Below are 115,343 nucleotides of genomic sequence, written 5' to 3' on the forward strand. Positions count from 1 at the left end.
CGGTTGTGAATCACAGCGCCGTGTCGATGGAGGCGCATTATAGGCAGCCGATTCAGAAGCGCAAGCAAATCTAGTAAACTTTTTTCTGTTTGCGCATCTTTCATTCGTTCCGCTGATTAAGTGCGCGTTTTTATCCATTTTGGCAGGTCTGCGAGGCTTTCCAACACGCTATCAGCCAGCGTTTCGCCTTGTTCGGTAACAGGTTTGCCCGTGCGAACCAATAGTTTGGTTCCTACTCCTGCGCCAATTGCAGCCTGCATATCCTCTAATTTGTCACCCACCATATAAGACGCAGCCATATCAATGTGCAGATCGCGCTGTGCAGAAAGCAACATGCCTGGCTCAGGCTTTCGGCAATCACAAGTCTGGCGGTATTCATCTTCCCCTGCTTCAGGGTGATGCGGACAAAAATAGATGCCATCCAGATCAACACCACGATCTGCCAGCGACCAGTCCATCCACTCTGTCAGTTGCATAAACTGATCTTCTGTAAACTTTCCGCGGGCGATGCCGGACTGATTAGTTACCACAACCAGCGCAAACCCCATATTTTTCAACTCACGCATGGCATCGATGACGCCATCAATAAATTGAAAATGGTCAATGTCATGAACATAACCGTGATCGACATTGATCGTGCCGTCACGATCAAGAAAAATTGCTGGAACGCTTTGTGCCACTGACTTTGCTCCTGAATGGCCTAAATTACGCAGTAGTATCGCATGTTTTCGCCTATAGGGAGAATGTAGAGCCATGACAATCCCGATTGACTTAGACGTCTAGACGCCCTAACATCCATTTCATATTCTGTTAATGCAGAAACTGATTTATCCAGCCATAGGCACTCACGATAAAAAACATATGATTGAACTTTCTAATATTACTAAGGTTTTTCAGCAAAACGGGCGGACCATTACCGCGCTTGCTGATGTCAGCCTTCATGTTCCTACCGGGCAAATCTATGGTGTTATCGGCGCATCAGGTGCAGGTAAAAGTACACTCATCCGCTGCGTCAATTTATTGGAGCGCCCGACAGAAGGGAAAGTGCTGGTAGATGGACAAGAGCTGACCCAGCTGTCAGATAGCCAGTTAACGCGCGCACGCCGCCAAATCGGCATGATTTTCCAACATTTCAACCTGCTCGCCTCACGTACCGTTTTTGGCAATATTGCGCTACCGCTGGAATTAGATAACACGCCAAAAGCTGACATTACCCGGCGGGTCAATGAATTGTTGGATTTGGTTGGGCTTGCAGATAAGCACGACGTGTATCCCGCCAATTTGTCCGGCGGACAAAAACAGCGTGTCGCCATTGCCCGTGCGTTGGCTAGCAATCCCAAAGTTCTGCTGTGTGACGAAGCAACCAGCGCGTTGGATCCAGCAACGACCCGGTCGATTCTTGAGTTACTGAAAGATATCAATCGCCGCCTCGGCCTAACCATTCTTCTTATTACACATGAAATGGATGTGGTGAAGCGTATTTGCGATCAGGTTGCGGTAATCAGCGATGGACGACTCATCGAGCAGGACACGGTCAGCGAAGTCTTTTCACACCCGAAAACACCGCTGGCGCAGAAATTCATTCAGTCCACGCTACACCTGGACATCCCTGACGATTACCTCATCCGCCTGTCCCCCGACTATCGTCCGGATACCACGCCGTTATTACGGATGGAATTTACCGGCAAATCGGTGGATGCCCCGCTGCTCTCCGAGGTTGCTCGACGCTTTAACGTCAACAACAACATTATTAGTGCCCAGATGGATTATGCCGGTGGCGTCAAGTTCGGCATCATGCTGGCAGAAATGCACGGCAACGATGCGGATATAAAAGCCGCAATCCAATTCCTGCAGGAAAGTCACGTTACAATTGAGGTTCTGGGTTATGTCTGAAGCAATGATGTGGTTAATGGCTAAGGGAATATGGGAAACCGTCGCAATGACGTTCGTTTCTGGTTTCTTTGGCTTTGTGCTTGGCTTACCCGTGGGAGTCTTATTGTATACCACGCGTCCGGGGCAAATTATCGCCAATCCAAAGCTCTACCGGACCGTTTCAGCACTGGTAAACATTTTCCGCTCGATTCCATTCATTATTTTGCTGGTATGGATGATTCCTTTTACTCGGATGATTGTTGGAACCTCTATTGGCCTGCAAGCGGCGATCGTTCCTCTCACCGTCGGTGCTGCACCGTTTATTGCCCGCATGGTGGAAAACGCGCTGCTTGAAATTCCGACTGGCCTGATTGAAGCAGCCCGTGCGATGGGGGCAACACCAATGCAAATCGTCAGAAAGATACTCCTGCCAGAAGCATTACCGGGCCTTATTAATGCCGCAACTATCACGCTAATCACGCTCGTAGGCTATTCTGCTATGGGTGGAGCCGTGGGCGCAGGCGGCTTAGGTCAAATTGGTTATCAGTATGGTTATATTGGTTATAACGCGACGGTCATGAATACGGTATTAATATTACTGGTTGTTTTGGTTTACCTGATTCAATTCTGCGGCGACAGGGCAGTAAAAGCTGTCACACACAAGTAATCACCACAATACGCATTTGCCTGAAGGCATCTGCCAAGAAAATAGTTAATTAGGGGTAAGGATATGGCGATTAAACTGAAATCTATTGCGACCATTGGCGCACTTATTGGTGCTTTGGCGCTAGCGGGATGTGGTCAGGAAGAAAAGAATCCTAATCACATTAAAGTCGGCGTTATTGTTGGCGCAGAACAGCAGGTTGCCGAAGTCGCGCAGAAAGTGGCAAAAGACAAATACGGCCTGGACGTTGAATTGGTCACATTCAACGACTACGTGTTGCCAAATGAAGCGCTGAGCAAAGGCGACATCGATCTGAATGCCTTCCAGCACAAGCCTTATCTGGATCAGCAGATCAAAGATCGTGGTTATAAACTGGTTTCTGTCGGCAACAGCTTTGTTTACCCAATCGCGGGTTACTCCAAAAAAATCAAATCGCTGAATGAACTGCAAGACGGTGCTCAAGTTGCGCTGCCAAACGACCCGACCAACCTGGGCCGTTCCCTGTTGCTGCTGCAAAAAGTCGGCTTGATTAAACTGAAAGACAACGTTGGTCTGCTGCCAACCGTACTGGATGTCACTGAAAACCCGAAAAACATCAAATTGGTTGAACTGGAAGCACCACAGCTGCCACGTTCTTTAGATGACGCGCAAATCGCACTGGCTGTAATCAACACCACTTACGCTAGCCAGATTAACCTGACACCAACTAAAGATGGCCTGTTTGTTGAAGAGAAAGACTCTCCGTATGTAAACCTGCTGGTTTCACGCGAAGACAACAAAGACGCTGAAAACGTGAAGAAATTCGTTCAGGCCTACCAGTCTGATGAAGTAAACGACGCAGCAAATAAAATCTTTAATGGCGGCGCGGTAAAAGGCTGGTAATCCTGCAATTATACCCTAAATAATTCGAGTTGCGTGAAGGCGGCAACTGCGCGAATCCCCAGGAGCTTACACCAGTAAGTGACTGGGGTGAGTAAGGGCAGCCAACGCACAAGCAGCTTGAAGTATGACGGGTATACACGTTTAATTAAAAGATATCTGCGAGACGGGCTACGGCCCGTCTTGTTATTTGTGCAATTGCTTGCTTCAATACCCGCTCTTTGAGAAAAAGCAGAGGAATCCTTAATGCGTGCTGTTCCCTTTATATTGTTGGCAATGTCGCTGACAGGCTGTTCTTTATTTCAGAAGCCACCGGCACCGGCTCCTCAACCTGTTATTGAAACCAAAACCGCAGAACCCGCGCCTAAACCGAAGCCAGTCGCTCGCCCGACTCCAGCAGTGTTATATAAAAGTGCAGAAGAATTAGTGGGTAAACCTTTCCGCGACATGGGCGAAGTGTCAGGCTCTTCCTGTCAGGTCAGTGCTCAGGATTCCCCCCCTAACGCAGCAAATGCGCGTAAAAGAATGCAAAATCGCGCCACGGCCATGAAAGCCAATGCGGTTTTGCTGCATGAATGCCAAACCGTCAGTGGTGTAGCGGGTTGCTACAGTCAGGTCGTTTGCCAGGGCACCGCGCTGAAAGTCTCTGCACAATGAGTCAATTTGTTTTCAATCAGATCGGGATTATCCGCTCTCCGTATAAAGAAAAATTTGCCATTCCGCGGCAGCCGGGTCTGATTGAAGATGGAGGCGGAGAACTTCAGCTATTGCCGCCGTACAATCAGGCGGAATGTGTACGAGGGCTGGAGGCGTTCAGCCATATTTGGGTATTGTTCATCTTTCATCAAACGATGGAAGGCGGCTGGCGTCCGACAGTTCGGCCACCGCGTCTGGGGGGAAACACACGGACGGGCGTTTTCGCTACGCGTTCTACTTTCCGCCCCAACCCTGTTGGCATGTCGCTGGTTGAATTAAAAGGGATTCGAGTAAAAGGCGATGCCATTACGCTCGAATTAGGCAGCCTCGATCTGGTCGATGGCACGCCAGTCATCGATATCAAACCTTACCTGCCTTTTGCAGAGAGCCACCCTCAGGCGCGAGCGGGTTTTGCTCAAATGGCACCTGATGCGGCAATGCTGGTGCTTTTTTCGCCCCTTGCGGAAAACCAGATAGCCCAGCATCAAAAGAAATATCCCCAGTTAAAGCGCTTCATCTCACAGGTATTAGCGCAAGATCCACGACCGGCCTACCGCAAAGGTGAAAGCACCACGCGGGAATACGCCGTTTTACTGCTGGAATTCAATGTGCGCTGGCGTGTCTGCGGAGAACAAACCGAAGTGCTAAGCCTCGACCCGTCAAACGCGTATTAACACATTAACCACAGCAATATATTCTAAAATTGTTCCTGCTCTCTTTTGACGCGCCGCCCGCGCTGGTAAACTAAACCACTTTTTATGTGCCTTCGGCTGCGCGGCAGCCCTATGCTATTTGTCGTTCTAACGGAACTAACACCCCATGCGTACTAGCCAATACATGCTCTCCACTCTCAAGGAGACGCCAGCCGATGCGGAAGTCATCAGCCATCAGTTGATGCTCCGGGCAGGAATGATTCGTAAACTGGCCTCTGGCCTTTACACCTGGTTGCCGACCGGTTTACGTGTTTTGAGAAAAGTTGAAAACATCGTGCGCGAAGAGATGAACAACGCTGGCGCGATTGAAGTGTCCATGCCCGTTGTTCAGCCTGCCGATTTATGGGTAGAAAGTGGACGTTGGGATCAATATGGCCCAGAGCTGTTGCGCTTTGTCGATCGTGGCGAACGCCCCTTCGTACTTGGCCCAACACATGAAGAAGTCATTACTGACCTGATTCGTAATGAAATCAGCTCCTACAAGCAGCTGCCGCTGAATTTCTTTCAGATCCAAACCAAATTCCGCGATGAAGTTCGTCCGCGTTTTGGCGTGATGCGCTCACGTGAATTCCTGATGAAAGACGCCTACTCTTTCCATACCTCTCAGGAATCATTGCAGGTTACCTACGATGCGATGTACGCCGCTTATAGCCAGATTTTCGGCCGTATGGATCTGGATTTCAGAGCTGTTCAGGCGGATACCGGTTCTATCGGCGGTAACGCATCCCATGAGTTTCAGGTACTGGCCGCCAGCGGTGAAGACGATATCGTTTTCTCAACGGAATCCGACTACGCAGCAAACATTGAATTGGCAGAGGCGGTTGCGCCGAAGCTAGGCCGAGCAGAAGCGACGGAAGCGCTGCGTCTGGTTGACACACCGAATGCCAAGACCATCGCCGAGCTGGTTGAGCAGTTTAAGCTGCCGGTAGAAAAAACCGTGAAAACGCTGCTGGTTAAAGCGACGGAAGAAAGTGGCCATAAACTGGTTGCGCTGCTGGTTCGTGGCGATCACGAACTGAACGAAATCAAAGCAGAGAAAATTGCTCAGGTAGCCAGCCCGCTGACATTCGCAACAGAAGAAGAAATTCGAGCCACCATCGGCGCAGGCCCAGGTTCACTGGGTCCAGTCAAGCTGTCGATTCCCGTCGTTGTCGATCGCACCGTTGCAGCCATGAGCGATTTCAGCGCTGGCGCGAACATTGATGGCAAACACTATTTTGGCATCAACTGGGAGCGTGATGTTGCGCTGCCACAGGTTGCGGATATCCGTAACGTGGTTGAAGGCGATATCAGTCCAGACGGTAAAGGCACACTGCAAATTAAACGCGGTATCGAAGTGGGCCATATTTTCCAACTGGGCAGCAAGTATTCTGAAGCGCTGAAAGCGACGGTTCAAGGTGAAGACGGCCGTAACCAGACGCTGACGATGGGTTGCTACGGCATTGGTGTAACGCGCGTTGTCGCGGCGGCGATTGAGCAGAATCATGACGAACGCGGCATCATCTGGCCAGACGCCATTGCGCCTTTCCACGTTGCTATTCTGCCGATGAACATGCACAAGTCTTTCCGTGTGAAGGAAGTCGCTGAGGATATCTATCAGCAGCTGCGCGCTAAAGGCATTGAAGTGCTACTTGATGACCGTAAAGAGCGTCCGGGCGTGATGTTCGCCGATATGGAACTGATTGGTGTACCGCACACCATCGTCATTGGCGATCGCAATCTGGATAGCGAAGAGATTGAATATAAGCATCGCCGGGTTGGTGAAAAGCAGATGATTAAAACCAGCGAAATCGTCGATTTCCTGCTGGCAAATATCGTCCGCTAATCGCTGCCGGACCGCCCTTTCGCAGGAAAGGGCAAATGCAGAAATAAAAAATGGTGGGTTTCCCCACCATTTTTTATTTCAAGACTTCAGTAACTTATCGCGAATTATTCACGAAACAGTTCTTCAATGCTCAACCCCTGAACCTGCAAAATTTCCCGCAGGCGGCGTAAGCCTTCAACCTGAATCTGACGAACACGTTCGCGTGTTAAGCCAATTTCACGACCGACATCTTCCAGCGTAGCCGCTTCATACCCTAACAGGCCGAAACGACGCGCCAGCACCTCACGCTGCTTGGCATTAAGCTCAAACAGCCATTTAACGATATTCTGTTTCATATCGTTATCCTGAGTGGTGTCTTCAGGTCCGTTGTCTTTTTCGTCTGCCAGAATATCCAGCAGCGCTTTTTCCGAATCACCGCCCAGCGGGGTATCGACGGAAGTAATACGTTCATTCAGGCGCAGCATGCGGTTGACGTCATCAACGGGTTTATCAAGCTGTTCGGCAATTTCTTCCGCACTCGGCTCGTGATCCAGTTTGTGAGACAGTTCGCGCGCGGTGCGCAAATAAACGTTGAGCTCCTTGACGATGTGAATCGGCAAACGGATGGTACGGGTTTGATTCATGATCGCCCGTTCTATCGTCTGTCGAATCCACCAGGTCGCGTAGGTTGAAAAACGGAACCCTCTTTCTGGATCGAATTTTTCAACCGCACGGATCAGGCCGAGGTTCCCCTCTTCAATCAAATCCAGCAGTGCCAGACCACGATTGTTGTAACGGCGGGCAATTTTCACCACCAAGCGCAGATTACTCTCAATCATCCGGCGGCGCGATGGGACATCGCCACGCAACGCGCGCCGGGCAAAATAAACTTCTTCTTCTGCGGTTAAAAGCGGCGAATAGCCGATTTCTCCTAAATAGAGCTGTGTTGCGTCCAGGACACGCTGTGGGACCCCTTGCGATAACAGCTCGTCTTCCGCCGAGTCATTATCATTGGTATCTTCCTCTGCCAGCGCTTTATCGTCAAAAACGTCAAGTCCATTTTCGTCGAAATCGGTATCTTCATGTAACTCGTTAACTTTCAGCGTACTTTGGCTCATAAGTGGCTCCTACCCGTGATCCCTTGGCAGAATACCGAAATACTCTGCCCGATTTATCGCTGCGGCAGAAAACGCAGCGGGTTTACGGATTTCCCCTTGTAACGAATTTCAAAGTGCAAGCGAACTGAGCTGGTGCCCGTACTGCCCATCGTAGCGATTTTTTGTCCTGCCGTGACATCTTGTTGTTCACGGACTAGCATCGTATCGTTATGGGCATAGGCACTGAGGTAGTCATCATTATGTTTGATGATTATCAGATTTCCGTAACCACGTAGCGCATTACCCGCATACACCACTCGCCCACTGGCGGTTGCGATGATCGGTTGCCCACGTGAGCCGGCGATATCAATCCCTTTATTTCCCCCCTCGGAAGCGGAGAAACTATCTATGACTTTCCCATCGGTAGGCCAACGCCAACTGCCAACAGCAGCCGTATTGCTGCTGGCAACAGCCGCTGGTGCGGAAACAGGAGCGCTTGTTGTTGCCCCTGCCGTAGGTAGCATCTTACCTACATTCTGTTTACCCTGATTCCCAGAATACGCATTAGTTGACTGAGAATCAACCGATGTAGTTTGTATTTGAGCGCTTGATGGCGGCGTTGGTACACCACCTCGAGTGGCATCGGTTGTTGCCAGCATGCCACCACCGCTCGTCAGGCCACCGCCCGAAGCGTTATTGCCGGATCCGTTGCCTAAATTCAGTGATTGCCCCACATTCAGGCTGTATGGTTCAGGAATATTGTTGCGCTGTGCCAGATCCCGGTAATCATTGCCGGTAATCCAGGCGATATAAAACAGGGTATCGCCACGTTTAACGGTGTAGGAATTACCGCCGCTGTAGCTGCCTTTCGGAATATTACCGTAGCTGCGGTTATAAACGATCCGGCCATCGGACGTCGTTGCCACACTTTCACTCGTCGTTGAAATACGTGATGGTGGCGCAGATAACATTCCCCCTCGGCTGCCCGTATTTCCGTCAACGCTGCTGATCGGTGCGGATTTGGAATTATTGTTGGTACATCCCGCCAATCCTAAGACAATCACCGTACAAGCAGCAATGTGACGCAAATTCATGATTCGGCTTCCCATGCGCCTTACTCCCCTCTAACTATAGCGTTCAAAAAAGTAACTATATCCGTCATATTTCAAGCTGCGTGTACGTTAGCTTCTCTTACTCACCCCAGTCACTTACTGATGCAAGCTCTTGGGGATTCGTGCGATTACCGCCTGCCTGCAACTCGAACTATTTAGGCTATATAACATTCAAAAAACAGTAGTACTCAGAACTCAATTCGGACATGTTTGCCTCACATCTGCTGCCTTTTTACTGGCTATAGCCCAACGGCCCGTAGCGTAAGTGGTTGTAGCGTAACCGATATCCGGTAATATATTCGTTAATTGGAACGAGAAAGATCGCTACTTCACCATCGCTGGCGCATAAGCAAAACGGGAAAGGCACCACGATGATTAGAGGCTAACAATATCAACAAGTTCGCACTATAAAACAGTTGTGTTGAAATTTTAAAGACTTAACAACAAATGCACATCAACGCCACGGTATCAGGCTAGTTCCCCTTTGACCAGCGGAACAAACCGAACAGCTTCAACCGTTTGAATAATAAATTCACCAGCATGGCGCTGTACAACTTGCAGTATTTGCGACTGCTCCCCGACGGGCAGCACCATCACACCGCCTTCATCAAGCTGTTCCAGCAGCGCACGGGGAATTTCCGGCGGCGCAGCGGTAACGATAATAGCGTCAAACGGCCCGCGCGACGCCCAGCCTTGCCATCCATCGCCATGGCGGGTAGAAACATTGTGCAGATCCAGTTGCTTTAAGCGGCGCTTAGCCTGCCACTGCAGCCCTTTGATGCGCTCCACCGAGCAAACATGCCGCACCAGATGCGCTAAAATCGCCGTTTGATAACCCGAACCCGTACCAATTTCCAGCACGCGAGATACCGGCGTCAGACTGAGCAGTTCCGTCATTTTCGCGACCATATAGGGCTGCGAGATAGTCTGACCGGAACCAATAGGCAGAGCGGTGTTTTCATACGCTTTATGTTCAAAAGCTTCATCAACAAAACGTTCTCTGGGTACGGCTTCTATCGCCTTCAGCAGACGTTCGTCCTGAATGCCCTGTTGGCGCAGTTGCGCCAACAACGTTTCTATACGCTTGTTTACCATTCCCCGCCGACCTCAGCTCTGGTTAACCTCGTCACCAATACAGCAATGTTCCCGCACAAGGGCCAGCCAGCCGCCGCGACCGCACCGTTGCTGGCATGTATTCTCTTAACTATTTTCTGCAAAAAACCGCAACACATCAGACACCGATATCGGCATCCTGATATGAATGCAGTAATTCACGTACCACACTGGTCGCAAAACTGCCCGCAGGTAGCCAGAATTTCACTTCCACGGTCGCATCATCCTGCCATTCCCAGTGCATCTGTTGCGGATACAGCAGTATCGCGCGCCGGGACGATTCAACCCGTTCACGCTTGACCAGCGACCACAGTGTTTCTTGTCCCGCCAAAGCCTGCTCTTCAAATTCGCGCGCATCATCTTGCGTACCCAGCTCACTATCACCAGGCAGCGGCGCGGTAATCTGGAGTTCACCAGCATCAAGGCGCGCCTGTGAGGCTTCCAGTTCGTCAGGCTTAGCAACAAACCAGCTGCCGCGACCTGTCAACTGCAATGCGTCACCAGACAAAACGGTTTTCGCCTGCTCTCCCGCCAGTCTTGCGCTGGCAACCTGATTAAACATCGCACTGCGGCTGGCGGAAAGATAAAAACTACGTTTATTACGTTCTTTTACCCGAATGTCGTTATTCGCCCAAAGACGAGCCTGCTCAAGATTATTTCCGTTGCGTCCGAAACGCTGGCTGCCGAAATAATTAGGAACGCCGTTCGCGGCAATCAGCGTCAAACGAGCATCAACCTCGCGTCGATCGCTGACCTGACGCAGTACCAGAGTAAAATAGTTACCCCGCAGCGTACCGATGCGCAGTTTGCGACGGTGGCGAGCAGATTCCAGCACGTCACAGCCTTCAAGCGCCAGAGAGGAGAAATCCGGCGTGTCCTTGCCCGGCATATGCAGACAGAACCACTGTTCGGTGACAGCATGACGATCTTTCAGGCCCGCATAGCTCACGGCACGTAGCGGCAAGCGAGCGAATTTCGCCAGCATTTCGGCCACAAATTGCGTATTGCAGCCGCGCTTGCGCACGCGCAACAGAACATGCTCACCGTCACCGTCCGGCTGGAATCCCAGATCTTCAACGACGACAAAATCTTCCGCAGCGGACTTCAATGAGCCGGTAGCCTGTGGTTTGCCGTGCAACCAAACGAGTTGTTCGCTATTTTCCATCGTTATCCTACAAAATCATGACCGGACGACTCGCAGCCATGACATTGTTTTTTATACTGTTAATTTTCTATGATTGATAAAATCTTGCTGATAAGACATTGATTACAAAAAAACGGCTTACCACGCGACGATTTCGCCCGTTCCTTTTTTCACCAGCAAGGCAACGGCTTCGCAGGCAATACCTTCACCACGACCAGTAAACCCAAGCTGCTCTGTCGTGGTGGCTTTCACATTGACGTCATCCATATGACACAGCAAATCTTCTGCCAGATTCACGCGCATTTGCGGAATATGCGGTGCCATTTTAGGTGCCTGCGCAATAATCGTAACGTCCAGATTTCCTAACTGATAGCCTTTTTCGTTGATACGACGCCAGGCTTCACGCAGCAAACCACGGCTGTCCGCACCTTTAAACGCCGGATCGGTATCAGGAAACAGCTTGCCAATGTCGCCCAGCGCAGCGGCGCCCAACAGGGCATCCGTCACCGCGTGCAGAACCACATCCCCATCGGAATGCGCCAGCAGGCCCTGAGTATAAGGAATTCGCACGCCACCGATCACCAGCGGACCTTCTCCACCGAACTTATGGACATCAAAACCGTGACCGATACGCATCGCGCGTTCTCCTTATATGTATTTAACGAATAAATTTAGCGAATAAAATGAGGTTACTGCAAACTGGTTAAATAGAATTCGGCTAATGCCAAATCCTCTGGACGAGTGACTTTGATATTATCCGAACGTCCGCTGATAATTTGCGGGCGATAGCCACAATATTCCAACGCGGAGGCTTCATCTGTGACGGCAACGCCATCCTGAAGCGCACGTTGCAGGCACTGTTTCAACAGCGCGGCGGGAAAGAGCTGCGGCGTCAGCGCATGCCACAAATCGTTCCGTTCTACCGTGCGATCGATAAACCCATCCGTACTGCGCTTCATGGTATCACGAACCGGGGCGGCTAAAATTCCACCAACGTCACTCTGCTCGACAATCGCCAGCAGGCGCGTCAGATCGTCCTGATGCAGACACGGACGCGCCGCGTCATGCACCAGCGCCCATGCGCTATCGGCAACGGCGGACAGCCCAGCCAGCACGGAATCGGCACGCTGCCGCCCGCCCGTTACGGTACAAATACGGGGGTCGTTAGCAATCATCAGGGTATGAAAAAATGCGTCATCGGGACTGATGACGACAACGACACGCTGCACGCGTGGATGGCGTAAAAGCGCGCCGATGGTGTGTTCAAGAATGGTTTTATGGCCGGTTGCGTCATTGCCAATCGTCAGATACTGCTTAGGACGATCGTTTTGCATTCTGCTGCCGTTACCCGCGGCGGGCAGAACGGCAACAATATCAGGCGGGGAAAGGCTCGGTGTCTGCATGCGTCAACGTTGTGTATTGTTGGATGGCGAAGGATTAGATGAAGTCGTATTCACGTTACGGTGGTTCGATTCCGGTACCAGACGATAGAAGCTTTCACCGGGTTTGATCATTCCCAGTTCATTGCGTGCGCGCTCTTCAATCGCTTCCTGTCCGCCATTGAGATCGTCAATTTCGGCAAACAGTTGTTCGTTACGGTCTTTTAATTTGGCGTTGTTCCCCTGCTGGACAACAACATCATCCTTCACCCGAACATAATCATGAATGCCATTCTTGCCCAGCCACAGTGAGTACTGAAGCCAGCCAAGCAATATCAATAATAACAGCGTAAGCTTTCCCATCCCGCCCCCTGAAAAACCGCCTAATCATCCCATAACTTTTGTTTCGACTCCACTGTGTCCGGCAGTGGAAGGCAAGATTCACCTTGCCACCTCCCTAAATGGGGATATTTCGGGCAGGAATTCGCACCAAGCCAGCCGCCAAGTCACCTTCTCGCCATCTATGCATTATCTTCGCGCTTTCTGCCGCCTCCCCGTAACGAGAAGGCACAACCCCATAGGAAATACCGGGATAAAACCGGCTACAGGAAAACGTCAGTTGAACCATTAATGCTATCTGTGTATTTTTATGCATACAAAGTGCATAAAAAAAGAAAATTTTACGTTTAAACCAGGAGAAAACCATGTTCAAAAAACTGTTATTCGTTGGCGCGCTCTGCGCCACCGCATTATCCACAACCGTACTCCCAACCAGCGCCTTCGCTGCAGAGCCCACTTACGTAGTCGGCTCTGGCGGAACCTATCGTCCTTTTGAGTTTGAAAACGCGCAGAAAGAGCTGGAAGGCTTTGATATTGATATTATTAAAGCGATCGCCAAGGCGGAGAATTTCAATATCAAGCTGGTCAATACACCGTGGGAAGGTATCTTCGCAACCCTTAACTCCGGCGATCGCGACATTATCATCTCCGGCATCACGATTACCGACAAGCGTAAGCAAATGGTCGATTTCTCCGCGCCTTATTTCCCCGCCGAGCAGTCTATTGTGGTGCCTAAAGGTTCTACGATCGACTCGATTGCCGCATTGAAAGATCACAAAGTCGGTGTCGTGAACTCCAGTACCGCCGATGTCGTGGTCTCTGACGTATTAGGGAAAAACAGTACATCGATTAAGCGCTTCGATAACACCCCATTAATGTTACAAGAGCTGTATGAAGATGGCGTGGGTGCCGCGGTTGGCGATGTGGGTGTGGTGAAGTTTTACATTAAGACTCACCCTGAAAAACAGTTCAATCTGGTTTCCGATGCCAAATTCGAACGCCAGTATTTTGGGATCGCTGTAGCGAAAGGCAACGATCAACTGCGTGAGAAGATTAACGCCGGGTTGAAAAAAATCGTTGCCGATGGCACCTACGCCAAAATCTATCAGACCTGGTTTGATAACAACGTTCCGACCTTACCCGCAGAATAACGCCTGCAATACACTGCGAACCTCTCCTGGTCTCCATCGCCTCACGCGAGACGTCGCACTAACCGGACAGCCTGCCTGTCCGGTTTAATTTAAAAGAATCATTACGTTAGCCTATTCAAAAAAGGAAACGATCTTGACGGGATTTCGTTGGGAGATCATTCAGGAGTATGCCCCGCTATTCATGGAAGGCACCTGGATGACCATCAAATGCACCATTATCTGTGTCATTCTTGGCACCTGCTGGGGATTAACGCTCGGATTAGGCCGCGTAGCGCAAGCGCCGCACGGGCCGTGGAAATATATCCTGCACTACGGCGTTCAATGGCCGGTACGCATCTACATTAGCGCCTTTCGCGGTACGCCGCTGTTTGTACAAATCATGGTGGTGCACTTTGCTCTGGTACCGCTATTCATCAACCCGCGCGACGGATTGCTGGTGACCAGCAATATCATGTCAGTCGATTTTGCCCGCACGTTACGCGCAGATTACGGCGCATTCCTCTCCTGCATTGTGGCCATTACGCTGAATGCGGGTGCCTATGTCTCTGAGATATTCCGCGCGGGTATTCAGTCAATCGATCGCGGCCAAATGGAAGCATCCCGCTCGCTCGGCATGAGCTATGGCCGCACCATGCGGAAAGTCATCCTGCCACAGGCTTTTCGCCGCATGCTGCCGCCACTGGGTAACAACGCTATCGCGATTGTGAAAGATTCATCGCTGGCTTCGGCGATCGGATTGGCGGATCTCGCCTATGCCGCTCGCACGGTGTCAGGCGCTTACGCCACGTATTGGGAACCCTACCTGACGATTTCCATTGTCTATTGGGTTATTACTTTCCTGCTCTCTCTACTGATGCGGCACATGGAAACGAGGTTTGGCAAAAGTGATTCACGTTAACAATCTGCAAAAACAGTTTGGCGATACCCATGTCCTGCGCGGTATTTCCTGCGACATCGCGCCTCAGGAAGTGCTCTGCCTGATTGGTCCATCCGGATCAGGAAAAAGTACCTTTTTGCGCTGTATCAATGCGCTGGAGACCCTGTCAGCAGGCGAGATTACGGTCAACGGTTTTGCCATTCACGATAAGAAAACCGATATCAATCGCATGCGCGAAAGCGTGGGTATGGTATTTCAGCGCTTTAATCTGTTTCCACACATGACGGTGTTAGAAAATGTGATTATGGCACCGATGGATGTGAAAAAATTGCCCCGTGCTCAGGCCGTTGAACGCGCTAAAGTGTTGCTCAGTAAAGTCGGTTTGCTGGATAAAATTGATGCCTGGCCAAACAGCCTGTCCGGAGGTCAACAGCAGCGTGTTGCAATTGCCCGCGCGTTAGCGATGGAACCGACAATCATGCTGTTTGATGAACCAACCTCGGCGCTGGACCCAGAACTGGTTGGCGAAGTGCTGGCGGTCATGAAAACACTGGCGAATGAAGGCATGACTATGGTCATCGTGACCCATGAAATGGCCTTTGCCAGAGAAGTGGCTGATAGAGTGATCTTTATCGATCAGGGGATTATTCAGGAACAGGGGACGCCAGAGGAAATATTTACTCATCCGAGTAACCCGCGTACGCAGGCTTTCCTAAGCAAGATACTGTAAATACGCTATAAATTGTAAAACCAAGGCTGTCAGCCTCTTCTACACTGACAGCCTTTTTCACCACCCCGTAAGAAAAGAAAATACCAGCCAGAACAGGCAGATCACCGTCAGTCCCGTCGCAAAAAGCGTATAAAAAATATAGCCTCTCAGCAGAAAGCTAAACCCGACGCCCACCAGCACCGAAAACGGCATCAGCGCCAGAAAGAACGGCCAGGTGTAGAGCATGAAGAAAAACGTGGTATTGGAGCCGTATACCAGAAAGGGAATGCTAAAGGCCAACCAATAGAAGGAGAACCCCGTCACCGCCCCCATAAACAGGTAGGAAACGCCGTCATCCTCTTCTTGCGCTGGCCGAGTCTTGCTAATCGTTAACTGCGTGGCATTTTGCATAATCTTTCCCATTCTTCCCCTGCATCACCCAACAGCGCGGTGAAAAAAAGCGGGGGTGTCAGAGCTTGATAATAGCTCTCTTGCCAAGCAGATCTAACAATTGGTCTGTCAAATTTGTTACTAATTGTTCGCCATCCAGGTGACTATCCGGCGCTTCCGGGGCTTCATACGCCGAGTCGATCCCGGTGAAATTACGCAACTCTCCCGCACGGGCTTTTTTATACAACCCCTTAGGATCGCGCGCTTCACAGGTCGCTAACGGCGTATCGACGAAGACTTCAATGAACTGCCCTTCGCCCAGTAAATCTTGCACCATTTTGCGCTCGGCGCGGTGCGGCGAGATAAACGCGGTCAGCACCACCAGACCGGCATCCACCATCAGTTTGGCGACTTCACCCACGCGGCGAATGTTCTCGCGCCGATCGTCGTCGGTGAAGCCCAAATCCCGGCACAAACCGTGCCGGACGTTGTCGCCATCCAGCAGGTAAGTGCTGACGCCGCGAGCGTGTAGCGCCTGCTCCAGCTCCCCTGCCAGCGTGGATTTACCGGAACCTGACAGCCCGGTAAACCAGATAACCACGCCTTGATGACCATGCAACTTCTCGCGCGACTCACGGGTGACATCGTGCGCATGCCAAACGACGTTCTCGTCAGTCGGTTCATCGCGTAAAGACACGTTATTTGCCTCCCAGCAGGTCGCGCGCACCCCAATGCGGGAAGTGGCGACGAACCAGCGCATTCAGTTCCAGCTCAAACGCGCTGTACGCGCCCGGCTCCTGATACACCTGCTCGATAGGTTCCCTTACCAGACCTGCCCCCACCGTGACGTTACTCAGACGATCGATAAAGATCATGCCACCGGTTACCGCGTTGTGCTGATAGTTGTCCAACACCAGCGGCTCATCAAAAATCAGCTCAACCGAACCGATACCATTCAGCGGCAGATTCTCCGCGACGCGCTGCGTCAACGTATTAATCTCAACCTGATACTGAATATTCTCGACCCGAGCGCGCGTTTTCTTGCCGCCAATCTTGATGTCATAACTCTGTCCCGGCACCAGCGGCTGTTCCGCCATCCAGACCACATCCACCAGCGCATGCTGCACCGCCTTCAGCGATTCACCGCTATCGACCAGCAGGTCGCCGCGGCTGATATCAATCTCATCCGCCAGCACCAGCGTAATGGCTTCGCCTGCCTGCGCCTGCGGTAAATCACCATCGAAGGTCACAATACGGCTGACGGTAGATTCCACGCCGGACGGCAGCACTTTAACCCGCTGCCCGACGCGGATAATGCCGGAGGCCAGCGTGCCCGCGTAGCCGCGAAAATCCAGATTCGGACGGTTGACGTATTGCACCGGGAAGCGCATCGGCTGTTCCAGCGTGCGCTGCGCCACATTGACCGTTTCCAGCACGTCCAGCAGCGTTGGCCCGGTATACCAGCTCATCGTCGTGCCTGGCGTTGCGACATTATCGCCATCCAATGCGGAAATTGGCACAAAAGTGATATTCAGGTCGGTAGGCAGTTGCTGAGCAAAATCCAGATAATCCTGCTTAAACTGCTCAAATACCGTTTGCTGATAATCCACTAAGTCCATTTTGTTCACCGCCACCACCAGATCGCGGATCCCCAGCAGGGTCGCAATAAAGCTGTGGCGACGAGTTTGATCCAAGACGCCTTTACGAGCATCAATCAGCAGAATCGCCAGCTCACAGGTTGACGCGCCCGTCGCCATATTGCGCGTGTACTGCTCGTGCCCCGGCGTATCAGCGATGATAAATTTGCGCTTTTCCGTCGAAAAATAGCGGTAGGCCACGTCAATCGTGATGCCCTGTTCGCGCTCGGCCTGAAGCCCATCGACCAGCAGTGCCAGATCCAGTTTTTCGCCCTGCGTCCCAAGACGCTTGCTGTCATTGTGTAGCGTGCTGAGCTGATCTTCATAAATCTGGCGCGTATCGTGCAGCAAACGGCCAATCAGCGTACTTTTTCCATCATCGACGCTACCGCAGGTCAGGAAACGCAGCAGCGTTTTATCCTGCTGCGCATGCAAATAGGCTTCCACGCCGCCCTGCTCGGCAATCTGCTGTGCAATCGCATTATTGATGACGACGGCATCTTTCTCAGCCGCGTTTTCCGCAACTGTATCTTTTAACGAAGTTTGGCTCATTCGACGATTCCTCAGAAATACCCTTGACGCTTTTTCAGCTCCATTGAACCGGCCTGATCGCGGTCAATCACCCTTCCCTGACGCTCACTGGTGGTAGAAACCAGCATCTCTTCGATGATTTCCGGCAGCGTCTGCGCCTCCGATGCCACCGCGCCCGTCAGCGGCCAACAGCCCAGCGTGCGGAAGCGCACCATGCGTTGTTCAATCACTTCACCCGGTTGCAGATCGATGCGATCGTCATCCACCATCAGCAGCATGCCATCGCGTTCCAGCACCGGACGCGGGGCGGCCAGATAGAGCGGAACAATATCGATATTTTCCAGATAGATATATTGCCAGATATCCAGTTCAGTCCAGTTAGAAAGCGGGAAAACACGAATACTCTCGCCTTTGTTAATCTGGCCATTGTAGTTGTGCCACAGTTCCGGGCGCTGGTTCTTCGGATCCCAACGGTGGAAACGGTCGCGGAAGGAGTAAATACGCTCTTTAGCACGCGATTTCTCTTCATCGCGACGCGCCCCGCCAAATGCGGCATCAAAACCGTATTTATCCAGCGCCTGCTTCAGTCCTTCGGTTTTCATGATATCAGTGTGCTTGGCGCTGCCGTGTACAAAGGGATTAATTCCCAATGCTTCGCCCTGTGGATTGCGGTGCACCAGCAGTTCACAGCCGTAAGCTTTCGCCGTACGGTCGCGGAATTCGTACATTTCACGAAATTTCCAGCCGGTATCGACGTGCAACAGCGGGAAAGGCAGTGACCCCGGGTAGAACGCCTTGCGCGCCAAATGCAGCATCACCGAAGAGTCTTTGCCGATGGAATACATCATCACCGGATTACTGAACTCGGCCGCCACTTCGCGGATGATGTGAATGCTTTCGGCTTCAAGCTGCCGTAAATGCGTGAGTCGTTTCTCGTCCATACCCTTTCCTTAAGCCAAGTTTACTACCGCTGGGCGGCTGTCTTGCGGCACCGTCGGCGTTGTCTGACCAAACCAGGCAATCTGGTGATGCAAATCCACCACCTCGCCAATCACCAGCAGCGCCGGTGTCGGCGCTTGCCGTGCCAAATGTTCTAACTCTTGCAGCGTGCCGATTTGCACCAGCTGATCGTGTCGGGTGCCGCGGCTGATTACCGCGACAGGGGTCTGCGCTGAGCGGCCATGCGCGATAAGCTGCTGCGAAATTTCAGCGGCCTTCATCGTTCCCATATAAATCGCCAATGTCTGACGCCCGCGCGCCAGCGTTGACCAGTCCAGTTCGTCGCCATCCGGACGACAGTGACCGGTAATAAAAAGCACGCTTTGTGCGTAGTCACGATGCGTTAACGGGATCCCCGCATACGCCGTGACGCCCGCCGCAGCCGTCACACCGGGCACCACCTGAAACGTGATGCCAGCCTGCGCCACCGCCTGCAACTCTTCGCCACCGCGGCCAAAAATAAAGGGATCGCCGCCTTTCAGGCGGACTACCCGTTTGCCTTCCTGCGCCAACGTCACCAGTAGCTGATTAATCTCATCCTGTGGCAGCGAATGCGCACTGGCACGCTTTCCAACGCAGATGCGTTCAGCATCGCGGCGCACCAGATCCAACACGTCGGGGCTGACCAGATGGTCATACAGCACCACGTCCGCCTGCTGCATCACCTGCAGCCCGCGCAACGTAAGCAATCCAGCATCGCCGGGGCCTGCGCCAACCAGCGCCACTTCACCGCGTGCTGCCGCGGGCAGTTGCTGCTCGTCTTGCTGATTAACCAGTTGCTGTTGCAATTCGTCTTCGGCCTGCGCGAGCTGTCCGGCGGACACCAGCACCGCAAAGCGTCCGACAAACAGCCGTTCCCAAAAGCGACGGCGTGCCGACATCGAATGCAGTCGGGTTTTAATCCTGTCGCGCCAGCTTCCGGCGATGTCCGCCATCGTGCCCAAACTGGCGGGCAGTAATGATTCCAGCTTTTCACGCAGCAAGCGTGCCAGCACTGGCGCTTGCCCACCGGAGGAAATCGCCACCACCAGCGGAGAGCGATCGACAATCGAGGGGAAAATAAACGAGCACTTCGGCTGATCGTCCACCACGTTCACCAGCAAATGACGCTGATTGGCCGCCTCAAACACGGCCGCGTTCAACTCAGCGTCATCCGTGGCGGCAATCACTAAAAACACGTCAGATAGCAAGTCAGGCGTAAAAACCTGCGCCAGCCATTCAATCTTCCCGGTCTGATGCTGCACAGCCAACGGTTCGGCCAGTGCCTGCGCGACGATTTTTACCTCCGCACCCGCGCGTTGCAGTAGATCGATTTTGCGCGTCGCAACCTCGCCGCCGCCGACAACCAGTACCGGGCGCTGACGAAGATCGGCAAATATAGGGAGATAGTTCACAATCGCCTTAACTAAGCAAAAAAGTAGATAATGCGACTATACGGTGAGGACAGAACACTTATGAAATGCCGAATTGGAATGACAAGTTCCGTAATGGAATAACACCACGTTTACAACTGAGATTGGGTGGGCTCTTCCCCTAACAAAGGCTGTTTCTTATACACAAATCCACAGGCTTTGCAGATTTTGTCATTCTCCGGCGTAAAAAATTATGCTGAGGAGATAGCAGGCTTAGGATGAGCCGCATGGACGCGGCGAAAGCTTGCGCCACGCAGGGAGCGTGTCGCAAGCGGTCCGTGAAGCCTGATATCGACGAAGGCACCGCGTCAGCGGCATAATTTACGCTGAAAGCCTCGGGGTCACGGGGCGAGCGGCGATTGAGCCGCCCCGTGTCGGGCGAGTGCTGCGAATTAGCATGGAATGACAATACTGTAGCGCACGAAACCGTCTCCTCATCTGCATAAAAATATGGCTAAGAGACAAACGACAATGTGTCAGGTTCCTTTACCCTTCGTGCAGCCCGCACTCGCGCTTTAAGCCGAAGAAGCGGGTTTCCTCTTCACTCATGCCCGGTTCCCATTTGCGGGTGGTGTGCGTATCGCCAACAGACAGATAGCCCTGATCCCACAGCGGGTGATAGCTCAGACCATTTTCTTTCAGATATTGATACACCGTCCGGTTATCCCAATCGATAATCGGTAGGAATTTGAAGACGCCACGCTGAATCGCCAGCACCGGCAAGTCTCCCCGGCTGCCGGACTGCTCACGGCGCAGGCCAGCAAACCACGTTTTTGCCTTTAACTCGCTCAGCGCCCGATTCATCGGCTCAACTTTATTCAGCAGGTTGTAGCGCTCAATGCCTTCCACGCCCTGTTCCCACAGCTTGCCGTAGCGCGCTTCTTGCCAGGCCGCGGATTCAGCGGCGCGATACACTTGCAGATTCAGTTTCAACTGATCCGTCAGCGCATCAATAAACTGATAGGTTTCAGGGAACAGATAGCCCGTATCCGTGAGGATGACCGGGATATCCGGTCGCTGTTGTGTCACCAGATGCAGCGATACCGCAGCCTGAATACCGAAGCTGGACGACAACACATAATCGCCCGGCAAATTCTCCAGCGCCCAGCTTACTCTTTCCTGTGCAGACAGCTGTTCAAGCTGACCATTCACGACAGCCAGCGCTGCCGCCTGCTCCGCTTTCGGTAACGCGTTGAGCGCCTCAAGGTTAAATTCGGCCATCAGGCTCTCCTGTCAGTCATAAAAATCGCGCGCGGGATCCAGCACCGGTCTAATGATGTTGGTGCGAATGGTGAAATCACCGAAGCCTTCGTTCGGCTGGCGATCCTGTGCCCACAGTCCAATAAGCCGATCGATTTCCGCCAGGATCTCGGTTTCATTAATGTTCTCGCGATACATACGAGGAATACGTGTCCCTTCGCGATTCCCACCGAGGTGCAGGTTGTAACGCCCTACCGCTTTACCCACCAGACCGATTTCCGCCAGCATCGCGCGGCCGCAGCCGTTCGGGCAGCCCGTGACGCGCAGAACAATGTGTTCATCACCCACACCGTGCTGCTGCATGATATCTTCCACTTTCGTGACAAACTCCGGCAGGAAACGCTCGGCTTCCGCCATCGCCAGCGGACAGGTGGGGAACGACACGCAGGCCATTGAATTCTTGCGCTGCTCGCTCACGCTGTCATCAATCAAACCGTGTTCACGCGCCAGCGCATCAATCTTCGCTTTGCTCCGTGCAGGCACGCCAGCGATGATCAAATTCTGGTTCGCCGTTAAGCGGAAATCTCCTTTATGGATTTTAGCGATTTCCGCCAGACCGGTTTTCAGCGGACGGCCCGGATAATCCAGAATACGACCGTTTTCGATAAACAGCGTCAGATGCCATTTATTGTCGATGCCTTTTACCCAGCCAATACGATCGCCACGCCCGGTGAATTCATACGGACGCACCGCTTCAAATTTCACACCGGCACGCGCTTCCACTTCCTGCTTGAAGTTGTCTACACCTACGCGCTCCAGCGTGTATTTGGTTTTCGCATTTTTACGGTTAGTACGGTTGCCCCAATCACGCTGCGTGGTCACCACCGCTTCCGCGATGGTCAGCGTATGTTCGATGGAAATGTAGCCCAGCTCGCTGGCGGTACGCGGGTAAGTTTCTTTATCACCGTGCGCGATAGACAGCCCACCGCCCACCAGCACGTTGAAGCCCACCAGACGGCCATTATCGGCAATCGCGACAAAATTGAGATCGTTCGCATGCAGATCCACATCGTTCTGCGGCGGAACCACGACCGTGGTTTTGAACTTACGCGGCAGATACGTCGAACCCAGAATCGGTTCTTCATCCGTCGTTGCTACCTTTTCCTGATCCATCCAGATCTCGGCATAGGCACGCGTGCGCGGCAGCAGATGTTCAGAGATCTTTTTCGCCCACTCATATGCCTGTTGATGCAGTTCGGATTCGATCGGGTTAGACGTACACAGCACGTTACGGTTCATGTCGTTCGCCGTCGCCAGCGCATCCAGACCAATGCTATTCAGCATCTGGTGTACCGGCTTCACGTTCGATTTGAGAATACCGTGATACTGGAACGTCTGGCGGTTCGTAATACGAATGCTGCCATATATCGTGCTTTCGCCAGCAAATTTATCGATCCGCAGCCACTGCTCCGGCGTCATCACGCCACCGGGCAAACGGCAGCGCAGCAGCATCGCATGGCGCGGTTCCAGTTTCTGCTCGGCACGCTCGGCGCGAATATCACGGTCATCCTGCTGATACATACCGTGGAAACGGATCAGCAGAAAATTGTCGCCTTTGAAGCCGCCAGTCAGACCATCGTTCAGGTCTTCAGCAATTGTGCCGCGCAGGAAGTTACTTTCTGTCTTCATGCGCTCAGCATCAGTGAGCTTCCCTTCAACCACCAGGGGACCAGGGTGTTTTTCACTGAAAACGTATTTTTCGCTCATTAGTACACATCTCGCTGATAACGGCGCTCAAGGCGCAGATCGCTTAAAAACTCATCGGCCTGTTCACTGTCCATGCCGCCATGCTCAACTATCACGTCCAGCAGCGCCCGCTCGACGTCTTTCGCCATACGGTTGGCATCACCACACACGTACAGGTGCGCACCGTCCTGAATCCAGCGCCAGACTTCCGCGCCCTTTTCCCGCAGCTTGTCCTGTACATAGATTTTGTGTGCCTGATCGCGCGACCACGCCAGATCGATGTTGGTCAGCAGGCCATCTTTAACGTAGCGCTGCCATTCAACCTGATACAGGAAATCTTCCGTGAAGTGAGGGTTACCAAAGAACAGCCAGTTTTTCCCCTCGGCCCCTTCGGCATCGCGCTGCTGCATAAACGCGCGGAACGGCGCAATCCCGGTGCCCGGCCCGATCATGATGACCGGCGCATCGGAATTGGCAGGCAGACGGAAGTTATCGTTGTGTTCGATGAAGACGCGGATTTCATCGTCTTCACTCAGTCGGTCAGCCAGATAGCTGGAGGCGCCACCGGCACGCTCGCGGCCTTCGTATTCGTAGCGCACCACGCCAACGGTGATATGCACTTCGCTTTCGACTTCCGCCTGCGAGGAGGCAATAGAGTAAAGACGCGGCGTCAGCGGACGCAGCAGACCCAGCAGTTGCTCCGCCGTCAGTTCCGTCGGCGCTTGTCGCACCATATCCACCAGCGGTGTGCGCTGCGCGAACTGCTGAAGCGCAGGTTTATCGGCCAGCAGCGACAGCAGTGTTTCATTACGCGACAGTGCCGCATATTTCTCGACGATCGGCGCGGTGTTTTGCGTCAGCTCAAAGTGGCTTTTCAGCGCCTGCGATAGTGGCAGCGTCTTGCCGTCAACGCTGACGGGCTCATCCCCCTTCAGCCACAGCAGTTCCAGCAATTCCTGCACCAGTGCGGGATCGTTATCAAACCACACGCCCAGCGCATCTCCCGGCTGGTAGCGCAAACCGGAATCGCCCAGATCGATCTCGATATGGCGCACATCCTTTTCGGAATTACGCCCGGTTACTTTCTGATTCACCGCAAACGTGGCATGCAGCGGCGAGGATTTGCTGTACGGGCTACTGGTAATTTCATCCAGTGCGCCCTGAGCGGCAATCTGCGCGACGGCTTCGCCCTGAACCGGCACCCGCGCCTGCAAAATATCAACCAGCTGGCGACGCCACTGTTCGGCCAGCGCTTGATAATCCACATCGGCATCCACACGATCCAGCAGACGCTCCGCGCCCAGCTCAGCCAGACGGTTATCGAAATCCTTACCCGCCTTGCTGAAGAATTCGTAAGAAGTATCACCCAGACCAAACACGGCAAACGCGGTGTCTTTCAGCGCCGGGGCTTTCTTGGACAGCAGGAACTTATGCAGCGCGACCGCTTCTTCCGGCGGCTCGCCTTCCCCCTGCGTCGAGGTCACGATCAGCAGCAGTTTTTCCTGCCCGATTTGCTTGAACTTGTAATCACCCGCATTGACCAGATTAACGGATAGCTTGGCTGCCAGCAGGTCGTCACGCAGCTGTTCCGCGACGCGACGTGCGTTACCGGTCTGTGAGGCAGAAATCAGCGTGATGGTTTGTACCGGCACCGTTACTGCGGAAGCGGTAGCCGCCGCGGCGATCGTGGTACCAGACTGCACGTTCCCAGGCTGTTGTACCAGCCCCCAGAAATAGCCGGATAGCCAGGCCAGCTGCGTCGATGAGAAATCACCGGTTGCCGCCTGTAAACGCGTTAATTGCTCCGCACTCAGCGGAAGCAATGAAGTGGGGGAAACCGGAGTAGTCATTGTGATTTCTGTTTCCTTGTGCCTGTGCAGTTAGCCAACAACGCTAATACAAAAACATGCAATAAAAAGATGGATGGAGGATAAGGGTAACGATCTGCATCTTAACAATTAAAGAAATGATGGAAATATTAAATAACCAAAATGACTAAATGGTTTTTCTGATAGTCCTTATTGCTTAAAGTGTTATAGCCGATGGCATGCGCCTTTCATGGCGAAATCGGTAAGATATACATTAGGAAAGCGGGGCTGCGACGCAACCCCATACAGACAGGGTGTGAGTTAAATTTTCAGGACTTTCATGCCGAAATCGTCTGGACTCACGATGTTTTCGAGCTGGCCGACCTGCAACAAGTCGCCTTTAGAGACGACGCTGCTGATATTGGTGTCAGGAAAGCGGAGGTTTTTGACGAGGTGCACCGCAATAGGTCGCCCCTTTTTATCAATATCCATCACCCATCCAAGGAAGCCTCCCGAATATTTCGCCAGGCTGCCTATTGGGTAGAGACCATAAATCTGGACGTATTTAACCAGCACCGCCTTGTCATAGGCGGCGTTCGCCTCATAGATTTTGCGGTAGGCAGCCAACGGCGTGCGGGGCGAAACACCATTACGCGCATGCCTGAGCTTATTAATCGCCTTAATCACAGAGACCAAGCGGACTAACGGCGACAATGGTTCAGCGCGTTTGCCGTGCGGATAGCCGCTGCCGTCCAAACGCTCGTTAGCATTCTCGATGACATCGCGGCAAGTTGGGCTGATTGCCCAGCCCAGTTCACGTAACTTCTCGCACAGCACCGCCACGTGACCGCTCAGGATCGCTTTCTGTGTCGGATTCATGTTGACCTTTAGCGACGGCAGGCGGGCGTTGACCAACAGCGGCTTCCCCATGGTGTGGAGTAACGCACCTAACACCGCCTCGCGCGCATAGGGATCGTGCGGATCGGCAAGGAGCAGCATGTCGGCCAGCTTTCCCGCAACCTGCACGGCATGCCTGACCCAATCCGCCTCATCACGCAGAAACGACAGCGCATACAGAAAAGCCTTTCTCTCTTTTTTGACCATATAAAGCAGGGTATCGACACAGTCATAAAAGATCTCAACAGGCAGTTGATTGCGCGTTTTGATGTACATCAACCCAATCTGAAGCCGGTGGGCAACCTCCATGACGCCCCGTTCCATAGGCGTCTGGCGGGTGCGTTTCTCGCGTTCCTGACTTTCTCGCAGCAAGATATTTTTCTCCTTAGTGCCAGGAATGAACAGCGGAGATGAATACACCATGCTGCCAGTGACGCCGGTTCGGTATGCCGCCTCTCTTTCCGACTCATGCGTATAATGAAGCAGGGCTTCAGACTGGGATGAAGACAAATTGATAAACTGGATGCCGACGGCTGCATAGCCATTATTCCCAAAGGGGCGTATATGACGAATTCTTCCCTCAGCATAAAAGCTTTCCCCGTTAGGAAATTCCAGCGTAATGCCGGGGATATTCTGCCCCACATCAATCGCAATGCTTTCAACCAGATCGATTTCGACCATACACCCACCGGTCGATAAATTACGCAGCGTTCCAGGCACGTTAAGCGTATGCATATATACGTCGATGCGAACACGAGCCTGCATGCCAAGAATAAAAGGAATACGAATCGCACCTCTGTTTTCAGTGACGAAAACCGAGTCTGGCAGGCGACACTCCAGACGATAAAACATACTGTCTGTCTTGAATAATTGAGTAGAAATATTACACAGACTGTAAGTTTCTCGTTCGATGTTCTCCGTACCTTTGAGCGCTTCCAGATCAAAGTTCAAACCACCATCGGCAAGATATCTGTCGATATCTGAACCAGAATATTCTACTGCCAACACAATACGGTTTTTATCCAGATTCAATTCCGCAACGTCAGCCTTTAATGCATATAGCATATCCTTGGCATAGATAGACATCACATATGGATGTTGCAGCAATGCGCTAATCACTTTAGCGGGAGGAGGAGAAAAATGTTCCACTATAATATCTACCTATTAACGCGATGGTGATATACCCCAAAATCCAAAAAGGACTTCTCTTTTTAATAAAATGAATGCTCACACGGAATTAAATGCTGATTCTTACTGAGCAGAACATCACCCAGATTCAATTCTGAGTTTTTCTCCCTCTTGATAGGATTACGAAACGGCAATCTTAACGTCGCTTATCATCCTAACAAGGATACTATGAAGTCACAACGGTCACACACCACTGCCAGATCGATTTAAATTCAAACAAAAACAACTTAAGAACCAATAAAACAAAACAAACCAAATTAAAACACCAATTAAATTAATTAAATCAGGATAAAACACCAAACATAACATAGATTTAAACGATCATTATTTTTCATTCAATAGCTATTAGCTATCAAATGAGAATTATTGATCATTTTAAACAATTTCCAACTATTCCAAATTGCTGTGTAGAATCCAGACGAGCAAGGCTGTGGAATTCCTATTTCTATGGAGAGGGTGAGTAATCAGTAAAATGAATACAACAACATTGAATATTGATGGAAAAATTCTTAGGCTGACAGCAGAGTTCCAGCCTATCATCCATCTCCCTCACAATAAAATATTCCGCTATGAAGCCCTCGCCAGGTTTTATAATTCGGAAGGCGCACTGATATCAACGCAACAAACCATAGATAAAATAGAGAAATCTAAGGCAATCGATAAAGTAACAGACTTTATGTTTGATGTTGTCTGTCAGGTAATAAAAAACAAAAGCAGCATGACAATATCTTTCAATCTTTCACATTTACTTTTTAATAACTCCGCCTATCTGGAAAAGTTATACCAAAAATGTATTACGCATGAGGTTAACCCGCAGAATATAGAAATAGAGATCAGTGAAAAAACGACGCGGCAGCAGTTAATAGATGGGATACCTTTTTTAAATCAGGCAAAAAAATATGGCTTTATGCTTTCGTTAGATGACTTCGGCGCAGGAAACCTACAAATAGACAGCCTGAGCTTGTTTGACTTCGATACCATAAAGATCGATCGTTCTATTATTGATGGCATCGGTAAAGAAGAGACAAAATCACAAAAACTAAAGGTCTTATTGAACAAACTTATCCCTCTTGGGGTAAATATTATCTGTGAAGGCGTTGAGAAAGCGACGGATTTGAACCGGTTAAATAAATACCACCCCATTGGGATTCAAGGATATATCTTCTATCGGCCACTCACATTCAGCCAATTAAGGCTGCTGGAGGGCTTTTAGCCGATATCTTCAGCCTCTCTGCCCCGCCAACAACCTCTTAGACGATCGACATTAGCGAACAGGCTCACATTTCTGGCGTTCGCCACAGGAATTTATCCTTTTACAATGGCGTATCAATGCGATACTCACGCCAGTGGCAACGGGAGAAAAATGATGTGGCAACGGCGCGCGCTGGAACTCAATACGCAGGATATTTGGCACTGGCAACAGGTCCTCTCAGTCACCGATTACGCTCGAGAACAGGGTTTCAATACGCTGGTGCTGGGTGCTGCGGATTTGCTGGATAAACTGGTGACGCCAGAAGCCTACAATAACGCGCGTTTTGACGATCGCATCAGCAGCCAGCAGCGTTCTCGCTGTGTTTACCTGAATCAGGTCGCGGCGCATTGCCGTGAACAGGGGCTGGCGCTGTATCTGCAATGCAAAGAGCTGTCGTTCCCCACAGATTTACTGCTCCATCACCCGGAATTGCTGGACGACAAACATAGCCTCCGCATGGATACCGATTTTTGGTGCGACTACCTTGCCGCCAAAGTCGAACTGCTGATGCAGCAGATCCCACGCCTGAGCGGCCTGCTGCTGGCGATATCCAACAGCGACAGCCTGCTGCGCTTTTCCGCCCCTTCCGGCGATGAGATCAACGGCGTCGTTCCCGTTACGACACACTGGCCGACCAACGCCGACAGCGAGCAGATCTACCACCGCCTCTTCTCCGCTGTCGCACGCGTGATGCACTACCACCAGCGTCATCTGGTATTGCGCGCCTTTCCCGCCAGCCATCAGGACATCGGTAATGTCCTGAACGCCATTCGCACATTGCCGGAATCCGTCTCTGTCGCCATCAAAGTCACACCGGAACGCTTCTGGCCTGAGTTTCCCAATAACCCCGCGCTGCTGGACATCAGCGGGCGTGAGGTCTGGGTTGAACTGGATTTGGCTGGGGAAGAAGTGGGCTGGGGAAATCTCCCCTTCCTGCGCTACACCGAAGTTCAGGGGCGGCTGCTGTGGTGTCGGGAGAAAAACCCGGCGATTATCAGCGCACTGTGCCGTATCAGTTGGGAAGGCGTGGACAACCACAGCGTGATCGGCACGCTCAGCGAATTTACGCTATTCGCCTGTTCTCGCTTACTCACTCACCAAACCGCATCGACAAACGAAAGTGCGCTGTTTGCACAATGGCTGATGGCGCGTTATCAATGGCAGCCGGATGAGACGGTGCGGCATACGATGCAGGCTCTGCTGGATCAGGCACATCAAGCTATCTCCCTGTCGCTGTACGCCCGCCACCACGTTTTTCATCGCCACAGTCTGCTGCCGACCAGCTTTGGTCAGGCGATCTGGAGCCTGTACGGTCAGCTCAACCGCAACCACTGGCTGCCGGGCTCCGGTCAGGATATTACCTTCGATCCGCAGCACGCCGAGCTGGCGTCGCAGAATCTCTACCACATCGCGAAAGAGAAAGATGCCGCGTGGCAGTTGGCGGAACAGTGCCAACAGGCCGCCCTGCAATTCTCCCGTGAACACACGATGCCGGAAGCGCTCAGACACCGCTGGCAGCAGGAATGGCGCGGTTTGACGCTGTACTGCCGCGCCTTTGTTCACGCGCAGAAAGCCTTCTTCACGCTGCACTACTGCAAACAGGTGGAGAACAACTGGACGCTGCGGGAAATCGCCAAAACCAATATTCAGGCGCTGTACGGTATCGGGCATGAGATGGAGGATTTCTGCCTGCAACACCGGGCGTACCCGGTGAGCATGCATGTGATGTTTGATGCCGGGCGTCCACGCGCGTTAGCCGATAGCCTGCAACAGCAGTTGACTGAACTCACGTAACGCACCGGCCAAGAAAATACCGTAGTCAGTAACGGACTTAGTTATTCGCTTAGCGAATCACCCGCTTCAGGATGCGCTCGCCTGAATTGCTGAAGTTTTTCGCCGATTCTTCCACGCTCTTTTTGCCGTAGTCGAGCTGTTCGATAGTTTGCAGGATCAGGCTGGCAAGCTGCGGATCTTCAAGATACGAGGACACAGGCGTTTGCATCGGTTTTTCCAGCGCCATCGAGAGTCCGACAACCGATAGATCGTTCGTATCCAGCTTCTGCTTTTCTTCCAGCGCTTGTCTGGCAATACGGCTGAGCGGAATACCGCGCTCGGTGCCCATCAGCAGCGCACCTTCAGGATCGTTCATCAGATAATTCAGCAACAGCGCCGCTTCTTTCGGATGTTTGGTATTTTTACTGATGGCAAACAACATGGATGGTTTGAAAAACTGCCCGGAATTATCCGATCCCGGCGTCATGATGTACGGCCCTAATTCGAGCTTGCCGGGTGCCGCCAGCGGATCGGCGTATTTCTTCACAACCGAAATCCACAGATGGGCGCCGCCATATTCCCCATTAATCCAGGGGCGTGTTTCATACATGCCAACTTTGCCAAACGCGTTGTAATACTTCGAGGACGGCATCACATGTTCGTCGATCAAACGCTTATAGAAGCGAAACGCCTCGATCCATTGCGCCTCACTGTAGTTAAAGCGTTTGTTCTTTTCGTCGATCATGCCGATCTGGTATTTCTGCGTCATGTAATAGTTGAGCAGTTCCAGCAATCCTTCGCCGCTGTCCTGCGCAGGCGATGCGATGGGGAAATAATTATCACCCAGTTTCTCTTTAAATACCTTGCCCGCATGGAACAACTCATCCCAGGTGGTGGGATACGGCAACCCGGCTTTCTTCCAGGTTTCCGTGTTGTAGTACATCACCAGCGCATTTAACGAGGTAGAAATCGCGTTCACCTTGCCGTCAATCGTCGCGGGCTTCAGCGCATCTTCGGGGAAATCCTGCAATTTCAGCGTATCAGTCAGCTTATTCAGGTCATAAAAGCCGGTGCCGGTTTTGGAAAAAATCGGCAGCCAGTTCCAGTTGACCTGAAGCACATCCGGTTCTTCGCCGCTGGCAATCTGCGTGGTCAAACGGGATAAGTGCCCGTCCCAGCCGGTATATTCCGGCCTCACGCTGATGTGCGGATATTTTTTCTGAAATGCCTCCAGCGCAGTTAAGGTCGCCTGATGACGGCTGTTTCCTCCCCACCAGGAGAGGCGTAATTCCACGGGTTCAGCAGCCTGCGCGAACGAACAGAGCGCAGAGAAGGCGATGACAATCAGTCCAGGTAATCTCATTTTTCCCCCAACGACATTATTATTGTGTTTGTGCGTGTGTCTGGCGTACTGGTGTGACGATATAGATGAGAAAGCAGGTCAGGTACATAGCCGTGAATCAAACCATTTCTCGACCCTGACAAGATAGGCAGAACCCTTTTTGTCGCGCCAGTCGCTACGGCGGGAAAACGCGTGATTTGCGGGACTGGCGGAAGAAATGTTGATGACCGCATCGCGTTAGCGGGCGTTTCAACCACGCGACGCGAGCGCTATCTGGCGCAGCAGGGAGGTGCCTCACATCATTAACCGGCACACCACACCAAAAAGAGATTTATTTCACAAATAAGAAACACAAAAACAACAAAACCGCACCGCGCAGGCGGTAAAAGAGAAAAAGCAGCGTAAAAACGTGATGAAACACACACTGCATAAAACGCCACATCACCTTCTTCGTTATGCCTTTCACATTCTCTTACGCCACAGATCGGGCGCTGTGAAGCCCGCTCCAACCTCCGCAGATTTCATCACAACAGGCGCAGCCAAAGACCAGCAAACGTGCTGCAATTCGTTCATTAATGGTAAACCGTGGTGACACGATGAAACACTCTATTCAGTCATATTCCCCCGCCGCCGACGGCATCACGCTGGATACCGCCGTCTTTCAACAGGCTATCGATCGGATTGCGGCACAGGGAGGAGGCACCCTGACGGTAGAACCGGGGCGCTATCTGTTAGGAGGATTGCTGCTGCCTTCCAATTTTTGCCTGCTGTTGGAGGCAGGGGCAGAGTTAATCGTCAGCGGTGACTATGAGCAATTTGCGCAGGCCACCACCATCAGCATGGCTGAGCTGTCACACCGGGCGTTTCTTTATGCTTACCAGCAGCGCAATATCACGATCTGCGGTCAGGGTAAGATCATGGGAAATGCCGATGCCTATTTCTCGGCGGAGCCCGACGATCAGGGTTATCGCCTGCCTGCGCAACATCGCCCACGCATTGTGGTCTTTGAGGATTGCGAACACGTCCGCCTGTGTGATTTTACGATTGAGCACGCCCCAATGTGGACCGTGCATCTGGTCAGCTGTCGCCAGATCGTCGTCGAACGTCTGACGATTGATAACGATCTGAGCATGGCGAATACCGATGCGCTGGATCTCGACAGTTGTCAGCAGGTACAAATCAGCAACTGCTCGCTGAGCGCGGCCGATGATGCACTGTGTATCAAAACCACCCATAAGCCGCCGCATCTACAACGTAAGGTGCAACAGGTCGTTATCAGCAATTGCCTGTTGCGATCCAAGAGCTGCGCGCTGAAGGTCGGCACCGAAACCTTTGCCGATATTGAAGATATTTCCGTCAGTAACTGTGCCATTTACGATACCAACCGCGCGATCGGCCTGATCTCCCGCGATGGTGGCACGTTCCGACGCCTACAGTTCAGCAACATCACGTTCCAATGCGTCGCCGCGCATCCGTGCCACTGGGGCAAGGCCGACCCGATCTTTATCTCCGTACGCTATCGCGATCCCGCCATCGAACCGGGCCGAATCGAAGCCGTACAGTTTTCTCAGATCGCGGGGATCAGCGAGGGGGCGATTAACCTGCACAGCACGCCCGCAGGCTACATTCGTGATGTCCATTTTCATGCCGTACACCTCGAACAGCGGCAGAGCGACTCGCCGGAACAGGGCATGTACGATGTGCGCCCGCCCTGCAACCCGGAACGCCCTACGGGTATGGGGCTGGATAATGCCTATCGGGTCGATCCCACAACGGGACGTGCATTCGGCGTTGAGCACTATCCTGGCGGCATGCCCGCGTTATTTGCCCGTGGTGTCCTGAACCTGACCACCAGCCACATGACGATCCACCGTCCCGATCCGCTGCCATTCGGCTGGCATCACGCCACGATCGTGCAGTTGGAAGAATAAGTACTTTCGGGTAGTATGCGACGGTTTTTTGCATACTATGTTCTGAAAGACCCCTTTTCAGAACGAAACCGGGAACATCGCTATGGTCACTACACTCTTTAAAGATTTTCAGTTTGAAGCCGCACATCATTTGCCTCACGTGCCGGAAGGCCACAAATGCGGGCGGCTGCATGGGCACTCTTTCATGGTGAGACTGGAAATTACCGGTGAAGTGGATCCGCATACCGGCTGGGTAATGGATTTCTCTGAGCTAAAAGCCGCGTTCAAACCGACGTGGGAACGGTTGGATCACCACTATCTGAATGAGATCCCCGGGCTGGAAAACCCGACGAGTGAAGTGCTGGCGCACTGGATCTGGCATCAGTTGAAGCCGACATTACCGTTGCTCAGCGCCGTGATGGTGAAAGAAACCTGCACCGCTGGCTGCGTCTATAAAGGCGAGTAACGAAGAAGTGGTGTGTAGTCTGGCGTGAAAATCCCGCTCTCACGCCGCGACTATCCATCGATAAATATCAGGCAATATTCAGGTATTTATGTGTCTGCATAGAAAGCCGCCAGTTACGGGCGATGCAGGTTGCAATACACAGTTTGGTCGCATCGTCTTTCTGGCTAATCGGCTGTAACGCTACGATACGCGGCTTATCATCATCAAGCCGCGCCAGTAGCGCATCCAACGCTTCAATATCACGTTCACGCGCCACCGGGTGTTTGATCTCATCCGCCCGTTGCAGTGCCTGATCGAGCACCTTCATGCCGCCACGCATATTCACCTTCGGCGATACCGTTACCCAGGTTTTGGGCGAACAGCGCACGTCGTGGGTGCCGCTGGTTTCAATCTGGCAACTAAAGCCCTGCTTTTCCAGCTGTAGCGTCAGCGGTGCCAAATCGTGGATGCACGGTTCACCGCCGGTGATCACGATGTGGCGTGCCGTGTAACCCTGCTGCGCCATCAGCGTCAGAATGTCGTCCGCACTCGCCGCGCCCCAGGCATCGCTTTCTTCCGTTTTTACCAGCACCTGATCCAATGAGGTTTCCCGCTCAGCCAGTTTGTCCCAGGTATGTTTGGTATCACACCAGCTACAGCCTACCGGGCACCCTTGCAGGCGTACAAACACCGCCGGCACACCGGTAAAATAGCCTTCGCCCTGTAACGTCTGGAATATTTCATTAATCGGGTACTGCATGTTTTTTCACTGTCTCGTTCACTTAAAAAGGCATTATACCCTAAATCTTCCGCATTGCAGGGCGGCGGCGATGTGCCGGCAACCCCGGCGGGAACGCGTCAACTCGGGGACAGTTGAGTAATTCGGCGTGTGCGTCAATAATCAATCTGTTGTTACGATTTCGCCTGCTTTCATTACGTTTCATTACTAACAAGGACAAGAATCAATGAAGTTATTGAAACCGTTAGCCCTCTTACTCGTCTCGTGTGCCTTTGTACCTGCATTTGCTCAGGCGCAGGATATCGCACAGATTAAAACTCAACCGGGCTATTACCGCATGATGCTCGGCCAGTTCGAAATTACCGCGCTGGCTGATGGCACCAATACCATGCCGATGGACAAGCTGTTACAGCGCACCCCACCGGAAAAAATTACCGAACTGCTGGCAGAAAAAGCGCTGACGCCGCAGGTGGAAACCTCCATCAACGCCTATTTGGTCAATACCGGCAAACACCTGATTCTGATAGACACGGGTAACGGTAAACAAAGCAATCCTACGGTAGGAAAAGTGCTGCCGAATCTGATTGCGGCGGGTTATAAACCCGAGCAGGTCGACACCATATTGATGACCCATCTGCACGGCGACCATTTTGGCGGTTTAGTGCAGGGCAATAAGCTGAACTACCCGAATGCCACCGTGTATGTCAGCCAGCCAGAAACCGACTTCTGGCTCAGCCCGGATAACCTGAAAAGCGCACCAGAGAACAGAAAGGCAGCGTTTCAACGTGTGCAAACACTCTTTGATACCATTAAGAAAGAGAACAAGCTGAAAACGTTCCCGGCTCAGCAGACAACGTTGTTACCCGGAATCACCGCGATTCCGAGTCCGGGACATACACCGGGGCATACGTCGTTTCTGATTGAGAGCGAAGGAAAAAAACTGCTGGCATGGGGAGACATCATTCATGCGGAAGCGGTACAGATGAGCTTACCGGCCACTACCATCAGCTTTGATTCAAATATGGATCAGGCGACAGAATCCCGTAATAAAGCGCTGGCCGACGCCGCCAGTCAGGGTTACTGGGTTGCAGGCGCTCATCTGCCTTTCCCCGGCATCGGCCACGTGGGTACACGTCTGGAACGCAACGGCACCACCAACGGCTACCGCTGGCTGCCAGCGAATTACAGCGTATTGGGATTGTCACAGTAATCTCTTCATCGTCACTCAAGCAGGGGGCGGATCCGCCTCCTGCTCAACAATCGCCCCCGCTATTTGCTCATACAGCCACGCGATCGCCGGATTACTGTCCTGCCTTGCATGCCAAAGCGCCGAGAGCGTATATGTCGGTAAATCAAGCGGGACCGGGCTATCGTTCAGGCCATAATGCTGGCACCACAGCGTCGCGACTTTCTCCGGTACGGTGGCGACTGACGGCGTGTGCTGCAATATGCCCGGCAGAGCGGAGAAATGCGGCGTGGTGTAATAAATCGTCCGCGTCATTCCCTGTTTTTCCAGCATGTCGTCAACGATGCCATGCGCACGTTCACGGTAGGTCACCAGTAAATGGCGCTGCTGGCTGTATACCTCCAAAGGAACGGGAGACGGCAGCGCGAGCTGTTGTGGGTGCCACAACGCCCTGAATCCTGACGATAACAGCGCACGCTGTTTCAACCAGCCGGTCTGTGGGCTGGCGACGGAAATGACCAGATCGACGCTGTCATTTTCCAACCGCTCCACATCCAAAAACGGATCGGTGGCAACAAGATTGATGCGCAAATGAGGGGCATTCGCTTTGAGCCGTTTCAGCAATAGCGGCATCAGCCATATTTCCACCCAGTCGGTCATGCCCAACGTGATCGCACGTGAATCGGTCAGCGGATCAAAGCTCTCGGGCTCACCCAGAACCGACTGCAACTGTTCAAACGCAGGTGACAATTGAGTCGCCAGATAATCCGCACGCGCCGTTGGGCGCATCACCTGCCCCGTGCGGATAAACAGCGGGTCGTCAAACAGCGTACGCAAACGCGCCAGTGCACCACTCACGGCGGGTTGCCCCAAATGCAGCTTATCCGCCGCCACAGAGACACTTCTTTCACGATACAGCACCAGAAATGTCACCAGCAGGTTTAAATCCACACCCCGAAAATCATTTTCCATGATAGTTGTTATCAAGTTAATCAATTTGAACAATAGTAGCGTCAGCAGAATAATCGTTCCAGTCCCTGATGAGCAGGGTCACTTTCCAAGAGCGCACAATGAAAATGAATCTTCTGAAACAGACGTTGCTACCCGTGGTTTTGCTGATGGGTTCGCCCCTTATCGCCGAGGCAGAATCGGTGCCTCAACTGAGAACGCAGGCGCCGGGTTATTACCGCATGATGCTAGGTCAGTTTGAAATTACCGCCCTTTCTGACGGTACAGTCACCATCCCACTGGATAAGTTGCTTACCCATATTTCCCACGAGGAAATGCTGCGCCTGCTGGCGCAAAAGAATCTCCAGCCACAGGTTGAAACCTCGATTAATGCGTACCTCATTAATACGGGTAAACAGCTGATACTGGTCGATACAGGGGCCGGGCCGCTATTCGGCAAACAAGGAGGGAAATTACCCGATAATCTGCGCGCTGCGGGCTACCCACCCGAGAAGATCGATACCGTTTTGCTGACCCATATTCATGCCGACCATTCCGGCGGCGTCTCGCGTGACAGCAAGCTGGTTTTCCCAAATGCCACCGTTTACGTTAATCAGAAAGATGTGGATTTCTGGCTCAATCCGACTAATAGCAATCAGGTACGGGATAGCGAGAAGCACACGTTCGGGCAGTCTGAAGATGCATTACAACCCGTGCTTGCCGCTAAGCGACTAAAAACCTTCACGGGTAAACAGCAACTTTTTCCGGGCATTACCGCCGTACCAGCACCGGGACATACGCCGGGGCACAGCCTTTATCAGATCGAAAGTGACGGTCAAAAACTGACGCTATGGGGCGATACGATCCATGCAGAAGCCGTACAATTTCCTCGCCCCATGACCACGATCGATTTCGATCGCAATATGGATGAAGCTGCGGAGGCTCGCTTACAGATTCTGGCCGAAGCGGCACAGAATAATGAATGGATTGGTGCGGCGCACATTTCCTTTCCCGGTTTAGGCCAGGTTAAAGCCGTGTATGATGCTAACGGTAAACCAAACGGCTATCGCTGGCTCCCTGCGAATTACAGTATGGCGGGGCTCAAAAACTAAGGGGCAGAATGGAATTCATTACGTTGATCACTGGCGGTTCGCGCGGCATTGGCCGCGCAACGGCGTGCTATCTGGCCGGAAAAGGCCACAAGATTTGTATCAGCTACCGCACCCAGCAGGACAGTGCGTATAGCGTTCTCGACGAGATTCGCGCTAACGGTGGGACGGCCATCGCTGTTCAAGTCGATATCGCCGATGAAGAGCAGGTCATTGAGCTTTTCAAGCGAACAGATAAAGAACTTGGATGCCTCACGGGTCTGGTGAATAACGCTGCGATACTTAAACCCCAAGCCACCATTGAGCAGCTTGATGCCGTGCGGCTTAACGCTATTTTTGCCACGAATACCGTGGGCAGTTTCCTCTGTGCCCGGGAAGCGGTCAAGCGTATGGCATTCCGCCATGGCGGAAAAGGTGGAGCTATCGTCAACGTGTCATCCGCAGCCGCCCGGCTGGGTTCGCCACACGAATATATCGACTATGCGGCATCAAAAGGCGCACTCGATACGCTGACTATTGGCTTATCGCTGGAGGTCGCCGACCAAGGTATCCGAGTGAACGCCGTGCGTCCCGGTTTTATCTATACCGATATGCACGCTGACGGCGGCGAACCGGCAAGAGTGGATCGCATCAAGCATTCACTGCCGATGAAACGGGGTGGTCACCCGATGGAGGTCGCGCAAGCAATAGGCTGGCTGTTATCGGACGAGGCGTCCTATGTGACAGGGAATTTTATCGACCTGGCAGGCGGGAAATAAAGCATTCCTTCTACCTTCACAAGGTTCTTATACACAAATGCTGCGAGTTATTATGGGTTTTGCCGTTATCTGGCGTAAAAATTATGCAGCGGTGGGACTGGCCGCCGAGTGAGCGACAGGACGTCGCGAAAGCCAGTGCCGCGTCGGGAACGCGTCACTGGCGGCTCGACTAGCGGTCAGGAACACCGATGGAACCGCGCAGCGGCATAATTTAGCCGGAAGCCTGGGTTCGCAGGGCGGCGGCGACTGAGCGCCCTGCGTCGGGCGCGTATACGGTATCGCATATGAATAGCGACGGTGTGGCGCACGAAACTGCCTCTTAGCCAGCATAGCCAATATGACTGAGAGGCAACTCTCACATGAACCTGTTACAGATACACTCGCAGGTATTCCGCCAGACACAGGATCGCCATGGCCTGGCCGTACGGCATGGAGGTCAGGGCAATGTTGCGGTAGAAATCCAGATCGTTGCCCATCGCAGTACCGAATGATACCTGTGTCAGTTCGCCGTCCTCATTAACGTGATTAATCACGCCGCGAATCGCTTTCTCCGCCACTTCAGCGTAGCTCGGGTCGACGTAGCGCTTGCGCACCGCTTTCAAAATGCCGTAGGCAAAACCAGCGGTTGCCGAGCTTTCGAGGTACGAGTTCGGATCGTCAATCAGCGTGTGCCACAGGCCACTGTCATCCTGATATTTCGCCAATGCTGCAATCTGGCTTTCCAACACCTGCAACAGGAAGCGACGCGTCGCGTTGTTTTCCTGCAGATCCAGCAGTTCGATAAACTCAGGAATCACGATCGTCAACCAGCTGTTACCACGCGCCCAGCGCGCTTTCGCGTAGTTGTGCTGCCCCTCGAACGTCCAGCCGTGGAACCACAGACCGCTTTCGCGATCCATCAAATATTGCACATGCAGCAGGAACTGATATGTGGCTTCTTCCACAAACTCCGGCCGGTTTAACAGCTTGCCGATTTTCGCCAGCGGCAGCACGCTCATCATCAGCGTGTCATCCCATAGCTGCTGGTGGTTTTCATTGTTATAAACAATGTGCTGCAAACCCTGCTTGTCCGTGCGCGGCATTTCATACATCACCCACTCCGCCCAGCGCTCCAGATACGGCAACCAGCGCGCATCGCCCGTTTCTTCATAGCGATAAGCCAGCGTCAGGAACGGGCATACGGTGTTTACGTTCTTCGTCGGCGTACCTTCAGCCAAACGCGCAGTAAACCAGTCGTCGATAATGGCGCGCATCTGCTCGTCGCCCGTTTGCTGGTAATACTGGTAAATCCCATACAGCCCGATGCCGTGCGTCCATTCCCAGCCCGCCCAACCTTTGGTATCAATCACCCGACCATCGTCCAGCCGTAACAAGAACTCACCGGTTTTATCCTCAATATTCACCAGATTGTCGGTGATACGGCAAATCAGCGCCTTCAGACCTTCACGGGAGATGAAGCGCTCCGGCTGACGTAAAAGCGGGCTATGTTTTACACTGAATACGGTCATAGTCATTCATCCAATTGAGTTATCAGTTAACAGTTCAATACAGTTACGACTGCGTGGCGTGCGTGACCGGCTTGTCGCCTTTATGGCGGTTCAGGTAGCCGATGTTGTTGTTGCCCCACAGCGATTCATACGGCATACCAGCCAGCATTTCGACCGTTGCCCGCGCCTGCGGCGTAATCTTTTCCGGTACAGGGCGTCCGGCTTCGCGCATTTTCAGCGTTTCTTCCCGCAGCACGCTGTGCGTTTGCAGATTGAGTTTAAAGCGCAGAGAAACCAGGAAACCCAGTGCCAGCACGCCCACGGTGCCAACGCTCAAAATCATCAGAATCGTGTGGCTGACGCCCGGTGCCTGTACGCTCTGCCCGGACACAAAGCCGGATAGCTGCAATACCACGCCCACCAGCATCACCGCCCCCGCCTGAGAGGCTTTACGAGTCAGCGTCATAATCCCGGCGAAGATCCCTTCGCGACGCTGTGCGGTGATCACTTCATCCACGTCGGCGATGTAAGTGTAGGTATTCCACGGCACGTAGTTGATCCCGCCGCGCCCGATGCCCGCCAGCGCAGAAATCAACAACAGCAGAGAGAAGGTATCATGCAGGCCGCTGTACCACAGAACCGCGTAGGAGAAGGCGCTCAGACCGAACAGGCACACGACTAAACGGTAAGACGGCGCGGGCCCAAAGCGGATACATAGCGGAATCATGCCAATCACCGCGATGAATTGCAGAATCGCCATCGTTCCCATCAGGTTAGACGCCATCGTTGGGCTCTGCATCAGCACAAAGACCACGTAGTACGTGAACACGGCGTTAAACACGTCCTGAGCGATATACCCACCCAGATACATACCCAGATGCTGGCGGAAAATACGAATGCGCAGCGTTGAGAGCAGTTCGATGTTCAGCCGTTTCAGGCTTTGGCCTAACGTCAGAGACTGACGTTCTTTCTCCGCCCGTAGCGATGCTTCCGACATCTGATCCCGCGGGCGTTCCCAGGTAAAGAAATAGACCAACGTCAGCACCAGCGCACAGATAACGGAGAACACCAGACTCGAGTAGAAGAAAGAAACAGCGTTATCTTTGCCAAAGTAGCCCAGCAGGATACCCGGCAGAAACGCGGCTAAAATGGCAGACAGCTGCGCCAGAGCGATACGTGCGCCGGAGAACTTGGTTTTCTGTTTGAAATCGTCGGTCATTTCCGGCACCAGCGTTTCATACGGCACCAGCACCATCGTGTAGACGATATCGAACAGCAGGTACGTCAGCAGATAGTACCAATAGCCCATGTCCCCGACCCACATGAAGCTGTAGCTGAACACACAGGGAATACCGAGCAGAATAAAGAACTTACGGCGTCCAAAGCGTTTGCCCAGCCAGGTGGAACCGAAGTTATCGGTCAGGAAGCCCATCAGCGGACTGACGACGGCATCGAGCACGCGTGCCATCGCAAAAATAAAAGTGGCCTCAATCGGCGTCAGGCCACAGAACGTGGTGTAAAAATAGAGTAACCAGGCGGCCGTCAGCGCCGTTGTACCAGCACCAAGAAAGTCTCCTGAACCGTAGGCTAAATAGTTAGCCAAACCGATCTTACGCGTTTTCATCGCCATCCTTCCCCGAACATTTTTAATTATGAAGGTGTCACGCTGATACGGTAGCGCCCGGCGATCGTGAAAACCTTTGCGCTTTTGCCACCACGCGCCCCGCGCTGGCAGCACAGGGAAGATCGGTGCGATCCGCGTCAAAGATTTTATAAAAAGCCATTTTAACTGAACGAAACCCGCAGTTCGTTTATGGCGATCACAGGATGAAAGAAGGGAAGTCAGGGGGAAGGCAGGCCGTATCGTCAATGGACGCTGCCTCGTGACACCTTGAAAAATAGTGCTTTCTGTAGCAGAGAATGGCGTTATTCCGCGTGCTGTAATCGCCACAGGAAAGTCTGCCGCGCATGGGCTAAACGCGGCTGGCGCAGCGCGCCTGGCACCCAGGCCAGATAGTAATCCAGCTGTGTAGTACCGACGGGGGGCGGGATAATCGCAAGTTTCCCGGCATCCAGCAGATCCTGACATAAATACACCGGCATGACCGTCCAGCCAAATCCGCTGGTCAGCACGCGACGCAGCGCACGCAGATCCTGGCTCACCACGGCAGGCACCAACCCCTTATCCTCCATACGGTTCTTCTTCAGCCAGTGATCAATCAGGGGAAGCTCAAGGTCATACGCCAGCATCGCTTCCTGCGCCAGCGCCTGTGGCAAGTCACCGGCCTGCAATAGCCGTTCGACAATCGCAGGTGCCGCCACCGCCTGTAGCGTCGCACTCTTCAACAGATCGCTTTTCAGCCGCTTATCCGTCACCGGGTGCGCCGTTATGCCCAAATCACAGTGTCCTTCCAGCAGCATCTGTTTAATCAAATCACCGTCGCCGGTATGCATATGCACCCGCACGCCCGCCTCAAGCAGCGGCAATAGCTGCTCAGACACCACTTCCGCCATGAAATCCGCATGGCCAATGATATGCAGCGTCCCCGCGACGTCCATTGATCTCGCACGGGCAGAGGCCAGTGCCGCCTCGGCTTCATCGAGCTTGTCCCCCAGATCCGCCGCTAAGTCGTCTGCCGCCGACGTTGGCGTCACGCCGTTCGCCTGACGTTCAAAGAGACGCCGCCCCACCGCCACCTCCAGCCCGGCAATGTGCTGCGACACTGCTGGCTGTGTGAGATTCAGCGCACGCGACGCGCCGCTAATCGAGCGCTGCCGATAGACTTCCACAAATGTGCGTAGACGGATGAGTGACATACGAGACCTATAGAGACTGAGATATAAAATTATTTATACCCCCCGAATAATAATCTTGTTGGCGGACGGATCAACCCCTGCCGTATCCTTTATCCCATCCTAAGTGACCCGGAAATCCCGGCTAACTTTCTGTTTTCTCTGGTACTCGACGAATAAAAGAGGACACAACATGTCGACACAACAATCCAAAAAGGATTTACAAGCCATCCTGAATACGATGAAGCGTGCTCACATTGCATCTGGCCCCGCCGATGCCGCACGGCGTAAAGATCGCTTACAGCGCAGCATCAATTTGATTCGTGAAAACCACATCGCGCTTGCACAGGCCATGAGTGAAGATTTCGGCCATCGTAGCCTATATCACTCCTTCGCCGCTGATGTCGGCACTACGTTGAAGATGCTACAGAACGCCATCGACAACGTTGATCGTTGGATGCAGCCAGAACCGGTTGATGAACCCGCTCCCGGCATGCAGGCGTGGATTCAGCATCAGCCTCTGGGCGTAATTGGCGTCATCAGCCCGTGGAACTTCCCAGTGAACCTGTCATTTGGTCCGCTGGCTGACATTTTTGCTGCCGGTAATACCGCGATTCTGAAACCGTCAGAACTCACACCGCGTACGTCTGAACTGCTGGCGGAACTGATTGCCCACTATTTCGACCCGCTGGAATTGGCTGTGGTACTGGGTGATGCGGAAATCGGTCAGGCATTCAGCGAGCTGCCGTTCGATCATCTGGTCTTCACCGGCAGCACTGCCGTGGGGAAACACGTGATGCGCGCGGCGGCAGAGAATCTGGTGCCGGTCACGCTAGAATTGGGTGGAAAATCACCAGTCGTGATCGATAGCAGCGCAGATATCACCGAAGCGGCTGCGCGTACGTTGACGGTGAAAACCTTCAACGCCGGACAAATCTGCCTGTCACCGGACTACGTTCTGCTGCCCGAAGGTCAGGAGCAGGCATTCCGCGATGCCGCGAAAGCCTTTATGCAGAAAAGTTTCCCGACGTTACAGGCGAACCCGGATTACACGTCTATCATTGCTGACAGACATTACGAGCGCCTGATTCGTATTCTGAAAGAGGCTGAACAGCAAGGCGCAACCGTCGTCAGTCTGGCACCGGAAGGCGAAGCCCCCTACGATGCTAAAAGCCGCAAAATTGCGCCACATCTGGTGTTCGGCGTCCATGACGATATGACGATCATGCAGGAAGAAATTTTTGGCCCGCTGCTGCCGGTTAAAACCTATCAGACAGCAGAAGAACCGATTCACTACATCAATGCGCATCCACGCCCGCTGGCAGCGTATCTGTTCAGCAACGATGACGCTATGCAGCAGCACTTCGCTGCCAGAACGACATCAGGCGCGCTGGTCATCAACGATGTGATGACACACGTGTCTATCGACACGCTCCCGTTCGGCGGTGTTGGCGCATCCGGCATCGGTGCCTACCACGGCATCCACGGATTCCGCCGCTTCAGCCATGCCAAACCGATTGTCATACAGAGTGAAGATGGCGCGTCTAACCTGACGTTGCGTGCGCCTTACCATGAGAAACAAGACGCGATTGTCGCCGCCCTCAAAGGGTAATCGGCAGCGATTCACCGGCTCATCCTGCAACCATAGAGAGAAAAATGATGAAAATTTTAATGGTACTGACTTCTCACGACAAACTGGGCAACACCGGCAATAAAACCGGCTTTTGGCTGGAAGAGTTTGCTGCCCCTTATTACACCTTTAAAGATGCAGGCGCAGAGTTGGTACTCGCCTCCCCTGCTGGCGGCCAGCCGCCTCTCGACCCGAAAAGCGATCTGGCCGATTTTCAAACCGAGCTGACGCATCGTTTTAAAGCAGACTCTGCCGCACAGCAGGAACTGGCCAATACGGTAAAACTCGATACCATCAGCGAACAGGATTTCGATGCAGTCTTCTATCCCGGCGGCCACGGCCCGCTCTGGGATTTGGCGGAATCACCCGTCTCTATCGCGCTCATCGAAGCCTTTGTACGCGCCAACAAGCCGACTGGTTTTGTCTGCCACGCACCGGGCGTCCTGATTCATGTGAAAGCAGAAAATGGCGACGCCTTGATTAAAGGCCGCAAAGTAACAGGCTTCACCAACGGTGAAGAAGAAGCGGTTCAGTTGACGGACGTAGTGCCTTTCCTGATTGAAGATGAATTCAAGAAACTGGGTGGACTATACGAAAAAGGCCCCGACTGGGCACCGTACCTCGTTGAAGACGGCAAGTTGATCACCGGTCAGAACCCGGCAAGCTCGGAAGTCGTTGCTAAAGCGATTCTTAAGCAACTGGCTTAACCCGCGCTATACCCTCATTTGTCTGTGTCTAAAAAAACAGGGCCGCATCATAACGCTGATGCGGCCCTGTCATTAAATAATCCACCTCGGTTAAGGTGGGGACAAAATTGAATCCACCTGCTGTGCGGTTAAATCGATACCGTAAAAACGCTGATAAAAATCATGCGTCTCTTTTGCCATATCAATGTGCTGCATCTGCTGTGGGTACAGCGTTTTTGCCAACCAAAGAAATTGCAGTGCCTGTTCCGACGTTTCCCGACACCACCAGAACATGCCCAGCGGGTTCGCATAAACACGCCCCTGTTTTACCGCCCGTAGCTGCTGCCACTGCGCATCCTGACGGATCGCCTTCGCATCCTCAGCCCGCATCGTAATAATCACATCAGGATCGGCCTGAAAAACCTGTTCGAGCGATACGGGTGCGGTTGTCACTCCAGCACCGCTAAACCACGGTTCCGCCACGTTGATCGCGCCGCCCAGATCCATCCAGTCCTGATTCAACGAGGGGAGTCCCGATGTCGTTAACGGATCGCCAACCGCATGGTAGACCTTTACACGCTGCCGCGGCGGAATGCGCTGGACAACCTCCGTCACGCGCCTGACGTTGTCCTGATAGTAGGCGGCGAAATCCTGTGCCCGACGCGATGCTTCCGGCCCCAGAATCTCACCGGTAATCAGCGTGCGTTCGACCATCGCTGCCAGCGAGTTGTAGCGAAGCGGTACGATGGCAATACCGGCTTTATTCAGCGCTTCGGCTTCCGCAACTGGCACGCTGTCCGACACGAAAAAAACCTGAGCACGGCGTGCGATCAGCGCCTCGGTATTAATTCCCATGCTTCCGCTCTGGGAAACCAGCGAAGCCTGCGTAATAGACGGCACAAACTGGCGGAATAACGGCATATCGCGCACCAGCTTCGTCGTACCGACAATACGATCGCCATAGCCGAGCATCGCCAGTATCGAGTTTTGCGCATTCCATGAGGTGGCAACTCGCTCAACCGTCGCGGGCACCGTCACCGTGCGATCGCCGTAATAGTGAATCGTCCGCTGCGCGGGTTCAGGCATTTCCGCCTGAACCTGATGCACGCCGGAAAAACTCACCGCCAGCAGCACTAACGCATTGAGTAAATACTCGCGATAGCGCGTGGTAAGGTTACGTTTCTGCATCACACTCACCAGTCAACGGTCAAAGAAGCGCGGATTTCACGCGGATCGCCAACGAACGCACTGGAGCCTCGATTTTCCCCGTTCTGACGATAAGGGAAGAGCGAGCTCCAATAATGTTCATTGGTGACGTTATTGAGCGAAACGCGAAACGCTGCCGGCTTGTCGTACAGTTTGAAGCCGTAGCGTGTACCCAGATCCAGCGTCATATAGCTATCTACCCACGCTGTATTGGTGTTATTAGCCACGCGTTTACCGGTGTAGTGGAGGTTCGCGATATAAACCATATTGGGGTAAGACGGATGACTATATTCCGTCAGCAGATTAGCCTGAAACTTCGGTACCCCAACCACCCGTTTATTCGTCGTCGCCTCAATCCCTGTATCCGTCAACTTAGGATCCAATAACGTCATGCCGCCATAGACATGTAAACCGGAAAATACTTCACCATCCGCCATCAGCTCTAACCCAGTATTAACCTGCTTGCCTTGCTCTTTGAAAACGTTATCAGCGGGATCAACATAAGCGAAAGGTCGCTCCAGACGGAATACTGCCGCATGCAGATTCACCCCATCCCACTGTGATTTCACGCCCGCTTCATATTGGGTGCTGCGGTAAGGCTTCAGCGCCTGCGCTTTGTTCACCGCGCTATTAGGAGCAGTATCCCCCTGCTCCAGAGAATCAGCATAAGCGACATACGTCATTACGTTAGACAAGGGCTTGTACATCAGCGACACCGTCGGGCTGGTGCCCGTCGCGCGTTGCACACTACCTTTAGTGAAGTTGCGTGAGGTCAACCAGCTTTGGCTCAGCACACCCATCGCCGACCAGCGATCGTTGAAGGTGATGGTATCGCCTGCGGTGATAGCCTGTTGACTATCGCGGCTATCTTTATTATGACCGGAACCCGCATAAAAACGTCCATCGCTGGGGTCGTTATAGCGCTGCGGCGCATTGATGGGGGTGGTCCCTAGCGTATAATTATTAGGGCCGCCGGGAGAAGAAAACATCGTCCATTGGTATCCGGTGGTACTGAATACCACATCGTGGGAAGGCCCGTCCGTATCAATATGGCCGTTCAACTGCAACGTATTGCTCAGAACCCGGAAGCGCCCGGATGAGTATTGCCGCTCCAAAGTGGTTTCCACATCCCCTGATGGCAAAATATTATGCGACAGCGAACGCATGCCGCGATCGGCGACTTGATAACCCACCCCACCCGAAGCGTACCAGTTATTATTAAAGTAGTGTTTCAGACGGGTACTGGCCGTTTTCGTTATCAGATCGAGGCCAGCAAAGCTTTGTCCGTATCCCTGTTTCGTAATATCCGGCGCTTTGGGTAGCTGCATCGTCGGCCCATAGGCAAAATCACCGGCATAGCCCATTTTCCTGAAGCGATATTCGCTAGCGTTAACTTCCAACACCGTATCGGGCGAGAGATTCCAGTCAAACGCCACGCTGGCTAATTGCCGCCGCAACGTGCTGTTGCTGATACTCCCTTCGCCTTCATCGTGTAGGAGGTTGATACGATAGCCGAACTGGTTTTCATCCCCCACATGTCCGCCCAAATCAGCATGCCCCATCGCGGCACCTTTACCGGAATAGCCTACGGTAAAGCGGTTTAACGTCTGCGCCGTTGGCCTTTTCTGCGTGAAGTTAAACTGTCCGGCTGGGCTGGCAGGTCCATACAATGCGCCAGTCAGGCTGTTAATCACATCCAATCGCTCCAGCATCTCAACCGGAAAGGCGGTAGTGGAAATAATGTTTAATCCATCCAACCGGCTGTTTGCCAATACATTCCCCTGCATACCGCGACTCTGTGGACGGCCTACGTCAATACCACCCCGCGCCTGCATCTGGCTGGACGAGTTGTATTTCAGGAGATCGTTAACGTTCTTCGCCTGCTGGTTGGCAATCATGGCTTCCGTCACGGTCGTGGTCGAGTACGGCGTATCCAGCCGTGAACGTTTACCCAGCGGTCCGAGCTCCACATCATCGGTCGTCATCCCTGCACCAGCCAGATTCGCATTCGCCTCACTGCGCTCTGCCTTAACGACCATAACGTCAGCCGCTTTTGCCTTTTCGCCGTCTTTACTCGTTATCGGTTCGGCGCTCAATACCGGTGGAACAACCACCATTAATGCTGGCAATAACCACTGTGCTTTTTTTCTATTATTTTTTCTTGGGGCTTTCATCCGCTATATCCCTGTTGGTCAATATCATGTCAATTATCGATATGTAATTTTTTATATATCGCCACATACTATACAGACATGACAAAAAGAAAATAAGGAGAGCGATAGAGGGATTTATTTTATAAAATTTTGAATTTTAAAAATTAAAATATAAAAACGAGGCGTATAACTGATACCCCAAAGTGGGCAGCAGATATCCAAGAAAAGGAAGGGACAGAGCGTTTTTCAACGTTGCGCAGCAATGGTCAGAAGGGTGGCAGAAGGGAGATGTCCGTCATAAAAAAACGTCGGGAACGTTTTTCAACGTTGCGCAAGCAACGGCCCGAAGGGTGACGGACAAGGATGTCCGTCATAAAAAAATCCAGAAACGTTTTCACGCTTCTGGATTTTCAGGGTTAATCACGTTGGCGTATGTCAGGCCGTTTTCTCCGCGGCTTGAGACACCAGAAACGTAATTACTGGCCTTTAACTTCTTTCAGACCGTTGAACGGTGCAGCATCACCCAGCGCTTCTTCGATACGAATCAGCTGGTTGTATTTAGCAACGCGGTCAGAACGGCTCATAGAACCGGTTTTGATCTGGCCAGCCGCTGTACCTACTGCCAGGTCAGCGATGGTGGCATCTTCAGTTTCGCCTGAACGGTGAGAGATAACAGCCGTGTAGCCTGCGTCTTTCGCCATTTTAATTGCAGCCAGCGTTTCGGTCAGAGAACCGATCTGGTTGAATTTGATCAGGATGGAGTTAGCGATGCCTTTCTCGATACCTTCTTTCAGGATCTTGGTGTTGGTTACGAACAGGTCGTCACCAACCAGCTGGATTTTGTCGCCCAGAACTTTAGTCTGGTATGCGAAGCCAGCCCAGTCAGATTCGTCCAGACCGTCTTCGATAGACACGATTGGGTACTGTTTGGTCAGATCTTCCAGGAAGTGGGTGAATTCTTCAGAGGTGAACGCTTTGTTGCCTTCGCCAGCCAGAACGTATTTACCGTCTTTGTAGAATTCAGACGCGGCACAGTCCATCGCCAGCGTGATGTCTTTGCCCAGCTCGTAGCCTGCAGCTTTTACCGCTTCAGCGATAACAGCCAGCGCTTCAGCGTTGGAACCCAGGTTAGGCGCGTAGCCACCTTCGTCACCCACAGCTGTACCCATACCTTTGGATTTCAGAACTTTAGCCAGAGTATGGAACACTTCAGAACCCATACGGATGGCTTCTTTCAGGGTTTTCGCGCCAACAGGCTGAATCATGAACTCTTGGATATCAACGTTGTTATCCGCGTGCTCGCCGCCGTTGATGATGTTCATCATTGGCAGTGGCATAGAGTATTTACCTGGGGTGCCGTTCAGTTCAGCGATGTGAGCGTACAGCGGCAGGCCTTTTGACGCAGCAGCAGCTTTAGCGGCAGCCAGAGACACAGCCAGAATGGCGTTAGCGCCGAATTTGGATTTGTTGTCAGTACCATCCAGGTCGATCATGATCTTGTCGATGTTCGCCTGATCTTTCGCGTCTTTACCCACAACAGCTTGAGCAATCGGGCCGTTAACAGCGGCAACGGCTTTCGTTACACCTTTGCCCAGGAAACGGGATTTGTCACCGTCACGCAGTTCCAGCGCTTCGCGAGAGCCAGTAGAAGCTCCTGATGGCGCAGCAGCCAGACCTACAAAACCACCTTCCAGATGAACTTCCGCTTCAACAGTTGGGTTTCCGCGTGAGTCGATGATTTCACGGCCGATGACTTTAACAATTTTGGACATTAGATTTTCCTCAGTACAAGTTAAACTAAAACTTTAGACAGAACTAAAACCCTAGACGAGCAACGCGCGATAGCGATCGCGCGTTGCTGATATAACTCTTACTTCACCTGACGCTTCTGGTACGCGCCAGCGGCTTTCACAAAGCCGGCAAACAGGGGATGTCCATCTCGCGGCGTTGACGTGAATTCCGGGTGGAATTGACAGGCAACGAACCAGGGATGATCGGGTAATTCAACAATCTCCACCAGTTTGCGGTCGGCGGAAAGACCAGCAACCCGTAATCCCGCCGCTTCAATCTGTTTCAACAGCATGTTGTTCACTTCATAACGATGACGATGACGTTCGATAATCGTCTGCTCACCGTACATCTGACGTACCAGACTGCCTTCGGTCAGATGGCATTGCTGCCCGCCAACGCGCATGGTGCCGCCCAGATCGCTGGCTTCATCACGGACTTCAACATTGCCATTCTCATCACGCCATTCCGTGATCAGCGCAACCACTGGGTACTTACAGTCTGGCATAAACTCCGTTGAGTTTGCGCCTTCCATTCCGACAACGTTACGGGCAAATTCCATTAATGCGACCTGCATCCCCAGGCAAATGCCCAGATAAGGGATATTGTTCTCACGGGCGTAACGCGCCGCCATGATTTTCCCTTCGACGCCGCGATAGCCAAAACCGCCTGGAATCAGGATAGCGTCTAAATCTTTCAGTACGTCGACACCACGGGTTTCGACATCCTGCGAGTCGATCAGCTTGATATTCACCGTCAGGCGATTCTTCAAGCCACCGTGTTTCAGCGCTTCAATCACGGATTTGTAAGCATCCGGCAGCGCAACATATTTGCCGACCATACCGATAGTGACTTCACCGCCCGGATTCGCTTCTTCATACACAACCTGTTCCCATTCTGACAGGTTTGCTTCAGGGCAGTTCAAGCTGAATCGTTTACAAATATAATCGTCCAGCCCTTGTGATTTCAATAGCGACGGGATTTTATAAATCGAATCAATGTCTTTAAGGGATATTACTGCTTTTTCCGGCACATTACAGAATAAAGCAATTTTTGCACGCTCATTGGCAGGCACGGTGCGGTCAGAACGGCAAATCAGCACATCAGGCTGAATACCGATGGAAAGCAGTTCTTTAACGGAGTGCTGCGTCGGCTTGGTTTTCACTTCGCCCGCCGCCGCCAGATACGGCACCAGCGTCAGGTGCATAAACAGCGTGTGCTCACGACCTACTTGTACCGCCATCTGCCGAATCGCTTCAAGGAACGGTAAGGATTCGATATCACCGACAGTTCCGCCGATTTCGACCAGAACGACATCGTGGCCTTCGCCACCTTCAATGATGCGCTCTTTAATCGCGTTGGTGATATGTGGGATCACCTGAATGGTCGCGCCCAGATAGTCGCCACGGCGCTCTTTGCGCAGGACATCAGAGTAGATACGGCCAGTGGTGAAGTTGTTGCGGCGCGACATTTTGGTGCGGATGAAACGCTCGTAGTGACCCAAGTCCAGATCGGTTTCAGCGCCGTCTTCGGTGACAAAGACTTCACCGTGTTGCGTCGGGCTCATCGTGCCCGGATCCACGTTGATGTACGGGTCCAGTTTCATGATGGTAACGTTGAGGCCACGGGCTTCGAGAATAGCCGCCAGAGAGGCTGCGGCAATGCCTTTACCCAGAGAGGAAACGACCCCGCCGGTCACAAAAATATAATTAGTTGTCATGCTGAACCTGAGAGTTTAGGTTTAAAGACGATGGAAGTACCAAGACGGGAAAGTAGTATACCTGAACCTGATGAGCGCCACAAATGTTCGTTTTACACAATGTGACGATTCCAACACACGCGCAGACAAGGTGAAACCACCCTCACCTCGCCCCACAATTACTTTAAAAAACAATAAAATAAAAACCTTAAAATCAATAAAAAACGGTTTTATCGATGAAAAAGGATTAATGACTGATTTCCTGTTTTTTCACCTGCTGCCACGCGGCTTCCATTTCGTCCAGCGTTGCCTGTTCCAACGTCTTTCCCGATGCCGTAACGATTTGTTCTACTTCACGAAAACGGCGAGTGAACTTACGATTCGCTGCCTGTAACGCATTCTCGGCCTTGTGTCCCAGATGACGAGAGAGATTGACTGTGGCGAATAATAAATCACCAATCTCTTCACCTAATTTTTCTTCATCGACAACGGCTTGCCGCGCCTCAAACATGACCTCATCGATCTCTTCATACACTTTATCGAGCACCGGCCCCAGACTATCCCAATCGAAGCCAACAGACGCACAACGCTGCTGAATTTTTTGCGCTTTCATCAACGCAGGCAGCGCATCAGGAATATCATCCAGCTGGGAATGACGATCTTTCTCCGCCCGTTCCTGCGCTTTTGTCTGTTCCCAATTTGCCAGCACGGCATCGCTGTCCGTCAGCGTCAGATCCCCAAAAATATGCGGGTGGCGGCGTTCCAGCTTGTCGCTGATGGCATTACACACGTCGGAGAAATCGAATAAGCCCTTTTCCTGTGCCATCTGCGCGTAAAACACCACCTGAAACAGCAAATCCCCTAACTCACCGCGCAAATCATCAAAATCCTGACGGCTGATGGCGTCCAGCACCTCATACGTTTCTTCCAGCGTATAAGGCGCAATAGTGTCAAAAGTCTGTTTCTTGTCCCACGGACAGCCATTTTCGGGATCGCGTAGGGTTTTCATGATGGCGAGCAGACGCTCGACGGGGGATAGATTCGTCAAAGATATGGTCATAATATTCCTGAAAATCAAAAATTATTTTTACGAAGGTTGCAGACAAGCTGGAGAGGTTTCGTGCGCGATATATTCCAACGCTCATTTCCGCAACTGCGTCGCGCCCGACACGGGGCGTCCAATCGACGCCGCCCCGTGACCCCAGTCTTTTACGCGGGAATTACGCCGCTTCGCGGTGCCTTCGGAAATACAGTCATCTGGCGGACCGTCGCTGACGCGTTCCCTACGCGGCAGCGACTTTCGTGGCATCCATGCCACTCATCCTGGATGGCTGTGTTTCCTCAGCGTAATTTTTACGCTTGAGGCAAAACACAAAGCTATCATTTATGCCCCTTGTTGGCGCCGCGCGTCGATCACATCCGGCAGTTGGTTGAGCTTCGCCAGAATGCGGCTCAGCACTTGCAGGTTGTAGATCTCGATATCCATATCAATTGTTGCCAACTGCTGCTTGATGTCGCTGCGGCTGGCGACGCCCAGTACATTGACCTTCTCATTCGCCAGAATCGTGGTGATATCCCGCAATAGGCCGCTGCGATCGTTGGCAATCACCCTCACCACCAGCGAATAGCCGCTGGAGTAGCTTTCGCCCCATACCGCGTCCACAATCCGCTCCGGCGAACTGGCGCGCAGTTCATCCAACTGTTCGCAGTCCGCGCGGTGAATCGAAATCCCCCGACCGCGCGTGATGAACCCGGTGATCTCGTCACCCGGAATCGGCTGGCAGCAACGCGCGATATGGTGCATCAGGTTACCGACGCCTTCTACGACCACGCGACCGTTATCTTTATTGTTACTGCGTACTGGCGGCTGATGCGATTTCTGCGTCAGTTGGCGCAGCGCTTCACGATCCAGTTCTTCCGCACTTGGCTGTTTTAACTGCGATTGCAGGAAATTCACCATCTGGTTCAGACGAACATCGCCACCGCCGATAGCAGCCAGTAGTTCATCCAGCGAATTCACGTTGTAGCGCGGCAGCAGCAATTTCTCCGCCGCTTTCAGGCTGATCCCCAGATGCGCCAGTTCGTCGTCCAGAATCTGCCGTCCCGCCAGTATATTCTTGTCGCGATCCTGCTTGCGGAACCAGTTCTGGATCTTGGAACGTCCACGGCTGGTGGTGATATATCCCAGATTCGGATTCAGCCAATCGCGGCTCGGGTTCGGCTGCTTCTGGGTAATAATTTCAATCTGATCGCCCATTTGCAGCTGGTAGGTAAACGGCACAATACGTCCGCCAATTTTCGCCCCAATGCAACGATGCCCGATATCGCTATGGATGTGATAAGCGAAATCCAGCGGCGTGGAACCGGCCGGGAGATCCACCACATCGCCTTTCGGCGTAAAGACATACACGCGATCGTCAAATACCTGACTGCGAACTTCATCCAACACGTCGTTCGAATCAGCCACCTCTTCCTGCCAGGCAAGCAGTTTACGCAGCCAGGCAATGCGTCCTTCATAGCCGGAGCGCCCGCCCACGGAGGTGCCTTCTTTGTATTTCCAGTGTGCCGCCACGCCCAGCTCGGCATCTTCATGCATCTGGCGCGTGCGAATCTGGATTTCAAGCGTCTTCCCACCCGGCCCTAGCACCACGGTGTGAATGGACTGATAGCCGTTTGGTTTCGGGTTGGCAACGTAATCGTCAAATTCGTCCGGCAAATGGCGATAGTGGGTATGCACGATACCCAGCGCCCCGTAGCAGTCCTGCAAGCGCTCAACGACAATACGCACCGCACGCACATCGAACAGCTCATCAAACGACAGCGCTTTTTTCTGCATCTTGCGCCAGATGCTGTAGATATGCTTGGGACGGCCGTAAATCTCTGCCTGCACGCCCTCTTCTTTCATCGCATCGCGCAGCGTTTTGACAAAATCATCAATGTACTGCGCGCGATCGATGCGGCGCTCGTGCAGCAGTTTGGCGATTTTTTTATATTCATCCGGGTGCAGGTAGCGGAAGCAGAAATCTTCCAGTTCCCACTTCAACTGCCCGATGCCCAGGCGGTTCGCCAACGGCGCGTAGATATTGGTACACTCTTTGGCCGCCAGCACCCGTTCTTCTTCCGGGGCATCCTTCACTTCACGCAGGTGGGCGATCCGCTCGGCGAGTTTGATGACCACGCAGCGGAAATCTTCCACCATCGCCAGCAACATGCGACGGATATTATCGACCTGCTCAGACGCGCCAGAGTCATTCTGCGTTGCTTTGAGCTGGCGAATTGCATCCATATCGCGCACGCCATGCACCAAATCAACGATGTTTTTACCAAATGCGGCTTCCAGCGTCGCCTCATCGACCACGCCTGCATCCGCCAGTGGAAAGAGCAGCGCCGCGCGCATGCTGTCATTGTCCATACTGAGCGTGGACAGGATTTCCACCATTTCAATGCCGCGCCACAGCAGTAGCGATGCATCGGAGTGATCTTGCGTTTGCTGCTCACAGTAACGCCAGGTTTCGGCTAAACGTTCACACGATTGCTGGCTGGAAATACCCAGCGAAGCAATCCACGCGTCAGGGACAAATTCACCTGCCGTATTCAAATGCGCACTTCTTACCGCAACCATAATTTCTCCCTACGTTACCCTTCACCTTGCAAACGACGCCGCTTTGCAGCCTATTACGCCTTTCGCGTGCCGGTATCGTGCAAAAACAATGCCATCGATTCAAGGTGCCCGGTATGTGGAAACATATCCAGCATCGCGACATTCACCAGCCTAAAACCTGCCGCCAGTAATACTTTGCTGTCGCGCGCTAGCGTCGTGGCATTACAGGAAACATATACCACCCGTTCAGGTGCCAGTCGGGTTATCTGTTCCATTACGCCTGCCGCGCCCGCACGTGCCGGATCAAGTAATATCTTATCAAAACCCTGAGCCGCCCACGGCTGCTGTGTGACGTCATCTTCAAGATTTTGGTGAAAAAATGTGACATTGGACAGCGCATTGCGTCGGGCATTCTCACGTCCTTTCTCTACCAGCGCGGTCACCCCTTCAACGCCAACGACGCTGGCGGCGCGCTGTGCCAGTGGCAGCGTGAAGTTACCCATGCCGCAAAACAGATCTAATATTCTATCCTGCGGTTGCACATCCAGCCACGCCAGCGCCTGTGCAACCATCTGCTGGTTGACCGCGTCGTTGACCTGAATAAAATCACGCGGGCTAAAGGCCAGCGTCAACCCAGCGACGTGATAAACCGGCTCTTCGCCGTGCAGACACGTCAGCGAATCGGCATCCGGAGCCAGATAAACCGAGACACCCTGCTGCCGGGCAAAATCTCGCAGCGCCTGCTCATCCGATGAATGCAGCAGATCAAGGTGCCTCAGCACCAGCAGCGGGCCGTTGTCCGCCTGCACCAGTTCCACATGCCCAAGGCGCTTCACCGCCTTTAATCGGCTCAGGCAGTCGCGCAACGGTTGCAGCAGCGCTTCAAGCTCGGGGCGTAGCACCGGACAGGCTTTGATATCCACCAGATCGTGAGAATTTGACTGCCGATAGCCCATCAACAGACGCTGCTCTTTTGTCTGAAAGTATAACGCAAGCCGCGCGCGCCTCCGATAGGCATAAGGTGTGCCGGCGATCAGCGAGGCGTCAGGCAGCTCCGCGCCCGTTTCTCGCGTCATCAGGCGCATTAATGCGGCCGTTTTGCTACTCTGTTGCAGCGTGATGTCCGCGTGCTGCTGCTGGCAGCCGCCGCAGCGGGTAAAATGCGGGCACAGCGGCTCAACGCGCTGTGGGCTGTGCGTCAGAAGGCGTTTAAGCTTTGCATGCGAAAACTGACGTTTCTCTTCCGTCAGTTGGACCTCAGCCTGCTCTCCCGGCAGTACACCCGTGACAAACACCGTCTTGCCTTCGTGGCGCGCCACCCCCTGTCCAAACGGGTCAAGCGACGTGACCGTAACAGTGAGGTTCTTAGCAGGAATCGCTTTCCGGGTCGTCACACGCCGGTTTGGAGAGTAGAATTGCGCCATAATGTACTATCGATTTTTCTCTTAAGTTGAACGGCCATATCTAATAACTAAATTAAATAATAGGGTGCCTGGCATCCTCTAATTCTCCCACATTGGAACCCCATGACCAAATACAGTCTTCGTGCACGGATGTTGATACTGATTTTGGCACCGACGCTGATGATCGGGCTGCTGCTCAGTTCGTTCTTCGTCATTCATCGTTACAACCAGTTGCAGTCGCAATTGGCAGACTCAGGCACTAGCATTATTGAACCGCTGGCAACCATCAGCGCTTACGCGATTACCCATCGTCAGATGGACACCATTCCCGCGTTAATCAATACGCTTCACCGTCGGCACTCTGCGATTATTCGTACCATTAGCGTGTTCGATGCGCGCAATCAGCTTCTGGCTACCACCAACGTACGCAACAACGTGACATTACAGCCGATCAGCAGCGACGCACATTCCTACAACAAATTGCACCTGCACCACACGAACGACGCGCTGATTCTGCACATGCCGATCGTCAATGACAGCGAATTTATGCCGGCAGGCACGGCGCCCGTGTTGCCCGGTACCGCCACACCTCTCGGCTATCTGGTCATCGAACTGGACACCAGCACCATTCGGCTTCAGCAGTATCAGGAAATCTTCATCGCCGCGCTCTTGCTGTTGTTATCTTTGGGTGCCGCCGTTCTCTTTGCCTATCGTCTGATGCGGGATGTCACCACCCCGATTCGTAATATGGTTGAGACCGTCGATCGCATCCGTCGCGGGCAGTTGGATAGCCGGGTAGAAGGGTACATGCTGGGCGAGTTGGACATGCTGAAAAACGGCATCAATTCAATGGCAATGTCGCTGACCGCCTACCATGAGGAGATGCAGCAAAATATCGATCAGGCGACCTACGATCTGCGAGAAACGCTGGAGCAGATGGAGATCCAGAACGTCGAACTGGATCTGGCCAAAAAGCGGGCGCAGGAAGCGGCACGTATTAAATCGGAGTTTCTGGCTAATATGTCACACGAACTGAGAACGCCGCTGAATGGCGTGATCGGTTTCACTCGCCAGACGTTGAAAACCCCGCTGAACACCACGCAGACTGACTATCTGCTTACCATCGAACGTTCCGCCAATAACCTGCTGAATATCATTAACGATGTGCTGGATTTCTCGAAGCTGGAGGCGGGTAAGCTGGTGCTGGAGGATATACCGTTCTCGCTGCACAACACGCTGGACGATGTCGTGATGCTGCTGGCGCACACGGCACATGAAAAAGGATTAGAGCTGACGCTCAGCATTCAGAATGACGTGCCCGAACAGTTTGTCGGCGATCCGCTACGGATACAGCAAATCATCACCAACCTGCTGGGCAACGCGATTAAATTTACCGAGCAGGGCAACATTGATATTCGGGTAGAGAAGCGCCGTCAGGAACACCATCAGGTCCAGCTAGAGGTGCAAATACGCGATACCGGCATCGGTATTGCCGAATTGCAGCAATCGCAGCTGTTCCAGGCGTTCCGTCAGGCTGACACCAGTATTTCACGCCGTCATGGCGGCACGGGACTCGGGCTGGTCATCACCCAACGCCTGGTCAAAGAGATGGGTGGCGATATCAGTTTCCAGAGTCAGCTCAACAAGGGCTCGACCTTCTGGTTCCACATCACGCTGCCGCTCAACCCGCACGCCATACCGACAGAACCGGCTTACACGATGCTGCAAGGCAAACATCTGGCCTACGTCGAGTATCATCCCATCGCCGCGCAGGCCACGCTGGATATCCTGAACCAGACGCCACTCATCGTGAGCTACAGCCCGACATTTGAGCAACTGCCGGAAGGGGAATTCGATATCCTGCTGCTCGGCATTCCCGTGCAATATCGCAACACACTGCTCGACTACACGCCCAGACTGCGTGATATCTGCCGCCGGGCACCCTGTGTGATTCTGGCGCTGCCCAGCCTGGCGCAAATGGATGCCGAACAGCTGAAAACCTTCGGCGTACATGCGTGTCTGAGCAAACCGCTCGCGGCATCACGCCTGCTGCCGCTGTTACAGGACAGCACGCTGTTCCAGCTCTCTTTCCTGCCGGACGATACGGCATCTCACCCGAGTGCTACACGCCATCCGGCCCGTCTGCCGCTAAGCGTGATGGCGGTGGATGACAACCCGGCGAATCTGAAACTGATCGGCACACTGCTGGAAGAGCAGGTCGAGACGATTATTCTGTGCGAAAGCGGACAGGATGCGATTGCACAGGCGAAATTGCATCAGTTCGACATTATCCTCATGGACATTCAGATGCCGGGTATGGACGGCATTTGCGCCAGCGAACTGATCCGCCAGATCCCTCATCATGCCACCACGCCCATCATCGCGGTGACGGCACAAACCATGACGGGTGAACGCGAGCATCTGCTGCGTTCAGGCATGGATGACTATCTGGCTAAACCGATAGATGAACAGATGCTGAAAAGCGTGCTGACGCGTCATGCGCGAAAGGATCCGTTAAAGCGCGATCGCGGTGATATGACGGGTTTATTGAGCGAGCACGACGATAGCCAGCTCTCTCTCGACTGGGCGCTGGCGCAGCAACAGGCGGCCAACAAACCGGAGTTGGCGCGTGACCTGCTGCAAATGCTGTTGGATTTCTTACCGGAGGTTCAGCAGAAGATAGAAAACGTGCTGAAAGGCCAGACGGATGACGACATTATCGAACTCGTGCATAAACTGCACGGCAGTTGCAGCTACAGCGGCGTGCCGCGTCTGAAACGCATCTGCCGCTATCTGGAGCAGCAGTTGCGTAAAGGCGTGCACGCCAGCGATTTGGAGCCCGAATGGCTGGAGCTACTGGACGAAATCGACAACGTCAACAAAGCCGCCCAGCCGCATATCAAACCGATGCGCTCGTAATCAATATCCCAGCATAGCCCTGTCTTTTTGTCACATGCTATGTGGATGCAGAGACAGTTTCGTGCGCTTACAATATGGCTATTTCATGCTCCTCCGCAGCACGCGCCCGACACGGGACGGCTCAAACGCCACTCGCCCCGTGGCCCCAGGCTTTCGGCGGAAATTATGCCGCTAACACGGTACCTTCGTCGATATCCGGCTTAACGGACCGCTTGCGACACGTTCCCTACGTGGCGCAAGCTTGAGCCGCGTCCATGCGGCTCATCCTAAGCCAGCTATCTCCTCAGCATAATTTTTTACGCCGGATAACGGCAAAAACCACAATGTCGCTGCATTCGTATAAGAAACAGCAGCCTGACAGAGGGAGAACCTAACGCTGAACGTTTAAGGGTCGAGCGCACGAAACCGTCTCTCAGTCTACATAGAAAAAGACCAAACACCATCGCATCACAATGACGATTATCGCGATACCGACTGCGCCAGCCGGATCGTCGCAGCGATATTACGTGCCGCCATTCGCACATTTTCTGCCGCATTATCCAGCGCTTCTTCTAGTGAGCAGATGTTGTAAAGCACGCTGAATACCGCGTCCAGACCATGTTCATGCACCACGCCGACATCTGCCGTCAGGCTGCCTGCAATACCAATGACCGGTTTATTATACTGTTTGGCGACCCGCGCCACGCCAATCGGCACTTTACCGTGGATCGTCTGGCTGTCGATGCGCCCTTCGCCGGTAATCACCAGTGTGGCATCTCGTACCAGTTCATCCAGCCCCAGCGCTTCTGTGACAATCTCAATGCCCTGACGCAGTTCAGCACCGCAAAAAGCCTGTAGCGCCGCCCCCATGCCACCCGCCGCCCCCGCGCCAGGAACGTGTTCCACGTCCATATCCAGATCGTGGCGAATTACCGCCGCATAATGCTTCAGCGCATTATCCAGCTGTTCAATCATCTCCGGCGTCGCCCCTTTCTGAGGGCCAAAAATCGCCGATGCGCCCTGTTTCCCCGTCAGTGGGTTGGTCACATCGCAGGCCACTTCAAAACGGCAGCCTTTAATACGTTCATCCAGCTCGCTGATATCAATGCGAGCGAGTTTGTCGAGCTCGCCACCGCCAAAACCGATCTGTTCGCCCTGCTTATCCAGCAGCTTCGCGCCGAGCGCCTGCACCATGCCCGATCCGCCGTCATTGGTTGCGCTCCCGCCAATCCCGATGATGCAGTGCCGGATACCATAATCTAACGCGCAGCGAATCAGTTCGCCCGTGCCATAGCTGGTTGTTTTTAACGGGTTACGCAGTTGCGAAGGTACCCGTTCCAGACCGCTTGCCGCCGCCATCTCAATAAAAGCCGTTTTTTCATCGCCAGACAGGCCAAAGAACGCGTCGATGCTGTCGCCTAACGGTCCTGTGACCTTAACATTCACAATCTTGCCATCGGTCGCAGCGACCATCGCTTCAACTGTGCCTTCCCCACCATCTGCAACAGGTAATTTGACATAGCAGGCATCGGGAAATATTTCACGAAATCCCTTTTCAATCTGCGTAGCAACATCTTGTGCAGACAAGCTTTCTTTATAAGAATCCGGTGCGATCACTATTTTCATAAACGATCCGATTTCATCAACGTTCCGATTGCATCAATAATCCGCGCGCTCATGAAACGGCGCTTATACTCGTCATACTTCAAGTTGCATGTGCGTTGGCCGCGTTCACTCACCCGAATCACTTACCTGTGTAAGCTCATCGGGATGAAATGAGAGACATCCTGTCTCTCACCGAAGGCCAGCCGTTGGCTGGTCAAATTCGTTCCCGACGAATTTGTCCTTCTCTTGCCGCGTTACAAGGCTTATAAATAAACCTTGCCCTAGCGGGCCAACGCTTTGCGTTGTTCAAACGTTAACGTTTGTCCTGAAACTCGAATTATTTAGGGTATATACCCGCCAGCTTTCAGGGCTGCAGGTCCTGAAATCTCTTGGATAGATCAGAATGATTCTCTGCCAGTCGGCTGGCATCCTGTGCCAGCCTCATGACTATCGCTTCACGGCTTATCGCGTAACTTCAACTTTGGCCAGCTTCTCGTAGTAACACGCCAGCGCACTGTGGTCGGCCGATCCCAGATCGTCCGCTTTCAGCGCCTGCATCATTTCCATCACCGCTGCCGTTAACGGCAGTTGGGCGCCAACACCGTGTGAAGTATCCAGCGCGTTCGCCAAATCTTTAATATGCAGATCGATGCGGAAACCCGGCTTAAAGTTACGATCCATCACCATCGGCGCTTTCGCATCCAGCACGGTGCTGCCCGCCAACCCGCCGCGGATTGCCTGATACACCAGATCCGGGTTAACCCCAGCTTTCGTTGCCAGCACCAGCGCCTCAGACATGGCGGCAATGTTCAGCGCCACAATCACCTGATTCGCCAGTTTGGTCACGTTGCCCGCGCCGATATCACCGGTATGTACAACGGATCCCGCCATGGATTTCAGAATCTCAAAACAGCGATCAAATTGCGCTTTGTCGCCGCCCACCATCACAGACAGCGTGCCGTCGATCGCTTTCGGTTCACCGCCGCTGACGGGCGCATCCAGCATGGCGATCTCTTTCGCCGCTAGCGCGGTAGCAATTTCGCGGCTGGCAAGCGGCGCGATGGAACTCATATCCACCACAATGCTTCCGGCACGTGCGCCCTCGATGACGCCGTTTTCACCCAGCACCACCTCTTTAACGTGCGGAGAGTTAGGCAGCATGGTGATGATAACGTCGCACTGCTCCGCAACCTGTTTCGGCGTACCCGCCGTCGTAGCGCCCGCCGCAACCACTTCCGCGACCGCGTCCAGATTTCTGTCCATCACGACTAATGAGTAACCTGCTTTCAGCAGATTTTTACTCATCGGTTTTCCCATGATGCCCAGTCCAATAAAACCAATTTTCATCGCCCTAACCTCATTGTCTGATGTAGATATCACTTCAATTCACGATGAACCCGCCTCATGGCAGATTCAATTCGCCGCGGAATCACTGAATCACTTCTTGTATTTGTCGCTCAGCGCCTGTGTTGCGCTGCGGAACACGCCCAGATCGCTACCGACCGCGACAAAGCTTGCGCCCCATTCCAGATAGCGGCGTGCATCGGCTTCAACCGGTGCCAGAATGCCGCAGGGTTTGTTATGCGCTGCCGCGCGATCGAAGATGTGGCGGATCGCTTTCTGCACGTCAGGGTGGTTAGGCTGACCGAGATAGCCCAGCGCCGCGGACAGGTCGCTCGGGCCGACAAACACGCCGTCTACGCCGTCTACCGCGATAATCGCATCCAGGTTGTCGAGGCCGTCCTGACTTTCGATTTGCACCACAACGGTAATGCTGTCGTTAATCTTGGCGAAATAGTCCGGTTCGGTGCCGTAGCCGTTGCTACGGTGCGCCACGGAAACACCGCGGATACCCGCTGGCGGATAACGGGTTGACGCAACCGCACGTGCGGCTTCTTCCGCCGTTTCCACAAAGGGGATCAGGAAGTTATTGAACCCGATATCCAACAACCGCTTGATGATGATCGGCTCATTGCACGGCGGACGAACGACGGGCGCGCTGTGGCTGCCTTTTAGCGCCATCAGTTGAGGAATAAACGTCACGATATCGTTAGGTGCATGCTCGCCATCCAGCACCAGCCAGTCGAATCCCGCCAGCCCCAGCACTTCAGTTGAAATCGGATTGCCCAGCGCACACCAGCAGCCAATCAACGTTTTCCCCTGCTGCAAATCTTGGCGAAAACGGTTAGGTAACAGCGGAGTCTTCATTTTTTATCCTCGGTCATTCCAGCGCCGCTTGCCTGAAGCGGCGCGCTCAAAAAACGGAAAATCAGAACGTTAGCGAACCAGACACGGACGTTTATTATCAAACGTCCACTCAGGAATAAGGTACTGCATCCCCATGGCGTCATTACGTGCGCCTAATCCCATGTTTTTATACAGTTCGTGTGCTTTCATCACCTGATCCATATCCAGTTCGATACCCAGACCCGGTTTCTTCGGCACTTCCACCATGCCGCCAACAATCTGCAACGGTTCTTTCGTCAGGCGCTGATTGCCTTCCTGCCAGATCCAGTGCGTATCAATCGCCGTAATCTTGCCCGGTGCCGCTGCCGCGACCTGGGTAAACATGGCCAGTGAAATATCAAAGTGGTTATTGGAGTGAGAGCCCCAGGTTAAGCCCCATTCGTGGCACATCTGCGCCACACGTACGGAACCTTGCATCGTCCAGAAGTGCGGATCGGCCAGCGGGATATCGACCGATTGCAGCGAAATGGTGTGGCCCATTTGTCGCCAGTCGGTGGCAATCATGTTGGTTGCCGTCGGCAGCCCCGTCGCACGACGGAACTCCGCCATGACTTCACGGCCGGAGAAACCTTGTTCCGCACCGCACGGATCTTCCGCATACGCCAGCACACCGCGCAGCTGTTTGCCCAGACCGATGGCCTCATCCAGCGACCAGGCCCCGTTTGGATCCAGCGTGATGCGCGCCTGCGGGAAGCGCTTCGCCAGCGCGGTCACCGCTTCGGCTTCTTCACTCCCGGCCAGTACGCCGCCTTTCAGTTTGAAATCATTGAAACCGTATTTTTCATACGCCGCCTCAGCCAGACGTACGATGGTTTCTGGAGACAACGCTTCTTCATGACGCAGACGATACCAGTCACACTTCTCATTCGTCTGGCTCTGATAAGGCAGATCGGTTTTATTACGATCGCCGATGTAGAACAGATAGCCCAGCATTTCTACCGCATCACGCTGCTGACCGTCGCCCAGCAGCGAGGCCACGCTGACATTGAGGAACTGCCCCAGCAGATCGAGCATTGCGGCTTCTATCCCCGTGACGACATGGATAGTGGTACGCAGATCGAACGTCTGCAAGCCACGCCCGGAGGAATCACGGTCGGCGAACTGTTCACGCACCGCCGTCATCACGTTTTTGTACTCACCCAGCGTTTTGCCGACTACCAGCGCGGCAGCATCTTCCAGCGTCTGACGGATTTTCTCACCGCCGGGAATTTCACCGACACCGGTATTCCCGGCGTTATCTTTCAGAATCACAATGTTGCGAGTGAAATAAGGTGCATGTGCGCCGCTCAGGTTAAGCAGCATACTGTCGTGACCTGCAACCGGGATAACCTGCATGTGGGTAATAACCGGCGTTGAATTTTGCAATGTCATTTTCTTATCCTTTCTCTCTCATTTTTTTATGTAGGGTTAGCGGCCAAAAACCGGGCGTTTGCGGTCAAACTTCCAACCAGGAATCAGGTACTGCATGGCGACGGCATCATTACGTGCCCCGCTCGGTAATTTTTTGTACAGATCGTGGGCTTTCATCACTTGTGCCATATCCAGCTCAATCCCCAGACCCGGGCGATCCGGCACCTTAATCTTGCCGTTGACGATTTGCAGCGGCTCTTTGGTCAGATGCTGCCCTTCCTGCCAGATCCAGTGCGTATCAATCGCCGTCGGATTACCCGGAGCCGCCGCCCCCACGTGCGTGAACATCGCCAGCGAAATATCAAAGTGGTTATTGGAATGGCAACCCCATGTCAGGCCCCACTCATCACACAGTTGGGCGACGCGCACTGCACCGTGCATCGTCCAGAAATGCGGATCGGCCAGCGGAATATCGACCGCCTGTAGCATCACAGCATGATTCATTTCGCGCCAGTTGGTGGCAATCATGTTGGTCGCAACTGGCAGCCCGGTGGCGCGACGGAATTCCGCCATCACTTCGCGACCAGAGAAACCTTGTTCAGCACCGCACGGGTCTTCCGCATAGGTCAGAATGCCCTTCATGTCTTTGCATAAACCAATCGCTTCATCCAGCAGCCAGGCCCCGTTTGGATCGACGGTAATGCGGGCATCCGGGAAGCGTTTCTTCAGCGCTTTCACAGCATCGATTTCCTGCTCGCCGGGCAACACGCCGCCTTTGAGTTTGAAATCTTTAAATCCGTAGCGGTCAGTGGTGGCTTCGGCCAAACGCACAATCGCTTCGCTGTCCATCGCCTGTTGGTGACGCAGGTGATACCACTCGTGCTTGCCTTTCTCACCGGCTAAATAGGGTAGATCCGTCTTCGTGCGGTCACCGATATAGAACAGGTAACCGAGCACGGTGACGTCATCACGCTGCTTCCCCGGCCCCAGCAGCTCGGCAACGGGGACACCCATAAATTGTCCCAGCAGATCGAGCAGCGCGGCTTCGAGCGCCGCCACCGCATTCACGCGCAGTTCAAACGTCCAGGCGCCTTTGCCGAAGGAATCAAAATCAGAAGATTGGTTGCCGACATGAATGTCATGAACCAGACGATTCATGCGGGCGATTTGTTCGCCTTTCACGCGAGGAATAGCCTCAACCAACGTGTTGTAAATAACTTCACCGCCGGGGGCTTCGCCGACACCGGTATGCCCGGCGCTGTCGGTTAAAATGACGAGGTTACGCGTAAAGTAAGCACCATGTGCCCCCCCGATGTTCAGCAACATGCTGTCATAGCCCGCGACGGGGATGACTTTCATGTCAGTAATTACAGGGGTCGCCGAAAAGTTTGTCATTACAGACTCCCATCACGAATGGTGCGCACAGGGTTTACGCTTAGGTTTCCGATGTTTGCCACAACGCAGAAGCACGTTGAAGCGGATGAAAATAATTCAGTCATACAGAAATAAAAAACAGATGGTGCACCAGTAGATGATTTCATGTTGTTTTCCTACTTTATTAGCGCGACCTTTTTTTTACTCTGATTTGAAATGGTAATGCTTGTAGGGTTATCAGAATAAAAACAGGTTATAACTGTCCCGATACCGGAATAAACCAGTCAGAAAAGCGTTGTCAGAATGAATACCGCCTTACCAACCTCAGGAAAAAGTATAAGTTTTCTTATTTCACAACTCATTGGGCAATAGCACAGTATTCCCTGTCGAAATGCAGATTAAATATGTCATTATCACAGGCCAATGGGAGGTGTTTCACGAAAACCGGGGAAAGCGAATTTCCGCCTTATAACCCCCGAAATACCTCTTCCCAGCAACCGATTTCAAATAGATAAAACGCGGCTTTCCATGAGGTAAATAAGCGGCAAGCCTATACCCTAAATAATTCGAGTTTCAGGACAAACGTTAACGTTTGAACAACGCAAAGCGTTGGCCCGCTAGGGCAAGGTTTATTTATAAGCCTTGTAACGCGGCAAGAGAGCGAATCCCGATGAGCTTACTCAAGTAAGTGATTCGGGTGAGTGAACGCGGCCAACGTACATGCAACGTGAAGTATGACGGGTATATAGCGAAACGCTGCGCCATCAGTACGATGCCGCAGCGTTTTGTGTTATTGCCTATATGCAAATTAATACGGTAACGAATGGCCTTACTTCTTAACGAATGGCTTCAATTCGATACGTTTAATATCCTGTACGATAAACAGGTAGCTGACGATGGCAACCAGCGCATGAATCCCGACATACACCAGACCGCCGTTGAAAGAGCCGGTCATTCCGATGATGTAGCCAATTGCAATCGGTGTCACGATACCAGACGCATTACCGAACATGTTGAACAGCCCACCGCTCAACCCACTGATTTCTTTCGGCGCGGTATCGGCCATAACCGCCCAGCCCAGCGCACCAATGCCTTTCCCGAAGAAAGCCGCAGACATCACCGCAATAACAACCCATTCGGTTTCTACATAGTTACAAATCACCATCGACATGGAGAGCAACATACCGAGGACAATAGGTGTTTTACGGGCAAAGGTCAGTGAATTGGTCCGGCGCATCAGATAATCGGAAATAATGCCGCCCAGAACGCCGCCGACAAAACCACAGATGGCAGGTACCGAGGCAACAAACCCGGCTTTGAGAATCGACATGCCACGCGCCTGAACCAGATAGAGTGGGAACCAGGTGATGAAAAAGTAGGTCAGTGCGTTAATACAGTATTGACCGATATAGATACCGAGCATCATACGAGACTGCAGTAATTGATTGATCTGATGCCATTTTTCGCCCTTTTCGGTCGCTTTCTTCGACCCTTTGGCATCCATGTTGATTAGCGCACCACCGGCCTCAATGTAATCCAGTTCAGCCTGATTCACGCCAGGATGATCTTTAGGATCGTGGATCACTTTCAGCCAGACAAAGCTGAGGATGATACCCAAACCACCCATGAACCAGAACACGTGCGCCCAACCCACCGCATGTACCAACCAGCCCATGATAGGGGCGAAAATCACGGTCGCAAAGTATTGGGCCGAGTTGAATATCGCGACGGCTGTTCCACGTTCTTGTGCAGGGAACCAAGCAGCGACAATACGGCTATTTCCCGGGAAGGAAGGTGATTCACACAGGCCGACCATAAAGCGCAAGAGGAACAAAGAAATGACGATGCCAGCACCGCTGAAGATATCGACAAAGCCTTGTAATAAGGTAAAAACCGACCAGGTGAAGATGCTGTAGAAGTAAACTTTCTTTGAGCCGAAGCGATCGAGCAGCCAGCCTCCGGGGATTTGCCCAATCACATACGCCCAGGAGAACGCTGAGAAGATATAGCCCATCCCTACCGCATCCAACCCAATCTCTTTGGACATAGCAGAGCCAGCGATGGACAATGTGGCACGGTCGCCATAGTTAAATGACGTGACGATAAACAACATCACGACAATCCAGTAGCGGGCGTTTGTTCTCTTTTGTATCGCGCCAGCTGCTGAGCTTACTGTATTCATGATGAACTCCTGCTTCAATCGCGGTTCGCTCATTCATTCTGAATAACAGATAACGTGTAGGGTTATCAGAATGAAGATCAGTGGATATCCCCGTCATACTTCAAGTTACATGTGTGTTGGCTGCGTTCACTCACCCGAATCACTTACCTAAGTAAGTTCATCGGGATTCCTTCTCTTGCCGCCTACCTGAAACTCGAATTATTTAGGGTATAGTTAAATTCCCATTTTTATTTTTCTTGCGAATAGCCAGGCTATATAGCTTCAGAGTAATTAGCTGACATCTTCAACTCGCCGGATCATTATAATTTTTACCTACTGGCTGCTCACTAGATAAAAGCACAACATTAAAAATGTCCTTTTGAATATGTTGGTGCACTTGCCCTATATAGTGCGAGGTGTTTCACGAAAAATGTCGCCATTCTCTTTTTACATTCATACACATTATTTTCATTTCTCCCTTAAAAACTGCGTGCAGGCAGAATGTGATCAAACTCACCAAAAATTGGGGCTTCGCCTGATAAATCAGAAACAAAAAGCACGGGCTTAGGTCAATTGCATAATGTACGAGAAGAGAACCTCACGTATACTCGTTAGCGAGCAATAAAGTAATAGCGTGGTAATCATTACCACGGCGTTTCTGATAAACCAATAATAAAGGCTTGCATCATGTCAGATAAATCAGAAAGTAATGCTGCACAAGAGCAGCCACTTTATATTAAGGTCCACGATTCTGATAATGTTGCCATTGTTGTTAATAATAATGGCTTACGTGCCGGAACCCGTTTTAATGATAATCTGGAATTAATTGAGCATGTTCCGCAGGGACACAAAGTTGCCCTTGTTGATATCGCCAAATCAGGCGCAATAATCCGCTATGGTGAAATTATCGGGTATGCGCTACGCGATATTGCTAAAGGAAGCTGGATTGATGAATCCCTGGTCGAGTTGCCTCAGGCTCCCGCGTTGGAAACCCTGCCGCTGGCGACTAAAGTCCCGGCCTCCCTGCCTTCGCTGGAAGGCTACACCTTTGAAGGTTACCGTAACGCCGATGGCAGCGTAGGCACAAAAAATCTGTTGGGCATCAGCACCAGCGTGCACTGTGTCGCGGGCGTAGTGGACTATGTCGTCAAAATTATCGAGCGGGATTTATTACCGAAATATCCCAATGTGGATGGCGTGGTCGCACTCAACCATCTCTACGGCTGCGGCGTGGCGATCAATGCACCTGCTGCGGTCGTTCCTATCCGTACCATTCACAACCTGGCGCTGAACCCGAATTTTGGCGGAGAGATACTGGTGGTGGGCCTGGGCTGTGAAAAATTACAACCGGAACGCCTGCTGGAAGGGACATCAGACGTACAGGCCATCTCTCTTGATGACAGTAGTATTGTCCGCTTGCAGGATGAACACCACGTTGGTTTCAGATCGATGGTGGATGACATTCTGACGATGGCAGACAGGCACCTGCAACGGCTGAACAAACGCCAGCGTGAAACCTGTCCGGCCTCAGAATTGGTTGTCGGCATGCAGTGTGGCGGCAGCGATGCTTTCTCTGGCGTTACCGCGAACCCAGCCGTCGGTTTTGCATCCGACCTACTGGTACGCTGCGGCGCAACCGTCATGTTCTCCGAAGTAACTGAAGTGCGCGACGCCATTCATCTGTTAACGCCGCGCGCCATCAATGAAGAAGTCGGTAAACGTCTACTGGAAGAAATGGCCTGGTACGACAATTATCTCGACAGCGGCCAGACTGATCGTAGCGCCAACCCATCGCCGGGCAACAAAAAGGGAGGTCTGGCGAACGTGGTGGAAAAAGCGCTCGGCTCCATTGCAAAATCCGGCACCAGCGCTATTGTCGAGGTCCTGTCTCCCGGTCAACGCCCCACCAAGCGTGGGCTAATTTACGCCGCAACGCCAGCCAGTGACTTCGTGTGCGGCACCCAGCAGCTTGCTTCCGGTATCACCGTGCAGGTCTTCACCACGGGTCGCGGTACGCCCTATGGCCTGCTCGCGGTACCCGTCATAAAAATGGCAACCCGTACTGCACTGGCAAACCGCTGGCACGATCTGATGGATATTGATGCCGGTACGATTGCTACCGGAGAAGCCACGATCGAAGACGTGGGCTGGCAGCTTTTCCACTTCATTTTGGATATCGCCAGTGGCAAGAAAAAAACCTGGTCCGATCAGTGGGGGCTTCATAACGCACTGGCCGTTTTCAATCCAGCGCCGGTAACCTGATTATCGTCCTCCGCAGGCCAGAGTCATTATCCGGCCTGCGGATCGCGTTATTTGATCTACAATAAATTAAGTGCTAATAACAGTGCTAATTAAAAGAACAAACAGCAGATAAGCAACATTTACTTTCATTCACGCAAAGAAAAAATAAAAAAAAATTAACAAACCATTCTTCTTAGCTTCAATTTCATTGATTCAAAAATTCCCTTTAAGAATAATCCCTATTTACTCACCACCTATTCTTAATCATTTTTTTACCAATTATTTATTGCCAATAAAATGAATCAATTGACAGGTAATCGTCCCCATCATAAATTTACGCGTGCTGAAAAAGCGTGCTAACACTGATGACATATTTGTTACAAAAATACAGTTACAAAAACTCCATCACGCACAATATAGGGTCAATAGCCTGCTCATAAATAATGTCTGGCATTATTTTATATAAATGAGTGAGCGCCCAAAAATTTTCAGTATACCTATTTGAATAACTTGAATATTTACACAGCAATATGCCTGACAGATTTCACGGGATGTACCACGCGGCAGCGACACAGCGTTTTAGCTTCTGTAATAATCAGAACGACTGAAACGAGGAAAGCGACCAGTATGGCTGAACCTGGGACTGAGCGGGATACGTACGCCGGGGTTTCTCATGAGAGTGAATACACCTGTTACACAGCAGGAGTATCTGTTAGACATGGACACCATATTGATGTCCACGACAAATATTCACAGCCACATTACTTATGCCAACTCTGCCTTCATTAAGGTTAGTGGTTTTTCTGAAGAGCAGCTCATCAACCAGCCACACAATATTGTGCGTCACCCTGACATGCCCGTTGAAGCCTATGCCGACATGTGGTTTACGTTGAAACAAGGCGATAGCTGGACAGGGTTAGTGAAAAACCGCCGCAACAACGGCGACCACTACTGGGTTCGCGCCAACGTTACGCCGGTCTACCAGCAGGAGCATCTCGCGGGCTATATCTCGGTACGTAACACGCCCAGCGCCGAAGAGATCAAATCTGCCGAAGCGTTGTATAGCGCCGTGCAGAAAAAACAGGCGGGCAACCGCAAGTTCTACAAAGGGCTGGTGGTTCGCACCGGACTCTTTTCGCCACTGTCGCTATTGCAAAAGTTATCAGTCCGCTGGCGCTTACGCATCGCGGTATTGACGGCGGGGCTCATTCCCACGCTGCTTGCTTTCAGCGGCATGAATCCGCTGTGGCTACTGGCACTGGCGCTGTTACTCATTGTTATCCTGGATCAGTTGCTGCAAAAGCAAATCGCACAGCCCATCGGGATGATACTGAAGCAGGCTCAGCATGTGGTCTCAGGCCGTAAAGTAAAGCATATCCATCTGAATCGGGTAGACGAAATCGGTTTGCTACTGCGTTCCGTTAATCAGTTTGGCCTGAATTTGCATTCGCTTGTTGATGACGTCAGCACGCAGGTAAACGGTATTACCAACGTCAGCCATAAGCTGGCGGAAAACAATATCGACCTGAATACGCGTACAGAAGAAACATCGGCAAACCTGCAACAAACCGCCGCCGCCATTGAAGAAATTACCGTTGCCGTGCAGCAGAGTGCTGAAACGGCGGCACAGGCCACCACAATGGCTGAAGCCGCCAGCAGTACCGCGCTTAAAGGTGGCAATATCATGAAGGAAACCATCGGCATGATGGATTCCATTTCCAGCGCTAGCGACAAGATCGTTGATATCATTGGCGTGATAGACAGTATTGCCTTCCAGACTAACATCCTTGCACTGAATGCGGCGGTTGAAGCCGCGCGGGCTGGCGTACAGGGGCGGGGGTTTGCCGTAGTGGCCGCCGAAGTGCGCAATTTAGCACAGCATTCCGCCTCTGCGGCCAAAGAGATTAAAGCACTCATCGACGCCAACGTTGAAAGCGTGAAACAAGGCAGCACAATGGTAGAAAACGCGGGCAAACATATCAGCGATATCGTTGATGAAGTCTTGCAGGTCTCCACCATGATCAAAGAGATCAGCAACGCAACGCATGAGCAAACCTCGGCATTGGGCCTGATCAACACCTCTATTGCACAGATAGAACAAATGACACATCGCAATACTGATATGGTTACGCATTCAACAGAAGCCGCTGAAGGGCTAAACCTTCAGGCAAGGCGGCTGAATAGCGCGATTAACGTGTACGGTAGCTAACGAACGTCATCTTTCTCTCCCTTTCCTGGCTGATACATTTTGTTACATGAGCTGTCAGGAAAGTGAGTATTTCATGCTTCATTGCCAACAATATCCCCTTCGAGAAAGTGCTTAAATTACCGATATAACGGCTTGTACCCCGAATAATTCGGGTATATCGGCATCTTTTCAGGAGGGAAAATGTCAAACACCATCAGCAGTATCAGCGTATCGACAACAACAGCAAGCAGCAGTAAAAGCAGCAACACCTCAGAGCAACAGATTGCACAGCTAACCAAGCAGGTTCAGGCGCTTACCAAACAGGTAAGTAAACTGACCGAATCGGCCTCCAGCGCAGAAAGCGATGATGAACGTAAACTGATCGAACAGCAGCAGCAGGCCATTCAAGCGCAAATCCAGGCGTTACAGGCACAAATTGCCCGCTTGCAGAGTGAAAAATCAGAACAGCAGTCTGATTCCACCTCTTCGACTCAAAGTGCTAAACAAGAAGGCGTTAACCGCCCGACAGCAGATAACCAGATTAATATCTACGTCTAGTCTGCGTCAGGGATGGGATAGCCGGTAAATGTAAAAGGTCGCTTGATTGAAGCGACCTTTTTTCATCAGAAGTTACCGCAGGAAATGGATAATCAGGAACGGGGCCGCTTCAGCGGTGTTACCAACCCTTGCAGACACTCTATCTTGATTGCCAGTGTAATTTGCATCAATTCCCCTAAGCGACCGTTAGGAAATTCGTCCTTGCGGGAGAACCACAACAGGTACTCCTCAGGCAAATCAATCAGCACTCGTCCTTTGTATTTACCAAAGGGCATTTGCATCGTGGCAATGTCTATCAGGTCTTCTTTTTCCACCGCTTACTCTCCCAATAGTCGGATCATTTCCGCCTCGTCGATCACCGGGATTCCCAGCTCCTGCGCTTTTGCCAGCTTAGAACCTGCGGCTTCGCCGGCGATCACCATATCGGTTTTCTTCGAGACGCTGCCACTCACTTTTGCTCCTAACGCCGTTAGCCGATCTTTGGCTTCGTCACGGGACAAAATGCTCAGCGATCCGGTCAATACCACCGTTTTCCCCGCGAATGGGCTGTCGATCTCTTCAGCCTTGACGACCAGAACCTCAGGCCAGTGAATGTTTATGCCAGCAGGATCGGTCAGTTCGCGAATAACGGTTTGGTTATGCTCTTCCTCAAGGAAATGACGTACATGTGCGGCAACAACTTTACCGACATCCGGCACCGCCAGCAGAGCTTCTTCATCGGCAGCAAAAAGTGCTTCCAGCGAACCAAAATGGGCAGCCAGATTGGCAGCGGTAGATTCACCAACGTCACGAATCCCCAGAGCATACAGGAAGCGCGCCAGCGTAGTGCTTTTCGCCTTTTCCAGCGCATTGACCAGATTCATCGCTGATTTCGGCCCCATGCGATCCAGCCCTGTCATGATCCCAGCGCTCAGGCGAAACAGATCGGCTGGCGTCTTGACGTACTCTTTTTCCACCAACTGATCGATGATCTTATCGCCCATACCTTCAACATCCAACGCACGGCGAGAAACAAAATGCTTCAGTGCTTCTTTACGCTGGGCACCACAGATCAAACCACCGGTACAGCGCGTAACGGCCTCCCCTTCTACGCGTTCAACGTCAGATCCACACACGGGACAGGCCGCAGGGAAAACGATCGGTTGTACCGTTTCTGGCCGTTCAGATTCCACGATGCCGACGATCTGCGGGATCACATCCCCCGCACGACGCACAATCACGCGATCGCCAATCTGCAAACCTAACCGCTCAATTTCATCAGCATTGTGCAATGTCGCATTGCTGACGATGACCCCAGCTACGGCGACCGGTTCCAGACGCGCGACTGGCGTAATCGCCCCTGTGCGCCCAACCTGAAACTCGACATCACGTACCCAGGTCAGCTGTTCCTGCGCCGGGAATTTAAAGGCTACAGCCCAGCGAGGCGCACGGGCAACGAACCCTAACCGCTCCTGCAGTTCCAGAGAGTCAACTTTGACAACGACGCCGTCGATATCAAAGCCTAACGAACTGCGGGTTTGTTCGACCTGACGATAAAAATCGAGCACCTCAGCTGAACCGGTACAGAGCTTGATTTTGTCACTAACCGGCAGTCCCCACGCTTTGAACTGCATCAGCCGTTCCCAGTGGCTGGCAGGTAATTCACCGCCTTCCAGTAGACCAACGCCATAGCAGAAGAAGGTCAGTGGACGTTTAGCCGTAATACGTGGGTCAAGCTGGCGCAGCGATCCGGCGGCAGCATTACGCGGGTTGGCAAAGACTTTACTTCCCGTACGGCGAGCCTCTTCGTTCAGCTTTTCAAAACCGCTGTGTTTCATAAACACTTCACCGCGCACTTCGACACGGCGCGGGATGTTGTCACCTTCAAGGCGCAACGGAATCGCCGCAACGGTACGAATGTTACTGGTGATATTTTCCCCGGTCGTGCCATCCCCGCGCGTGGCCGCCTGTACCAGAACACCGTCTTCATACAACAAGCTGACCGCTAAACCATCCAGCTTTAGCTCACAGCAGAATGTCAGATCGTCACCGTTTTTCAGCCGGTCGCCAATTCGCTTGCTGAAGGCCAGGTAGCTCTCTTCATCAAATACGTTATCCAGCGATAACATCGGCACTTCATGGCGTACCTGTTCAAACGCTGCCAGCGGTGCCGCACCCACGCGCTGCGTGGGAGAATCGCTGGTCACCAGCTCAGGGTGATCCGCCTCTAACGCTTTCAGTTCCTGCATGAGTTTGTCATATTCGACATCAGGAATTTCGGGCGCATCTTCAACGTGATATTTGTATTCGTGATGGCGTAAGACCCGGCGCAACTCCGCTACCCGCAGTGCAACCTCATTCACTTCGGCTGGTTCTTTCTTCACTGGTTTCATACCTGTTTTATCTGACGTGTCGCCCTGTCGGCGTTATGATTCTCGCCCGTGATGTGCCAGAGCGAGAATCATTAGCTTGCGGTCTGAACGGCGTCATGATGATTCAAGCGCCGTCAGTTTTATTTTTTAAGGTTTAGACGCGTTGGCTTTAATCGTGTTGATGATGTTCGTTGTGGAGCAGCCGTCCTCAAAGTTCAGGACTTTCACTTCACCACCGTTAGCCCAGACCTCTTCACTACCGGCGATTTCATGTGGCTGGTAGTCTCCGCCTTTCACCAGAATGTCCGGCAGAATGCTGGCAATCAGGCGCTGCGGCGTATCTTCTTCAAACGGCACAACCCAGTCGACGGCTTCCAGCGCGCCCAGCACGATCATCCGCTGCGGCAGCGGGTTGACGGGACGCGTTGGCCCCTTCAGGCGTTTGGTTGACGCATCGCTGTTGACTGCCACAATTAACCTATCGCCAAGTTTGCGGGCATTTGCCAGGTAAGATACATGTCCAGCATGCAGAATATCGAAGCAGCCGTTGGTCATCACAATCTTTTCGCCACGCTGGCGCGCCAGTTCAACGGCCTTTTTCAGCTGTTCTTCTGTCATCACGCCAAATCCGGTGTCGGCACGGCCACGGATAGCATTTTCCAGCTCAATCGGCGTGACCGTTGATGTGCCCAGCTTGCCAACGACGACGCCTGCAGCAGCATTCGCCAGGAAGCAGGCCTCTTCCAGCGGATTACCTGCCGCCAGCGCAGCGGCCAGCACACCAATGACGGTATCGCCCGCACCAGTCACGTCGTACACTTCCTGCGCCTGCGTAGGCAAATGCAGCGGTGCCTTGCCCGGCTGTAGCAGCGTCATCCCTTGCTCGGAACGGGTAATCAGCAACGCGGACAGATCGTAATCGGCCACCAGTTGCATACCGCGCTCAACCAGCTCGTCTTCCGTTTTGCAACGCCCTGCGACTGCTTCAAACTCAGACAGGTTCGGCGTCAGCAATGTCGCGCCACGGTAACGGGCAAAATCCGTGCCTTTCGGGTCGATCAACACCGGAACGCCCGCGGCTTTTGCCGTCTGAATCATGGTTTGCACATGCGCTAATGCGCCTTTTGCATAGTCAGACAGCACCAGCGCACCAATTTTTGGCAGCGCCAGTTGAATACGCTCGATGATCGGCTGAGGATCAATTCCCTCAAAGCCTTCCTCAAAATCCAGTCGGATCAACTGCTGATTACGTGACAGCACGCGCAGCTTGGTGATCGTCGGGTGCGTAGGAACAGCGACAAAATCGCACTTCACATTCACTTCGCCAAGTTTGGCATTCAGGGCGCGAGCGGCATCATCAATGCCAGTTAATCCCACCAGACGTGATCCCGCGCCCAATGCAGCGATGTTCATTGCGACGTTCGCCGCGCCGCCTGGGCGCTCTTCGATCGTATCCACCTTGACCACAGGCACGGGTGCCTCTGGTGAAATTCGGCTGGTCGGCCCATACCAGTAACGATCCAGCATGACATCACCGACCACTAATACACCCGCTTGACGGAAATCAGGCAGCGTCACTTTCATCCTCTACTCCAGGCTTATTTCGCATAATGCGCGTAATAATATCATAGGCACGTATCATACACGCCACTGCTGCGCGGCTCTTTGCTGAGCATGTGGTAGCATAACCCATCATCATATAGTCAAGGGGAAACCTAGGCTCCCACTAACCACTTATTCCAACTCACCAGCACCTGTTCCCGCTCTGCAACAAACCGATCCTTGCTGACCCGGCCGGACAGTTCCTGCAAGGCCAGATGGTGCAGTTCGTTGCGCATGGTGACGTAGGCTAGCTTGAGCGCATTGGCTTCGCTCTCTTCCATCACGCCATACTGCGCCATCAGTTCCAGAATGCGCACATTGTCTGACCAGCGGGTCAAACGCGGTTCCTGAGCGGCGTAACGCAGCACCAGATACTGGGCAATAAATTCAATATCTGTAATGCCGCCCGCATCCGTTTTGATATCAAAGAGCGCTTTATCTTTGTTCGCCAGATGCTGACGCATTTTTTCCCGCATTTCTCGCACTTCAGTCCGCAGAGTATCCGCATCACGCTCTGCACACAGAATGCCGCGGCGAATAGACTCAAAGGTCTGCTGCACGCCGCTTTCGCCGTACACCATACGCGCACGCACCAGCGCCTGATGCTCCCACGTCCACGCTTCATTGCGCTGATACTCATCAAAGGCTTCAACCGTACTCACCAGCATACCCGCCGCGCCCGATGGCCGCAGACGGGCATCCACTTCGTACAAAATGCCTGATGACGTCCGGGTGCTAAACAGGTGCATTACACGCTGTGCGAGGCGCAGATAGAACTGGCGGCCATCAATACTGCGTTCGCCATCCGTCATCACATCCGACGGGCAGTCCAGCAAGAACACCAGATCCAGATCGGAGCTATACCCCAGCTCCCAGCCGCCGAGCTTGCCATAGGCAATAACGGCAAACCCACGGCCTTCACGGTGCTGTAAATGGGACGGCTGGCCGTAACGCGCCACCATCTGTCCCCACGCTTGCTGAACCACTGCCGCGATAATCGCTTCCGCCAGATACGTTAAGTGATCGCTCACTTTCATCACGGGCAGTACGCCACCGATATCCCCTGCGGCGATGCGCAGTTGCTGCGACTGTTTAAACTGGCGAACCGCTTCCAGTTGCTGTTCTTCATCATCCTCAGGTACGCGCATCAAATACTGACGTAGCTCATCGGCATACGCGCCCGGTGCCGTCGGCTGATACAACGTTGACGCATCGAGCAATTCATCCAGCAGCAGAGGGTAGCGTGCCAGCTGGCTTGCCACCATTGGCGACGCCGCGCACAGGCGAATCAGTTGGCCGAGCGCAGCGCGAGACTCCAGCAGCAGTTCAAGATAGGTGGTGCGTGTGACAATCCCCAGCAGCAGCGGCGTCAGACGAGACAGCACCGTATCCGCTTCCTGACGAGCGCAGACTTCCGCCAGCAAACACGGCATGAGCTGATCCAGCACGTCTCGCCCGCGCGGCCCTATCGTGCGTTTCGCCACATCGTGACGGAATTCCACAATCGTCCGCATCAGCTTTTCACGCACGCTTTCCGAGAGATGCGGCGTCAGCGGAGCCAGTTCACCGTCATCCAGCGTATCCTGCCATAGGCTGCTATAGCTGCTATGTTCGGGGATATCATTATTGTCCGGCGCATCATCGCCAATCAGATCGTCAAATACGTGGCGCACAGCCTGCATATGCTCTGAAAGCCTGGATTGCAGCGTGTCCCAACTGTCGCATCCCATTCCCCATGCCAGACGCTGCTGGTTCAGTTCATCACCCGGCAGCGTTTGCGTCTGCTCATCGGCAATGGCCTGCAACAGGTTCTCTAGGCGGCGCAGAAACAGGTAAGCAGTGCTGAGATCGAGCACCTGTTGCGGCGTTAATAACCCCAGCGCCCCTACATGCTGGAGCGTAGGTAGCAGCGAACGTCCCTGTAATCCCGGTTCACGTCCGCCACGAATCAGTTGGAAAACCTGCGTAATAAATTCGATTTCGCGAATCCCACCGGCACCCAGTTTGATGTTGTTGCGCAGATCCCGGCGACGCACCTCGCGGGCAATCATACTCTTCATATTCCGCAGCGACTGGATCACGCTGAAATCGATATAGCGGCGGAAGACGAAGGGTTTCAGCGTGCTACGCAGTTCCTGACTGTAAGCATCGTCCATTCCGCCCATCAGGCGCGCTTTGACCATCGCATAGCGTTCCCAGTCGCGGCCCTGTTCCTGATAATAATCTTCCATCGCCGCAAAACTGAGCACCAGCGGGCCGCTGTCACCAAAGGGACGTAGCCGCATATCCACACGGTAAACAAAACCATCAACGGTCGGCTGATCCAGCACCTTAATGAGTCGCTGCCCCAGACGCGTGAAGAACTGTGCGTTATCCAGCTCGCGCCGTCCGCCTTGTGTATGACCATTTTCGGGATAGACGAAGATCAGATCGATGTCCGAAGAAAAATTAAGCTCTCCCCCGCCCAGTTTTCCCATGCCAAGAATCAGCAGAGGCTGCGCCACACCCTGCGCATTGCAAGGTGTCCCCCATTCACGGCAACAGGCCTGATATAACCAGCTTCTGGCCGCCACAATCACCACCTCAGCCAATTCACTCAACTGACGCAACGTGTGTTCCGTGGTACTGGTTTGCAGCGCCTGCGACCACGCAATTCGCGCCAACATATGGCGACGAAACCGACGCAATGCCGCCATCAACGCATTTTCATCATTAACATCGGCCAGAGCGTTACTTAACCAGTCGGCGTAGTGCTGCCACTCTTCGGGCTGCGGCGGTTGCTGATGAATCCTTTGCCACCAGTCAGGATGCAGCGCAAGCGCATCGCTGACAAAATCGCTCAATGCCAAAACAGCGGCGTCGCTGTCCGTTATCGGTTCATCAGGTGCGGCTTCCCGCAAACGCGAGAGCGCACGTTGAGATTGTTCCGTCAGAAGCAAAGGTAAAGCAGGCAAAGGAAGTATCGGCATGGGGGTTCCCTTGATGCGCCGCCTATCCTCACTGACAAGCGGCAGTTAACGGTTACTGTGACTGTCCGCCGCTATGTAGCCAGAACGGAGACAAGGCCAGCGCCTCTTTACGGTAGGCTTCCAGATACACGGAAGGCGCCTTTCCGGCAGCAAGCCGCTCAATTTCCTGAAGTAAGATCCGCCAGTGTTCAATGTAGGCTTCCACCTGTTCCGCCGGATACGCGCCGGACAAGAGAAGGAAAGCGCAGATACTACGTTGCAGACGAGGGATTTGCTGTTCGTACTGAATTTCCGTCAACTTAGAAGAAAAGGCGCTTTTCAGATCCGCTGTGCTGCGGCTTAGCATAATGTCGGCAAAGCGTTTGAACGAACCCTGTAGCTTAATGCGATCTTTATTATCCATATGGTCACGCCAGCCAGACTCGATCAGCCAGGAAGTCAGTACCAACTTACTTTGCAGGTAGTCGACGCTGTAGCACACTTCCGCGCCATCGGCGCTTTGTAGTCGGGCTTCCAAAGTGGCAAGTGCAGAGCGAAAAAGCGTAGTGACCTTGCGTAACACAACGCCCCCTACGAGCACCAGCATTTCGCGCATTAACGCACTGGCTTCTGGCAGGGCTTCACGGGCAGAGGCATTTCCTCTTACCCACAGTTCTTCGTGGTATTGCCAGTGACTCACCCCCAGTTCCAGCGCCGCGCGGATGGCCTGGTCGATATTGGTTTTTGGATCCACGACCAATCGATTGAGAGGCAGACATTCACGAACGGGATTACCTTTAGCCAGATGGTATCCACGCGCCGCCTTACTCAGGCTACCCTGCCGCATACCACCAAATTCTGCGATTTCCTTTGCCAGTTCCAGTAGGTGCGTAGTCTGACCAATCTTAAGTTCCATCTCCAATTCGCACAGCGGTTCACTCAGGTCGCCAGCACGAATTTCACCACGATCTAACGCAACTTCAATCACGCTTTGATAGTAAGTAAATACCCACTTTTCACGCGTAAAATCTGTGCTAAACAGCGGCTTGAGCGATGATTGCAGCGCCTCAACATCGCAATCCTCCGGCCAGACTTCCGCCGGAAACAGGCTGAGATCCAGCTCGGCTTTCTCCAGCTCAACATTATATTCAGGGTGTTGATGCAGCCCGCCAATCACCTTACCGGCCGTTTTCGCCGTCATTTCGTAGCGTTCATTTTCGCCGCGAATACGCAGGCCGATGCCATTACGGCGCAGGTAATTATCCGCCGTTTCATAATAGGTATTGCTCAGACGCTGAGCGCGCATGTGCTCATACTGACTGTAATCACTCTCCCAGTCAGCCAATTGCGTCAGCAGCGATTCAACGCTGTCGGGATGAACAATAAACTTCAGCTCAATTTCTTCACTCATAGCATTCACAACACCAAAACTGCATTCATTATCCTGTCAGTAAATAACATTTTACTTCAGCTTACTACTCTTACCGCACACACTCTTTTTCACCTGCGAACAAGCGCGCATTTCTTATGCAAACCAGCCATCGTCTAAGCGGCTTTTCACGCTAAAACACGCCGCGCGCCGCCTTATAAGGACCGATCCCAGTGAACGTTATTGGGGATGAAATGGCCCTCATACGCAGGTTCTAAGACAGTTCTCATTTCGGTTTATACATTGCCTCGTCAGACTTAAGCCTCTACTATCAGACCACCATTAACGCAACATGATGATCTTATGCAGAAATTAGGCTTACTCTGTTTTACTTTATTTTCTCTCACGCTGAGTTGGACCGCACAGGCGGAAGAAAAACGCTATATTTCCGATGAGTTATTGACGTATGTCCACAGCGGCCCAGGCAATCAATATCGTATCGTCGGCACACTGAATGCGGGTGCAGAGGTCACGTTGCTCAGCGTTAATGAAAACGCGGGCTATGCGCAGATCCGTGATGACAAAAACCGCACCACCTGGATTCCTCTTGACCAGCTTAGCAATACGCCGAGCCTGCGCACGCGGGTGCCGGAGCTGGAAAATCAGGTCAAAGACCTGACGGACAAACTCAATAATATCGATCAGACCTGGAACCAGCGCACCGCTGATATGCAGCAGAAAGTCGCTGCCAGCGATGGCGTTATCAACGGATTACGTCAGGAAAATCAGGATCTGAAAAATCAGCTTATCATTGCGCAGAAGAAAGTCAGCGCGGCGAATGTCCAGCTTGATGATAAGCAGCGCACCATCATTCTACAGTGGTTTATGTACGGCGGCGGCGTTGCTGGCATAGGCTTGCTACTGGGTCTGCTGCTGCCACACATCATCCCTCGCAAGAAGAAAAATGACCGTTGGATGAGCTAATCGAAATAAGTGCCTGCTTCTTGCAGGCATTTTTCTTTGCAGCCAACGCGGGGACGCAAAGATGGTAGTATGTGGTGAAATATTGGTTATTGATTCAGGAGCCCGACGTTGAAGATTTACCTTGTCGGCGGCGCTGTTCGGGACAGCCTGCTGGGTTTACCCGTCACCGAGAAAGATTGGGTGGTGGTCGGCGCAACGCCGGAGAATCTGCTTACGCAGGGCTACCAGCAGGTTGGAAAGGATTTTCCCGTTTTCTTACACCCCGTTAGCCGCGATGAATACGCACTCGCGCGTACCGAGCGCAAATCCGGCAAAGGCTATACCGGTTTTGTCTGCCATGCCGCGCCCGATGTCACGTTAGAGCAGGATTTACTTCGCCGCGATTTGACCATCAATGCCATTGCCCGCACCGAGCGGGGAGACCTTATCGATCCTTATCATGGTCGTCGCGATCTTGAGAATCGCGTACTGCGCCACGTTTCCGACGCGTTCAGCGAAGATCCGTTACGGGTGCTGCGCGTTGCCCGTTTTGCCGCGCGTTTTGCTCATCTCGGCTTCCAGATTGCAGAAGAAACCATGGCGCTGATGCAAAAAATGGCGCATGAGGGCGAGCTGGCTTACCTGACGCCAGAGCGGGTCTGGAAAGAGACGGAAAAAGCGCTTGGCACCTCATCGCCAGATGTCTATTTTCAGGTGCTGCGTGACTGCGGCGCACTGGCCGCGCTGTTCCCTGAAATCGATAACCTGTACGGCGTGCCGGCTCCCGCCAAATGGCACCCGGAAATCGATACCGGCATTCATACTATGATGACAGTGGCGATGGCCGCGCGCCTCAGCCCTGAGATTGACGTACGCTTTGCTACGCTGTGCCACGATTTAGGGAAAGGGCTGACGCCTCCCGAACTGTGGCCGCGGCATCACGGGCATGGGCCGGCGGGGGTCAAACTGGTCGAAGCCCTGTGTCAGCGCCTGCGCGTGCCTAACCCGATTCGCGATCTGGCGAAACTGGTTGCCGAATATCATGACCTGATTCATACCGTGCAGGTGTTGCAACCTAAGACCCTGCTGAAGCTATTTGATGCCATTGACGTCTGGCGTAAGCCGCAGCGTTTGGAGCAGTTAGCGCTCACTAGCGAAGCCGATGCTCGAGGGCGGGCGGGGTTCGAAGATACGCCTTATCCGCAAGGCGACTATCTGCGTGAAGCCTTCCGCGTTGCCAGCCTGGTTAGCAGTGCGGATGTCGTCGCCGACGGTTTTAAAGGTATTGACGTGCGTAATGAGCTGACACGGCGCCGCACTCAGGCATTGGCAGACTGGAAAGCACAGCAGCCTGATGCCTCAGCCCCATCCTGAAACAAAGAGGCCACGCTAATGCGTGGCCTCTTCTTTATCTAACGACTCCCGACACTCTCAGTCTTACATAAACACCATGTAAACGACGCCCGCGACGATAAAACGGTAAATCGCAAACGGGACAAACGAGATGCGTTTGATGATTTTCAGGAAGGTTTTAATCGCAATCAGCGCCACGATAAACGCCGTCACAAAACCAACAGCAAACATCGGTACATCGGACAGCGACAGGAAATGCCAGCTTTTATACAGATCCAGAACGGTCGCGCCCATCATCATGGGAACCGCCAGAATAAAAGAGAACTCGGAAGCCGCATAGCGGCTGACGCCCACCAGCATCCCGCCGGAAATGGTCGCGCCCGAACGTGAAAAACCGGGCCACAGCGCCAGACATTGAAAACAACCAATCATAAATGCCTGACGATGCGTGATGTCATCCAGCCCGACGGCGCGCGGTTTTTTAGGCTTGAACCATTCCGCCGCCAACAGCAGGAAACCACCGACAACCAGCGCATACATCACGTTCTGTGGGTAAAACAGCGATTTGATCACGTCATGAAAAACCAGCCCCAGCACCACAGCGGGAATCATCGCCAGTAAGATGTGCGTCAGTTTCAAACGACCCGCCGTATTCCCCTCATGCGGGACTTCACCGAAGTGAATCCCAATCAGACCAAAGAGACGGCGCCAGAACATCACGACAACGGCCAGAATCGAGCCAAGCTGAATAATCACTTCAAACGTCTTGGCTTTCTCATCAACAAACCCTAACCAATGACCAACAATAATCATATGCCCCGTAGACGATACGGGCAAAAACTCGGTCAGTCCTTCGACCACGCCAAGAATAAATGCGATTAGCAATGAATGCAGGTCAGTCATCTAAAAATCCTTGCCTTAATAAAAACGAAAATTCAGCCCATAAAAAAGCGGCCGCGTACTTTCGCGAGCCGCTACATACCCTAAATAATTCGAGTTGCAGGAAGGCAGCAAGCAAGCGAGTCCCGATGAGCTTACTCTGGTAAGTGATTCGGGTGAGTTCACGCAGCCAACACACATGCAGCTTGAAGTATGACGGGAATAACTGGCTTATAGACTGTTTAGGTTACGGTTTAGTTGCATGTAAATCAGTATTTTTCTGTTAAATAAGATTTATCGCGCGCCGCGTTCAATAATGACGCCAACCTGACGCGCCTGCGCCACCGCGCCCGGCTTGCTGAGCTTGATCCGCAACCAGGGTATCGAGAAGCGCTGCATCAGCATGTGGGCGACTTCTTCAGCGACGCGTTCCACCAGCGCAAAGCGCTGGTTTGCCACATGGGCAATCACCGCCTCGCTGACATCCGCATAGCTCAAACAGTCATTAACATCGTCACTGGCGGCTGCCTGACGGTTGTCCCAGCCCATTTCGATATCGAACACCAGTTTCTGCTGGATAGTCTGTTCCCAATCGTAAACACCAATAGTAGTGATTACAGTAAGTTCTTCAATAAATACGATATCCATCACGCCATTCTCTGTTTTTGTCGCTGTCGGATACCACTTCCGACGGAATGTGCGTATTATCCACAGATGAGAAGAGTAAAACGACCCTTATTAAACGGAATGGCGTTATGAGTGTTACCGCGCTTGGTATGATGTTAATCGCGTATCTGTGTGGCTCTATTTCCAGTGCGATTTTGTTTTGCAGAATTGCTGGGCTACCTGACCCGCGTCAGCATGGTTCCGGGAACCCCGGAGCGACTAACGTATTGCGCATTGGCGGCAAGGCTGCCGCTGCGACCGTATTGGTGTTTGATGTCCTGAAAGGCATGCTGCCAGTCTGGGCCGCTTACGCGCTGGGCGTTCCCCCGCTGTATCTCGGGTTAACCGCCATCGCTGCTTGCCTCGGCCATATTTATCCGGTCTTTTTCCACTTTCGCGGCGGCAAAGGTGTGGCAACGGCTTTTGGCGCCATCGCACCAATCGGCTGGGATCTGACGGGTCTGATGACCGGCACCTGGTTACTCACCGTCCTGCTGAGCGGTTATTCCTCACTCGGCGCCATCGTCAGTGCGCTCATCGCGCCGTTTTATGTCTGGTGGTTCAAGCCGCAGTTTACGTTTCCCGTCGCGATGCTCTCTTGTCTGATCCTGATGCGTCACCACGACAATATCCAGCGCCTATGGCGCGGACAGGAAAGTAAAATCTGGAACAAGCTGCGTAAGAAGAAACAGCCAGAAGACGAACAAACGCCCCCCGAAGCATAAGGCAAAAAAATTCCCGTTTTCACGGGAATTTTTTTATGAAAGATCCCCCTAAATAATTCGAGTTGCGTGAAGGCGGCGACGCAGTGAATCCCCAGGAGCTTACACAAGTAAGTGACTGGGGTGAGCGAGGACAAATCGGCTTAGCCGATTTGAACGCCGCTTGCGGCGGCCCTTAAGGGCGAGGCTCAGAGATGAGCCGAGTATTGCCAACGCACATGCAGCTTGAAGTATGAAGGGGGAATTAGAATCGGCCGATGGCGGCAAACGCCTGCGACTGCACTTTAAACTGTGCCATACTTTCCGCCAGCAGACGCGCCTGATCTTCCAGTGAACGCGTGGCAGCGGCGGACTCTTCGACCAAAGACGCATTTTGCTGGGCGACTTCATCCATCTGCGATACCGCCAGATTCACCTGCCCAATACCATTGCTCTGCTCACGCGTTGCCGTTGAAATCTCACGCATCAGGGACGTTACGCGCGCCACGGCGTCAGAAACGTCATTCATCGTGTCACCCGCCATTTTTGCCATCACGGTGCCTTCATTGACACGGCTCTGCGATTCTTCCATCAGCGTTTTAATCTCTTTAGCCGATTGCGCACTGCGCTGCGCCAGATTGCGGACTTCACCCGCTACCACAGCAAATCCCCGCCCTTGCTCACCCGCACGTGCAGCTTCAACCGCCGCGTTCAGCGCCAGAATATTGGTCTGGAACGCGATACCGTCAATCACCGCCAGAATATCGGCAATACGTTCTGAGCTGCTGGAGATCATCTGCATTTTCTCAATCATGCCGCCCACGGTCTCGCTGCCTTTATTGGCGATATCCGACACATTTTGCGCCAGCGTATGCGCTTGTTCCGCACTCTCCGCATTCAGCGCTACCGTGGCAGTCAGTTGCTCCATACTGGCGGCGGTTTCTTCCAGCGATGAGGCTGACTCTTCCGTACGCGCAGCCAGATGGGTATTGCCAGAAGACAGTTCGCGCGTGCCGACGTCAATCTGCATACCGGCATCACGGACGCGCCCCACAGCGGTTGCCAGTGAAGACTGCATTGCCTGCATCGCCTGAATCAGGCGGCCAATTTCATTATTACCGCCCCCGGCGATGCGCTGGGTCAAATCACCGCGAGCAATAAATTCCAGCTGGGCGACCGTCTCTTCAAGCGGAGACAGGATAGAACGCTTCAGCGCAATCCAGGCAGCCAAGACCAGCAGCAGAACGACGACACAGGCAATACCAATGATCGTCAGGCGCTCGAACGCAAAGCTCTCGGCTTCTGTGAGCATGTTTTCCCCCACTTCCAGGCCGAAGTCGCGGAATTCGTTCGCCACCTTATCCATCTTAACGCTGAGCGGCGGCAGCACGTCTTGCAGCAGCACATAATAAGCGGCAACATCGCCGCGTTTCAGCGCATCGACCATCGGCTGAACGCCAAGATTCATGTATTGCTCATAGTTGCTTTTAACTTCTGCCGCCATTTTGGCACCGCGCTCCGTTACGGTGCCGTAGGAAAGAAAGCGTGCCATTTCTTTTTGAGAGAGCGCCGTGTAGGCTTCTGCCCGCGAGACCGATGCATTCGCGAGATCGGTCAGCCCACTTTCCATCTGACGAGCGGCCAACGCCGCGCCCGTTCTGGCACGCAGCGACGCGGTATAGCTCCCTGCCAGCGCCGTCACTTCTTTGCCCTGAATTTTGTCGATTGTGGTCAGCGACGTAATTCCCTGATTGATTGAGGTAATACCAATTCCGCAGACCAGCAATAACAGCAGTACCATCGTTCCTAACAAAGCAATCAAGCTCGTCTTGATTGTGATGTTTCTTAACATTTTTATTTCCCTGATATTACAAATGATAAATAAATGCGGAGAAATGCTCCACATAACGTGATCTCGATCATGTTCCTATCGGTAACAAGCCTGCTTTCTTTAAAGAAACTTTAGTAACGAAAGTATTTTTAGTTAAACGACTCATACGAGCGCCTGGCGTCTCGCCACGCTAAAAATCGGGGACATTAAACGCTTTTTGGCTATAATGACGGCCACGCTATTTCAGGTTTTAAGAGAAGGAAACTGACATGAGTCTGAACGATGTTCCGGCAGGTAAAGATCTGCCAGAAGATATCTATGTAGTGATTGAAATCCCTGCGAATGCCGATCCAATCAAATATGAAATTGATAAAGATACCGGCGCGCTGTTTGTAGACCGTTTCATGTCTACCGCCATGTTCTACCCGTGCAACTACGGCTACATCAACCACACGCTGTCTCTGGATGGCGACCCGGTTGACGTTCTGGTGCCAACCCCGTATCCGCTGCAGCCGGGCTCAGTGATCCGTTGCCGTCCTGTTGGCGTGCTGAAAATGACCGACGAAGCGGGCGAAGATGCCAAGCTGGTTGCCGTTCCGCACAGCAAGCTGACCAAAGAATACGATCACATTAAAGACGTTAACGACCTGCCTGAGCTGCTGCGTGCACAGATCGGCCACTTCTTTGAGCACTACAAAGATCTGGAAAAAGGCAAGTGGGTGAAAGTTGAAGGTTGGGATAACGCTGAAGCGGCAAAAGCCGAGATCGTTGCTTCCTTCGAGCGCGCGAAAAACAAATAAGCGCCACGCGATATGCATGAAAACCCTTAGGGCTCAAGATATCGCACGATCAAAAACACCGCCTTACGCGGTGTTTTTATTTATGACCCTGACTTGATTGGCGACTCGACCTCAAGCCTCTTCTTCATCTTCTTCATTACGCTTCAACCAGTCACCGCTGGCTATACGCGTCAGCCCGACAACAGAGTGTTTGTACAGATAGATCCAGGCACTGCCCAGAGGTGTGGAAATCAGCTCACGTTGGTATTCGTGACCGTCCCGCTTTAAGGCATCCAGTTCCGTCAATATCGATGAACTAATGCGATAAACCTCACAATGGATTTCGCCATCACCAGGTACTACTGCCGGATAATGGCCGAGATCGTACAGCTCGAAACCTGCGAGCTGACAATCCCCTAGCCATTGCGCATTTGTCATCCAATGACTATTTCCCTGTTTGCGTCGTAAACTGCCGTAAACAATAATTCGCATCGCTAAAACTCAAACTGATAGAGCACATCTAATGCCTGGCCAATTCCAGACACCGCTTCCAAGTATAGCTTTGGCATCAGGCGGTAACGCAGCGTTAACGTTGCCAAAGAATCGAATATGCCAACACCATATTTCACTTGCAGACCCGGAAGGACGTAGCCGCTGACGACAACCTGAGAATTATCGCCAACACCCTGTGTATCCAGAGCTAAATTACTTACGCCAAAGGCCTCGCCGATTTTACCCACAACTTGACCACTTTGTGCAACCCCTAAACCGACTAACATTGAGGTCATTGCCGAGCTATCGGCTCCACCACTGTCCAAACCCTGTCCGCGCAGCAGATAAGAGAGCGCTTCCTGCTGCGACATTGCCGGATCGGAGAAGACTTCCAGCTTCGGCGTGGCGGCCATGCCGGTGACACGCACGCCAGCGGTGACGTCATTAGCGGTGTTGTCTGGGTTACGAATGGCTTCGATATTCAGGATCGGCTGATCCGGCGGGCCGGAGAACAGAATCAGCCCCTTGCGGACGATCAAATCCTGTCCGTAAGCTTTAAAGCGGCCGGACGGAATATCGATTTGCCCGTTCAGCCCTAATCCGCGCTCGTCCTGAACCATTTTCAGGTCGCCCTGTAAGCGGGCAGCCAGCCCGAACGCATCCAGCCGCACATCATTCCCGACGCGGATCGTCAGATTGCTGTTAATCGGAATGGCCGCACTGGCTTTCTTCAGCGGCTGATGCTGCGCATCCAGCATGACTTCATCCGACGACACCGCCACCGCGCTTTCCGGCATATCTTTAACCACAATACGCGCCCACGGAATACTGACCGAGCCGTTTAACGCAAACAGCTGTGGCGTAGCCTCGAAGACAATATCCGGCGAGACATCCAGCCGCGCCATAGGCGGAATCGTGACCCGCAGCTTCTGGCCTTTCGCCGCAATCCGCGCACGCCAGGCATCAGGTCGCGACCAATCGGCATTCCCGCCGAGATTCAACTGCCCGTTATCCGTTTTCAGGAAACCTTGCAACGTTGACGACATCCCGCTGAAATTCACCGCCAGCCGTCCGTTGGTCAGATCGACCGGCATCCAGTTGCCATCAATATCCAATCGCTCCAGCACCATCTGGCCGAAGATCTGAGGACGGGCGGCATCCCCTGCCAAGCGCAGGTTCGCATTCAGTATCCCCGCCGCTTTCTCTCCTTTACTCAACGCAGGGTTGAGCAAGGCCAGTGAAATAGTGTTGATCGTGACGTTGCCGCCGAGATTGCGCCGTCCCTGTGGATCGGTCACCTGAATATCGCCGCTGAAGCGCCCGTTCTCGCGAATCGCCATCAGCCAGCCAAGCTGCGCCCGCCCGCGATCGATCCCCGCATTCAGCGTAAAGGTATCGAAATCAATCGGCAGCGTGTTGCCCTGCATCTGCTGACGAACGCTCACGCCGTTGCCCACCAGCGACACTTTCGCCTGCGGTAAGCCTTGTCCCGCCTGCCAACTGATATCGGCGCCGCCGGTGAACGTCCCCGCCAGCACGGTATCCGCCGTCAGGAACGGCTTTAACATCGCGAGATCGAAGCGATTCAGTCGAATGCTCGCCTGTCCGCTTGGTCCGGCCTCAATCGCTTTCGGTACGCAGAGCTCTGCGTTTGGGTTACGCCAGCAGTGTGTCCCGATGGTGATCTTCTGCTGCGTATTCAGGTAATCCAGCGCCATATCCTGCGTCAGACGCCATTCACCGACAGGGGTGTCGAAGCGGGTATTGTTCAGCGTGCCGCGCCAGCGCTGTTCCTGGCGATCGAAGCTGCCTGAAAGTGCCAGTTGCCCCGCGACCGGTTCACCCTGCATAGCCAACCGAAGCTGGTGCTGCTTTTCATTGCCGCTGGCATCCAGCGTCAACAGCGCAATATTCAGACCATCCTGCTTCAGCGCTTCGAGACGCACAGCCAGCTTGCCCTGAACCTGCTGTTCGGAACGCACATCGCCTTCTACTCTCACCTGACTAATCGTTATCGCCTGCCAGCGCAGGCCGGAAGCGGTGATATCCGCCAGCATCTGCGGTTCACGCAGATTGCCGCGTAGCTTGAGTGTCCCGATGGCGCGCCCTGCCAGGCCGGGCAACATACCGTCCAGCGACGGCGCATTGATATCTGCATCCAACTGCCATTTGTCGCTCAGGTCACCTTTGACATTCAACTGGTTGCGGCCTAACGCCAGATTCAGCCCTGGTATTGTCCACTGGCCTGCCGCATTGCCACGCAGTTCACCTCTGGCCGTGAGCTTATTCGCTTTCACGTTGCCATCCAGCCGCAGTTCCGGTACCTGCAACTGCCAGCTACCGCCATAGACGCTGCCGCGCGTTGTTATCTTGCCATCTATTTTCGCAGGCCATTCAGGCCACTGTTTCGCGGTGTTAATCCCGTTCAGCAGCAGCTCACTGCGCCAGCTTATCGCTTTGCTCCAGTCGATAAGCGCACTCAGATCGGCATTCCCCTGCAACGCCGCCAGCCGCAAGCGGCTCAGCGTAAACTGCTGCTCGTTGCCTTTGCCATCCAGCAGCAGCGTCGCGGGAGGAATATCCGCACCACTCAGATCGCCGCGCAGCGATAACGCATAGTCGGTCGCTTTACCGTTAAAACGCAGCCTGACGTTGCTAGCCTGATACTGCGTCGCGCCCGTCAGCGGCCAGCGCACGCGCTCGGTTTGCAGCATCAACGCCAACGGCAGCCCGGCTTCTGCCAGTTTAGTTTGCACATCCAACTGAGCGCGCTGCGGCCCCGAGAGGTTCAGCGCCACATTCAGCTGCTCACGCAGGCCACCATCGACCGCCAGTTTCAACGTTTCGCCTTTGAGCGGATCGACATTCAGCACGCCGTTCGCCGTCAGCGAGACGGGCCAGTTATCGCTAAGCGTCGCCTCACCGCGTACATTCAACCCACCCTGCGGCGATCGCACGATCAGTTTGTCCAGTCGCAAATGCTGTTGCTGGGTCGACGCCTGTACGAACAGGTTATTAATCACAATGTCCTGATCGCCCGTCAGCCGCAACTGTTCGCCGTGAATCTCGACAATGTTCAGATCCAACGGCAGCGTGAACTGCGGTAAATCCGGTAATAGCGGTTTAGAGAATAGCTCGCTCAGGCGTTCGCCCAGCGGCTGTTCAGGGACTGTCGGCTTGTCAGCTGCGCTATCCGCTTTTGGCGTCGACGCTGTCGGTATCGGTGTCGTCGTCGTGGCAGCCGCTACCGTATTATTTGCCTCTAGCACTTTATCGATTTGAATAGTTTGCGAGGTGCCTTGCTCCGCCGCATCACGTACGTTCGCCGCCGTTTCCTTGATAACGGAGGCCATTTCCGCCGCCGTCACTTTGCCATCTTCCAATACGTCAACGGGCGTTTTCGGCAAGGCCACCAGCAGTGCGCTGATTTTGGTCGGCAGCAGCGTCAACGCGCGCCCTTCCCACTGCATTCCGGTGCGGAATTCGCCCAAGGAAATCGCCGTGTCATCCACGGTAACCTGGACGCTATTGAGCACGAGTTGACGTAGAGAGATAGGGAAAGGTGCGGAGATTTCCGTGACTGGAGTCGAAGGCGGCGGTGGCTCTTCCGCCACAGGCAGGGCTTTGGTATCTACGATCACATCGACGCGGTTCGCCGAGAGATCGTTAATACACAGCTGGCTTTTGCGCAGACAGCCCAGCGCGAGCGACAGATGAAATTCCTCGCTCTTTACCGTCACGCCCGGCATTTCGTAGCTGACATTTTTCAGCGTTAAATCACGCCAGCCGCCGCTCACACTGGCAATATTCAACCCCGGCACCACGCGTGCTGCAGTATTCAGCAACAGGTGCAAGCCCGGCGTGGTGCCCACCAGCAGCCCTACGCCAACAACGAGCAGCAGTAAAAATGCCACGAGGCCAATACCGACCTTTTTCCACCAGCGCCCTTTTCGTACAAGCGTCGTCGGCACATTATCCTGCGCGACGTTTTCTTCTGTCACCGGATCCTGTGCTTTTTTTTCGTTTTTCTCATCCATCATAATTCAGGTCCCAGTGCGATATAGAACTGAACATCATTCTTCTTCTCTGCATCGCCGATCGGCATGGCAACATCGAGTTTCACCGGGCCAATCGGCGAGGCCCAGCGCACGCCGACACCCGTGCCCGTCTTGAAGTTACTCCGTTTGATGTCATTCACTGCTTCACCTGAATCAACAAAAACCGCGCCCCACCATTTTCCCGTTACGTTGTATTGGTATTCGAGCGAGCCGGTCGCCAGCTTGGACGCACCGGTCAGTTTGCCGTCGCTGTCGCGCGGCGAAATAGATTTGTATTTATATCCACGAATGCTGCGATCGCCACCGGCAAAGAAACGCAGTGAGGGCGGCACGCGGGAGAAATTGTTGGTCTCAATCCAGCCCAGATTACCGCGCGCGACAAAGCGGTGTTTGTCCGCCAGCGTACGAATCCAGACGTTTTGTGCCTGAACCACGGCAAAATCGATATCCGATCCCCAGGTGGTGTCGGAAATGTCGATGGAATAGCGCTGCGTATCGCCCCACACCGGCATCAGGCCGCCGCGCTGGCGGGTTCGGTTAATGCTGACCCCCGGATAAATCAGCATCGTGGTATCCGTCACGCTCGCCTGCGTAAAGTGGTCGAGACTCCAGCGCAGGTTAATCGCCCGTTGCCAGCCGCTGGAGAGATCCCAGTAGCGTGCCACGTTCAGCGTGGTGCCATCGGATTTGGTATCGTTGAGATCTTCGCGTTTGAAGCCGCCTTGCAGCAGGTAATACTGTTCAAGCGGACTCTTCAGCAAGGGGATTTTGTAGCTAAAATCGAGCGATTGCTCCGGTGCGGACACGCTCAGGCTGCTTTCAAGACTGTGGCCCCGCGAATTCACCCAGGGTTTATTCCAGGTCGTTTTAAAACGTGGGCCAACATCCGTGGCATAGCCGACCCCGGTTTCAATGCGGTTACGGGTTCGCGGCGTCACCACGGCTTCCAGCGGCAGCACCTTAGAACTTTTCGACTGGTCAAAATCAGGAGAAACCACGACAGAATTAAACCACCCCGTCGCAGAAAGACGGCGGTTTAACTCACCGAGATCTTCACTGGTGTAAGCGTCGCCTTCATGAAACGGCACCAGATTTTGCAGGTAATCATCGCGGATTTGTGCGCCCTGAAAATGTACGGCGCCAAAGCGATAGCGTTCACCGCTATCAAAATCAATATCCCAAAACGCTTCTCTCTCTTCCCGCATCACGCCGAGCTGACTTTGCTGGAAGCGCGCATCAAAATAGCCTTTGCGTAATGACAAACCATTCAGCCCGCTTTTAAAGCGATCGAAATCGCCGTGGTTCAATACTGAACCGATTTCGGGGCGATCGTCTTTAACCAGTTGCTGGTAATCTTTATCGTCATGCGCGCCGCCGCGCAGGGTGATGTTCACTCCGGCAATTTTTACCGGTTCACCGGGAGTCACGGTTGCAATCAATACGGGTCGCCCGCCATTCACAGCAGGCCGAAATTCAAAACCGATCTGTGGATCGTAATAGCCGAGCGCGCGCAACCCCTGACGGATTGCTTCATCAACGCGCGAGCGGAAACGCCCGTCGGCATTCACCTCATCGACCGCAATGGTGGATAAACGTGCCCGCACATTTTTTTGTAGCTGCCCTTCCAGCCCCATGACTTGCAGGCGCACATTCGCCGCCTGGCTCTCCGGTGCCAGCATGAGCAGCGCACACATCAGGCCAAGAAACCGGTACCGTGGCGCACCACAGCCAGCAAAACTGTTTTTTTGTCCTGCTATGCTTTTTTGCCCGGTAACGCTTTTTTTTCCAATGAGACCGTTCTTTGAAGTGAAACGTCTTTTTGCAATGAAAGTAGTCACTGAGCTCCCTGATAAATCGATCTGTCGCCTAAAGCCTTGTCGTCTAAAACCTATAGCATGGCTTTTATCACTTCGCCCACCGCGTTGACGGCCGCCGCTGTACGCTTACCTGACACCCCGTCACGTAGCGCCGAAATCTTCTATCAACCTTGCATTATCTTAGTGATAAATACTAATTTTTCATCTTAAGAATAGATTTTCAACTACAAACATCAATATGCGGCATTACAGATAAACATTACCTTAACATTAAACCCCATTAAGATATAAAGACAGCTCAATGCTTCTTGGTTATGCTTTCCATGAAAGCGGGTTATTTACCCAGTCTAGCTGGAGTTAACAACGTGATGAGTTCGATTGATAAGACGCAGCGGATTACACAATCCGATGCTTTACCGGGACGTTCCACCCCTATGCCGGTAGCCAGGCTGCATGTCGTTCATGAACATTCCATGACGCATGTGCCAGATCAGATGTCCGTTGCTATTTTTGCGATGGGCTGCTTCTGGGGCGCGGAGCGTTTATTCTGGCAACAGCCGGGCATCTACAGCACCGCGGCGGGTTATATTGGTGGTTATACCCCGAATCCAACCTACCGCGAAGTGTGCAGCGGGCAGACCGATCATGCCGAAGCGGTGCGTGTCGTTTTTGATCCTGCGGTTATCAGTTACGATCAACTACTGCAACTGTTCTGGGAGAATCACGACCCTGCGCAGGGTATGCGTCAGGGCGGTGATATCGGCAGCCAGTATCGTTCCGCTATCTATACGCTCACACCCGAGCAAGAACAGGCCGCACAGGAAAGCCTTCAACGCTTTCAGCAGGCAATGAGGGAGAACGGCGATCGCCGCGCCATCAGCACAGAAATCGAGCCTGCGGGCCCATTCTATTATGCGGAAGACGATCATCAGCAATACCTGTATAAGAACCCGAACGGCTACTGTGGATTAGGCGGTATCGGCGTCTGTCTGCCGCCTCCGCGTTGACCACTGGCGGTAAATTCACCGCTCCTGCTATAATGCGCCCGAACCGGGCAGCACGTTGCCCGGTTATATACCTTCAATTATTGCTATTAATTTATACTCTAAATAATTCGAGTTGCGTGAAGGCGGCAAGGGAAGGAATCCCGATGAGCTTACTCAGGTAAGTGATTCGGGTGACTAAGCGCAGCCAACACACAAGCAGCTTGAAGTATGACGAGTATACTCACCTTTCTGAGGATCGCTGCGTCACTCTCGGTGCATGCGAAAACTTTAAAAATGATGTTAAACAGTCTATTGCTGATTCTTTGTCTCATTGCCATCAGTGCGTTTTTCTCGCTGTCCGAGATCTCGCTGGCGGCGTCCCGTAAAATTAAACTCAAGCTGATGGCCGATGAGGGAAACCTCAATGCCGATCTGGTACTCAAGTTTCAGGAAACGCCGGGCATCTTCTTTACCGTGATTCAAATTGGCGTCAACGCCGTCGCGATTCTGGCTGGTATCATCGGCGATGCGGCATTTTCCCCGACGTTTTCCATTCTGTTTGAGCGCTTCATGTCACCCGAAGCCGCAGATAAAGTCAGCTTCATCTGTTCATTCGTACTCGTCACCAGCCTGTTCATCCTGTTTGGCGACCTCACCCCGAAACGCATTGGTATGATTGCGCCGGAAGCCGTCGCGGTCCGCATAATCAACCCCATGCGCTTCTGCCTGTTCCTTTTCCGCCCGCTGGTTTGGATCTTTAACGGACTAGCTAACGTTATTTTCCGCCTGCTCAAGCTGCCGATGGTGCGTAAAGATGACATCACGTCCGATGATATTTATGCCGTGGTGGAAGCTGGTGCGCTGGCTGGCGTGCTGCGTAAGCAGGAGCACGAGCTGATCGAGAACGTGTTTGAACTGGAATCCCGTACTGTGCCGTCTTCGATGACCTCACGCGAAAGCGTGGTCTACTTCGATCTGCGCGAGCAGGAAGATAGCATTAAGGAAAAGATCGCTCAGCAGCCGCACTCCAAGTTTCTGGTTTGCGATGGCACGATTGATCAGATCGTCGGCTACGTGGACTCCAAAGACCTGCTGATTCGGGTGTTGGGAAACCAGAGCCTGACGCTGAGTAGCGGCGTGCAGATTCGTCCTGCGCTGATCGTACCGGATACGCTAACGCTGTCCGAAGCGTTGGAAAGTTTCAAAACGGCGGGTGAAGACTTCGCGGTCATTCTGAATGAATATGCGCTGGTCGTCGGCATCATCACGCTTAACGACGTGATGACCACGCTGATGGGCGATCTCGTCGGTCAGGGAATGGAAGAACAGATTGTAGCACGCGATGAGAATTCCTGGCTGGTTGAAGGCGGCACGCCAATAGAAGACGTCATGCGGGCGCTGAATATTGATGATTTCCCGCACTCTGGTAACTACGAAACCATTGGCGGCTTTATGATGTATACGCTGCGGAAAATCCCGAAGCGTACCGATGCGGTGCGCTTCTCTGGCTATAAGTTTGAAGTGGTCGATATCGACAGCTATAAGATCGATCAGCTGTTGGTAACGCGTCTGGAAGATCGCCCGGTCGTTTCATCCAGCGTGAAGATTGATAGCGACGATTAACCGCCAGAAGACATGCCCAACCAATCAGGTTTCATCACAAACCCAAACGGCCCGCTACGGGCCGTTTCTTTATCATTCATCCCATCTCGGCCTGGAGCCGGATGACCTGGCGATTCACTTCAGACATCACCAGAAGGTGCTGCTTATCCTGTTTCTTTGGCAATAGAATTTTGCCGTAGTCGAACTCAAAAGCACCAACCCCTTTTATGTACAGCCGCCCACGAAACAGGGTTTTCACATACTTGGCGACTTTCAAAGGATTGTAACGTTCGAAGATCCTCATCGTTTTACTCTCCCGTTTTATTTTTCTACGCTCTCCCTTTCGCCAACATGGCTAAGGTTCTGGAGCGCTAATGAGATAACGGATACTGCTAATTAGTGCTGTAAAACGGTATTTAGTTCCCCACTATTCAGTATTCTTAACTGTTTTTACAGATTTTTACAGAATAGTGTTGAAGCAAACCCTTATCCATCAGTATAAACCTTCAAAAATAAGGGTTTTGTGCTCTCGGGCACAAACCGTTTTATTGCAAAACAGGACAGACCAGTTTCCTGAATCTACGCTTATTCCATAGCCTGAGATATTCCATTTAATGACATCGCATCAGGCTCCCCACACAGAAGGAAATACCATGATAAAACTACGCCACCTGCTCCTCGCGCTCTCTATCACGCCTTTGTTGGGGCTTGTCTCGCTCCCTGCCTCGGCCCATACGTTGGCACTCAACCAATTGGTTCCCCCCGTCGGCGTCGCGGACAAAGGAGAACTCCAGTACCAGAATAATCAGTTTAGTTATAAAAACTGGAACAGCGCGCAATTGCCCGGAAAAGTACGGGTGATACAACACATCGCTGGCCGCACCTCCGCCAAAGAGATGAACGATCCACTCATTTCCGCACTGAAGGCCGCTAACCTACCGCACGATTATTACCAAACGACGACAATCGTGAATACCGACGATGCCATCATCGGCACCAGCATGTTTGTGCGCAGTAGCCTTGAGGACAACAAAAAAGCCTTCCCGTGGTCGCAATTTATTGTCGATAGCAACGGCAACGTGCGGAAAACCTGGCAGCTTCAGCCGCAAAGCTCGGCTATCGCCGTGCTGGATAAACAGGGGAAAGTCCGTTTCGTGAAGGATGGCGCGCTGAGCGGACAGGAAGTGCAGCAGGTGATGACCCTGCTGCGTCAGTTGCTCGAAGAGAAATAGGACGAAAACGCTGAGTCAATTAAAATAAAGAGACGCGGAAACCGGGGTTGAGGAAGGATTCACGCGGCGTGTAGGACAGCGGACGCCCTTGCCAATCGTTAACCTGCGCCCCGGCAGCCACTGCTACCGCATGACCCGCCGCCGTATCCCAAATGTTGGTCGGCCCGAAGCGTGGGTAAAGCTGCGCTTCGCCTTCCGCCACCAGACAAAATTTTAGCGATGACCCAATGGCCACCGTCTGGTGTTCACCCAGTTGGCTAAGATAATCCTTTAATTCCCGATCGGCATGAGAACGACTGACCACCACCAGCGGCGGATGAGCCTGCTTCACCGTCATTTGCCGACGCTGACCGTTCTCTTCTTTCCAGGCTTTGCCGTCCGCCGCAGAATACATCACGCCCGTGACCGGCACATAAACCACGCCCAGCACGGCCTGACCGTTCTCGATCAGCGCAATATTCACCGTAAACTCACCGTTGCGGCTGAGGAACTCTTTGGTGCCGTCCAGCGGATCGACCAGCCAATAGCGCTGCCAGTGCTGGCGGATTTCCCATGCGGGCGGATCTTCTTCTGACAGCAAAGGAATATCGGGGAACGCCACAGCCAGCCCGTCCTTAATGACCCGATGCGCGGCCAGGTCGGCGGCGGTCACTGGCGAATCATCTTTCTTGTGCGCGACATCCACAGGATGTTGCCCTTCGTAAACCTGCATAATGGCAGCACCGGCATCGCGAGCCAGTTGGCAAACAGTTTCTAACATGATCGACCTCGTCGTTATCGGTTACGCGTAACGCAGACTTCATCTCTGTCATTCATTATACATCTGTGAGGCAATCTACGATTATTGCCATTATTGATGTCATCCTCAGTATTTAGAGACGATAATCACTTTAACTTCATCATGATATGAAAGACACCCCCGATCGCCTCACGCGTCGACAATCACCGCACAAGGAGTTACGCAATGAAGCATTCACTGGCACTCAGCCTGCTTGCTACGCTGGTCGCCACGACCGTTCATGCCGCTACCGTTGATCTACGGGTATTGGAAACCACCGATCTGCACAGCAATATGATGGATTTCGATTACTACAAGGATACGCCAACCGATAAATTTGGTCTGGTGCGCACCGCCAGCCTGATTCACGCCGCACGCGAACAGGCCACTAACAGCGTACTGGTAGATAATGGCGATTTGATCCAGGGCAGTCCGCTAGGCGATTACATGGCCGCGAAGGGACTGAAAGCGGGCGACGTGCACCCGGTTTATCAGGCGATGAACACGCTGAATTATTCTGTCGGCAACATCGGTAACCACGAATTCAACTACGGCCTGGACTACCTGTACAAAGCGCTGTCCGGCGCGAAATTCCCTTATGTGAACGCCAACGTGCTGGATGCCGCAACGGGTAAGCCGCTGTTTACGCCTTACCACATTGAGAAGAAATCGGTTAAAGACCGCGACGGCAAAGTGCATAGCCTGCGTATCGGCTATATTGGCTTCGTCCCGCCGCAGGTGATGGTGTGGGATAAAGCCAATCTGACGGGAAAAGTCACCGTGGAAGACATCACGGAAAGCGCCAAAAAATGGGTGCCGGAAATGCGTAAACAAGGAGCCGATCTGGTGATTGTTATCCCTCACTCCGGCCTGTCTGCCGAGCCATATAAAGCGATGGCGGAAAACTCCGTTTACTACCTCAGCCAAATTCCTGGCGTCGACGCGATCATGTTTGGCCATGCTCACGCGGTTTTCCCCAGCAATGACTTTGCAAACATCAAGGGCGCTGACATCAAACAGGGAACGCTCAACGGTGTGCCTGCGGTGATGCCGGGGCAATGGGGTGACCACCTTGGCGTCGTCGATTTTACGTTGAATAACGACAGCGGCACATGGAAGGTGGAAAGTGCGAAAGCAGAAGCCAGACCGATCTATGACAAAGCGCAGAAGAAATCACTGGCGGCGGAAGACGATAAGCTGGTGAAAGTCCTCGCTGACGCGCACAAAGACACACGCGAGTTCGTTAGCAAGCCGATCGGCAAATCCGCAGACAACATGTATAGCTACCTGTCGCTGATTCAGGACGATCCTACCGTGCAGATCGTCAACAATGCTCAGCGCGCCTATGTAGAACACTTTATTCAGGGCGATCCCGATCTGGCCGACCTGCCGGTACTTTCCGCTGCCGCACCGTTTAAAGCCGGTGGACGTAAAAACGATCCGGCCAGCTATGTCGAAGTGGAAAAAGGCCAACTCACCTTCCGTAACGCGGCCGATTTGTACCTTTACCCCAATACGCTGGTGGTGGTGAAAGTTAACGGGCAACAGGTACAGGAGTGGCTGGAATGCTCTGCGGGTCAGTTCAAACAAATCGATCCAAGCAAGCGTGAACCGCAATCCCTGCTTAACTGGGACGGCTTCCGCACGTATAACTTCGACGTGATCGATGGCGTCAACTATCAGATTGATGTGACGCAGCCTGCCCGCTATGACAGCGAGTGCGCATTAATCAACGATAAAGCACACCGTATCAAAGCGCTGACGTTTAACGGCAAACCGATCGATCCTAAAGCGACCTTCCTGATTGCCACCAACAACTACCGCGCCTACGGCGAGAAATTTGCCGGTACGGGTGAGAAGTATGTGGCTTTTGCCTCACCGGATGAAAACCGCTCCGTTCTGGCGGCCTACATCAGCGCAGAAACGCAAAAATCGGGAGAAGTGAAGCCGCAGGCGGATAACAACTGGCACCTGGCGCCTATTATCAGCGATACGCCGCTGGATATCCGTTTTGAAACGTCACCGTCAGAGAAAGCCACGGCGTTTATCAAAGAGAAAGCCCAGTACCCGATGACGTCCGTCGGTAATGATGAAACGGGCTTTGCGGTTTATCGCCTTGACCTACAGCACGCTAAATAAGCGTTATTATCTACAGGTTCCTGCTAGCGCAGGAGCCTGAGTAATGGCCTCATAGCGGTTCAGCCGCACTATTCGCTGACGCATCAAACTTCTGCTGGGATAACAGCACATTATCCATATTCTGTTCTGCCCAGTACGTCAGCTCGGCAATCGGCTTGGCCAGCGTTTTTCCCATTACGGTCGAGGCGTATTCCACCGTCACCGGTATGGTTGGAAAGACCGTGCGTTCGACGAAACCGTCACGTACCAGATTTTTCAGCGTTTGCGACAATACCTTTTGTGAAATCCCTTCCACGTCGCGTTTTAACTGATTAAAGCGCATCGGTCGCTCAACCAGAATGTTCAGAATCAGCAACGTCCATTTATCCGCCACGCGATCCAAAATCATGCGAGTTGGGCAATGCTGCGCATAAACATCATAGCGTTTGTTCATCGTTGAGTTTCCCTATGTACCCTAAATCAGTCGAGTTGCGTGAAGGCGGCCAACGCACAACAGCTTGAAATATGACGGGCATGGTTACCTTGAAGATACCAGCTCACTTAAAAGTGCTTTCTTAACAGAACCATGAGGCTCCGATATAGTCCTTACATTATAAAGTTAGTATCCATTAGAAAGCACGTATCACTCGCAGGGCTACATCACGGCCACGGCGTATCGTTGATAAACACAGAGAAATGAGGATAGGTTATGTCAAAAGCAGTCGTTATTTATCATTCAGGCTATGGTCACACACAGCGTTTGGCAGCCGCCGTCGCCGAAGGCGCTAACGCCGAGCTGATTGCCATCGATGCAGAAGGAAATATCAGCGATGCGGAGTGGGAGAAACTCGCCGCCGCCGACGCGATTATCTTTGGTACACCAACCTACATGGGCGGCCCGACCTGGCAGTTCAAGAAATTTGCGGATGCCAGCTCTAAAGCCTGGTTCTCCCGCTCCTGGAGCAACAAAGTGTTTGGCGGTTTCACTAACAGCGCCAGCCTGAACGGGGACAAACAGGTCACCCTGATTTATCTGCAAACGCTGGCTTCACAGCACGGCGGAATTTGGGTCAGCCTGAACCAACTGCCCTCCAATGCCAAAGCGGCAAAACGCGACGATCTGAATAACCTCGGTGGTTCCGTGGGTCTGCTGGCGCAAACGCCGTCTGACGCCAGCGTAGATGAAGTGGTCGCTGGCGATCTGGCAACCGGTAAGCTGTATGGTCAGCGCATCGCTGACATCGCCGCAAAACTGGCTAACTAGTTAACACGACCTAAGCGCCATTATCCGACGCACAAGCGCCGCCCTTTCGCGGCGCTTTTTTTATCTGACTAGTCGCGGAACGAACCCCGCCCATTGCGGTAGTAACCATTTCCTCGCTCATGCCCGCGCCTGTCCCACTCACCGCGACGCGGACCGCGATCGTCAACATAGCGTGGAGGATCAAAACGGCGATTATCGTAATCGCGTCTCTCACGCTGACTCTCACGCCACCAGCGGGCATCGCGCCAGCGCCAGCCATCCCAATAATAACCGTGTCGATTACGTTCGCCACGGTGGTAACCCCGGTGTTCCTGCCACCAGCGCTCGCTGCGCCAGTCATAGCCATCCCAGTAATTACCACGTCTGTCACGTTCGCCAATATTCAACGTGACGCCGGGCATCAGATCGATGCTGGCACCCTTAGCTTCTGGCGCTGGCATAACCGCAAACATTCCCATAAACAGGGCACTGATGACGAGTGGCTTAAACATAGGGTAACTCCTTGCTCACCGCGACTGCGGCCTGGCAAAGATATACGGGGAATTCCTCTTCGCCACTATCAGATAAATACGCATTTTTCTGACTTTACCGTTCTTAACGTTTCGCTAACGCCAATGCGCGCTATTCATCAGCGCCCTACTAATTCATTAATAAATTTAATGCCAAAAATCCTGATAGACACGAATAAATGCAGAATCACGGATTAACCATAGGGAATAAATATTAGAAATATTCACCTTAGCGCTAATACTTACTCTCAGAACATCCGTCATTCACAGAGGGAACAGCGATGAGCGAAAACTATACGGTGGGCGACTACTTACTGGATCGCCTGACGCAGATTGGTATTCAGCATCTCTTCGGCGTGCCGGGCGACTACAATCTGCATTTTCTCGATCATGTCATCAGGCACCCGGATATCACCTGGGTGGGCTGTGCGAATGAATTAAACGCCGCTTACGCCGCCGATGGCTATGCGCGATGCCGTCCGGCGGCGGCGCTGCTCACCACCTTCGGCGTGGGCGAACTCAGCGCGATTAACGGAATTGCGGGCAGCTACGCGGAATGCCTGCCCGTTATTCACATTGCCGCGGCGCCCAGTCTCACGTCACAGCGCAACGGCGAATTGCTCCACCATACATTAGGCGACGGCGATTTCAGCCACTTTTCCCGCATGGCGGCGGAAGTCACCGCCGCACAGGCCAGCCTCACCGTCGACAACGCCACCACAGAGATCGACAGGGTTATTGGGGAAGCGCTCGCGCAACACAAACCGGTATATTTATTTCTGCCATTGGACGTCGCTGCGTCACCGGTCAGCGCACGACCATACCCGCTTGCCATCCCTGAACCACTCCGTTCGGATGAGTCGCTGCAAGCCTTTATCACCGCGGCCACTGCGATGCTGAGCAAAGCCAATTCGGTCTCATTATTGGCTGACTTTCTGGCTCAGCGTATGGGTGTCGCAGGGCAAATCCAACGCTGGCTCGATAACACACCGCTTCCCCACGCCACTTTGCTGATGGGGAAAGGCACGCTAAACGAACAGCACCACAGCTTTACCGGCACCTACGCGGGTGGCGGCAGTCACGAAGCGATCCGGGCATACATCGAAGACGCAGATGTCATCATCAGCATCGGCGTACGCTATACCGATACGATTACCACCGGCTTCAGCCACCAGATTTCCTACGAAAAAAACATCGATATCCAGCCAACATTGGCTCGCGTCGGCAACCAGGTTTTCCCTTCTGTTCCAATGTCAGATGCTATCGCCGCGTTGGAAAAAATCACCGCGCCGCTCGGGCCCCACTGGGATCATCACACCATTACGCCTCCAGCTTTACCGCCATCCGAGCACAAAAGTGCGCTCAACCAGCGCGAGTTTTGGCAACAAATGCAGCGTTTCCTCCGCCCTGGCGATATTCTCGTGACCGATCAGGGCACGTCGTGTTTTGGGGCCGCGACGCTCCGGCTACCGAGGGACTGCCATTTCATTGTTCAGCCGCTGTGGGGGTCGATAGGCTACTCTCTGCCGGCGGCATTCGGCGCACAAATTGCCGAACCGGAACGGCGCGTGGTGCTGTTAATCGGCGACGGCTCGCTTCAGCTCACCGTGCAGGAGCTTGGCTCTATCATTCGGGATCGCTTGAACATGGTCATTGTGGTGCTGAATAACGAGGGCTACACCGTCGAACGGGCGATTCACGGCCCTGAACAGCGCTACAACGATATCGCCGCCTGGAACTGGACACAGCTTCCCACGGCGCTAGGCGCAGATAAAAACGAGATACTTTGCGAACAGGTGTGCTCACCTGTCGCCCTCGCGCAGGTGCTTGAGCGCGTGAACGCAGAATCTCGCTTGTCGCTTATAGAGGTCGTATTGCCGAGGATGGATATTCCCGCATTATTGCAAACCATCACGCAGTCGCTTGAGACCCGCAATACCGTGCAGTAGCACGGTACACTTTTTACCGCCTACCTCGTAAGCGGTATATTCAACGCCAAAAGATGCATTTAAAATGCAATTTATAAACTGCATTCGTTGAGAGGCATCATCATGGCATACCGCGATCAATCCCTGGGTGAGTTGGCTATCGCTATTCCGCGCGCGACCAAACTCTTTCGTGAACTCAATCTGGACTTCTGCTGCGGCGGAAAGCAAACGCTCAGCCGCGCGGCGGGCAAAAAAGATCTCAATATCGACGAGCTGGAAGCGCAGTTAGAAAAACTGGCCGCGCAGCCTTCTGATGCGCGCGACTGGCGTGAAGCGCCGCTGGCCGACATTATCGCGTACATCATCCCTCGTTTTCACGATCGCCACCGCGAACAACTACCAGAACTGATTCTGATGGCAGAAAAAGTCGAGCGCGTGCATCACGATAAAGCCGATTGCCCGCACGGCCTCGCAAACCAGCTGACCGCCATCTATAACGAGCTGTCTCAGCATATGATGAAAGAAGAACGCATCCTCTTCCCGATGATCGGTCAGGGAATGGGCGCAAATGCTGCCGCACCGATTTCAGTGATGGAGCATGAGCACGATGACGCAGGGCGTGATGTAGAAGTAGTCAAAGAGCTGACCAACGGCGTTGTACCGCCGGAAGGTGCCTGCAACACCTGGCGTGCGCTGTACTCCGGTATCAACGAGTTCATTACCGACCTGATGGAACACATCCATCTGGAAAACAATTTGCTGTTCCCACGCGCGCTGCGCGGTGAGTAATGTCGTTTCAATAAAAAAAGAAAGTCAGTAGAAATAAGAAAGGCGCTCACTGAGCGCCTTTCTTTGTCTGGAGATTACAGAATTTCCAGCAGTTCCACTTCAAAAATCAGCGCGCTGAACGGCGGAATGGAAGCACCCGCGCCACGTTCGCCATACGCCAGATTGTGTGGAATATAGAGTTCCCATTTGGAACCGACTGGCATCAGCGTCAGCGCTTCAATCCAGCCTGGAATCACGCCGCTTACCGGGAATTCAGCAGGTTGGCCGCGCTGAACGGAGCTGTCGAACACGCTGCCATCAATCAGACGACCCGTGTAATGTACACGTACGCGATCCTGACGAGCCGGGATAGCACCTTCACCCTGCGTCAACACGCGGAATTGCAAACCAGATTCCGTGCTGTTCACGCCTTCTTTCTGCGCGTTTTCAGCCAGGAACTGCTGACCTTCTACCGCCAGCACCTGTTGGCGCTCGCGGCGTACCGCATCAGCACGCTCGTGAATTTCACGCAGCGCACGATGAACCACATCCACAGGCACCGCAGGCGCATTACCTTCCAGCGCGTCACGTAAACCAGCAAGCAGAGCTTCTGGGATCAGACCTTCAAGACCTGATTCCTGTAACTGTTGACCAACCTGTAAGCCGATGCCGTAACTTGCCTGCGCTTCGACGCTATCAAAAGAAGGAGTTGTCATGGATGTTCCTTTTAATCTGTAAAAAACTGAAAGCGCAGCATAACAGCGACGGGGATTGGGGTAAAATCCTGTGTGCAGGTAATCACGTTAACCGCACGCCAGCCAAGCCATTCCGGGAAGCTGTCCTATACTGGTAGTTCCGATGTTTCGGGCTTAGCGGTTACCTTAATCATCAACGCGTTAACTGGTCAGCTTATACAGATTATCGGTATACTGGATTGCGTTATCATCCTGATACTGTTTTTATGCCGACGCCGCTTTCCTACTGATGTAGCGTAGTGACTGGCATAACATTGTTAATGACATCGTTTTACATGATGCCGTTTTTATACTGATTATTTTCATATTGAACTGTTTTTATATTAAACCGTAGTAAGAGAGGTCACCATGGGCAGAATTGCGCCCAGGAAGCGGAAAACCACCTGGGATTATCAAACGCTAGTACGCTTCTGCCAGCGAATTATCCAACGGCAGCCCTCACATGCTGTAGCCGTAGAAAACGACGGGGAACGCGAAGATCAGGAAGGCTTGCCTCCTCCAGCTTCCCCGCGTGAGCGCCTTGGTGCCCTGCTGCAAAAAATCTGGCATCTGCCTGACGGTTACCACTGGATGGAACCGTTGCCGTTCCTCCACCGCCGCTGGATTTTAATCGCTATCGCCCTGCTGCTCGTCGTGTTGCTCTGGCCTTACAGCGCGCAACATCAGCAACCTGCCCAGACCATGCCGATCCCTCTTACTCAGGCAGATAATCAGGCTGCGATGCAGGCCGTCATTATTGAAAACCAGCCTTCAATGTCACAGCAGCAGCCTGCGACTACCGAGCCGCCAACGCCGTCATCAGCACCATGGCGTCAGTACGAGATCGCCTCGGGACAAACGCTGGCTCAGCTCTTTCGCGATAACAATCTGCCAGTCAGCGATGTGTTCGCGATGGCACAGGTGGAAGGCAGGGATAAGCCGCTCAGCAATTTACGGGCGGGTCAGGAAGTTAAATTACAGCTGAATGCGCAAGGCATGGTCGCCGAGCTGGAAATCGAAACCACAGCGAACCAGACGATTCGGTTCACCCGCGGTGCAGACGGCGCCTTTACGCGTACTCGCTAACGATCTCGCCGTTCCAATAGAAAATCGCGCAGAACAATAGCATGGTTGTGCTGCGCGTTTTTACTGCCATAAAGCAGCGTGATGGCCTTCTTCCCATCGAGTAACGTCAATAGCCTGTCGCACGCCGTGCCTTGCGCGAGCTCATTACGATAATAATCCACAAATTCCATCCAGCGCTCCGGATCGGCGTGAAACCATTTCCGCAGTTCGCTGCTCGGTGCAATGTCTTTAAACCACTCAACGCCTTCCAGACGCGCTTTACTGATGCCACGCGGCCACAGACGGTCAATAAGAAAAGTGGGAGAAGAGAAAGGCGCGTGCGCGTCATAGACGCGGATAAGGTGAATTAAATCAGACATGCGGCCTCCGGCCTCATTTTTTAGGTATAGGTAATGATAGGCCATTTCCCCATCCCTAAAATGCAAAACGCTGGCACAAGGCCAGCGTTTCACATGTTAACTAAAGTGTTAATTCGACGATAAACGTGAATTACGCTTCAGCAACAACAACTACATTCAGCTCAGCAAATACATCGCTGTGTACCTGGAAGCTGACTTCGTGCTCACCCAGAGTACGCAGAACGCCGTTCGGCAGGCGAACTTCGCTCTTAGCAATGTCAACACCGGCAGCCGTTACCGCATCAGCGATATCGCGAGTACCGATGGAACCGAACAGTTTACCTTCGTCGCCTGCTTTAGACGCGATAGTAACGCTACCCAGTTCTTTGATCTTAGCGGCGCGAGCTTCAGCAGCGGCCAGAACGTCAGCCAGTTTGGCTTCCAGTTCAGCACGGCGTGCTTCGAAGAACTCAACGTTTTTCTTGGTTGCCGGGACAGCTTTGCCCTGTGGAACCAGGAAGTTACGAGCGTAGCCCGCTTTAACGTTTACCTGATCACCCAGGCTGCCCAGGTTTGCTACTTTATCAAGCAGAATAACTTGCATTACTTTATCCTCTCAAAGTCTCGTTAATGGACAGTGGCCGATTACTGATGACGGTCAGTGTACGGCAACAAAGACAAGTAACGCGCACGCTTGATAGCGCGGGCCAGCTGACGCTGGTATTTTGCACGAGTACCGGTGATACGGCTCGGAACAATCTTGCCGCTTTCAGTGATATAGTTTTTCAGCGTAGCGATATCTTTATAATCAATCTCTACAACGCCTTCCGCGGTGAAACGGCAGAATTTGCGACGACGGAAATAACGTGCCATTTGGCTAGTCTCCAGAATCTATCAATTCAATCTGCTCGGCATGTAACACTATCTTGCTCAAGCCATTGCGCCCTTGATGGCAGCTAATGAACCCGTGCACGGTAAGTTGCGTGCCGACCGTTATACTGTGGGTAACTGCTTGTGACGAGAGTCCGCTGACAATCACGGGCATACGACACCATGCTTGCCGACTCAATCCGGCTTCCTCCTGCGTCGAGCGGTGCTCAAGCACAAACTGACAGTGAGGAATACCTGACGGGCTGACTTTACGAATGGGCGTCTTGCACACTGTGCCGGACAACACCAGACGATTCACCGTCACCACAACAATTACTCTTCAGAATCCCCTGCATCCACATCATCGCCAGCTTCAGCGAAATCTTCACGACGCTCACGGCGTTCGTCTTTCGCTTTCACCATTGGAGATGCTTCAGTTACCGCGTGCTTAACGCGCATAACCATGCTGCGGATAACGGCATCGTTAAAGCGGAAGTTTGTTTCCAGCTCATCGATCGCTTCCTGCGGCGCTTCAACGTTCAGCAGAACGTAGTGTGCCTTGTGCAGTTTGTTGATCGGGTAAGCCAGCTGACGGCGGCCCCAGTCTTCCAGACGGTGGATCGTGCCCTGCGCACCAGTGATGGTAGCAGTGTAGCGCTCGATCATGCCCGGAACCTGTTCGCTCTGGTCAGGATGAACCATAAATACGATTTCGTAATGACGCATCGAATTGCTCCTTACGGATTATTCAGCCTCCTGTCTGGGTCAACCGCGGCCCGTGGAGGCAAGGAACGTGTATGTGTGCGGCTGAAAAAATGACGCGTAAGTATAGTGCCCGACATTAAAGAACACAAGGAAGAAACACAGGAGTTTTCTGCGTGGCGGTATTTCAGCGCCAGGGGCAAAATTACAGCGTCCGCCGGAAGAAATCAGCGCCCGCCTGTAGCGCCGTTGGCGTAATGCGATGCGCCACCCCCGGCTCAGTCAGATACGTCAGGTTAGCCAGTTTATCACGCGCCTGTAATGCCTGATAAAGACGAACGCTTTCTGCCGCTGGCACGACGTCATCTGCTTCACCGTGCCATACCAGCAGCGGTCGATTGGACAGCGCGTCCAGACGCGTGCTGACATCATAATCCGCCAGTTTGGTCGCTAATGCCTGCAACACCGCCTGATTTTCCTCACGCTCGGCCGGAACCGGAGGAAACAGCGCCGACGACAGCGTAGAAAAATAGCCGGAGCCCATAAACGCCGCCACCGCAGTAATCCAGGGATAACGCGCCATACAGCCGAGCGCACTCATTCCACCGAGCGACGCACCGCAAACGCCAATCCGTTCCCCGTCGATCAAGCCACGCTGTCGATATTCCGCCACATAGCCGGGGAGTTCTTCAATATTCGTTTGCAGGATGTCCCAGAAATGAGCCAACCGCAGCGATTCATCGCCGTCATAGCGCGCACCGTGCATAGCTGCATCGGTCAGTATCACCCGAAACCCGGCCTGCGCCAGCGCATAGCCAAAATACGAATACACCTCTTTTGATGAAGTGTAACCATGAAAGAAAAAAATCGTCGGTAACGGCTGCTCTCTCCTTCCCGCCGGCACCGCATGAATCGTTTCAATACCGCTACTGAGCTTATCCAATGACATTTCGATCATATTTCCCTCGTTTTCAGTTCTGTCAGCCTATTTTTATGTAGCGAAATCGTATTTAGCAGAAAGGGTGCGTCCTTCTACGATAAACCTACTCACAGCAGTTTTCTTATCCCGTGTCGTCATGAATTCCGTGCTGATTTAAATGGCATATTTATGTAAATAAAAAAATCACATTGATCTAGATCAATAACAGAAATGAATGTTTACACTCCGTGATTAATTTTTTTTCATTTACTGCCGTTAACGCATGTGAAGCAAGACTAAAAAATAACCTTTTTTATTATAAGAGACACACATATGTTGGGACTTTCCTTTAAACACTGGGGTTTGGGTATCAAGTTATCAATTATCGCCTCCCTGAGCGTGGCGATATTGTTCATTGTCTTTACCCTCACTCTTACCCGCTCCGCAGGCAATCAGTTGAAATCTTTGACCCTCAATGACATGCAGAGCCAGGTGAATGGAGTCACCGACATGATTAACATGTACGATACCAGCCTACAAGCCGAGGTCAGCAACTATACGCGTCTGCTGGCCAGCTTTCTGCCGACGCAATTTTCGCTGGATACCGTTAACCGCACGCCTTTCGGCAGCGCCTCTCATCCAACGCTTAAGGCTGGCGATACGGTCTTGAACCTCAACACCGAAGTGCCAGATGACTTTCTGAGCCGAACCCACGCGATCTCAACAATTTTTGTTCGCGATGGAGAAGATTTTACGCGCGTCACCACGTCACTGAAAAAAGAAGACGGATCGCGCGCGATGGGTACCAAGCTCGATCGTGAGAGTCCAGCCTATGCCCTCGTGATGAAAGGTGAAACCTACAGTGGGCTAGCAACGCTGTTCGGCAAACAGTACATCACCCAGTACCAGCCAATACGCGACAATGCCAGCCAGGTTATCGGCATTCTGTTCGTCGGTGTCGACATCACGAAGCAATTTACCGAGATGCAACAAACGATTCTGAACAAGAAAATGGGTGAAACAGGCCATTTCTTTGTGCTTAGTACGAAAAAAGGAAAAGATGCAGGGAACTACCTTTACCACCAAAGCAATGCTAACCAGCGCCCTGACTGGTCGGAAGGCGCGTTAGAGAAAGTGCTGGCAACGGGTAATGGTACGATCGAATACGACAACAACACGATGACCGGCGAAGAAAAAACCCGAATCATGGTGTATCGCAGCATTCCACAGTGGAACTGGATTGTTGCTGGCACAGTGAGTAAAGAAAGCCTCATGGCTGAGATTAATCACACCCGTAACCTGTTTTTAGGTGGCGGTATTATTCTGGTTCTGCTCTTCGCCGCATTCTTTGTCGTGCTGACGCGCAAATGGCTAAGCCAGCCGCTCGTTGAAATCGTCAAAGTAGCGGAACAATTTTCTGCCGGCAACCTGACGGCGACGCTTTCCAGCAATCGTTACGACGAAGTGGGTCGGCTGATTGATGCCATCAACGGAATCGGACAAGGGCTAACAACGATTGTGTCACAGGTCAGAAATGCATCCGAAGAAATCAGTGCAAGCAGCGATGCGCTGGCTGCCGATAGTGAAAACATCAGCGAACAGATTGCCCGCCAAGCCAGTAGCGTCGAAGAGACGTCTGCCAGCATGGAGCAGCTCTCCGCCAGCGTGAAGCAGAACGCCGATAACGTCTCCGCCGCCAAAGATCTGGCAGAACAGAGCGCCGCAGCGGCACGTAGCGGTAGCCAGACCGTCACCGACTCCGTCTCTACGATGAGCGACATCAAGAACTCCTCACAACGCATTGCCGACATCACGACGGTGATCGAATCTATCGCGTTCCAGACCAATATTCTGGCGTTGAACGCGGCGGTTGAAGCCGCTCGCGCGGGTGAGCACGGCAGAGGCTTTGCCGTGGTTGCTGCGGAAGTGCGCGCGCTGGCACAGCGCAGTTCTGCCGCGGTGAAAGAGATCGAAACCCTGATTGATGAGTCGCTGGAGAAAATCGAAGCGGGTTACCATTTCTCAGAAAAAACGCAGGCGGTAATGGACGACTTACGCAACCGCATCCTGCAGGTCAGTACCATCGTGAACGATATCGATATCGCCTCACGCGAGCAGTCTGCCGGGATTGGTCAGGTTAACATCGCGATTGTACAGATTGGTCAGGCAACGCAGGAAAACACCATTCTGGTCAACAACTCGGAAGACACCGCACAGGGTCTGCGCCAGAAAGGCCACCACCTCAGCGAGCTGGTCAGCGTCTTCCGTATTTAACATTCACACAGCGGCCATCGTGTTGCAGGTATTGCACGATGGCCCCCACTTGCGTATTATGCTGGCGTTTTTTCACCCTTCCCCCACACTGACAAAGGAGACGACATCATGACAGCACCAACTCTGATTCTTTGCAGGACATCTCGGGACTAATTCCGCATTCTTTTCCGCTTTGCGTTATCCCCCCAGCTGTAGCCTGCCTTACCCTATTTTTAAATTGATCAGCAGGATGATCTATGGGCAATGCTATTCGCTCTATTTCGGCGCGCGTCAGTGTGATCGCGACGGAAAATACCTGGATTGAAGATAAAGCAATCCAACAGCTTCAAATTACATCACAACTTCCCAATATGGTTCGCGTGGCCGGTATGCCAGATTTGCATCCGGGCCGTGGTTACCCTATTGGCGCCGCCTTTTTTTCACAACAGCGCTTCTATCCAGCGCTGGTCGGAAACGACATCGGCTGCGGCATGGCGCTATGGCGCACAAACCTGAACGCCAACAAAATGTCGCTGGATAAGCTGGAGAAGCGGCTTGGTAATATCGATGGACCGCTGGAAGACGATATCGAAATTCCCCCATCGCTGGCGGATTTCCGCTATTCGTTGGGCACCATCGGCGGCGGCAACCACTTTGCGGAATTGCAGCAACTTGATGAAATCTATCAACCAGATGCGCTGCACGTTCTGCATATTGATCCTAAGCAGTTGCTGTTGCTCGTTCACAGCGGCTCACGCGGATTAGGGCAAACCATACTGGAGGCACACGTGCGGGAATTCGGCCATCAGGGGCTTGAAGCCAACACGCCTGCCGCAGAGGCCTATCTGGAACAGCACCAGTTTGCGCTGGCGTTTGCCACCCACAATCGGCGACTGATCGCGCAGCGGATGCTGGATCGCTGGCATACGGAAGGCGATGCCGTACTGGACGTAAACCACAATCTGGTGACACCGACAACGATTGAAGGCATTTCTGGCTGGCTGCACCGCAAAGGCGCGACACCTGCCGACTGCGGCCCGGTCATCATTCCCGGCTCGCGCGGTGACTACAGCTATATTGTGCAACCCATTCCCCACGCTGACAGCCTGTACTCGCTGGCACATGGCGCGGGCAGAAAGTGGATGCGCACGGAGTGTAAAGATCGACTGTCTTCACGCTACAGCGTCCAGCAACTGGCACGTACCCGCTTCGGCAGCCGCGTGATCTGTCAGGACAGGCAACTGATTTTTCAGGAAGCACCAGAAGCCTACAAACCGATAGACAGCGTGATCGGTGCGATGCAGCAGGCGGGATTGATTACGCTGATTGCTCGCCTGAAGCCGGTTCTCACCTACAAAACACGTGGGGAGGATAAATGATATTACTTCAGCTTTCCGCCGCGCAGGGGCCAGACGAATGCATGCTGGCAACGGCAAAAGCGTTGCAGGCTCTGGTACGGGATGCCGCACGGCAAGGTATCGACTGTGAAATTATCGAAACCGAAGCGGGGAAACGTTCTGGAACGTTACGTTCCGCACTGGTTCTGCTAAACGGTGAGCA

96 protein-coding genes (1 of these 96 running past the window's edge) are annotated in these 115,343 nt (G+C 52.9%); 37 read left to right on the forward strand and 59 right to left on the reverse strand.

Going from position 1 to position 115,343, the window contains the following annotated elements; all coding sequences use genetic code 11:
• Positions 1-116 precede the first annotated feature (116 nt).
• Complete coding sequence (gmhB, locus tag WCT94_RS08555) at positions 117-680, reverse strand: D-glycero-beta-D-manno-heptose 1,7-bisphosphate 7-phosphatase (RefSeq protein WP_015841488.1); 564 nt, start codon at positions 678-680, stop codon at positions 117-119.
• A gap of 181 nt (positions 681-861) precedes the next feature.
• Here gmhB and metN point away from each other — a divergent pair, with 181 nt between their 5' ends.
• The 6 genes from metN (at position 862) to proS (ending at position 6,649) form a co-directional block, all read left to right on the forward strand.
• Positions 862-1,893 carry a methionine ABC transporter ATP-binding protein MetN gene (metN, locus tag WCT94_RS08560; RefSeq protein ID WP_319849107.1) on the forward strand — a complete coding sequence of 344 codons (1,032 nt, stop codon included), beginning with the start codon at positions 862-864 and terminating at the stop codon, positions 1,891-1,893.
• Complete coding sequence (locus WCT94_RS08565; protein ID WP_039497700.1) at positions 1,886-2,539, forward strand: methionine ABC transporter permease MetI; 654 nt, start codon at positions 1,886-1,888, stop codon at positions 2,537-2,539. Before metN ends, WCT94_RS08565 begins: the two co-directional genes overlap by 8 nt.
• Before the next feature lie 63 nt (positions 2,540-2,602).
• Complete coding sequence (locus WCT94_RS08570; protein ID WP_010681578.1) at positions 2,603-3,418, forward strand: MetQ/NlpA family lipoprotein; 816 nt, start codon at positions 2,603-2,605, stop codon at positions 3,416-3,418.
• Between the two features lie 243 nt (positions 3,419-3,661).
• A complete protein-coding gene (gene rcsF / locus WCT94_RS08575) occupies positions 3,662-4,072 on the forward strand; it encodes an Rcs stress response system protein RcsF (protein WP_039497702.1) in 411 nt (136 codons plus the stop codon).
• A complete protein-coding gene (tsaA, locus tag WCT94_RS08580) occupies positions 4,069-4,785 on the forward strand; it encodes a tRNA (N6-threonylcarbamoyladenosine(37)-N6)-methyltransferase TrmO (RefSeq protein ID WP_336869084.1) in 717 nt (238 codons plus the stop codon). Before rcsF ends, tsaA begins: the two co-directional genes overlap by 4 nt.
• A 145-nt stretch (positions 4,786-4,930) precedes the next feature.
• Positions 4,931-6,649 carry a proline--tRNA ligase gene (gene proS, locus WCT94_RS08585; protein ID WP_336869086.1) on the forward strand — a complete coding sequence of 573 codons (1,719 nt, stop codon included), beginning with the start codon at positions 4,931-4,933 and terminating at the stop codon, positions 6,647-6,649.
• A 104-nt stretch (positions 6,650-6,753) separates the two neighbouring features.
• Here the strand turns inward: proS and rpoS are convergent, their stop codons facing one another.
• From rpoS to ftsB, 7 genes are all read right to left on the reverse strand, one after another.
• The gene (rpoS, locus tag WCT94_RS08590) at positions 6,754-7,746 is read right to left on the reverse strand and encodes an RNA polymerase sigma factor RpoS (protein ID WP_015841494.1); all 993 of its coding nucleotides are present in this window, start codon (positions 7,744-7,746) and stop codon (positions 6,754-6,756) included.
• Positions 7,747-7,799: 53 nt separating this feature from the next.
• A complete protein-coding gene (gene nlpD, locus WCT94_RS08595) occupies positions 7,800-8,822 on the reverse strand; it encodes a murein hydrolase activator NlpD (protein WP_336869325.1) in 1,023 nt (340 codons plus the stop codon).
• A gap of 483 nt (positions 8,823-9,305) precedes the next feature.
• On the reverse strand, positions 9,306-9,932 hold the full coding sequence (locus WCT94_RS08600) for a protein-L-isoaspartate(D-aspartate) O-methyltransferase (RefSeq protein WP_225085599.1): 627 nt from the start codon (positions 9,930-9,932) through the stop codon (positions 9,306-9,308).
• Between the two features lie 136 nt (positions 9,933-10,068).
• A complete protein-coding gene (gene truD / locus WCT94_RS08605; RefSeq protein WP_336869087.1) occupies positions 10,069-11,115 on the reverse strand; it encodes a tRNA pseudouridine(13) synthase TruD in 1,047 nt (348 codons plus the stop codon).
• A gap of 117 nt (positions 11,116-11,232) precedes the next feature.
• Positions 11,233-11,730 (reverse strand): 2-C-methyl-D-erythritol 2,4-cyclodiphosphate synthase, encoded by a 498-nt coding sequence (ispF, locus tag WCT94_RS08610; RefSeq protein ID WP_015841498.1) that lies wholly within the window; start codon positions 11,728-11,730, stop codon positions 11,233-11,235.
• A gap of 53 nt (positions 11,731-11,783) precedes the next feature.
• Positions 11,784-12,497, reverse strand: a complete 714-nt coding sequence (gene ispD / locus WCT94_RS08615) for a 2-C-methyl-D-erythritol 4-phosphate cytidylyltransferase (protein WP_336869089.1) — start codon at positions 12,495-12,497, stop codon at positions 11,784-11,786.
• Positions 12,498-12,500: 3 nt separating this feature from the next.
• Positions 12,501-12,836, reverse strand: a complete 336-nt coding sequence (gene ftsB, locus WCT94_RS08620) for a cell division protein FtsB (RefSeq protein WP_336869090.1) — start codon at positions 12,834-12,836, stop codon at positions 12,501-12,503.
• 341 nt (positions 12,837-13,177) lie between these two features.
• Between ftsB and WCT94_RS08625 the strand changes: the two genes are divergently transcribed.
• The 3 genes from WCT94_RS08625 (at position 13,178) to WCT94_RS08635 (ending at position 15,570) form a co-directional block, all read left to right on the forward strand.
• Positions 13,178-13,963 (forward strand): basic amino acid ABC transporter substrate-binding protein, encoded by a 786-nt coding sequence (locus WCT94_RS08625; protein ID WP_015841501.1) that lies wholly within the window; start codon positions 13,178-13,180, stop codon positions 13,961-13,963.
• 133 nt (positions 13,964-14,096) lie between these two features.
• Positions 14,097-14,861 carry an amino acid ABC transporter permease gene (locus WCT94_RS08630; RefSeq protein WP_336869092.1) on the forward strand — a complete coding sequence of 255 codons (765 nt, stop codon included), beginning with the start codon at positions 14,097-14,099 and terminating at the stop codon, positions 14,859-14,861.
• A complete protein-coding gene (locus tag WCT94_RS08635; protein WP_336869327.1) occupies positions 14,848-15,570 on the forward strand; it encodes an amino acid ABC transporter ATP-binding protein in 723 nt (240 codons plus the stop codon). Before WCT94_RS08630 ends, WCT94_RS08635 begins: the two co-directional genes overlap by 14 nt.
• Before the next feature lie 57 nt (positions 15,571-15,627).
• Here WCT94_RS08635 and WCT94_RS08640 read toward each other — a convergent pair whose 3' ends face one another.
• From WCT94_RS08640 to WCT94_RS08680, 9 genes are all read right to left on the reverse strand, one after another.
• Complete coding sequence (locus WCT94_RS08640; RefSeq protein WP_205559389.1) at positions 15,628-15,972, reverse strand: DUF3561 family protein; 345 nt, start codon at positions 15,970-15,972, stop codon at positions 15,628-15,630.
• A 46-nt stretch (positions 15,973-16,018) separates the two neighbouring features.
• Positions 16,019-16,699: an adenylyl-sulfate kinase gene (gene cysC / locus WCT94_RS08645; protein ID WP_336869095.1), complete on the reverse strand. Its 681-nt coding sequence runs from the start codon at positions 16,697-16,699 to the stop codon at positions 16,019-16,021.
• Entirely contained in the window at positions 16,638-18,128 is a 1,491-nt protein-coding gene (cysN, locus tag WCT94_RS08650) for a sulfate adenylyltransferase subunit CysN (RefSeq protein WP_336869096.1), read from the reverse strand. The genes cysC and cysN overlap by 62 nt, the downstream gene beginning before the upstream one ends.
• 11 nt (positions 18,129-18,139) lie before the next feature.
• On the reverse strand, positions 18,140-19,048 hold the full coding sequence (gene cysD / locus WCT94_RS08655) for a sulfate adenylyltransferase subunit CysD (protein ID WP_015841507.1): 909 nt from the start codon (positions 19,046-19,048) through the stop codon (positions 18,140-18,142).
• Between the two features lie 9 nt (positions 19,049-19,057).
• On the reverse strand, positions 19,058-20,500 hold the full coding sequence (gene cysG, locus WCT94_RS08660; RefSeq protein WP_336869098.1) for a siroheme synthase CysG: 1,443 nt from the start codon (positions 20,498-20,500) through the stop codon (positions 19,058-19,060).
• Between the two features lie 504 nt (positions 20,501-21,004).
• Entirely contained in the window at positions 21,005-21,739 is a 735-nt protein-coding gene (locus WCT94_RS08665; RefSeq protein ID WP_336869099.1) for a phosphoadenylyl-sulfate reductase, read from the reverse strand.
• A 12-nt stretch (positions 21,740-21,751) separates the two neighbouring features.
• The gene (gene cysI / locus WCT94_RS08670) at positions 21,752-23,485 is read right to left on the reverse strand and encodes an assimilatory sulfite reductase (NADPH) hemoprotein subunit (protein ID WP_336869100.1); all 1,734 of its coding nucleotides are present in this window, start codon (positions 23,483-23,485) and stop codon (positions 21,752-21,754) included.
• On the reverse strand, positions 23,485-25,314 hold the full coding sequence (gene cysJ, locus WCT94_RS08675) for an NADPH-dependent assimilatory sulfite reductase flavoprotein subunit (RefSeq protein ID WP_336869101.1): 1,830 nt from the start codon (positions 25,312-25,314) through the stop codon (positions 23,485-23,487). The genes cysI and cysJ overlap by 1 nt, the downstream gene beginning before the upstream one ends.
• Before the next feature lie 279 nt (positions 25,315-25,593).
• Positions 25,594-27,318 carry a PilZ domain-containing protein gene (locus tag WCT94_RS08680; protein ID WP_336869103.1) on the reverse strand — a complete coding sequence of 575 codons (1,725 nt, stop codon included), beginning with the start codon at positions 27,316-27,318 and terminating at the stop codon, positions 25,594-25,596.
• Between the two features lie 511 nt (positions 27,319-27,829).
• On the opposite strand from WCT94_RS08680, the gene WCT94_RS08685 reads away from it, so the two are divergent.
• The gene (locus WCT94_RS08685; protein WP_336869104.1) at positions 27,830-28,570 is read left to right on the forward strand and encodes an EAL domain-containing protein; all 741 of its coding nucleotides are present in this window, start codon (positions 27,830-27,832) and stop codon (positions 28,568-28,570) included.
• A 153-nt stretch (positions 28,571-28,723) separates the two neighbouring features.
• Positions 28,724-30,403: a hypothetical protein gene (locus WCT94_RS08690; RefSeq protein WP_336869329.1), complete on the forward strand. Its 1,680-nt coding sequence runs from the start codon at positions 28,724-28,726 to the stop codon at positions 30,401-30,403.
• Between the two features lie 49 nt (positions 30,404-30,452).
• Here WCT94_RS08690 and WCT94_RS08695 read toward each other — a convergent pair whose 3' ends face one another.
• Complete coding sequence (locus WCT94_RS08695; RefSeq protein ID WP_336869105.1) at positions 30,453-31,745, reverse strand: ABC transporter substrate-binding protein; 1,293 nt, start codon at positions 31,743-31,745, stop codon at positions 30,453-30,455.
• A gap of 575 nt (positions 31,746-32,320) precedes the next feature.
• Here WCT94_RS08695 and WCT94_RS08700 point away from each other — a divergent pair.
• Together WCT94_RS08700 and queD are read left to right on the forward strand one after the other, a co-directional pair.
• Entirely contained in the window at positions 32,321-33,655 is a 1,335-nt protein-coding gene (locus WCT94_RS08700; protein WP_336869106.1) for a glycoside hydrolase family 28 protein, read from the forward strand.
• A gap of 82 nt (positions 33,656-33,737) precedes the next feature.
• The gene (gene queD, locus WCT94_RS08705; protein ID WP_015841518.1) at positions 33,738-34,100 is read left to right on the forward strand and encodes a 6-carboxytetrahydropterin synthase QueD; all 363 of its coding nucleotides are present in this window, start codon (positions 33,738-33,740) and stop codon (positions 34,098-34,100) included.
• Positions 34,101-34,167: 67 nt separating this feature from the next.
• On the opposite strand, the gene queE is transcribed toward queD, so the two are convergent.
• A complete protein-coding gene (gene queE, locus WCT94_RS08710) occupies positions 34,168-34,839 on the reverse strand; it encodes a 7-carboxy-7-deazaguanine synthase QueE (protein ID WP_336869108.1) in 672 nt (223 codons plus the stop codon).
• Positions 34,840-35,044: 205 nt separating this feature from the next.
• Between queE and WCT94_RS08715 the strand changes: the two genes are divergently transcribed.
• On the forward strand, positions 35,045-36,028 hold the full coding sequence (locus WCT94_RS08715) for an MBL fold metallo-hydrolase (RefSeq protein ID WP_336869109.1): 984 nt from the start codon (positions 35,045-35,047) through the stop codon (positions 36,026-36,028).
• A 15-nt stretch (positions 36,029-36,043) separates the two neighbouring features.
• Here WCT94_RS08715 and WCT94_RS08720 read toward each other — a convergent pair whose 3' ends face one another.
• Complete coding sequence (locus tag WCT94_RS08720) at positions 36,044-36,976, reverse strand: LysR family transcriptional regulator (RefSeq protein ID WP_336869111.1); 933 nt, start codon at positions 36,974-36,976, stop codon at positions 36,044-36,046.
• Positions 36,977-37,074: 98 nt separating this feature from the next.
• Here WCT94_RS08720 and WCT94_RS08725 point away from each other — a divergent pair, with 98 nt between their 5' ends.
• Positions 37,075-38,064 carry an MBL fold metallo-hydrolase gene (locus WCT94_RS08725; protein ID WP_336869113.1) on the forward strand — a complete coding sequence of 330 codons (990 nt, stop codon included), beginning with the start codon at positions 37,075-37,077 and terminating at the stop codon, positions 38,062-38,064.
• Between the two features lie 8 nt (positions 38,065-38,072).
• Positions 38,073-38,819, forward strand: a complete 747-nt coding sequence (locus tag WCT94_RS08730) for an SDR family oxidoreductase (protein ID WP_336869115.1) — start codon at positions 38,073-38,075, stop codon at positions 38,817-38,819.
• Between the two features lie 368 nt (positions 38,820-39,187).
• Here the strand turns inward: WCT94_RS08730 and bglB are convergent, their stop codons facing one another.
• The 3 genes from bglB to WCT94_RS08745 form a co-directional block, all read right to left on the reverse strand.
• A complete protein-coding gene (bglB, locus tag WCT94_RS08735; protein WP_336869116.1) occupies positions 39,188-40,327 on the reverse strand; it encodes a beta-galactosidase BglB in 1,140 nt (379 codons plus the stop codon).
• A 43-nt stretch (positions 40,328-40,370) separates the two neighbouring features.
• Positions 40,371-41,930 carry an MFS transporter gene (locus tag WCT94_RS08740; protein ID WP_336869118.1) on the reverse strand — a complete coding sequence of 520 codons (1,560 nt, stop codon included), beginning with the start codon at positions 41,928-41,930 and terminating at the stop codon, positions 40,371-40,373.
• A gap of 302 nt (positions 41,931-42,232) precedes the next feature.
• The gene (locus WCT94_RS08745) at positions 42,233-43,123 is read right to left on the reverse strand and encodes a LysR family transcriptional regulator (RefSeq protein ID WP_336869119.1); all 891 of its coding nucleotides are present in this window, start codon (positions 43,121-43,123) and stop codon (positions 42,233-42,235) included.
• A 169-nt stretch (positions 43,124-43,292) separates the two neighbouring features.
• Between WCT94_RS08745 and WCT94_RS08750 the strand changes: the two genes are divergently transcribed.
• Together WCT94_RS08750 and WCT94_RS08755 are read left to right on the forward strand one after the other, a co-directional pair.
• Entirely contained in the window at positions 43,293-44,711 is a 1,419-nt protein-coding gene (locus WCT94_RS08750; RefSeq protein WP_336869120.1) for a coniferyl aldehyde dehydrogenase, read from the forward strand.
• Positions 44,712-44,758: 47 nt separating this feature from the next.
• Entirely contained in the window at positions 44,759-45,436 is a 678-nt protein-coding gene (locus WCT94_RS08755; RefSeq protein ID WP_336869331.1) for a type 1 glutamine amidotransferase domain-containing protein, read from the forward strand.
• A gap of 90 nt (positions 45,437-45,526) precedes the next feature.
• Here WCT94_RS08755 and WCT94_RS08760 read toward each other — a convergent pair whose 3' ends face one another.
• The 8 genes from WCT94_RS08760 to rlmD form a co-directional block, all read right to left on the reverse strand.
• Positions 45,527-46,603: an ABC transporter substrate-binding protein gene (locus WCT94_RS08760; RefSeq protein ID WP_336869121.1), complete on the reverse strand. Its 1,077-nt coding sequence runs from the start codon at positions 46,601-46,603 to the stop codon at positions 45,527-45,529.
• A 5-nt stretch (positions 46,604-46,608) separates the two neighbouring features.
• Positions 46,609-48,795: a TonB-dependent receptor gene (locus WCT94_RS08765; RefSeq protein ID WP_336869123.1), complete on the reverse strand. Its 2,187-nt coding sequence runs from the start codon at positions 48,793-48,795 to the stop codon at positions 46,609-46,611.
• Between the two features lie 455 nt (positions 48,796-49,250).
• Positions 49,251-50,546, reverse strand: coding sequence for a phosphopyruvate hydratase (gene eno / locus WCT94_RS08770; RefSeq protein WP_336869124.1), 1,296 nt, complete (start codon positions 50,544-50,546; stop codon positions 49,251-49,253).
• 98 nt (positions 50,547-50,644) lie between these two features.
• Positions 50,645-52,282: a glutamine hydrolyzing CTP synthase gene (gene pyrG, locus WCT94_RS08775; RefSeq protein WP_336869126.1), complete on the reverse strand. Its 1,638-nt coding sequence runs from the start codon at positions 52,280-52,282 to the stop codon at positions 50,645-50,647.
• A gap of 226 nt (positions 52,283-52,508) precedes the next feature.
• On the reverse strand, positions 52,509-53,321 hold the full coding sequence (gene mazG / locus WCT94_RS08780) for a nucleoside triphosphate pyrophosphohydrolase (RefSeq protein WP_336869128.1): 813 nt from the start codon (positions 53,319-53,321) through the stop codon (positions 52,509-52,511).
• An 81-nt stretch (positions 53,322-53,402) separates the two neighbouring features.
• Positions 53,403-53,570 (reverse strand): hypothetical protein, encoded by a 168-nt coding sequence (locus WCT94_RS08785; RefSeq protein WP_161494299.1) that lies wholly within the window; start codon positions 53,568-53,570, stop codon positions 53,403-53,405.
• Between the two features lie 75 nt (positions 53,571-53,645).
• Positions 53,646-55,883 carry a GTP diphosphokinase gene (gene relA / locus WCT94_RS08790; protein WP_336869130.1) on the reverse strand — a complete coding sequence of 746 codons (2,238 nt, stop codon included), beginning with the start codon at positions 55,881-55,883 and terminating at the stop codon, positions 53,646-53,648.
• 53 nt (positions 55,884-55,936) lie between these two features.
• On the reverse strand, positions 55,937-57,286 hold the full coding sequence (rlmD, locus tag WCT94_RS08795) for a 23S rRNA (uracil(1939)-C(5))-methyltransferase RlmD (RefSeq protein WP_336869131.1): 1,350 nt from the start codon (positions 57,284-57,286) through the stop codon (positions 55,937-55,939).
• A 102-nt stretch (positions 57,287-57,388) separates the two neighbouring features.
• On the opposite strand from rlmD, the gene barA reads away from it, so the two are divergent.
• Positions 57,389-60,184 (forward strand): two-component sensor histidine kinase BarA, encoded by a 2,796-nt coding sequence (gene barA, locus WCT94_RS08800; protein WP_336869132.1) that lies wholly within the window; start codon positions 57,389-57,391, stop codon positions 60,182-60,184.
• Positions 60,185-60,643: 459 nt separating this feature from the next.
• Here the strand turns inward: barA and WCT94_RS08805 are convergent, their stop codons facing one another.
• The 6 genes from WCT94_RS08805 to WCT94_RS08830 form a co-directional block, all read right to left on the reverse strand.
• The gene (locus WCT94_RS08805; RefSeq protein ID WP_336869133.1) at positions 60,644-61,789 is read right to left on the reverse strand and encodes a glycerate kinase; all 1,146 of its coding nucleotides are present in this window, start codon (positions 61,787-61,789) and stop codon (positions 60,644-60,646) included.
• Between the two features lie 441 nt (positions 61,790-62,230).
• Positions 62,231-63,145: a 2-hydroxy-3-oxopropionate reductase gene (garR, locus tag WCT94_RS08810; RefSeq protein ID WP_336869333.1), complete on the reverse strand. Its 915-nt coding sequence runs from the start codon at positions 63,143-63,145 to the stop codon at positions 62,231-62,233.
• Between the two features lie 60 nt (positions 63,146-63,205).
• Entirely contained in the window at positions 63,206-63,976 is a 771-nt protein-coding gene (gene garL, locus WCT94_RS08815) for a 2-dehydro-3-deoxyglucarate aldolase (protein WP_336869135.1), read from the reverse strand.
• Between the two features lie 69 nt (positions 63,977-64,045).
• On the reverse strand, positions 64,046-65,386 hold the full coding sequence (gudD, locus tag WCT94_RS08820; RefSeq protein ID WP_336869137.1) for a glucarate dehydratase: 1,341 nt from the start codon (positions 65,384-65,386) through the stop codon (positions 64,046-64,048).
• Positions 65,387-65,422: 36 nt separating this feature from the next.
• The gene (locus tag WCT94_RS08825) at positions 65,423-66,760 is read right to left on the reverse strand and encodes an enolase C-terminal domain-like protein (RefSeq protein WP_336869138.1); all 1,338 of its coding nucleotides are present in this window, start codon (positions 66,758-66,760) and stop codon (positions 65,423-65,425) included.
• Positions 66,761-67,568: 808 nt separating this feature from the next.
• Positions 67,569-68,921 carry an MFS transporter gene (locus WCT94_RS08830; protein WP_336869139.1) on the reverse strand — a complete coding sequence of 451 codons (1,353 nt, stop codon included), beginning with the start codon at positions 68,919-68,921 and terminating at the stop codon, positions 67,569-67,571.
• A 666-nt stretch (positions 68,922-69,587) separates the two neighbouring features.
• Here WCT94_RS08830 and garD point away from each other — a divergent pair.
• The 3 genes from garD to WCT94_RS08845 all read left to right on the forward strand — a co-directional run bounded on the left by garD (position 69,588) and on the right by WCT94_RS08845 (position 73,887).
• Positions 69,588-71,162 carry a galactarate dehydratase gene (gene garD, locus WCT94_RS08835; protein ID WP_336869140.1) on the forward strand — a complete coding sequence of 525 codons (1,575 nt, stop codon included), beginning with the start codon at positions 69,588-69,590 and terminating at the stop codon, positions 71,160-71,162.
• A gap of 652 nt (positions 71,163-71,814) precedes the next feature.
• Complete coding sequence (locus WCT94_RS08840) at positions 71,815-73,350, forward strand: methyl-accepting chemotaxis protein (protein ID WP_336869141.1); 1,536 nt, start codon at positions 71,815-71,817, stop codon at positions 73,348-73,350.
• 180 nt (positions 73,351-73,530) lie between these two features.
• The gene (locus WCT94_RS08845) at positions 73,531-73,887 is read left to right on the forward strand and encodes a FlxA-like family protein (RefSeq protein WP_039465980.1); all 357 of its coding nucleotides are present in this window, start codon (positions 73,531-73,533) and stop codon (positions 73,885-73,887) included.
• A gap of 92 nt (positions 73,888-73,979) precedes the next feature.
• Here the strand turns inward: WCT94_RS08845 and WCT94_RS08850 are convergent, their stop codons facing one another.
• From WCT94_RS08850 to WCT94_RS08870, 5 genes are all read right to left on the reverse strand, one after another.
• Positions 73,980-74,201: a DUF3820 family protein gene (locus tag WCT94_RS08850; protein ID WP_336869143.1), complete on the reverse strand. Its 222-nt coding sequence runs from the start codon at positions 74,199-74,201 to the stop codon at positions 73,980-73,982.
• Positions 74,202-74,204: 3 nt separating this feature from the next.
• Positions 74,205-76,259 carry an NAD-dependent DNA ligase LigA gene (gene ligA, locus WCT94_RS08855; protein ID WP_336869144.1) on the reverse strand — a complete coding sequence of 685 codons (2,055 nt, stop codon included), beginning with the start codon at positions 76,257-76,259 and terminating at the stop codon, positions 74,205-74,207.
• A 126-nt stretch (positions 76,260-76,385) separates the two neighbouring features.
• Positions 76,386-77,822 carry a bifunctional D-glycero-beta-D-manno-heptose-7-phosphate kinase/D-glycero-beta-D-manno-heptose 1-phosphate adenylyltransferase HldE gene (gene hldE, locus WCT94_RS08860; RefSeq protein WP_336869146.1) on the reverse strand — a complete coding sequence of 479 codons (1,437 nt, stop codon included), beginning with the start codon at positions 77,820-77,822 and terminating at the stop codon, positions 76,386-76,388.
• Between the two features lie 131 nt (positions 77,823-77,953).
• Entirely contained in the window at positions 77,954-80,809 is a 2,856-nt protein-coding gene (gene glnE, locus WCT94_RS08865; protein ID WP_336869147.1) for a bifunctional [glutamate--ammonia ligase]-adenylyl-L-tyrosine phosphorylase/[glutamate--ammonia-ligase] adenylyltransferase, read from the reverse strand.
• Positions 80,810-80,861: 52 nt separating this feature from the next.
• The gene (locus WCT94_RS08870) at positions 80,862-82,199 is read right to left on the reverse strand and encodes a CYTH domain-containing protein (RefSeq protein ID WP_336869148.1); all 1,338 of its coding nucleotides are present in this window, start codon (positions 82,197-82,199) and stop codon (positions 80,862-80,864) included.
• A 321-nt stretch (positions 82,200-82,520) separates the two neighbouring features.
• On the opposite strand from WCT94_RS08870, the gene WCT94_RS08875 reads away from it, so the two are divergent.
• Both WCT94_RS08875 and WCT94_RS08880 read left to right on the forward strand, forming a co-directional pair.
• The gene (locus WCT94_RS08875) at positions 82,521-83,141 is read left to right on the forward strand and encodes a TIGR04211 family SH3 domain-containing protein (protein ID WP_110162488.1); all 621 of its coding nucleotides are present in this window, start codon (positions 82,521-82,523) and stop codon (positions 83,139-83,141) included.
• Between the two features lie 108 nt (positions 83,142-83,249).
• A complete protein-coding gene (locus WCT94_RS08880; RefSeq protein WP_336869149.1) occupies positions 83,250-84,494 on the forward strand; it encodes a multifunctional CCA addition/repair protein in 1,245 nt (414 codons plus the stop codon).
• Between the two features lie 63 nt (positions 84,495-84,557).
• On the opposite strand, the gene bacA is transcribed toward WCT94_RS08880, so the two are convergent.
• The gene (bacA, locus tag WCT94_RS08885; RefSeq protein WP_110162486.1) at positions 84,558-85,376 is read right to left on the reverse strand and encodes an undecaprenyl-diphosphate phosphatase; all 819 of its coding nucleotides are present in this window, start codon (positions 85,374-85,376) and stop codon (positions 84,558-84,560) included.
• Positions 85,377-85,646: 270 nt separating this feature from the next.
• Positions 85,647-86,000, reverse strand: a complete 354-nt coding sequence (gene folB, locus WCT94_RS08890) for a bifunctional dihydroneopterin aldolase/7,8-dihydroneopterin epimerase (protein WP_015841556.1) — start codon at positions 85,998-86,000, stop codon at positions 85,647-85,649.
• A gap of 107 nt (positions 86,001-86,107) precedes the next feature.
• Here folB and plsY point away from each other — a divergent pair, with 107 nt between their 5' ends.
• Positions 86,108-86,743, forward strand: a complete 636-nt coding sequence (plsY, locus tag WCT94_RS08895; RefSeq protein WP_110162485.1) for a glycerol-3-phosphate 1-O-acyltransferase PlsY — start codon at positions 86,108-86,110, stop codon at positions 86,741-86,743.
• Positions 86,744-86,984: 241 nt separating this feature from the next.
• On the opposite strand, the gene WCT94_RS08900 is transcribed toward plsY, so the two are convergent.
• Complete coding sequence (locus WCT94_RS08900) at positions 86,985-88,571, reverse strand: methyl-accepting chemotaxis protein (protein WP_336869152.1); 1,587 nt, start codon at positions 88,569-88,571, stop codon at positions 86,985-86,987.
• A gap of 248 nt (positions 88,572-88,819) precedes the next feature.
• Here WCT94_RS08900 and ppa point away from each other — a divergent pair, with 248 nt between their 5' ends.
• Complete coding sequence (ppa, locus tag WCT94_RS08905) at positions 88,820-89,350, forward strand: inorganic diphosphatase (protein WP_110162483.1); 531 nt, start codon at positions 88,820-88,822, stop codon at positions 89,348-89,350.
• 111 nt (positions 89,351-89,461) lie between these two features.
• Here the strand turns inward: ppa and WCT94_RS08910 are convergent, their stop codons facing one another.
• From WCT94_RS08910 to tamA, 3 genes are read right to left on the reverse strand one after another with little or no spacing between them, the layout of a single operon-like run.
• Positions 89,462-89,821 carry a gamma-glutamylcyclotransferase family protein gene (locus WCT94_RS08910; RefSeq protein WP_110162482.1) on the reverse strand — a complete coding sequence of 120 codons (360 nt, stop codon included), beginning with the start codon at positions 89,819-89,821 and terminating at the stop codon, positions 89,462-89,464.
• 2 nt (positions 89,822-89,823) lie between these two features.
• Positions 89,824-93,861 carry an autotransporter assembly complex protein TamB gene (tamB, locus tag WCT94_RS08915; RefSeq protein WP_336869154.1) on the reverse strand — a complete coding sequence of 1,346 codons (4,038 nt, stop codon included), beginning with the start codon at positions 93,859-93,861 and terminating at the stop codon, positions 89,824-89,826.
• Positions 93,858-95,573, reverse strand: a complete 1,716-nt coding sequence (tamA, locus tag WCT94_RS08920) for an autotransporter assembly complex protein TamA (RefSeq protein WP_336869156.1) — start codon at positions 95,571-95,573, stop codon at positions 93,858-93,860. Before tamA ends, tamB begins: the two co-directional genes overlap by 4 nt.
• A gap of 491 nt (positions 95,574-96,064) precedes the next feature.
• On the opposite strand from tamA, the gene msrA reads away from it, so the two are divergent.
• A complete protein-coding gene (gene msrA / locus WCT94_RS08925; protein ID WP_336869335.1) occupies positions 96,065-96,703 on the forward strand; it encodes a peptide-methionine (S)-S-oxide reductase MsrA in 639 nt (212 codons plus the stop codon).
• Between the two features lie 276 nt (positions 96,704-96,979).
• Positions 96,980-98,305: a hemolysin family protein gene (locus tag WCT94_RS08930; protein WP_336869336.1), complete on the forward strand. Its 1,326-nt coding sequence runs from the start codon at positions 96,980-96,982 to the stop codon at positions 98,303-98,305.
• A gap of 76 nt (positions 98,306-98,381) precedes the next feature.
• Here WCT94_RS08930 and WCT94_RS08935 read toward each other — a convergent pair whose 3' ends face one another.
• Complete coding sequence (locus WCT94_RS08935; protein ID WP_005974755.1) at positions 98,382-98,588, reverse strand: DUF1107 domain-containing protein; 207 nt, start codon at positions 98,586-98,588, stop codon at positions 98,382-98,384.
• A gap of 349 nt (positions 98,589-98,937) precedes the next feature.
• Between WCT94_RS08935 and WCT94_RS08940 the strand changes: the two genes are divergently transcribed.
• Positions 98,938-99,516 (forward strand): YtfJ family protein, encoded by a 579-nt coding sequence (locus WCT94_RS08940; RefSeq protein ID WP_336869157.1) that lies wholly within the window; start codon positions 98,938-98,940, stop codon positions 99,514-99,516.
• A 19-nt stretch (positions 99,517-99,535) separates the two neighbouring features.
• Here the strand turns inward: WCT94_RS08940 and cysQ are convergent, their stop codons facing one another.
• Positions 99,536-100,276: a 3'(2'),5'-bisphosphate nucleotidase CysQ gene (cysQ, locus tag WCT94_RS08945; RefSeq protein WP_336869159.1), complete on the reverse strand. Its 741-nt coding sequence runs from the start codon at positions 100,274-100,276 to the stop codon at positions 99,536-99,538.
• Positions 100,277-100,480: 204 nt separating this feature from the next.
• On the opposite strand from cysQ, the gene WCT94_RS08950 reads away from it, so the two are divergent.
• Positions 100,481-102,433, forward strand: coding sequence for a bifunctional 2',3'-cyclic-nucleotide 2'-phosphodiesterase/3'-nucleotidase (locus WCT94_RS08950; RefSeq protein ID WP_336869160.1), 1,953 nt, complete (start codon positions 100,481-100,483; stop codon positions 102,431-102,433).
• A 49-nt stretch (positions 102,434-102,482) separates the two neighbouring features.
• On the opposite strand, the gene WCT94_RS08955 is transcribed toward WCT94_RS08950, so the two are convergent.
• A complete protein-coding gene (locus tag WCT94_RS08955; RefSeq protein ID WP_015841568.1) occupies positions 102,483-102,866 on the reverse strand; it encodes a winged helix-turn-helix transcriptional regulator in 384 nt (127 codons plus the stop codon).
• A 255-nt stretch (positions 102,867-103,121) separates the two neighbouring features.
• Between WCT94_RS08955 and WCT94_RS08960 the strand changes: the two genes are divergently transcribed.
• Positions 103,122-103,676, forward strand: coding sequence for a flavodoxin family protein (locus WCT94_RS08960; RefSeq protein WP_336869161.1), 555 nt, complete (start codon positions 103,122-103,124; stop codon positions 103,674-103,676).
• 68 nt (positions 103,677-103,744) lie between these two features.
• On the opposite strand, the gene WCT94_RS08965 is transcribed toward WCT94_RS08960, so the two are convergent.
• Positions 103,745-104,167, reverse strand: a complete 423-nt coding sequence (locus tag WCT94_RS08965; RefSeq protein ID WP_336869162.1) for a DUF2502 domain-containing protein — start codon at positions 104,165-104,167, stop codon at positions 103,745-103,747.
• Between the two features lie 299 nt (positions 104,168-104,466).
• Between WCT94_RS08965 and ipdC the strand changes: the two genes are divergently transcribed.
• Positions 104,467-106,134: an indolepyruvate decarboxylase gene (gene ipdC, locus WCT94_RS08970; protein ID WP_336869163.1), complete on the forward strand. Its 1,668-nt coding sequence runs from the start codon at positions 104,467-104,469 to the stop codon at positions 106,132-106,134.
• A gap of 102 nt (positions 106,135-106,236) precedes the next feature.
• Entirely contained in the window at positions 106,237-106,902 is a 666-nt protein-coding gene (gene ytfE, locus WCT94_RS08975) for an iron-sulfur cluster repair protein YtfE (protein ID WP_319849170.1), read from the forward strand.
• Between the two features lie 74 nt (positions 106,903-106,976).
• Here the strand turns inward: ytfE and fklB are convergent, their stop codons facing one another.
• Positions 106,977-107,597 (reverse strand): FKBP-type peptidyl-prolyl cis-trans isomerase, encoded by a 621-nt coding sequence (gene fklB / locus WCT94_RS08980; protein WP_015841573.1) that lies wholly within the window; start codon positions 107,595-107,597, stop codon positions 106,977-106,979.
• A gap of 387 nt (positions 107,598-107,984) precedes the next feature.
• On the opposite strand from fklB, the gene WCT94_RS08985 reads away from it, so the two are divergent.
• The gene (locus tag WCT94_RS08985) at positions 107,985-108,701 is read left to right on the forward strand and encodes a LysM-like peptidoglycan-binding domain-containing protein (RefSeq protein WP_336869165.1); all 717 of its coding nucleotides are present in this window, start codon (positions 107,985-107,987) and stop codon (positions 108,699-108,701) included.
• Here WCT94_RS08985 and WCT94_RS08990 read toward each other — a convergent pair.
• The 6 genes from WCT94_RS08990 to yjfP form a co-directional block, all read right to left on the reverse strand.
• The gene (locus WCT94_RS08990; protein ID WP_336869167.1) at positions 108,698-109,060 is read right to left on the reverse strand and encodes a DUF488 domain-containing protein; all 363 of its coding nucleotides are present in this window, start codon (positions 109,058-109,060) and stop codon (positions 108,698-108,700) included. The two genes, WCT94_RS08985 and WCT94_RS08990, sit on opposite strands and share 4 nt — an antisense overlap.
• Before the next feature lie 130 nt (positions 109,061-109,190).
• Complete coding sequence (gene rplI, locus WCT94_RS08995; RefSeq protein WP_010279043.1) at positions 109,191-109,643, reverse strand: 50S ribosomal protein L9; 453 nt, start codon at positions 109,641-109,643, stop codon at positions 109,191-109,193.
• A gap of 41 nt (positions 109,644-109,684) precedes the next feature.
• Positions 109,685-109,912: a 30S ribosomal protein S18 gene (rpsR, locus tag WCT94_RS09000; protein WP_005974788.1), complete on the reverse strand. Its 228-nt coding sequence runs from the start codon at positions 109,910-109,912 to the stop codon at positions 109,685-109,687.
• 4 nt (positions 109,913-109,916) lie between these two features.
• A complete protein-coding gene (gene priB / locus WCT94_RS09005; protein WP_015841576.1) occupies positions 109,917-110,237 on the reverse strand; it encodes a primosomal replication protein N in 321 nt (106 codons plus the stop codon).
• A gap of 5 nt (positions 110,238-110,242) precedes the next feature.
• Positions 110,243-110,635, reverse strand: coding sequence for a 30S ribosomal protein S6 (rpsF, locus tag WCT94_RS09010; protein ID WP_005974793.1), 393 nt, complete (start codon positions 110,633-110,635; stop codon positions 110,243-110,245).
• Positions 110,636-110,816: 181 nt separating this feature from the next.
• Complete coding sequence (gene yjfP, locus WCT94_RS09015; RefSeq protein WP_336869168.1) at positions 110,817-111,569, reverse strand: esterase; 753 nt, start codon at positions 111,567-111,569, stop codon at positions 110,817-110,819.
• A gap of 294 nt (positions 111,570-111,863) precedes the next feature.
• Here yjfP and WCT94_RS09020 point away from each other — a divergent pair, with 294 nt between their 5' ends.
• From WCT94_RS09020 to prfH, 3 genes are all read left to right on the forward strand, one after another.
• Entirely contained in the window at positions 111,864-113,804 is a 1,941-nt protein-coding gene (locus WCT94_RS09020; RefSeq protein WP_336869170.1) for a methyl-accepting chemotaxis protein, read from the forward strand.
• Positions 113,805-114,040: 236 nt separating this feature from the next.
• Positions 114,041-115,162 (forward strand): RNA ligase RtcB family protein, encoded by a 1,122-nt coding sequence (locus WCT94_RS09025; protein WP_336869171.1) that lies wholly within the window; start codon positions 114,041-114,043, stop codon positions 115,160-115,162.
• Positions 115,159-115,343, forward strand: the start of a protein-coding gene (gene prfH, locus WCT94_RS09030; RefSeq protein WP_336869172.1) for a peptide chain release factor H. 439 nt of this gene lie beyond the right edge of the window; the window shows 185 of its 624 coding nt (coding positions 1-185); the start codon lies at positions 115,159-115,161; the stop codon falls past the right edge of the window. The genes WCT94_RS09025 and prfH overlap by 4 nt, the downstream gene beginning before the upstream one ends.

The organism is Pectobacterium sp. 1950-15, assembly GCF_037136835.1.
GTDB lineage: Bacteria > Pseudomonadota > Gammaproteobacteria > Enterobacterales > Enterobacteriaceae > Pectobacterium.

Bases quoted from the DNA above. Each gene is read 5' to 3' on its own strand.
- metN (WP_319849107.1), top strand. From the start codon at position 862: ATGATTGAACTTTCTAATATTACTAAGGTTTTTCAGCAAAACGGGCGG.
- WCT94_RS08565 (WP_039497700.1), top strand. From the start codon at position 1,886: ATGTCTGAAGCAATGATGTGGTTAATGGCTAAGGGAATATGGGAAACC.
- WCT94_RS08570 (WP_010681578.1), top strand. From the start codon at position 2,603: ATGGCGATTAAACTGAAATCTATTGCGACCATTGGCGCACTTATTGGT.
- rcsF (WP_039497702.1), top strand. From the start codon at position 3,662: ATGCGTGCTGTTCCCTTTATATTGTTGGCAATGTCGCTGACAGGCTGT.
- tsaA (WP_336869084.1), top strand. From the start codon at position 4,069: ATGAGTCAATTTGTTTTCAATCAGATCGGGATTATCCGCTCTCCGTAT.
- proS (WP_336869086.1), top strand. From the start codon at position 4,931: ATGCGTACTAGCCAATACATGCTCTCCACTCTCAAGGAGACGCCAGCC.
- rpoS (WP_015841494.1), bottom strand. From the start codon at position 7,746: ATGAGCCAAAGTACGCTGAAAGTTAACGAGTTACATGAAGATACCGAT.
- WCT94_RS08600 (WP_225085599.1), bottom strand. From the start codon at position 9,932: ATGGTAAACAAGCGTATAGAAACGTTGTTGGCGCAACTGCGCCAACAG.
- truD (WP_336869087.1), bottom strand. From the start codon at position 11,115: ATGGAAAATAGCGAACAACTCGTTTGGTTGCACGGCAAACCACAGGCT.
- ispF (WP_015841498.1), bottom strand. From the start codon at position 11,730: ATGCGTATCGGTCACGGTTTTGATGTCCATAAGTTCGGTGGAGAAGGT.
- ispD (WP_336869089.1), bottom strand. From the start codon at position 12,497: ATGCAGACACCGAGCCTTTCCCCGCCTGATATTGTTGCCGTTCTGCCC.
- ftsB (WP_336869090.1), bottom strand. From the start codon at position 12,836: ATGGGAAAGCTTACGCTGTTATTATTGATATTGCTTGGCTGGCTTCAG.
- WCT94_RS08625 (WP_015841501.1), top strand. From the start codon at position 13,178: ATGTTCAAAAAACTGTTATTCGTTGGCGCGCTCTGCGCCACCGCATTA.
- WCT94_RS08640 (WP_205559389.1), bottom strand. From the start codon at position 15,972: ATGGGAAAGATTATGCAAAATGCCACGCAGTTAACGATTAGCAAGACT.
- cysC (WP_336869095.1), bottom strand. From the start codon at position 16,699: ATGCGCTGGTTCGTCGCCACTTCCCGCATTGGGGTGCGCGCGACCTGC.
- cysN (WP_336869096.1), bottom strand. From the start codon at position 18,128: ATGAGCCAAACTTCGTTAAAAGATACAGTTGCGGAAAACGCGGCTGAG.
- cysD (WP_015841507.1), bottom strand. From the start codon at position 19,048: ATGGACGAGAAACGACTCACGCATTTACGGCAGCTTGAAGCCGAAAGC.
- WCT94_RS08665 (WP_336869099.1), bottom strand. From the start codon at position 21,739: ATGGCCGAATTTAACCTTGAGGCGCTCAACGCGTTACCGAAAGCGGAG.
- cysI (WP_336869100.1), bottom strand. From the start codon at position 23,485: ATGAGCGAAAAATACGTTTTCAGTGAAAAACACCCTGGTCCCCTGGTG.
- cysJ (WP_336869101.1), bottom strand. From the start codon at position 25,314: ATGACTACTCCGGTTTCCCCCACTTCATTGCTTCCGCTGAGTGCGGAG.
- WCT94_RS08685 (WP_336869104.1), top strand. From the start codon at position 27,830: ATGAATACAACAACATTGAATATTGATGGAAAAATTCTTAGGCTGACA.
- WCT94_RS08690 (WP_336869329.1), top strand. From the start codon at position 28,724: ATGTGGCAACGGCGCGCGCTGGAACTCAATACGCAGGATATTTGGCAC.
- WCT94_RS08695 (WP_336869105.1), bottom strand. From the start codon at position 31,745: ATGAGATTACCTGGACTGATTGTCATCGCCTTCTCTGCGCTCTGTTCG.
- WCT94_RS08700 (WP_336869106.1), top strand. From the start codon at position 32,321: ATGAAACACTCTATTCAGTCATATTCCCCCGCCGCCGACGGCATCACG.
- queD (WP_015841518.1), top strand. From the start codon at position 33,738: ATGGTCACTACACTCTTTAAAGATTTTCAGTTTGAAGCCGCACATCAT.
- queE (WP_336869108.1), bottom strand. From the start codon at position 34,839: ATGCAGTACCCGATTAATGAAATATTCCAGACGTTACAGGGCGAAGGC.
- WCT94_RS08715 (WP_336869109.1), top strand. From the start codon at position 35,045: ATGAAGTTATTGAAACCGTTAGCCCTCTTACTCGTCTCGTGTGCCTTT.
- WCT94_RS08720 (WP_336869111.1), bottom strand. From the start codon at position 36,976: ATGGAAAATGATTTTCGGGGTGTGGATTTAAACCTGCTGGTGACATTT.
- WCT94_RS08725 (WP_336869113.1), top strand. From the start codon at position 37,075: ATGAAAATGAATCTTCTGAAACAGACGTTGCTACCCGTGGTTTTGCTG.
- WCT94_RS08730 (WP_336869115.1), top strand. From the start codon at position 38,073: ATGGAATTCATTACGTTGATCACTGGCGGTTCGCGCGGCATTGGCCGC.
- bglB (WP_336869116.1), bottom strand. From the start codon at position 40,327: ATGACCGTATTCAGTGTAAAACATAGCCCGCTTTTACGTCAGCCGGAG.
- WCT94_RS08740 (WP_336869118.1), bottom strand. From the start codon at position 41,930: ATGAAAACGCGTAAGATCGGTTTGGCTAACTATTTAGCCTACGGTTCA.
- WCT94_RS08745 (WP_336869119.1), bottom strand. From the start codon at position 43,123: ATGTCACTCATCCGTCTACGCACATTTGTGGAAGTCTATCGGCAGCGC.
- WCT94_RS08750 (WP_336869120.1), top strand. From the start codon at position 43,293: ATGTCGACACAACAATCCAAAAAGGATTTACAAGCCATCCTGAATACG.
- WCT94_RS08755 (WP_336869331.1), top strand. From the start codon at position 44,759: ATGAAAATTTTAATGGTACTGACTTCTCACGACAAACTGGGCAACACC.
- WCT94_RS08760 (WP_336869121.1), bottom strand. From the start codon at position 46,603: ATGCAGAAACGTAACCTTACCACGCGCTATCGCGAGTATTTACTCAAT.
- WCT94_RS08765 (WP_336869123.1), bottom strand. From the start codon at position 48,795: ATGAAAGCCCCAAGAAAAAATAATAGAAAAAAAGCACAGTGGTTATTG.
- eno (WP_336869124.1), bottom strand. From the start codon at position 50,546: ATGTCCAAAATTGTTAAAGTCATCGGCCGTGAAATCATCGACTCACGC.
- pyrG (WP_336869126.1), bottom strand. From the start codon at position 52,282: ATGACAACTAATTATATTTTTGTGACCGGCGGGGTCGTTTCCTCTCTG.
- mazG (WP_336869128.1), bottom strand. From the start codon at position 53,321: ATGACCATATCTTTGACGAATCTATCCCCCGTCGAGCGTCTGCTCGCC.
- WCT94_RS08785 (WP_161494299.1), bottom strand. From the start codon at position 53,570: ATGCCACGAAAGTCGCTGCCGCGTAGGGAACGCGTCAGCGACGGTCCG.
- relA (WP_336869130.1), bottom strand. From the start codon at position 55,883: ATGGTTGCGGTAAGAAGTGCGCATTTGAATACGGCAGGTGAATTTGTC.
- rlmD (WP_336869131.1), bottom strand. From the start codon at position 57,286: ATGGCGCAATTCTACTCTCCAAACCGGCGTGTGACGACCCGGAAAGCG.
- barA (WP_336869132.1), top strand. From the start codon at position 57,389: ATGACCAAATACAGTCTTCGTGCACGGATGTTGATACTGATTTTGGCA.
- WCT94_RS08805 (WP_336869133.1), bottom strand. From the start codon at position 61,789: ATGAAAATAGTGATCGCACCGGATTCTTATAAAGAAAGCTTGTCTGCA.
- garL (WP_336869135.1), bottom strand. From the start codon at position 63,976: ATGAAGACTCCGCTGTTACCTAACCGTTTTCGCCAAGATTTGCAGCAG.
- gudD (WP_336869137.1), bottom strand. From the start codon at position 65,386: ATGACATTGCAAAATTCAACGCCGGTTATTACCCACATGCAGGTTATC.
- WCT94_RS08825 (WP_336869138.1), bottom strand. From the start codon at position 66,760: ATGACAAACTTTTCGGCGACCCCTGTAATTACTGACATGAAAGTCATC.
- WCT94_RS08830 (WP_336869139.1), bottom strand. From the start codon at position 68,921: ATGAATACAGTAAGCTCAGCAGCTGGCGCGATACAAAAGAGAACAAAC.
- garD (WP_336869140.1), top strand. From the start codon at position 69,588: ATGTCAGATAAATCAGAAAGTAATGCTGCACAAGAGCAGCCACTTTAT.
- WCT94_RS08840 (WP_336869141.1), top strand. From the start codon at position 71,815: ATGAGAGTGAATACACCTGTTACACAGCAGGAGTATCTGTTAGACATG.
- WCT94_RS08845 (WP_039465980.1), top strand. From the start codon at position 73,531: ATGTCAAACACCATCAGCAGTATCAGCGTATCGACAACAACAGCAAGC.
- ligA (WP_336869144.1), bottom strand. From the start codon at position 76,259: ATGAAACCAGTGAAGAAAGAACCAGCCGAAGTGAATGAGGTTGCACTG.
- hldE (WP_336869146.1), bottom strand. From the start codon at position 77,822: ATGAAAGTGACGCTGCCTGATTTCCGTCAAGCGGGTGTATTAGTGGTC.
- glnE (WP_336869147.1), bottom strand. From the start codon at position 80,809: ATGCCGATACTTCCTTTGCCTGCTTTACCTTTGCTTCTGACGGAACAA.
- WCT94_RS08870 (WP_336869148.1), bottom strand. From the start codon at position 82,199: ATGAGTGAAGAAATTGAGCTGAAGTTTATTGTTCATCCCGACAGCGTT.
- WCT94_RS08875 (WP_110162488.1), top strand. From the start codon at position 82,521: ATGCAGAAATTAGGCTTACTCTGTTTTACTTTATTTTCTCTCACGCTG.
- bacA (WP_110162486.1), bottom strand. From the start codon at position 85,376: ATGACTGACCTGCATTCATTGCTAATCGCATTTATTCTTGGCGTGGTC.
- folB (WP_015841556.1), bottom strand. From the start codon at position 86,000: ATGGATATCGTATTTATTGAAGAACTTACTGTAATCACTACTATTGGT.
- plsY (WP_110162485.1), top strand. From the start codon at position 86,108: ATGAGTGTTACCGCGCTTGGTATGATGTTAATCGCGTATCTGTGTGGC.
- WCT94_RS08900 (WP_336869152.1), bottom strand. From the start codon at position 88,571: ATGTTAAGAAACATCACAATCAAGACGAGCTTGATTGCTTTGTTAGGA.
- ppa (WP_110162483.1), top strand. From the start codon at position 88,820: ATGAGTCTGAACGATGTTCCGGCAGGTAAAGATCTGCCAGAAGATATC.
- WCT94_RS08910 (WP_110162482.1), bottom strand. From the start codon at position 89,821: ATGCGAATTATTGTTTACGGCAGTTTACGACGCAAACAGGGAAATAGT.
- tamB (WP_336869154.1), bottom strand. From the start codon at position 93,861: ATGATGGATGAGAAAAACGAAAAAAAAGCACAGGATCCGGTGACAGAA.
- tamA (WP_336869156.1), bottom strand. From the start codon at position 95,573: ATGTGTGCGCTGCTCATGCTGGCACCGGAGAGCCAGGCGGCGAATGTG.
- msrA (WP_336869335.1), top strand. From the start codon at position 96,065: ATGAGTTCGATTGATAAGACGCAGCGGATTACACAATCCGATGCTTTA.
- WCT94_RS08930 (WP_336869336.1), top strand. From the start codon at position 96,980: ATGTTAAACAGTCTATTGCTGATTCTTTGTCTCATTGCCATCAGTGCG.
- WCT94_RS08935 (WP_005974755.1), bottom strand. From the start codon at position 98,588: ATGAGGATCTTCGAACGTTACAATCCTTTGAAAGTCGCCAAGTATGTG.
- WCT94_RS08940 (WP_336869157.1), top strand. From the start codon at position 98,938: ATGATAAAACTACGCCACCTGCTCCTCGCGCTCTCTATCACGCCTTTG.
- cysQ (WP_336869159.1), bottom strand. From the start codon at position 100,276: ATGTTAGAAACTGTTTGCCAACTGGCTCGCGATGCCGGTGCTGCCATT.
- WCT94_RS08950 (WP_336869160.1), top strand. From the start codon at position 100,481: ATGAAGCATTCACTGGCACTCAGCCTGCTTGCTACGCTGGTCGCCACG.
- WCT94_RS08955 (WP_015841568.1), bottom strand. From the start codon at position 102,866: ATGAACAAACGCTATGATGTTTATGCGCAGCATTGCCCAACTCGCATG.
- WCT94_RS08960 (WP_336869161.1), top strand. From the start codon at position 103,122: ATGTCAAAAGCAGTCGTTATTTATCATTCAGGCTATGGTCACACACAG.
- WCT94_RS08965 (WP_336869162.1), bottom strand. From the start codon at position 104,167: ATGTTTAAGCCACTCGTCATCAGTGCCCTGTTTATGGGAATGTTTGCG.
- ipdC (WP_336869163.1), top strand. From the start codon at position 104,467: ATGAGCGAAAACTATACGGTGGGCGACTACTTACTGGATCGCCTGACG.
- ytfE (WP_319849170.1), top strand. From the start codon at position 106,237: ATGGCATACCGCGATCAATCCCTGGGTGAGTTGGCTATCGCTATTCCG.
- fklB (WP_015841573.1), bottom strand. From the start codon at position 107,597: ATGACAACTCCTTCTTTTGATAGCGTCGAAGCGCAGGCAAGTTACGGC.
- WCT94_RS08985 (WP_336869165.1), top strand. From the start codon at position 107,985: ATGGGCAGAATTGCGCCCAGGAAGCGGAAAACCACCTGGGATTATCAA.
- WCT94_RS08990 (WP_336869167.1), bottom strand. From the start codon at position 109,060: ATGTCTGATTTAATTCACCTTATCCGCGTCTATGACGCGCACGCGCCT.
- rplI (WP_010279043.1), bottom strand. From the start codon at position 109,643: ATGCAAGTTATTCTGCTTGATAAAGTAGCAAACCTGGGCAGCCTGGGT.
- rpsR (WP_005974788.1), bottom strand. From the start codon at position 109,912: ATGGCACGTTATTTCCGTCGTCGCAAATTCTGCCGTTTCACCGCGGAA.
- rpsF (WP_005974793.1), bottom strand. From the start codon at position 110,635: ATGCGTCATTACGAAATCGTATTTATGGTTCATCCTGACCAGAGCGAA.
- yjfP (WP_336869168.1), bottom strand. From the start codon at position 111,569: ATGATCGAAATGTCATTGGATAAGCTCAGTAGCGGTATTGAAACGATT.
- WCT94_RS09020 (WP_336869170.1), top strand. From the start codon at position 111,864: ATGTTGGGACTTTCCTTTAAACACTGGGGTTTGGGTATCAAGTTATCA.
- WCT94_RS09025 (WP_336869171.1), top strand. From the start codon at position 114,041: ATGGGCAATGCTATTCGCTCTATTTCGGCGCGCGTCAGTGTGATCGCG.